The 92,868-nt window shown below is 42.5% G+C and carries 81 protein-coding genes, 2 tRNA genes, 1 rRNA gene and 1 pseudogene (1 of these 85 cut by a window edge); 39 read left to right on the top strand and 46 right to left on the bottom strand.

What is annotated here, in order from left to right; all coding sequences use genetic code 11:
- Nucleotides 1-1,688, top strand: partial view of a VCBS repeat-containing protein gene (locus ACRHOZ_RS05325; protein ID WP_431123135.1) — the 3' portion only. Its footprint begins 1,654 nt before the window's first position; 1,688 of the gene's 3,342 nt are visible here — the last part of the coding sequence; the start codon falls outside the window, past its left edge; the stop codon is at nucleotides 1,686-1,688.
- A gap of 29 nt (nucleotides 1,689-1,717) precedes the next feature.
- Nucleotides 1,718-2,455 (top strand): 23S rRNA (guanosine(2251)-2'-O)-methyltransferase RlmB, encoded by a 738-nt coding sequence (gene rlmB, locus ACRHOZ_RS05330; RefSeq protein ID WP_431123138.1) that lies wholly within the window; start codon nucleotides 1,718-1,720, stop codon nucleotides 2,453-2,455.
- Here the strand turns inward: rlmB and ACRHOZ_RS05335 are convergent.
- Complete coding sequence (locus ACRHOZ_RS05335) at nucleotides 2,452-3,180, bottom strand: rhomboid family intramembrane serine protease (protein WP_431123140.1); 729 nt, start codon at nucleotides 3,178-3,180, stop codon at nucleotides 2,452-2,454. The genes rlmB and ACRHOZ_RS05335 overlap by 4 nt on opposite strands.
- Nucleotides 3,181-3,312: 132 nt before the next feature.
- Here ACRHOZ_RS05335 and ACRHOZ_RS05340 point away from each other — a divergent pair, with 132 nt between their 5' ends.
- On the top strand, nucleotides 3,313-4,590 hold the full coding sequence (locus ACRHOZ_RS05340) for a replication-associated recombination protein A (protein WP_431123142.1): 1,278 nt from the start codon (nucleotides 3,313-3,315) through the stop codon (nucleotides 4,588-4,590).
- On the opposite strand, the gene ACRHOZ_RS05345 is transcribed toward ACRHOZ_RS05340, so the two are convergent.
- Genes ACRHOZ_RS05345 through radC form a run of 6 tightly spaced genes read right to left on the bottom strand, consistent with a single transcriptional unit; the run spans nucleotide 4,587 to nucleotide 10,190 of the window.
- The gene (locus ACRHOZ_RS05345) at nucleotides 4,587-5,435 is read right to left on the bottom strand and encodes a hypothetical protein (RefSeq protein ID WP_431123144.1); all 849 of its coding nucleotides are present in this window, start codon (nucleotides 5,433-5,435) and stop codon (nucleotides 4,587-4,589) included. The genes ACRHOZ_RS05340 and ACRHOZ_RS05345 overlap by 4 nt on opposite strands.
- A gap of 13 nt (nucleotides 5,436-5,448) precedes the next feature.
- Nucleotides 5,449-6,894, bottom strand: a complete 1,446-nt coding sequence (locus ACRHOZ_RS05350) for a DUF5723 family protein (RefSeq protein WP_431123146.1) — start codon at nucleotides 6,892-6,894, stop codon at nucleotides 5,449-5,451.
- Nucleotides 6,891-7,442, bottom strand: coding sequence for a hypothetical protein (locus ACRHOZ_RS05355; RefSeq protein WP_431123149.1), 552 nt, complete (start codon nucleotides 7,440-7,442; stop codon nucleotides 6,891-6,893). The genes ACRHOZ_RS05350 and ACRHOZ_RS05355 overlap by 4 nt, the downstream gene beginning before the upstream one ends.
- 58 nt (nucleotides 7,443-7,500) lie before the next feature.
- On the bottom strand, nucleotides 7,501-8,190 hold the full coding sequence (locus ACRHOZ_RS05360) for a YjjG family noncanonical pyrimidine nucleotidase (protein ID WP_431123151.1): 690 nt from the start codon (nucleotides 8,188-8,190) through the stop codon (nucleotides 7,501-7,503).
- Nucleotides 8,183-9,478, bottom strand: coding sequence for a polysaccharide deacetylase family protein (locus ACRHOZ_RS05365; protein WP_431123153.1), 1,296 nt, complete (start codon nucleotides 9,476-9,478; stop codon nucleotides 8,183-8,185). The genes ACRHOZ_RS05360 and ACRHOZ_RS05365 overlap by 8 nt, the downstream gene beginning before the upstream one ends.
- A 13-nt stretch (nucleotides 9,479-9,491) precedes the next feature.
- A complete protein-coding gene (radC, locus tag ACRHOZ_RS05370) occupies nucleotides 9,492-10,190 on the bottom strand; it encodes a RadC family protein (protein WP_431123155.1) in 699 nt (232 codons plus the stop codon).
- Between the two features lie 48 nt (nucleotides 10,191-10,238).
- On the opposite strand from radC, the gene ACRHOZ_RS05375 reads away from it, so the two are divergent.
- Nucleotides 10,239-10,688, top strand: coding sequence for a DUF1569 domain-containing protein (locus ACRHOZ_RS05375; RefSeq protein ID WP_431123158.1), 450 nt, complete (start codon nucleotides 10,239-10,241; stop codon nucleotides 10,686-10,688).
- Between the two features lie 10 nt (nucleotides 10,689-10,698).
- Here the strand turns inward: ACRHOZ_RS05375 and ACRHOZ_RS05380 are convergent, their stop codons facing one another.
- Together ACRHOZ_RS05380 and ACRHOZ_RS05385 are read right to left on the bottom strand one after the other, a co-directional pair.
- Entirely contained in the window at nucleotides 10,699-10,890 is a 192-nt protein-coding gene (locus ACRHOZ_RS05380; protein WP_431123161.1) for a hypothetical protein, read from the bottom strand.
- Nucleotides 10,891-10,943: 53 nt separating this feature from the next.
- Nucleotides 10,944-12,299, bottom strand: a complete 1,356-nt coding sequence (locus ACRHOZ_RS05385; RefSeq protein ID WP_431123163.1) for a UDP-N-acetylmuramate--L-alanine ligase — start codon at nucleotides 12,297-12,299, stop codon at nucleotides 10,944-10,946.
- 96 nt (nucleotides 12,300-12,395) lie between these two features.
- On the opposite strand from ACRHOZ_RS05385, the gene ACRHOZ_RS05390 reads away from it, so the two are divergent.
- From ACRHOZ_RS05390 to ACRHOZ_RS05400, 3 genes are all read left to right on the top strand, one after another.
- Entirely contained in the window at nucleotides 12,396-12,707 is a 312-nt protein-coding gene (locus tag ACRHOZ_RS05390; protein ID WP_431123165.1) for a cupin domain-containing protein, read from the top strand.
- Nucleotides 12,708-12,709: 2 nt separating this feature from the next.
- Nucleotides 12,710-13,495 carry an SDR family oxidoreductase gene (locus ACRHOZ_RS05395; protein WP_431123168.1) on the top strand — a complete coding sequence of 262 codons (786 nt, stop codon included), beginning with the start codon at nucleotides 12,710-12,712 and terminating at the stop codon, nucleotides 13,493-13,495.
- 85 nt (nucleotides 13,496-13,580) lie between these two features.
- Nucleotides 13,581-13,955, top strand: a complete 375-nt coding sequence (locus tag ACRHOZ_RS05400; RefSeq protein WP_431123170.1) for a DoxX family membrane protein — start codon at nucleotides 13,581-13,583, stop codon at nucleotides 13,953-13,955.
- Between the two features lie 69 nt (nucleotides 13,956-14,024).
- Here the strand turns inward: ACRHOZ_RS05400 and ACRHOZ_RS05405 are convergent, their stop codons facing one another.
- The 7 genes from ACRHOZ_RS05405 to ACRHOZ_RS05435 form a co-directional block, all read right to left on the bottom strand.
- Nucleotides 14,025-14,750: a LytR/AlgR family response regulator transcription factor gene (locus tag ACRHOZ_RS05405; RefSeq protein ID WP_431123172.1), complete on the bottom strand. Its 726-nt coding sequence runs from the start codon at nucleotides 14,748-14,750 to the stop codon at nucleotides 14,025-14,027.
- On the bottom strand, nucleotides 14,747-15,805 hold the full coding sequence (locus ACRHOZ_RS05410) for a sensor histidine kinase (protein ID WP_431123174.1): 1,059 nt from the start codon (nucleotides 15,803-15,805) through the stop codon (nucleotides 14,747-14,749). Before ACRHOZ_RS05410 ends, ACRHOZ_RS05405 begins: the two co-directional genes overlap by 4 nt.
- Nucleotides 15,806-16,308: 503 nt before the next feature.
- A complete protein-coding gene (locus ACRHOZ_RS05415) occupies nucleotides 16,309-18,333 on the bottom strand; it encodes a S9 family peptidase (RefSeq protein WP_431123176.1) in 2,025 nt (674 codons plus the stop codon).
- Between the two features lie 144 nt (nucleotides 18,334-18,477).
- Nucleotides 18,478-18,996, bottom strand: coding sequence for a DUF4136 domain-containing protein (locus ACRHOZ_RS05420; RefSeq protein ID WP_431123179.1), 519 nt, complete (start codon nucleotides 18,994-18,996; stop codon nucleotides 18,478-18,480).
- 61 nt (nucleotides 18,997-19,057) lie between these two features.
- Nucleotides 19,058-20,059, bottom strand: a complete 1,002-nt coding sequence (gene obgE / locus ACRHOZ_RS05425) for a GTPase ObgE (protein WP_431123181.1) — start codon at nucleotides 20,057-20,059, stop codon at nucleotides 19,058-19,060.
- 14 nt (nucleotides 20,060-20,073) lie between these two features.
- A complete protein-coding gene (locus ACRHOZ_RS05430; protein WP_431123183.1) occupies nucleotides 20,074-20,589 on the bottom strand; it encodes a GNAT family N-acetyltransferase in 516 nt (171 codons plus the stop codon).
- Between the two features lie 10 nt (nucleotides 20,590-20,599).
- The gene (locus tag ACRHOZ_RS05435; RefSeq protein WP_431123186.1) at nucleotides 20,600-21,718 is read right to left on the bottom strand and encodes an adenylate kinase; all 1,119 of its coding nucleotides are present in this window, start codon (nucleotides 21,716-21,718) and stop codon (nucleotides 20,600-20,602) included.
- A 118-nt stretch (nucleotides 21,719-21,836) separates the two neighbouring features.
- On the opposite strand from ACRHOZ_RS05435, the gene ACRHOZ_RS05440 reads away from it, so the two are divergent.
- The 10 genes from ACRHOZ_RS05440 (at nucleotide 21,837) to ACRHOZ_RS05485 (ending at nucleotide 29,693) form a co-directional block, all read left to right on the top strand.
- A complete protein-coding gene (locus ACRHOZ_RS05440) occupies nucleotides 21,837-22,991 on the top strand; it encodes a 5-(carboxyamino)imidazole ribonucleotide synthase (RefSeq protein ID WP_431123189.1) in 1,155 nt (384 codons plus the stop codon).
- A gap of 4 nt (nucleotides 22,992-22,995) precedes the next feature.
- Nucleotides 22,996-23,982, top strand: a complete 987-nt coding sequence (gene rhuM, locus ACRHOZ_RS05445) for a RhuM family protein (RefSeq protein ID WP_431123192.1) — start codon at nucleotides 22,996-22,998, stop codon at nucleotides 23,980-23,982.
- Nucleotides 23,979-24,473 carry a 5-(carboxyamino)imidazole ribonucleotide mutase gene (gene purE / locus ACRHOZ_RS05450; protein ID WP_420400722.1) on the top strand — a complete coding sequence of 165 codons (495 nt, stop codon included), beginning with the start codon at nucleotides 23,979-23,981 and terminating at the stop codon, nucleotides 24,471-24,473. The genes rhuM and purE overlap by 4 nt, the downstream gene beginning before the upstream one ends.
- Nucleotides 24,474-24,482: 9 nt before the next feature.
- A complete protein-coding gene (locus ACRHOZ_RS05455; protein WP_431123195.1) occupies nucleotides 24,483-24,893 on the top strand; it encodes a hypothetical protein in 411 nt (136 codons plus the stop codon).
- A complete protein-coding gene (locus ACRHOZ_RS05460; RefSeq protein WP_431123197.1) occupies nucleotides 24,886-26,916 on the top strand; it encodes a M3 family metallopeptidase in 2,031 nt (676 codons plus the stop codon). The genes ACRHOZ_RS05455 and ACRHOZ_RS05460 overlap by 8 nt, the downstream gene beginning before the upstream one ends.
- 57 nt (nucleotides 26,917-26,973) lie before the next feature.
- Nucleotides 26,974-27,477, top strand: a complete 504-nt coding sequence (locus tag ACRHOZ_RS05465) for a GbsR/MarR family transcriptional regulator (protein ID WP_431123200.1) — start codon at nucleotides 26,974-26,976, stop codon at nucleotides 27,475-27,477.
- A gap of 51 nt (nucleotides 27,478-27,528) precedes the next feature.
- Entirely contained in the window at nucleotides 27,529-27,876 is a 348-nt protein-coding gene (locus tag ACRHOZ_RS05470) for a hypothetical protein (RefSeq protein WP_431123203.1), read from the top strand.
- Nucleotides 27,873-28,790, top strand: coding sequence for a TIGR01777 family oxidoreductase (locus tag ACRHOZ_RS05475; RefSeq protein WP_431123205.1), 918 nt, complete (start codon nucleotides 27,873-27,875; stop codon nucleotides 28,788-28,790). Before ACRHOZ_RS05470 ends, ACRHOZ_RS05475 begins: the two co-directional genes overlap by 4 nt.
- Before the next feature lie 115 nt (nucleotides 28,791-28,905).
- Nucleotides 28,906-29,460: a sigma-70 family RNA polymerase sigma factor gene (locus ACRHOZ_RS05480; RefSeq protein WP_431123208.1), complete on the top strand. Its 555-nt coding sequence runs from the start codon at nucleotides 28,906-28,908 to the stop codon at nucleotides 29,458-29,460.
- A 2-nt stretch (nucleotides 29,461-29,462) separates the two neighbouring features.
- On the top strand, nucleotides 29,463-29,693 hold the full coding sequence (locus tag ACRHOZ_RS05485; protein ID WP_431123210.1) for a hypothetical protein: 231 nt from the start codon (nucleotides 29,463-29,465) through the stop codon (nucleotides 29,691-29,693).
- On the opposite strand, the gene ACRHOZ_RS05490 is transcribed toward ACRHOZ_RS05485, so the two are convergent.
- Nucleotides 29,690-30,514, bottom strand: coding sequence for a hypothetical protein (locus ACRHOZ_RS05490; protein WP_431123211.1), 825 nt, complete (start codon nucleotides 30,512-30,514; stop codon nucleotides 29,690-29,692). The two genes, ACRHOZ_RS05485 and ACRHOZ_RS05490, sit on opposite strands and share 4 nt — an antisense overlap.
- 125 nt (nucleotides 30,515-30,639) lie before the next feature.
- On the opposite strand from ACRHOZ_RS05490, the gene gcvP reads away from it, so the two are divergent.
- The 6 genes from gcvP (at nucleotide 30,640) to ACRHOZ_RS05520 (ending at nucleotide 39,132) form a co-directional block, all read left to right on the top strand.
- Nucleotides 30,640-33,546 carry an aminomethyl-transferring glycine dehydrogenase gene (gcvP, locus tag ACRHOZ_RS05495; RefSeq protein ID WP_431123214.1) on the top strand — a complete coding sequence of 969 codons (2,907 nt, stop codon included), beginning with the start codon at nucleotides 30,640-30,642 and terminating at the stop codon, nucleotides 33,544-33,546.
- Nucleotides 33,547-33,708: 162 nt separating this feature from the next.
- Nucleotides 33,709-34,767, top strand: a complete 1,059-nt coding sequence (locus ACRHOZ_RS05500) for a 3-oxoacyl-ACP synthase III family protein (protein WP_431123216.1) — start codon at nucleotides 33,709-33,711, stop codon at nucleotides 34,765-34,767.
- 345 nt (nucleotides 34,768-35,112) lie between these two features.
- Entirely contained in the window at nucleotides 35,113-35,964 is an 852-nt protein-coding gene (locus ACRHOZ_RS05505) for a glycosyltransferase family 2 protein (RefSeq protein WP_431123218.1), read from the top strand.
- 218 nt (nucleotides 35,965-36,182) lie between these two features.
- Nucleotides 36,183-38,078: a hypothetical protein gene (locus ACRHOZ_RS05510; RefSeq protein WP_431123220.1), complete on the top strand. Its 1,896-nt coding sequence runs from the start codon at nucleotides 36,183-36,185 to the stop codon at nucleotides 38,076-38,078.
- Nucleotides 38,066-38,500 (top strand): hypothetical protein, encoded by a 435-nt coding sequence (locus ACRHOZ_RS05515; RefSeq protein ID WP_431123222.1) that lies wholly within the window; start codon nucleotides 38,066-38,068, stop codon nucleotides 38,498-38,500. Before ACRHOZ_RS05510 ends, ACRHOZ_RS05515 begins: the two co-directional genes overlap by 13 nt.
- Before the next feature lie 260 nt (nucleotides 38,501-38,760).
- Nucleotides 38,761-39,132: a hypothetical protein gene (locus ACRHOZ_RS05520; RefSeq protein WP_431123224.1), complete on the top strand. Its 372-nt coding sequence runs from the start codon at nucleotides 38,761-38,763 to the stop codon at nucleotides 39,130-39,132.
- 89 nt (nucleotides 39,133-39,221) lie between these two features.
- Here the strand turns inward: ACRHOZ_RS05520 and pafA are convergent, their stop codons facing one another.
- Complete coding sequence (gene pafA, locus ACRHOZ_RS05525; protein ID WP_431123226.1) at nucleotides 39,222-40,892, bottom strand: alkaline phosphatase PafA; 1,671 nt, start codon at nucleotides 40,890-40,892, stop codon at nucleotides 39,222-39,224.
- Nucleotides 40,893-41,011: 119 nt separating this feature from the next.
- Here pafA and ACRHOZ_RS05530 point away from each other — a divergent pair, with 119 nt between their 5' ends.
- Nucleotides 41,012-41,749, top strand: a complete 738-nt coding sequence (locus ACRHOZ_RS05530; protein ID WP_420400732.1) for an MlaE family ABC transporter permease — start codon at nucleotides 41,012-41,014, stop codon at nucleotides 41,747-41,749.
- The gene (locus tag ACRHOZ_RS05535) at nucleotides 41,749-42,516 is read left to right on the top strand and encodes an ABC transporter ATP-binding protein (RefSeq protein ID WP_431123228.1); all 768 of its coding nucleotides are present in this window, start codon (nucleotides 41,749-41,751) and stop codon (nucleotides 42,514-42,516) included. The genes ACRHOZ_RS05530 and ACRHOZ_RS05535 overlap by 1 nt, the downstream gene beginning before the upstream one ends.
- Nucleotides 42,517-42,606: 90 nt before the next feature.
- On the opposite strand, the gene ACRHOZ_RS05540 is transcribed toward ACRHOZ_RS05535, so the two are convergent.
- The 3 genes from ACRHOZ_RS05540 to ACRHOZ_RS05550 are packed head-to-tail and all read right to left on the bottom strand — an operon-like array spanning nucleotide 42,607 to nucleotide 45,821.
- Entirely contained in the window at nucleotides 42,607-44,064 is a 1,458-nt protein-coding gene (locus ACRHOZ_RS05540) for a DUF389 domain-containing protein (protein ID WP_431123230.1), read from the bottom strand.
- Nucleotides 44,065-44,066: 2 nt separating this feature from the next.
- Nucleotides 44,067-45,146, bottom strand: coding sequence for a mannose-1-phosphate guanylyltransferase (locus ACRHOZ_RS05545; protein WP_431123232.1), 1,080 nt, complete (start codon nucleotides 45,144-45,146; stop codon nucleotides 44,067-44,069).
- Between the two features lie 21 nt (nucleotides 45,147-45,167).
- Nucleotides 45,168-45,821, bottom strand: coding sequence for a SprT-like domain-containing protein (locus ACRHOZ_RS05550; RefSeq protein WP_431123235.1), 654 nt, complete (start codon nucleotides 45,819-45,821; stop codon nucleotides 45,168-45,170).
- A 125-nt stretch (nucleotides 45,822-45,946) separates the two neighbouring features.
- Between ACRHOZ_RS05550 and ACRHOZ_RS05555 the strand changes: the two genes are divergently transcribed.
- The 3 genes from ACRHOZ_RS05555 to ACRHOZ_RS05565 all read left to right on the top strand — a co-directional run bounded on the left by ACRHOZ_RS05555 (nucleotide 45,947) and on the right by ACRHOZ_RS05565 (nucleotide 48,690).
- Nucleotides 45,947-47,503, top strand: coding sequence for a beta-N-acetylhexosaminidase (locus ACRHOZ_RS05555; RefSeq protein WP_431123237.1), 1,557 nt, complete (start codon nucleotides 45,947-45,949; stop codon nucleotides 47,501-47,503).
- 149 nt (nucleotides 47,504-47,652) lie between these two features.
- Nucleotides 47,653-48,261: a JAB domain-containing protein gene (locus tag ACRHOZ_RS05560; protein WP_431123240.1), complete on the top strand. Its 609-nt coding sequence runs from the start codon at nucleotides 47,653-47,655 to the stop codon at nucleotides 48,259-48,261.
- 21 nt (nucleotides 48,262-48,282) lie between these two features.
- The gene (locus ACRHOZ_RS05565; RefSeq protein ID WP_431123242.1) at nucleotides 48,283-48,690 is read left to right on the top strand and encodes a hypothetical protein; all 408 of its coding nucleotides are present in this window, start codon (nucleotides 48,283-48,285) and stop codon (nucleotides 48,688-48,690) included.
- 17 nt (nucleotides 48,691-48,707) lie between these two features.
- Here ACRHOZ_RS05565 and ACRHOZ_RS05570 read toward each other — a convergent pair whose 3' ends face one another.
- From ACRHOZ_RS05570 to porV, 7 genes are all read right to left on the bottom strand, one after another.
- Entirely contained in the window at nucleotides 48,708-51,179 is a 2,472-nt protein-coding gene (locus ACRHOZ_RS05570; RefSeq protein ID WP_431123244.1) for a TonB-dependent receptor plug domain-containing protein, read from the bottom strand.
- Between the two features lie 75 nt (nucleotides 51,180-51,254).
- A complete protein-coding gene (locus tag ACRHOZ_RS05575) occupies nucleotides 51,255-51,932 on the bottom strand; it encodes an SDR family NAD(P)-dependent oxidoreductase (protein ID WP_431123246.1) in 678 nt (225 codons plus the stop codon).
- A gap of 36 nt (nucleotides 51,933-51,968) precedes the next feature.
- Complete coding sequence (locus ACRHOZ_RS05580; RefSeq protein ID WP_431123248.1) at nucleotides 51,969-53,000, bottom strand: M28 family metallopeptidase; 1,032 nt, start codon at nucleotides 52,998-53,000, stop codon at nucleotides 51,969-51,971.
- Between the two features lie 117 nt (nucleotides 53,001-53,117).
- Nucleotides 53,118-54,752, bottom strand: coding sequence for a 2-oxo acid dehydrogenase subunit E2 (locus ACRHOZ_RS05585; protein ID WP_431123251.1), 1,635 nt, complete (start codon nucleotides 54,750-54,752; stop codon nucleotides 53,118-53,120).
- 4 nt (nucleotides 54,753-54,756) lie between these two features.
- A complete protein-coding gene (pdhA, locus tag ACRHOZ_RS05590) occupies nucleotides 54,757-55,755 on the bottom strand; it encodes a pyruvate dehydrogenase (acetyl-transferring) E1 component subunit alpha (protein ID WP_420400742.1) in 999 nt (332 codons plus the stop codon).
- Nucleotides 55,756-55,836: 81 nt separating this feature from the next.
- Nucleotides 55,837-56,328 carry a cytidine deaminase gene (gene cdd / locus ACRHOZ_RS05595; RefSeq protein WP_431123253.1) on the bottom strand — a complete coding sequence of 164 codons (492 nt, stop codon included), beginning with the start codon at nucleotides 56,326-56,328 and terminating at the stop codon, nucleotides 55,837-55,839.
- Nucleotides 56,329-56,404: 76 nt separating this feature from the next.
- Nucleotides 56,405-57,550, bottom strand: a complete 1,146-nt coding sequence (gene porV, locus ACRHOZ_RS05600; RefSeq protein ID WP_420400744.1) for a type IX secretion system outer membrane channel protein PorV — start codon at nucleotides 57,548-57,550, stop codon at nucleotides 56,405-56,407.
- A 393-nt stretch (nucleotides 57,551-57,943) separates the two neighbouring features.
- Here porV and gldJ point away from each other — a divergent pair, with 393 nt between their 5' ends.
- Complete coding sequence (gene gldJ / locus ACRHOZ_RS05605; RefSeq protein ID WP_422348937.1) at nucleotides 57,944-59,605, top strand: gliding motility lipoprotein GldJ; 1,662 nt, start codon at nucleotides 57,944-57,946, stop codon at nucleotides 59,603-59,605.
- 62 nt (nucleotides 59,606-59,667) lie between these two features.
- Nucleotides 59,668-60,942, top strand: a complete 1,275-nt coding sequence (locus tag ACRHOZ_RS05610) for a UDP-N-acetylmuramoyl-tripeptide--D-alanyl-D-alanine ligase (protein WP_431123256.1) — start codon at nucleotides 59,668-59,670, stop codon at nucleotides 60,940-60,942.
- A gap of 104 nt (nucleotides 60,943-61,046) precedes the next feature.
- Here the strand turns inward: ACRHOZ_RS05610 and ACRHOZ_RS05615 are convergent.
- The 7 genes from ACRHOZ_RS05615 to ACRHOZ_RS05645 form a co-directional block, all read right to left on the bottom strand.
- Nucleotides 61,047-61,121: transfer RNA gene (locus ACRHOZ_RS05615), tRNA-Val, on the bottom strand.
- Nucleotides 61,122-61,220: 99 nt separating this feature from the next.
- Nucleotides 61,221-61,631 (bottom strand): 6-carboxytetrahydropterin synthase, encoded by a 411-nt coding sequence (locus ACRHOZ_RS05620; protein ID WP_431123258.1) that lies wholly within the window; start codon nucleotides 61,629-61,631, stop codon nucleotides 61,221-61,223.
- A gap of 96 nt (nucleotides 61,632-61,727) precedes the next feature.
- A complete protein-coding gene (locus tag ACRHOZ_RS05625) occupies nucleotides 61,728-62,588 on the bottom strand; it encodes a hypothetical protein (protein WP_431123260.1) in 861 nt (286 codons plus the stop codon).
- Nucleotides 62,589-62,617: 29 nt separating this feature from the next.
- A complete protein-coding gene (locus ACRHOZ_RS05630; RefSeq protein WP_431123263.1) occupies nucleotides 62,618-64,351 on the bottom strand; it encodes a SusD/RagB family nutrient-binding outer membrane lipoprotein in 1,734 nt (577 codons plus the stop codon).
- A gap of 12 nt (nucleotides 64,352-64,363) precedes the next feature.
- A complete protein-coding gene (locus ACRHOZ_RS05635) occupies nucleotides 64,364-67,621 on the bottom strand; it encodes a SusC/RagA family TonB-linked outer membrane protein (protein ID WP_431123265.1) in 3,258 nt (1,085 codons plus the stop codon).
- 425 nt (nucleotides 67,622-68,046) lie between these two features.
- Nucleotides 68,047-68,499: a helix-turn-helix domain-containing protein gene (locus tag ACRHOZ_RS05640; protein ID WP_431123268.1), complete on the bottom strand. Its 453-nt coding sequence runs from the start codon at nucleotides 68,497-68,499 to the stop codon at nucleotides 68,047-68,049.
- Nucleotides 68,500-68,681: 182 nt separating this feature from the next.
- Nucleotides 68,682-69,707, bottom strand: a complete 1,026-nt coding sequence (locus ACRHOZ_RS05645) for a LacI family DNA-binding transcriptional regulator (protein ID WP_431123270.1) — start codon at nucleotides 69,705-69,707, stop codon at nucleotides 68,682-68,684.
- A 150-nt stretch (nucleotides 69,708-69,857) separates the two neighbouring features.
- Between ACRHOZ_RS05645 and ACRHOZ_RS05650 the strand changes: the two genes are divergently transcribed.
- Together ACRHOZ_RS05650 and ACRHOZ_RS05655 are read left to right on the top strand one after the other, a co-directional pair.
- Nucleotides 69,858-70,898: a PfkB family carbohydrate kinase gene (locus tag ACRHOZ_RS05650; RefSeq protein ID WP_431123272.1), complete on the top strand. Its 1,041-nt coding sequence runs from the start codon at nucleotides 69,858-69,860 to the stop codon at nucleotides 70,896-70,898.
- Nucleotides 70,899-70,910: 12 nt separating this feature from the next.
- Nucleotides 70,911-71,582, top strand: coding sequence for a bifunctional 4-hydroxy-2-oxoglutarate aldolase/2-dehydro-3-deoxy-phosphogluconate aldolase (locus tag ACRHOZ_RS05655; RefSeq protein ID WP_431123274.1), 672 nt, complete (start codon nucleotides 70,911-70,913; stop codon nucleotides 71,580-71,582).
- Nucleotides 71,583-71,869: 287 nt separating this feature from the next.
- Here the strand turns inward: ACRHOZ_RS05655 and ACRHOZ_RS05660 are convergent.
- The 4 genes and pseudogenes from ACRHOZ_RS05660 to ACRHOZ_RS05675 form a co-directional block, all read right to left on the bottom strand.
- Nucleotides 71,870-71,989, bottom strand: a pseudogene (locus tag ACRHOZ_RS05660) (GIY-YIG nuclease family protein); the annotation flags it as partial.
- A 71-nt stretch (nucleotides 71,990-72,060) separates the two neighbouring features.
- Nucleotides 72,061-72,138: transfer RNA gene (locus ACRHOZ_RS05665), tRNA-Val, on the bottom strand.
- A 117-nt stretch (nucleotides 72,139-72,255) separates the two neighbouring features.
- The gene (locus ACRHOZ_RS05670) at nucleotides 72,256-73,509 is read right to left on the bottom strand and encodes an OmpP1/FadL family transporter (protein ID WP_431123276.1); all 1,254 of its coding nucleotides are present in this window, start codon (nucleotides 73,507-73,509) and stop codon (nucleotides 72,256-72,258) included.
- Nucleotides 73,490-74,821 carry a DUF4270 family protein gene (locus ACRHOZ_RS05675; protein WP_431123278.1) on the bottom strand — a complete coding sequence of 444 codons (1,332 nt, stop codon included), beginning with the start codon at nucleotides 74,819-74,821 and terminating at the stop codon, nucleotides 73,490-73,492. Before ACRHOZ_RS05675 ends, ACRHOZ_RS05670 begins: the two co-directional genes overlap by 20 nt.
- Before the next feature lie 225 nt (nucleotides 74,822-75,046).
- Between ACRHOZ_RS05675 and ACRHOZ_RS05680 the strand changes: the two genes are divergently transcribed.
- From ACRHOZ_RS05680 to ACRHOZ_RS05695, 4 genes are all read left to right on the top strand, one after another.
- Nucleotides 75,047-76,042: a Kelch repeat-containing protein gene (locus ACRHOZ_RS05680; RefSeq protein WP_431123281.1), complete on the top strand. Its 996-nt coding sequence runs from the start codon at nucleotides 75,047-75,049 to the stop codon at nucleotides 76,040-76,042.
- Nucleotides 76,043-76,126: 84 nt separating this feature from the next.
- The gene (locus ACRHOZ_RS05685; protein WP_431123283.1) at nucleotides 76,127-76,459 is read left to right on the top strand and encodes a DUF4907 domain-containing protein; all 333 of its coding nucleotides are present in this window, start codon (nucleotides 76,127-76,129) and stop codon (nucleotides 76,457-76,459) included.
- A gap of 10 nt (nucleotides 76,460-76,469) precedes the next feature.
- Entirely contained in the window at nucleotides 76,470-77,549 is a 1,080-nt protein-coding gene (locus ACRHOZ_RS05690; RefSeq protein ID WP_431123334.1) for a sensor histidine kinase, read from the top strand.
- An 11-nt stretch (nucleotides 77,550-77,560) separates the two neighbouring features.
- Complete coding sequence (locus ACRHOZ_RS05695; protein ID WP_420400769.1) at nucleotides 77,561-78,286, top strand: LytR/AlgR family response regulator transcription factor; 726 nt, start codon at nucleotides 77,561-77,563, stop codon at nucleotides 78,284-78,286.
- Between the two features lie 21 nt (nucleotides 78,287-78,307).
- Here the strand turns inward: ACRHOZ_RS05695 and ACRHOZ_RS05700 are convergent, their stop codons facing one another.
- The 5 genes from ACRHOZ_RS05700 to nhaD are packed head-to-tail and all read right to left on the bottom strand — an operon-like array spanning nucleotide 78,308 to nucleotide 82,936.
- Nucleotides 78,308-79,519 (bottom strand): bifunctional folylpolyglutamate synthase/dihydrofolate synthase, encoded by a 1,212-nt coding sequence (locus ACRHOZ_RS05700; RefSeq protein ID WP_431123287.1) that lies wholly within the window; start codon nucleotides 79,517-79,519, stop codon nucleotides 78,308-78,310.
- 4 nt (nucleotides 79,520-79,523) lie between these two features.
- Entirely contained in the window at nucleotides 79,524-80,405 is an 882-nt protein-coding gene (locus ACRHOZ_RS05705) for an energy transducer TonB (protein ID WP_431123289.1), read from the bottom strand.
- Nucleotides 80,405-80,791 (bottom strand): ExbD/TolR family protein, encoded by a 387-nt coding sequence (locus ACRHOZ_RS05710; protein ID WP_420400772.1) that lies wholly within the window; start codon nucleotides 80,789-80,791, stop codon nucleotides 80,405-80,407. The genes ACRHOZ_RS05705 and ACRHOZ_RS05710 overlap by 1 nt, the downstream gene beginning before the upstream one ends.
- A gap of 9 nt (nucleotides 80,792-80,800) precedes the next feature.
- Nucleotides 80,801-81,493 (bottom strand): MotA/TolQ/ExbB proton channel family protein, encoded by a 693-nt coding sequence (locus ACRHOZ_RS05715; RefSeq protein ID WP_420400773.1) that lies wholly within the window; start codon nucleotides 81,491-81,493, stop codon nucleotides 80,801-80,803.
- Nucleotides 81,494-81,550: 57 nt separating this feature from the next.
- Complete coding sequence (gene nhaD, locus ACRHOZ_RS05720; protein WP_431123292.1) at nucleotides 81,551-82,936, bottom strand: sodium:proton antiporter NhaD; 1,386 nt, start codon at nucleotides 82,934-82,936, stop codon at nucleotides 81,551-81,553.
- A 236-nt stretch (nucleotides 82,937-83,172) separates the two neighbouring features.
- Between nhaD and ACRHOZ_RS05725 the strand changes: the two genes are divergently transcribed.
- From ACRHOZ_RS05725 to ACRHOZ_RS05735, 3 genes are all read left to right on the top strand, one after another.
- On the top strand, nucleotides 83,173-84,315 hold the full coding sequence (locus ACRHOZ_RS05725) for an acyl-CoA dehydrogenase (RefSeq protein ID WP_431123295.1): 1,143 nt from the start codon (nucleotides 83,173-83,175) through the stop codon (nucleotides 84,313-84,315).
- 323 nt (nucleotides 84,316-84,638) lie between these two features.
- Nucleotides 84,639-89,147 (top strand): glutamate synthase large subunit, encoded by a 4,509-nt coding sequence (gene gltB, locus ACRHOZ_RS05730; protein WP_431123336.1) that lies wholly within the window; start codon nucleotides 84,639-84,641, stop codon nucleotides 89,145-89,147.
- Nucleotides 89,148-89,155: 8 nt separating this feature from the next.
- Nucleotides 89,156-90,622, top strand: a complete 1,467-nt coding sequence (locus tag ACRHOZ_RS05735) for a glutamate synthase subunit beta (protein WP_431123298.1) — start codon at nucleotides 89,156-89,158, stop codon at nucleotides 90,620-90,622.
- Between the two features lie 58 nt (nucleotides 90,623-90,680).
- Here the strand turns inward: ACRHOZ_RS05735 and ACRHOZ_RS05740 are convergent, their stop codons facing one another.
- Entirely contained in the window at nucleotides 90,681-92,414 is a 1,734-nt protein-coding gene (locus tag ACRHOZ_RS05740) for a T9SS type A sorting domain-containing protein (protein WP_431123300.1), read from the bottom strand.
- 223 nt (nucleotides 92,415-92,637) lie between these two features.
- Nucleotides 92,638-92,749: ribosomal RNA gene (rrf, locus tag ACRHOZ_RS05745) — 5S ribosomal RNA — on the bottom strand.
- Nucleotides 92,750-92,868 lie beyond the last annotated feature (119 nt).

Below are 92,868 nucleotides of genomic sequence, written 5' to 3' on the forward strand. Positions count from 1 at the left end.
TTGAGGTAAAACGGGTGCGGGGCTACAGATCTGCCCAGGAACCCAATGCGCTTTTTGGCATCGGCAGCACAAAAACCATTGATACGGTATCCGTTTATTGGAAATCAGGGAAAATGGAGCAAAAAGTCAAGGTTCCTGCCAACTCCACCCTTGTCTTTAAGGAAGAGGATGCCACTTTACCACATCAAGCCAAACGCAGGAACAGCTTGTTTCAACAGCTTAATGCAAGAAATATAGGCTTGGACTTTACCCATAAGGAAAATCCTTTTGATGATTTTGAAAAAGAGATTCTACTCCCCTATAAGCAATCCAATTTAGGGCCGTTCATTACCAAGGGTGACATTAACAATGACGGGAAGGTAGACCTTCATATTGGTGGTGCTTCTGGCCAAGCTGGGCAACTATTTGTACAAAGTAGTAACGGATTCAAAAAATTACCCAGCCCTGCCCTGGTCAACGATGCTTCTTTTGAGGATATGGAATCGATGTTTTTTGATTTTGATGGAGATCAAGACTTGGATCTCTATGTGGTTAGTGGCGGAAATGAGTTTGCAGAACATTCCTCCTACCATACCGACAGAATCTACATCAACGACGGTAATGGGCAATTTTCCAGACTGGACAGTGATGTTTTGGGCAAATTCCCAAAAAATGGTAAGGCTGTGACCTTTATCGACTTTGACAAGGATGGGGACAATGATATTATAATTGGGAATAGGGTTGTTCCCGGTGCCTATCCCAATCACCAGTCATCTGCACTTTTGGAAAACCAAAATGGGGAACTGGTGGACGCCACAGAAAAAATAGCCCCAGAGCTGCTGGATTTTGGAATCATCAATGATCTTGAAACTACGGACATCAACAATGATGGTTGGGAAGATTTCATTGCCGTTGGGGAATGGACAGGCGTTGGAGTTTTCATGAATCAGCAAGGTGTATTTAAAAACATTTCCAAAGACAACCCTGTTTTGGCAGAACAAGGCTGGTATTTTTCTGTTAATGAGACTGACGTGAACAACGATGGACTAAAGGACTATATTTTAGGGAACGCCGGACTCAATATCAAGTTCAAGGCCTCTGCGGATAAACCCTTCAAGATATTCTCCGCAGATTTTGACGACAATGGAACCAATGATATTGTATTGAGCAAAAAATACAACGGCACCTATGTACCTGTTCGAGGCCGCGAATGTTCTTCGCAACAAATGCCTTTTATCAAAGATAAATTTGAAACCTACAATGAGTTTGCCAATGCCAGCTTGGTAGATATCTATGGTGAGAAATTGAACACTTCCTATGAAAGAAGCGTCACCAACTTTACCTCTGCTGTGTTGATCAACAAGGGAGATGGGAATTTTGAAAAGCAAGAACTTCCCATTGAAAGTCAGATGTTCCCGCTTTTGGATTGTGTTTTTATCGACATTAACCAAGATGGATTTGAAGACGTGGTTACTGCTGGAAATATTTACGAGACCGAGGTGGAAACACCAAGATTGGATGCCATTTCCGGGCATATACTGTTATCCAATGGGAAAGATGGTTACATCAGCTTGCCACAACAGCAATCGGGCTTATTTTTGCAAGGAAATGTCAAGGACATTGAGGTCATAGAGACCGGGAACAATATTAATTACCTGATCAGTACCGTGAACAACGGATCAGTGACGGTACACAAATTCAGCTCGTAAGCAGTCTCGACCTAAATACAACTCAAGGAATGAACAACCAGATTTACGGCATACGCGCCATAATGGAAGCTATTGAGGCCGAACAGCCCATCAACAAGATTTTTCTACAAAAGGGATTGGGCGGTGAACTTTTTAGGGAGTTGGAAACGGTCATTCGGAAAAACGGAATCAGTAGTTCCTATGTTCCTGTCGAAAAACTAAACCGTTTGACCAAGAACAACCACCAGGGCGCGGTGGCACAGATATCCCCTGTGGAGTTTCAGGCGTTTGAATCCTTGGTGGAACAGGTGATGGAAAAGGAACAAGTCCCCTTTTTCCTATTATTGGACCAAATTTCAGATGTCCGAAACTTTGGCGCTATTATAAGAACTGCTGAATGCTGTGGGGTTCATGGTATCATAGTACCCAAGAATGGGGCAGCACCCATTACCGAGGACACGGTCAAAACATCGGCTGGAGCTGTGTTCAATGTTCCCATTGCCAAAGTGGACCATCTAAAAGATGCCATTTACTACCTTCAGGCTTCAGGTATATCTGTAATTGGTGCGACAGAAAAAACCGAAAACCAGATATATTCAGCGGATTTCAAATCTCCCTGTGCCATTATAATGGGCGCTGAGGATAAGGGCATTTCAAACTCTGTAATGAAAGTTCTGGATAGCAAGGTGAAACTACCGCTACTAGGTCAAATTGGTTCTTTAAATGTATCGGTAGCCTGTGGCGTATTCTTATATGAAGTGGTGCGGCAACGTAGTTCCGTAACCTAGTTCTCTTCCCTTTTTTTATAGTGATAGGTCACCTTAACGGCTTCTTCATTCTCCGCTTCGGGTTGGGTCTCAATAAAATTCCCATCCTTATCGAACTGTTTTAGGAAGGGATCGTTTTCCTCGTCGTAATCTTCCCTTTCCCAATCATATTTTTTAGTCGAAGGAACCCGTACCCTGGTGGTCAAGGCCAGAAAAAGGCCTGTGACAAATCCTGAAAGATGTCCCTCCCAAGAAATCCCGTCTTTAACTGGAAAAATATACCAAATCATGCTTCCGTAGATGAACACCACCACCAAAGAAAGGGCAACCAGTCTAAAATGTTTGGCAAAGACTCCTTTAAAAAATATAAAACTGGCCAAAACATAGATGACCCCACTGGCACCAATATGGTAGGAAGGGCGGCCAATCAACCATGTTAAAGCTCCTGAAATCAAAACCCCTAAAAGTAAAGTTTTGAAGGCCGCGTTTCTGTAGAAATAAACCAAAAACGAGGTTAAAACCGCCAGTGGAATGGTATTGTTGTATAAATGTTCCACAGATCCGTGTACAAATGGCCCAAACAAAATACCCCTTAAACCGGATAGTTTTCTGGGATAAATCCCAAATTCGTTGAAATTGAACCCAAACCTCACCTCCATCAAGTAAACTGTCCAAATGGAAAGGATGGCAACCAAAGGTGCCAACAGAACCGCATTGGAAAATTGAAAATGTTTGCTTTCGGACATATGTTAATAACTTCAATTATCCCTCCATAGTGTTGTAAAGGCACAAATTGTCAGGTTTTGCGCTACCCATTCCTTAAAATTAGAAGAAATGCACTTCAATTTCATCCTTTAATTTATCTTATTTTTATCGGTATGAATGAACCGCTTGCAGAGCGCATACGCCCAAAAACCTTAGAAGATTACATAAGCCAAAACCATTTGGTGGGTGTGGAAGGTTCCCTGACCCATCAAATTAAAAACGGTATTATCCCCTCTTTGATTTTTTGGGGGCCTCCAGGAACTGGAAAGACCACACTTGCCCATATTATTGCCAATGAAAGCGAACGCCCTTTTTATACCTTAAGCGCCATAAGCAGCGGAGTTAAGGACGTACGGGAAGTTATTGACAAGGCCAAACAAAGCGGAGGGCTTTTCACAGCCAAAAATCCCATTCTATTTATTGATGAGATTCATAGATTCAGTAAATCCCAACAAGATTCCTTATTGGGGGCTGTGGAAAAAGGTTGGGTAACCTTGATTGGTGCTACCACTGAAAACCCCAGTTTCGAGGTAATTCCCGCCTTATTGTCACGCTGTCAAGTATATGTCCTCAATCCGTTTGATAAAAGCGATTTGGAAGCCCTACTCCATAGGGCGATGGACACCGATACCATCCTAAAATCGAAAAAAATCCATTTAAAGGAAACTGAGGCATTATTGCGATTATCAGGTGGAGACGGGAGAAAGTTGTTGAACATCTTTGAATTGATCGTCAATGCGGAAGGCGGGGATGAAATTACGGTGACCAACGATGCCGTAATGAACAAAGTGCAGAAGAATACGGTGCTTTACGACAAGACGGGAGAACAGCATTATGATATTATTTCGGCATTTATCAAATCCATTCGTGGCAGTGATCCCAATGCAGCCGTATATTGGTTGGCCCGAATGATCGAGGGGGGTGAAGATGTAAAATTCATCGCCCGTAGGTTGGTGATTTTGGCTTCCGAAGATATAGGGAATGCCAATCCAACTGCCCTAGTTCTTGCCAATTCCACATTTCAGGCTGTCAATACCATAGGTTATCCTGAAGCCCGGATAATCCTAAGTCAATGTGCTACCTACTTGGCTAGCTCCCCTAAAAGCAATGCAAGTTATGCAGCCATTAAGCTGGCACAGCAAAAAGTAAGGGAAACGGGAGACCTTTCCGTACCCTTGGCCATAAGAAACGCACCAACCAAGTTAATGAAGGATTTGGGGTATGGTAAAGGGTATGACTATGCCCATGACCATGAAAACAATTTTGTAGACTTTGAATTTCTACCAGAAGAAATAGAAGGAACCACCTTTTACAAACCTGGGGATAATCCCAGGGAAAAAGCCATCAAGGATTTTCTTAAAAAACGCTGGAAGGACAAATACAACTTCTAGAACTTAATATGGAGTTCTTCCTGCTTCTTTCCGCTGCTATCTGAATATTCAAGCAACCACTTGTCCCCTTTTTTGAAAACCATACCACTCCTGGCATCATCATCCACCAAGAAAATATTGTCCACTGAGGTTTTGATCAGTTTAAGCACCACCTTGGGCGTACTATCCACCAATTGATATCCATTTTCCGTGGGTTGGGCGTACAAAAGATTTTTGGCAGGAGCCTCGGCTTTTTCCACCTTCTTCATATTGGAAGCCACAGGTTCCATGCTTTTAAAACTCTGTTCTTCCTGGGTGGCCACCTGCTCCACTACCCTAGGTGTTGGCTGTGCAGGTTTCTCCTCAACCGATTTAATATCGTTTTTAAAACTCACTGTAATGGGAGCTTCTTTTTTCTCTTCTTTCGGTTCTTCCTTTGGAGTATAACTGTATAGCATGGCTTGGATGGGGGCAAAAGCCTCACCCAAGGCTTCCCTATAGGCAGCACGGTACTCTTTTATCTTGCTTCTCCCCTCAATTGTCCTGTATACCTCATCCCCTTGACAATCTTTGAGAACAAGTGTGGTTTTGGTGCTGAACATGTTAGATGAATCATCCAATTCCACAAGGAGTCCCAGACAACGATTATTGGCCAGATCTTCCGGAAGACTGTCATCATATACAGCGGTAAATCCTTTTTGGGTAAATAAATATTTGACCGTAGTACTGGTCTGGTGCCTGTTTTCTTTGTTAAAGGCACTAAATTGCTTGGGTACAATGATATATTTATAGTTGTCCAATTGGGCATTTAACGCACTCCCCGCGCCAACTGCAAATACCAATAAAAGTAATAGTCGAGATTTCATATGGAACAGATAATCAATTATCGTTCCAAGATATAATATTAAATCCGAACTGTAAAGAAGCATAATGGCTATCCGCCACATTTCTATAGGCCAAAAGATTGTCGCCCATAATATAGAAATTTACAGGGCCAGCCTGAAGATTTAGACCCAATCCAATATTGGTCAATGAATATTTGTCCACCGTGTAGGTAGTTTTCAAAGCCAACGTGCGCCCTAGTCTTTTTTGATAAAATCCCGTTAGCGCGGCTTGTATTCCCCGAGGTCTTTTCATCATAAAAAGTTGGCCTCCCACACTGTTCCTATACATATCATTGTTTTTTCCCTCCTCACCGGTTACAGCACAACCACAATCCCTGTTATAAGTAGATTCGGCCTGACCATAATCATAGCGGATTGACCCATATAATTTCACTGGTCTAAAAGAAATATAGCCCGAGTCATTTTCCTCATACGGAATGGCCTCTTCAATCTCATCCACCAAATCTTGCCAAAGATCATTGTCAAGGTCATTGATATCCTCTGGCAAAAACACGGTCAATCCTTCATTGGCTATGCTCCCACTGACTTTATAGTTTAGGATATCTTTGGAATTATAGATAAATCCCATGTCCAATAGACTTCCGGTTATTGTGGTTTGGGGAGTAAGTTTATAGGTGAATCCAGCATCGAATCCCAACCCTAGATTGCCTCCAAATAAAATTCTTCTCCTTAAAAGATTTGTGATTGATGAAGAATCTTCCTCCAAAACATCAGTGATTTCATCCACCCCTGCCGTTTGAAGTTGCATATCCACATCCAAGGAGGTTCTATAAATGTTGTCCTGACCAAGGGTAGTTGTGAAGGTTCCCCTATTCCCTGTAGATTGAAACTGGAAAATACCGGAATAGATTTTGGCCCTTGCCCCGACCGTAAGCGTGTTGTTCAATTTTCTGTTTATCCCAAAATGAAGCACACTCACCATTTCTCCCCTAAGGCTCAAATCGCCAAGGTCAAAACTCCTCCCAATATTGTTTCCACCATTGCCTTCAAAGGCTAGAATGGCCAAATCCCGTGGCCAGTACACAATCATGTCCAATTCTTCATATAATCCAAAGGAATAATAATCGTCTGGCCGATTTGGGTTGCGAAACCCAACATTAAACACTTCTATTTGACTGTTGAAGCTAAAATCATCCCTTTTGCTCATCCCATTAATAACCCGCTCCCGCACCTTGGTGGTAAAATCTACCCCATCATTGGCAAATAGGTCATTGACCGTAACCCCACTGGAACCCGCCTGCAGATAGAAACCTGAAAGGGCTGGAATGCCAGTATGCCATTTTTCCATGGTCTTCACCCCTGGATTGATCATTAACGACTGGGGAATTTCATAGAAATCGTAAAGTATTTGTTTGTTTTGGGCACCCAATACACCTATCCCAAAACACATGGAAAAAAAGAACAATGCCCCAAATCTCATAGCAACTCGAATCTAAATTCGGCAGCAGATCTAAGCACCACCTTGGGTTCCGAGGCTGCTGACGTACTTGAGTTGTCGCCCAAATTTTGTGCAGTCACCCTTAGGCTGGAGGTATTTCTTAAAATGTCCAAGTTCTTTCCTCCAGGGCCATAGGCCACCCTTACCGTCAATAAGGGTGCAGGTTCAGGTTCCACATCAAAAACTTCAACATCCAAGACATTTCCACCCTCATCCAAATATTCTATGGAAAAAGTCAAGGGTTTGCTTGTGGTGTTTTCAATTTCATAAAGAAGGGCACCGTCCAATAAATTATCGGCCACAAATTGTTCATTAAATGGGTCAAAATTGAACGTATGCGAATAGAAAGTGGGATTTACGGTTGCCAAGTTGATAAACTCCTCGGTAGACTCCAGGTAAAATAAACTGGAGGCAACCGTCGGTGTTACGTTAAGATCATCAGCTTGATTGAAATCCTGTTCTTCAGCACAGGAGTAGGTAAACAACACGACCATGGTCGCCATTATGCAGCGAAAAAGCAATCTTTTCATGGGATAAAAAGCAATTTTCTTATAGAACAACGGGGCCATGCTGTACCCTACTATAACTCTATAAAATCCCTTTTATTTCACTCAGATTGTTAATCATTGGGCAAATCTTGTGGTTTGCCTCGTTATGTGCATTAAAATGGAGGGTTTGGAATCCAACCGCAATTGCCCCTTGAATATCAGCTTCCAAACTGTCGCCCACCATCAAGGAATTTTCCGCGGAAACCCTAGCCCGATCCAAGGCCATATGAAATATTTGCGGATGGGGTTTTTTTACACCCGCTTCCTCTGAATTGATGACATGCTCAAAATAGCGGTCAATGTTGGCTCCTTTAAGCTTTTTTTCCTGGATTTCCTGAAAACCATTGGTTATAATGTGCAGATTATATTTTGGGGACAGATATTCCAGAACCTCCACAGTATCTGGGAACAGATGGGTAAAAGTGGACAAATGCAGGATATATTCATGGGCAAGTAAATCGATATGCTCATCGGAAACTTGCGCTCCCAATGCGTCAAATGTCTTTTTCAATCGCTGATACCGTAGCTCGGCTTTGGTAATCCTATCTTCCCTGTACAATTTCCAATAATCCAAATTGATTGGCACATAGATCTTTAAAAAAGAATCCAGGTTCACATCAATGTTATTTTGCCCTAGGATTTTCTCAAAAGTGAGGGCAGAATTCCTTTCAAAATCCCATAGGGTATGATCCAAATCAAAAAAAATGTCTGTTATATGGTTTTTAAACATAGTACCGCCTTAGCAAAGATTGGTAGAGCTCCATCCAGTTTATTTTGTGACTACTTCCAAGTAATTCATTGGAAAAAACCGTTATCAAGCCCCCATTCACCTTACGGACCACGTTGTAGATCCCATCCATTTTTGAAAAGACTTCCTCCTTGTTTTTGTATTGTTGAAGCGCATAGTCATGCACCGCGAAGGGATGTACCTTGAGCGGTTGCCTAACCTCCATATTGATATCATAAAAATAAAAAGGCGTGCATGTTCCTGCCCTAAAGCCGATCTCATGGGTGTATCCCATCGAGAAATCATCTGTAAATTCGGTCTCTATCAAAGTTCTATAGGTCAATGGTACGTTTACCCTATTGTACCTTAAACGGGAATAGTTGATGGGTCTGTTGATAAGGTTGGACAGCTGCTGTTTTTCCTCTTTGAGAACTGCCATGTTGGTTGATGACAAAAAAGAGGTGCTCAGGGAAACAATGCTATAATCTGCTATGGATTTAATCAGATACCGGAACTTGTTGTTGTTCGGGGAAATGTTCTTGTCGTGGGTAGAATATTTGGCAAACTGAAAAAAGAACATGCTTTTTATCGGGAACTTTTTATGAATGTCCACCAATGCATAAAAATTATCAAAGGGGTCTTTCCTAAAGCCTAACAACACCAAAAACCGCTGAAACATTTTGCGAATTCTAAAGGATCCCAAATCCATTAACAAGCCACCCAAACTTCTGGCCAATCCTCTATGGGCATAACTATGGGATGTGGTAACATTAATAATGGGCGTAAATGAATAAGTTTTACCTCCATGGGCCATATCAGGAAAACGTTCCTTAAGCAATTTCAGTAGTTGATGGGCCCACAAGTCCACTACTGGCAATTCCAAAAACTTATGTTGAAAAGCAATGCTTTCCTTGGCCGGAAACCTGCCTACACTGTCCTTAACATGTGGTAAATATTCCTCATATCTGCTCAGCAGGAAAAAGCTGGCCGAAAAAATATCATAGGGAATAGCACTTTTATCATCGGTGGCAAAAAAACAGGGAATTCCATTCCAGTCGTTCACCTTTATATCCAAATCGTTTATTCCTTGTTCAAACAAAAGATCATTGCTTCGGATAAAAAATTCATTTTGTAGCGGTTGCTTGGAATAGGTAAGTTTAGGCCCGGTATGCTTTATGAAGTCCTCTACTTTGGTGGTGAAAATGACCTCAATCCCCAAAATCTTTTCAAATAGCTGCTTTGCGGTATATGTTAGCCGATTGGTTATTTTATGGGTAAATATCAATAGCATTTAAACCGTTCAATTAGAGCATACCTTTATCCGCAAAGCTGAGATATCCGTACTGGGTTAATATTAAATGATCCAAAACTTTGATATCCAAGGCCTCTGATGCCAACTTTAGTTTTTTGGTAATATGTTTGTCTGCTGCGCTTGGCCTTAGGCCACCCGAAGGATGGTTGTGTGCCAAAATGATGGCCACAGCACCTAGTTCCAGAGCTTGCTTCAGCACTAATCTTACATCCACTAGGGTTCCAGTGATTCCTCCTTTGCTCAGTAAAGCTTTATGAATCACTTTGTTGGAATTGTTCAGGTAGAGTATCCAAAATTCTTCATGCTCCAGTTCTCCCATAACGGGATGCAAAATTTCAAAAGCGTCCTGACTATTTTCAATTTTGGTGGTACTACATCTTTCTTCACCTCGCCTTCTCCTTCCCACTTCCAAGGCTGCGGCAATGGTCACGGCCTTTGCATCCCCAATACCCTCAAACTGCTTCAACTGGTTGACAGAAAGTTTCCCCAATTCATTTAAATTATGGTTCACGGTTGCCAATATTCGTTGGGATAGTCCCACTGCGCTTTCCTTTCTACTTCCAGAGCCAATTAAAATGGCAATGAGTTCTGCATCTGATAGCACCGTACGCCCTTTGTTCACCAATTTTTCCCTGGGTTTGTCATCTTCTGCCCACTGTTTTATGGAAAAAGAAGCTGTTTTTTCATGCATAGCCTAAAGGTAGGGTAATAGTTTGTAAATTTATTTAAAGCTTAAGTAATGAAATCACTATTTGATTCCGGTACTCTAGACGAGGTTATAGACAGGATAGGACTACTTAACGAGTCTTCCAAAGGTCTATGGGGTAAGATGGAAGTTGGGCAGATGTTATATCATTGCCAATTTCCTTTGCGTTTGGCGCTAGGTAAATATAGGATGAAAAAGCCGAATTTCTTAATGAAATTTCTATTTAGAAGTTTTAAAAAAGGCATGTACGATGATAAGTTATGGAAACCCAATCTTCCCACTGCAAAGGGTTTCAAAGTTTTGGAGAACAAGGAATTTGGAACTGAAAAAAACGCCTTAATAGGGTTTGTTAAGGAGTTTCACGAAGAAAAAGATAAAAAGCAATGGGATCCACATCCTGCTTTTGGGCATTTTACGCCTGAACAATGGGGGCAAATGCAGTACAAACATTTAGACCACCATCTGAGGCAATTTGGCGTCTAGACAGGATTATTTATAGGTTATCGTCGTTGTCTTGGATTTCTTGCTGCTCAACCTTTGCCCGTGTATCGTTGATCAACCGGTCTTCTTCCAAAACCACATTGGACACTCCAAGCATATAGGCAGAAAGAAATATGTAGGCTACACGCCGAATCCGTTTCAGTATTCTTTTGGACAGCTTTGGTTTGGACAATTCCATGCCCATGGAAGACAACAACTATTCCATTACCGCCAAAACTGACAAAATTACCCTATATACTAACTGAAAAGCTCCTTGACTGCTTCAAAATTTAGCCCACCATAGTTCCCAGAACTCATGAGCAGCAAAGCGGAATTATCAAAATCTGTAGCAAAAAGTTGGTCTTGAAACGATATTGGATCCGTAAAAACCAGAACATCGTCCCGTTGAAAAGCATTGGCTATTTGTTGAGAAGTCACCTCATCCAATTGTTTGATCTGTACCGCCTTTGGTGAATAAAAAACCATGGCCACATCTGCAGCATCCAGAGCTCCTTTGTATTCTTGAAGAAACTCTGCGTTCAGGCTACTATAGGTATGGAGTTCCAAGCAGGCAATCAATTTGCGGTTTGGGTATTGCTCCTTTACCGCACTTGTGGTCGCCTTTACTTTACTGGGAGAGTGGGCAAAATCCTTGTAGGCTATTTTATTTTTCCCTTCCGCAATTTTCTCCATGCGTTTGGAAGCTCCATTAAACGTAGCTATAGCTTCATAAAAGTCAGCCTCATCCACCCCCATTTGTTGGCAAATCCATTTGGCTCCGGCCAAATTATTCAAGTTGTGCTTCCCAAAAATCTCAACGGGCATATCACCTTCTGGGGTTTCCAAAAACGTAACTCCATCAACTACTTTGTGGTCAGGAGTGCTGTAAGGAAACTTCCTAATGGCATTCTCGGACGATTCCACCACTTTCGCAACCTCTTTATCCTCTGTATTGAAGGTAATGCTACCACCACGCACAATGCCATCAACAAAAATCTGAAACTGCTCCACATAGTTGGCATAGGTTGGAAAAACATTGATGTGATCCCAAGCAATACCACTCAAGAGGGCTATGTTGGGTTGATATAGATGAAATTTAGGTCGTCTATCAATTGGGGAGGAAAGGTATTCGTCACCCTCCAAAACAATAAAATCATTGTCCTCGGTCAAGTGCACCATTCTTTCAAAGCCCTCCAGTTGGGCACCCACCATATAATCCACATCAATGTCGTTGTAATTGAGTACATGAAGGATCATGGAGGTAATAGTGGTCTTTCCGTGACTACCCCCAATGACCACCCTGGTTTTATGCTTTGATTGTTCGTATAAAAACTCGGGGTAAGAATATATTTTCAGCCCTAATTCCTGTGCCTTGAGCAGCTCAGGGTTATCAGCTTTGGCATGCATTCCTAAAACCACAGCATCCAACTCATTATTCAATTTTTCTGGAAACCACCCAAATGCTGCAGGCAATAATCCCTGAGCCTCCAATCTGCCCTTGGAAGGTTCAAAGATTATATCATCACTACCCGTAATACTATAGCCTTTGTGGGCCAAAGCCAAAGCCAGGTTGTGCATGGCGCTACCGCCAATAGCTATAAAATGAATTTTCATTGCTGTGTTTTATCCACCAAAAATAGACATTGACCCTACCAATGCAAACAAACATTTCATCTTATTAATTTCTATCTTGTTGGAAAATTGACCACAATGAACCTAGCTGATATTAACACAAAGGAAATTATGCCCGGCTATCATGGAAAAATGGTACATGGCGAGAGCTTGACCTGGGCCTTTTGGGAGGTGGAAAAAGGTGCTGTTGTCCCAGAACACCATCATGTTCACGAACAAATCATGCATGTGTTGGAAGGCGAATTTGAATTCACCTTGGATGGTAAGACCCAAACCTATTTACCTGGTGATGTTGTTGTTATACCTTCCAATACTCCTCATGGCGGCAAAGCCCTTACCCCTTGCAAATTAATGGACGTTTTTAGCCCCGTTCGGGAAGAATATAGATAACTATGAAGATTTCTTTAGAAGGAAAATCAGCCTTGGTGGGTGGTAGCAGTAAAGGAATTGGTGAAGCCATTGCCCGGCAATTGGCCGATAGTGGGGCCAGCGTTACCCTTATGGCTAGAAACAAGTCCAAAATGAAGGCCATTATTCAAGAATTGGATACCTCCCAAGGACAAAAACACAAATATCTTGTGGTTGATTTCTCCCATTTTGAATCGTTCAAGGAAACCATTTCTTCCTTTCTTAAAGCAAACTCCGTAGATATTCTGGTCAACAATACACAAGGCCCTGAGGCTGGAGGCGCATTGGAAAAAAATGTGGAAGACTACCAACAGGCCTTTGACCTCTTGTTTAAATCAGTGGTTTATACCACCACTCTCGCTTTTGAACATATGCAAAAGCGACAATGGGGCAGAATCATTAATGTAGCTTCCATTTCGGTAAAGGAACCCTTGAATTATTTGGCCTTATCCAACTCCATTAGAGCTGCAGTGGTTACCTGGGCAAAAAGTCTTGCCTTTGATGTTGCCAAAGATGGGATTACCGTCAACAACGTGCTTACCGGTTATTTTGATACGGACAGAATAGCTCAACTCAATGCCAAAAAAGCGGAAAAACTTGGGGTAATGCCTTCTGAGGTGCGATTTAGAATGGAAGAGCAGGTACCTGCAAAACGAATTGGCAGTCCGCAAGAGTTTGGCTTTTTAGCCACTTTTTTGGCTTCAGAGAAAGCGGCGTACATCAATGGCACCAACATTCCCATTGATGGTGGGTTATTAAAGTCGCTCTAATCATATTTTAATTTTAATCCCTTCAATTTTAACATATTCGCAATTTTTAGCTATTTTTATTGCTTAACCAATAAAATTTAACTAAATGAACGCAAAAGTTTTTCTGGTCGTACGAATCTTGCTTGGACTCTTTGTCCTGACCTTTGGCTTGAATAAGTTTCTACACTTTATCCCAATGGGAGAAATGCCAGAAGCCGTTATGGGATACTTTGGTGCCCTATCTTCTACACAAACCTTGAATTTGGTGGCTGTGGTTGAAATTTTGGCGGGCCTAGCCCTTATTTTAAACAAGTATGGTGCATTGATGTCCGTTATTTTGATGAGCGTATCTGTCAATGCCGTATTGTTCCACGCCACTTTGGCGCCGGATGGAATTGGCCCAGCTGTTGGACTTTTGATCTTGAATATAGCCGCTCTCGTTGGCTACAAAGACCGATATAAGGATATATTAAGGGCTTGACAAACCCTAACAAGTATAAAAAAGGGCCTTCATTTAGAAGGCCCTTTTTTTCATGAGGTCGTTTTTTGATTATAAGCTCATTCTATCCTTGAAAATGTAGGATTGTCTTCTTGACACCTCAATTTCTGCGCCGCCCTTCATCTGAAGTTTAAGCTTCCCATTAAACCAGGGCACAACATTATCGATAAAGTTGGTGTTCACAATTTGTTGCCTGTTGGCTCGGAAAAAATCCTGTTCGGGGAGTTTCTCCTCAACTTGATTTAGGGATTTGTATAGCATAGGACTTTTATCCTCGAAGAAAACCCGTGTATAGTTCCCAACGATTTCAAAATGGGAGATATCCCCAATTTTTACCAACCAGCAAGCTTCCCCATCCTTTATGAATATCTGACTGTTTACAGATAACCTTTTATCGGTGACTTGCTCATCCGAAGCTGCCGTAAGTTTCTTTTTAACCTTGTCCAAAGCCATGGAAAAGCGTTTTTCGCTCACGGGCTTCAGCAAATAATCCAGGGCATTGTATTCAAAGGATTTTATAGCATATTCGTCAAAGGCAGTGGTAAAGACCGTAATGGGTACTTCATCCAACATCTCCAATAATGCAAACCCATCTTTCTCTGGCATATTAATGTCCAAAAACAAGAGTTTAGGGCTTTTTTCCTGTATCAATTCAAATCCCTTGTCCACATTTTCGGCTTCACCTACCAAATCAATTTCCGGGTACTTTTTGATCAGCTCCTTCAACTCGTTGCGGGCCAATCTTGAATCTTCCACTATGACCGCCTCTATTTTCATGCCAGTGGGATTTTTATATGGGCAACTACCTCTCCGGTAATCTCACTCAAATTAAATGATGCTTTATCCGCATACAATAACTTTAATCGTTGGCGGATATTCTTTAGCCCCAATTGGGTGGTATCTTTTCCAATCTGAAGCCTTCCGGTGTTTTTCACCTCAATAATTAATAGGCCATCCTCCTGCTTTAGGTTCAACACAATACGACCTCCCTGCTTTAAGTTGGAAATACCATGCTTTACCGCATTTTCAATGAGCAGTTGAATGATCATGGGCGGAATTTGAAGCTTTAAAGTTTCCTCATCTACTTCCTTCACAAACTCCAAGCGATCTTCCAATTGGATTTTTGACAGATCTATGTAATTATCCACCACCTCCAATTCCTCTTCAACCGCAATGGCGTCAATATTATTTTTGGTCAGGGAGTACCGCAAAATTTCTGAAAGTTTGGTCAGCATCTCCCTCGACTTTTCCACATCCTCCAACATCAATCCCCTAATGTTGTTAAGGCTGTTGAACATAAAATGCGGGTTGATTTGCCCCTTCAAGGTATTCAGTTGTGCCTGTTTCAGGTGGGTGTTCAACTCCAAACGCTCAATTCGATTCTTATTCAGTTTAAGAAGCAACTTGATGGCCAAATAGGTTACCGTCCATGCGCCAATTATGAATAGTGAGTTTACGACTTGAATCCAAACGTTATCGTAGGTATTGAATAAATTAATCTCGGCTTCTGTGAGCTGCGGCCCATTTTTAACATATAAATAGCCAAATCCATAGTTCATGACACCAAAAAGTCCTGCTCCGCTTACATATCCCCCTAGAATTTTCAGTAAATCCTTACGGCTGAAGTTTTCAAAATCAACCTTTCGTTTTAGATACCAACGCAGTAGGGAGGTAGTTAAAACACCGATGAACATTCCAGTGATGATGGAATAAACAACAAGTGCCACACTTACCTTTTTAAGCGCAAAGAGGGATAACATGTTAATGAATCCCCAGCCCAAAAACTGTAGGATCCAAAAGACGAGGTTTCTTTTTCTTTCTGTCAATTGCATATCGCTTGGCTCAACTTAGGTCAAATATAACCTATTGAAAACTCACTATGCTTCCACACTTTTCGTACGCTTTTTAAACCAATTGCAACAAGTTTTCCCTGAAGGAAGAAACGCGATCCACATAAACGACATTCCACTGTAGAAAATCGGGAAATAGTCATTGTGCTCCCAACCATTGAATTTGCCAAATAACCCGACCAGGGTACCTATGATGCCCAGTATAAATATAAGCCGTTGCGCTTTGTTTAATTTTTTCATTCCAGATGACTTTTGATGTTATACATTTTTTTAGACGAGAATATCCAGTAGAAGGGATATTAACAATTTTGCTAAAGTGACCATTTCGTTGTTTTTGTATTGATAAACCAAATGTAAAGCCACACACCCCTTGCACAAAGGGTTTTATGGGCAGTGGTAAATTTGGGCATCCGAACGGTAACTTCAATTTATTGCATAAAAAAAGGGAGCCTTTTAGGCTCCCTCATACTTTTCATATCTCTTTATTAATCCCTAAGAGGTGCAGCAATTTCCTGTTCCCCCAAATGTTTGGCATAGAAGCCCATCATGGCCTTGTACAGCTCCAAACGGTTTTCTTCCTTGCCAAACCCGTGTCCTTCATCATATTTAACCATATAGGGCACATCATAGCCTTTTTCCCTGAGACCACTGACAATTTGGTCAGACTCGTCAATATTTACCCTGGGATCATTGGCCCCTTGCACCACAAAGAGCGGTTTATTGATCTTATCCATTTGATAAACGGGTGAAACTTCTTCCATAATGGCTTTTTCCTCAGGGTTGTCCTCATCATACCAAATTTCCTTAATGATTTTGAGGTAAGGTTTCCAATAGGGTGGTATGGTCTTCATAAAGGTGAACAAGTTGGACACTCCAACATAATCCACTCCGCAGGCATACAAATCCGGGGTCTTGGTCAAACCACGCAATACGGCATAGCCCCCGTGGCTTCCACCATAAATGGCAGCCTTGTCACCATCTACCCATCCCTGGTCCACTACGTACTGAAGTCCATCTTCCACATCGTCCATGGCCTTTCTGCCAATTTGTTTAAAACCATACTCCAAAAACTCTCGGCCATAGCCACCAGAAATCCTAAAGTTCACCTGTAAGGTGGCATACCCCCTACTTGCAAAAAGTTGCGCCTCAGGATTGAATCCCCAGGAATCCCTAATGCCTTGTGGGCCTCCATGCGGGTTTACGATCACTGGAACCTTTTCACCGGCCAAGGCGGCTTTAGGCAATGTAATATATCCATGAAGCGTGATTCCATCCCTGCTGGTAAAGGTTATCGGTCTCATTTCGGACATATCTTCCTCTTTCAGTTGAGGCATGGTATTGTACAGTTCTTTTAGCTCATTTTTAGCTACGTCATAGGCATAATATACGCCGTACAATCGGTCACTGTCCACATAGACCATATAGAGATTCTCATCTTCCGTTTCATCCAAAACGCGGAACTGCTTACCAGGAAGTTCCGACTTCATTTTTGCCGCCAGTTTTTTATACGGTTCGCTGATGGGGACAACAATGCTCTTTTCCCCTTCGTAAGAGAAATATTCTATTTCATAATTTCTGGTTCTGGAAAGACCCATGGACTGTACGTCGTACATGTCGTTCACAAAAACCGTCTCCAAACTCTTGTCTTCTTTCAGATCGTACAGTACAATTTCTGCCTTGTCACTTTCAAGATTGGACAATACGTAGGCATCATTCGGGTTGGGTGTGGCATAATTGAAATCCAAGATGACGAAGTTATCCTTCCAATTAAGTTGCTTTAGAATTTTGTACCCACCATTGCCATCTTCATAATAGAGATCTTGCTCTACCCCATCTCTAATTCTAGTAAATCCTTTTAAGTTCCCATCCTTGTCAAAGCTGTAGCCAAATATGGGATTTTGGGGGTCGTCGTTGGTGTATAGTTGGTTACTCTCACCTGTATTCAGGTTGACCAAATACGGTTCAAAGACCTGAGGATTGTTCTTGTTCATGGAAACAATAATGTGTTCCTTGTCTTCCCGTAACAATTCGGTGAACTGAGCCCTAACTCCATCAAAAGGGGTTAGGTCTTTCAAGTTGCTTCCGTCCAAGTCCACGGCATAGATATGGTAATTTTCATCCCCCCCTTTATCCATGGAATAATACAATCTGCTATTGTTGAGCCAACCATAGCCTCGTACCAACTCTTCCTTTTCCTCTATGGCCATTTGGGTTTCTCCCGTAGCAATATTTTTGACAAAAATGTGCTGTTTCCCATTTTCATCGCTCTCCCTATACGAAAGATATTTTCCATCTGGAGAAAATCTGAAGGTAAAGGCTTTGGGATTGGCAAAGTAATCTTCAACCGTATACCTATAATCCCCTTGATCCAACGCTGCCAAGGAAAGAAGCTCAGCATCAGATGTGGCCAGTTCAGGGTTTCCCGGTTTCTCTTGGGCTAAGCTTGTAAATCCCAAAAGCAGAGACAGGCCCGCAAGCTGCAAGGCCTTAAAATTGAGTCTAGTTTTCATACGTTTTTTGATTTAGAGTGTTCTTCAAAAATTAGTAATACTATCCTAATTAGACTGTGCTAGAAAACATTTGTTACATCCAGAAGAAAAAAATTGGAAAAGATTTAAATTCTTAAATCCTTGATTTTCAAATTAGAGCGACTGTTATTGTGGGGGAAACTTGGAAAAAACCTTTTTGACCAAAGCTCTTAAAACATCCTCGCGGACACTGGGGGATGCATTTTCACGATACCCACTTTCGCTGGTGGCCTGCCAGAACAGTGCATCTTTTTGGGCATCTACAAAATCAAATTGGATTCGCCGTTGTATGCCCGAATTCCCCAATGGAAGTCCTACTGAAACCCCACCACCAACATTTCGGCCTGTACCTCCAATACCCACGCCAACGGCATTGTTGGAAACATTGCGGAATTCACTGCTTAAAATATTGATGTAAAAATCAGGCTCTTCGGTTAGTAGAAACCCCTTTGCCTGTAGGGTGGAGTCCAAAGCGCGAAGTAACCTTTTCTCATCCAATTGGCTAAGACCAGAGTCCATATCCGAAAAATAATTGTAACTGGTGTAGTTGGAAAAGTCGGTTGCCTTATCGTAATCATAATTGACTCGAGTTCCCGCACAGGAAGCCAACAAACTCAGTACAACAATGGAAAAAAGGTATTTCATAGCGTCCGGGAATACCTTTAAAATTAATCAATATTTGATTTGGGAATCGAAAAAAGCCAGATTATTCGTTCAACAGCTCCCACAGCTTATCCTTAAGCTCCTGGATGCCTTGCTGGGCCACCGATGAGATGAAAAGATAAGACACCCCTTTTAGGTCTTTATCCAGTTCGACGCTCATTTCTGCCATTAACTCCTCGTCCAGCATATCACTCTTGGAAATAGCCACCAAACGCTCCTTGTCCAATAGTTCCGGATTGTATCGGCGCAACTCATCCAGAAGAATTTCATATTCCTTGGATATATCCTTACTGTCAGCAGGAATTAAAAACAGGAGGGTGGCATTTCGTTCAATATGTCTTAGAAAGTAATGCCCCAGACCCTTTCCTTCTGCCGCACCCTCAATAATTCCAGGAATATCTGCCATTACAAAGCTCCGGAAATCGCGATATTGGACAATGCCCAAATTGGGTTTTAAGGTGGTAAACTCGTAGTCGGCTATCTTGGGTTTTGCCGAAGTCATAACGGACAGCAGCGTGGATTTCCCAGCATTAGGGAATCCCACCAAACCCACATCGGCCAACACCTTTAACTCTAGCGTAATCTGTGTTTCTTGTCCAGGGATTCCAGGTTGCGCGTATCGGGGTGTCTGATTGGTAGCACTTTTAAAGTGCCAGTTGCCACGACCTCCTTTCCCGCCTTCCATGACAATGCGCTCTTCTTGATCTTCTGTAATCTCAAAGAGAATGTTGTTGGTAGCCGTATCCCGAACCACGGTACCTAAGGGGACATCCATATACACGTCGGCACCATCAGCGCCCGTACTCCTATTTTTGCTGCCATGTTCGCCATGACCGGCCTTAAAATGCTTTTTAAACTTAAAATTGATAAGTGTCCAAAGGTTTTTGTCCCCTCTTATAATGACATGCCCTCCACGACCGCCATCACCCCCATCAGGGCCACCTTTGGTAATGTACTTTTCCCGATGCAAATGCACAGACCCCTTCCCTCCGTTTCCGGAAGCCACATGAACCTTTACGTAATCGACAAAATTTCCCTCGGTCATCTTTCCTAACTGATTTAACAGATACCCTGCACCCTATAAATTACATCATTTGGCCTTAGGTCATGGTTTTGGTCAATAACTAATTTGTCTGGTGGAATAAAATTCAATTTTTCCACCGCCTTCTGTGACCTTATATTTTCCCTATCAACAAAAAGCAGTACCTCTTCCATATTTTGAAGGGCATGCTTTATCATCAGCTCCTTAACCACGCCATTGAACTTTCCTCCCCAATACGACCTGGATAGAAATGTCCATCCAATCTCCACGGCTTTCCCAAAGGTAGGTCGCAATACAAATCTGGAACTACCAATAACTTTTTGGGTAGAAACATCAGAAATCAGCAAGGCTCCTTTGGATTTTAGGGACTCGGCAAAAAATGGAGTAAAACCATAGAGTTCAGCCCTTTCCTTTATGGGATGCTGTTCCCAAATCCTTGGGTCGGATGCAACACGATAAAGGTTTATAAAATCTTTGGAAATCAACGGTCTCAAATGAACCTGGCCATTCGAAAGCGTGGGTTGCAAATCCAAAACCAAGCTATTACTGAATCACCACAAACTGGTCAATCACGTCACTCAACCGCTCAGTGATTTCCGCAATCTCCCCAATTCCGTTTACGGAATGAAACTTTCCTTGCTTATCGTAGTATGCCTTTAAAGGTGCGGTCTTTTGATTGTATTCGTCAAAACGATTTCTGATTTTATTTTCGTCTTGATCATCGCTACGTCCACTCTCCTTACCGCGTTCCAACAAACGGGAAACCAAGACATCATCGTCTGCCTCCAAAGCAATGGTGGCATCAACCTGCATGTTTTTGGATTCCAAGAAATTATCCAATGCTTCAGCCTGAGCCTCGGTTCGTGGGAATCCATCGAAAATAAATCCGGCCGCATCAGGGTTCTTTTCAACCTCATCCTTCAGCATCTCAATGGTTACCTCATCCGGCACCAAATCCCCTCTATCAATGTAGGATTTGGCCAGTTTTCCGAGCTCTGTATCATTTTTCATGTTGAACCTAAAGACATCTCCAGTGGAAATGTGCTTCAGATTGTACTTTTCCTTTAACACTCCTGCTTGGGTTCCCTTTCCTGCTCCGGGTTTTCCAAAAAGCACTAGGTTAATCATATTTCCTTGGTTTAGTTGATATACTTCTCTTAAATTTCTACCCAACTCCTTGTAATCCAGTCCATATCCCACAATAAAGTTGTTTGGAATTTCCAACCCCACATAGTCAATCGCATATTCGCCGTTGTAGATTTCCGATTTGTAGAAAAGCGAAGCAATCTTGAACTGTTTAACATTGGTTCCTGAAAACAGATGTACCAACTGTTTGAGGGTCCTTCCCGTATCGATCACATCTTCCAATATGATCACATCCCTACCCTCAATATTATCTGGGACATCCAGCAAGGTCTCCACAATACCGGTAGAGGTAAGTCCGTGGTACGAGCTCAATCGAACAAAGGATACCTCACAGGGGTAAGGATAGGCTTTTAAAAAATCGGATACAAACATAAAAGCCCCATTGAGCACCCCCACAAAGATGGGTGTTTTGCCCTTATAGTCCGAGGCTATTTCTGCTGCCATTTTATCAATGGCGGCCAAAATTTGTCCTTCGGACAAAAAGGGTTTAAAAACCTTGTCGTGAAGCTTAATCAATTGGTCATCAATTTTGTCAGGTTGGCAAAGATAACATTTTTAAGCCCTCTTCAACGGCTGTATCTTTATTGCTTAAAGGAATTCCCTTATTTTTGCTGTCATTCCAATTATTCAATTGATGAATTTCTTCTCTTCCGACTTTAAATTGGGCATTTTAGGTGGCGGACAACTGGGCAAAATGCTACTTTACGAGACCCGAAAATGGGATATCCAAACCAAGGTAATGGACCCTTCCCCAGAGGCACCATGCAAAATTGCCTGCAACGAGTTTGTTCTGGGTGATCTTTTGGATTTTGACAAGGTCTATAATTTCGGAAAGGATGTTGACCTGCTTACCATAGAGATTGAAAACGTAAATGTGGAAGCCTTGGAAAAACTGGAAGAGGAAGGCGTAAAAGTCTACCCGCAGACCAAGGCACTCCGAATCATTCAAAACAAGGCCACCCAAAAACTCTTTTATACCGATCACGGAATCCCTACCGCACCTTTTGTGCGGTTTGCGTATACCTCGGAGATCAAAGACAGCATTACCAATGGGGGTCTTGCACTACCCTTTGTATGGAAAAGCGCCCAGTTTGGATATGATGGACAAGGAGTGAAGGTAGTGAGGGCTATTGAAGACCTTGAAAGCCTCCCCAATGTGGAGTGTATTGCGGAAGAGATGGTGGCGTTCAAGAATGAACTTGCGGTGATAGTGGCCAGAAGCTCATCTGGAGAGTTGGTAAACTATCCTGTGGTGGAAATGGAGTTTCACCCAGAAGCCAATCAGGTAGAATATGTGATTTGCCCAGCCCGAATCGATGCAAATGTTGCGCAAAAAGCAATGGATGTTGCTCTGAAAGTTTCAGAAAACATTGGTCATGTGGGACTTTTGGCCGTGGAACTGTTCCAAACACAAGATGACGAAATTTTGGTCAATGAGGTGGCCCCCAGGCCCCATAACAGCGGACATTATAGCATAGAAGCAAGCTACACCAATCAGTTTGAACAACATATCAGGGCTATTTTAGGTCTTCCGCTAGGTAAAACGGACAGTAAGGTGGCAGGAATCATGGTAAATCTGGTGGGAGCCGAAGGCCATACCGGGAATGTAAGGTATGAAAACATGGAGTCCATTTTGGACATGCAAGGTGTCACCCCCCATATTTATGGTAAAAAACAAACACGACCATTTCGAAAAATGGGACATGTGACCATTGTGGATGAAGATATGGCCCGCGCTAGAGAGGTGGCGCAACAGGTGAAAGAGATGATCAAAGTGGTTTCACTATAATATTATGTCTCACAAAATTGAGATTTATAAAACCGAGGATGGTAAATCGGAGATTCAAGTAAACCTTGAAAAAGATACGGTTTGGCTCTCATTGAATCAGCTTGCGATTCTGTTCGATCGCGATAAGTCTGTAATTTCAAGGCACATTAAGAACATTTTTTCAGAGAAAGAGCTTGTCGGGAACTCAACTGTTGCAAAAAATGCAATAGTTCCACAAAATGAAGGAGGTAGAATTGTAGAGCGAAAAATTGATCTGTACAATCTTGATGTAATCATTTCCGTAGGTTATCGTGTTAAATCTATCCGAGGGGTACAATTCAGGCAGTGGGCAACTCAGAAACTAAGAGAGTATTTGGTGAAAGGCTACGTCGTTAACCAAAAAAGGCTAGCGGAAAAAGAAGAAGAGATTCAAATTTTAAAGTCAGGCATTCAAATTGTTACCAGAGCCATTGAAGAAAAAGCCCATGAAGATGGATTTGGATATCTCAAAACGTTTTCAGAAGGTTTGACGCTTTTGGATGATTATGATCATCAAAGTCTTGATCGGTCTGGTTTAACACTTGAAAAAGCTATTTACCCCGAGGAATCGCAGTATCAATCTCTCATCGAAATGATGAAAGCAGATTTCAATTCCGATATTTTCGGTTTCGAGAAAGACAATAGTTTCAAAAGTGCAATTGCCCAAATTTCAAAAGGTTTTGGCGATTCTGATTTTTATCCCAGTCTTGAAGAAAAAGCTGCAACGTTACTCTATCTGATTGTTAAAAATCACGCTTTCACCGATGGAAATAAAAGAATTGCAGCTGCCTGCTTTTTGATGTTCCTGGAATACAATAACTTGCTGACCAGCAAAGATGGAAAAAGCATTATTAGCAATGAGGCATTGGCTAGTTTGACCTTGTTCATTGCTTCCAGCAAACCTAAGGAAATGGAAATGGTTAAAAGGCTAGTGGTAAGCATTTTAAATAGAAATAAAACCGATGTTACATGAAAAAAGTAGCTGTAATCATGGGAAGCACCAGCGATCTTCCCGTTATGCAAGATGCCGTTGAAATTTTAAAGGGATTTGATATCGAAGTGGACGTGGATATTGTCTCTGCCCACAGAACCCCCGAGAAACTCTTTGAGTTTGGTAAAAATGCCCACAAAAATGGCTATGGGGTAATAATCGCCGGTGCCGGCGGTGCTGCGCATTTACCTGGAATGGTGGCTTCGTTGTCCCCATTACCCGTTATTGGAGTTCCTGTAAAAAGCAGTAATTCCATAGATGGCTGGGACTCGGTACTATCCATTCTTCAAATGCCAGGAGGTGTACCCGTTGCCACCGTGGCCCTTAACGGGGCAAAAAATGCAGGTATCTTGGCCGCCCAAATCTTGGGAAGCTCCGACCAATGTATCCTCGACAAGATTGAGGTTTACAAGCAAGGACTGAAAGAAAAGGTTATCAAGGGAGCCGAAGAAGTACGCAAAAACAAAGGATAGAAGGAACAAATGCCAAGTTACAATGAATTGGGTATTTTGTTTGGACTGGCAAGCACGGCAGTGGTGTTATCCGTGCGAAAAAAAATAAAACAACCACATCACAAAAGCTTGTGGAAAAGTGCCCTACTCCTATTCTCCCTTTACACTTTGATGCTTTTTATTACAGAAGTCAGATGGTATTTTATCAAAGAACAGCTACAAAGTTTCGATTTGAACCAAAATGGTTTCATTGATTTAGAGGAATATACAGAAGAAGCCATTGAAGCATTAAACAAAAGAACCAAGGACACGGCAAGAAACTACGCTTTTTTTATAGCAGCCGTTATCTCCGCGGTGGTCTCATTGACTTTTTATACCACGGATGTGCTAAGAGCCCATCGAAAAATCAAAAAATCCAAGAATTCAAAAATCCATGAATAATCCCCTTTTAGATTCGTTTGACCAAGCTCCTTTTGAGCATATTGAAAATGAACATTTTAAACCTGCTTTTTTGCAGGCCATTGAACAGGCCCGAAAAGAAATTGACCAAATTGTAGATAATCCCGAACCCCCAACGTTCAAGAACACCTTGGAAGCTTTGGATTTTTCTGGTAAACAGTTGGATCGTGTTTCCAGTGTATTTTTCAACCTAAATTCTGCCGAAACCAACGCGGAAATCCAGAAAATTGCCCAGGAAATTTCACCCTTGTTATCCGAGTTCAACAACGACATTACCCTAAACGAGAAATTGTTCCAAAAGGTTAAATCGGTATACGAGCAAATGGACAAGCTCGACTTGACACCCGAACAGCAAACCTTGTTGGACAAACGTTATAAAGGTTTTAGTAGAAACGGGGCCAACCTGGATGAAACTGGAAAAAAAAGATTACGGGAAATTGATGCCGAGCTGTCCAAACTCAAATTGAAGTTCGGTGAAAATGTATTGGCGGAAACCAACAAGTTTGAAATGCACCTCACCGAAGAGGCAGATTTGGCAGGTTTACCTGAGGGGGCTAAAGAAGCAGCTGCCCAATTGGCTAAATCCAAGGATAAGGAAGGCTGGCTGATCACTTTGGACTATCCGAGTTACATCCCATTCATGAAATATGCGGATAATAGGGAATTGCGTAAAGAGCTATCGCTGGCCTTTGGGAGCAAGGGGTTTCATGGGGATGACTTGGACAATCAGGAAAATGTACTGCAAATTGTGTCCCTCCGTCATAAACGGGCCAATCTTTTGGGTTATCCCACCCATGCCGATTTTGTTCTTGAAGAACGCATGGCAGAAACCCCAAAGAAGGTCTTGGATTTTTTAAATGAACTGCTGGACAAAGCCAAACCGGCGGCCATCCGTGAATTCAATCAATTGGTATCCTTCGCCAAGGACACCGATGGTATTGAACAAATGGAAAAATGGGACAGTGCTTATTATTCTGAAAAACTGAAACAACAGTTGTTCAATTTGGATGATGAAAAACTCAAACCCTATTTTAAATTGGAAAATGTCATTAATGGGGTATTCAAAGTGGCTGAAAAATTGTTTGGGTTAACTTTTAAGGAGGTTTTTGATGTTGAAAAATACCATGAAGAGGTCAAAACCTATGAAGTCTATGATAGAGAGGACCAATTCATTGCCCTTTTTTATGCCGATTTTCATCCGAGACCAGGAAAACGAGGGGGCGCCTGGATGACGTCGTACAAATCGCAGTACACCATTAATGGAGATAATAGCAGACCGCATATATCCAATGTATGCAATTTTACCAAACCCACAGAGACCAAACCCTCACTCTTGACCTTTAATGAAGTAACCACCTTGTTCCACGAGTTTGGGCATGGTCTGCACGGCATGTTGGCCAATACTACTTATCCAAGTCTGTCCGGGACATCCGTTTATTGGGATTTTGTGGAATTGCCCAGCCAGATTATGGAGAACTGGTGTTACGAAAAGGAAGCTCTGGAACTCTTTGCCTTCCATTATGAAACAGGTGAACTGATTCCTATGGAATTGGTTGCAAAAATCAAGGAATCTTCCACTTTTCAAGAGGGGATGGCCACGTTACGCCAACTGAGCTTTGGATTTTTGGATATGGCATGGCACGCAGCTGACCCATCTGCAATCGAAAATGTAAAAGCTTTTGAAACCAAGGCTTTTGAAGGCACCAATCTATTTCCCGACACTCCGGAAACCTGTATGAGTACGGCCTTTGGCCATATTTTCCAAGGCGGGTATTCCTCAGGATACTACAGTTACAAATGGGCCGAAGTGCTGGACGCGGATGCTTTCGCCTACTTTAAGGAAAAGGGCATTTTTAACACAGAAGTTGCCGACAAGTTCAAGGAACATGTGCTGTCTAAGGGAGGTACAGAAAATCCGATGAAACTTTATAAACGGTTTAGGGGCGCCGAACCCCAAATTGAACCGCTATTGGAGCGGGCAGGATTGATTAAGAAGATAGCATAATATTTCTTAGTTTTCAAAAATTATTGAAAGTTAAGAAAATAATTGTATCTTTATCCCATGGAATACCAGGAAGCAAAACAAAAATTCATAAGTACATGGGGAAGTCTGGGCACTTTATGGGGTATCAATAAGGCCATGGCGCAGATTCAAGCTTTGCTTTTTATTTCCACAGAACCCTTGAGTACGGAGCAAATCATGGAGGAACTTCAAATCTCCAGAGGAAACACCAGTATGAATGTTAGACAGCTTATTGACTGGGGCATTGTAAGCAAGGAATTAATAGCTGGTGAACGCAGGGAGTTTTATACTACGGAAAAGGATGTACAAGAGTTGGCCCGGATTATCGCCAAAGAACGCAGTAGAAGGGAGATTCAACCCGTAATTAAAACCTTGGCTGAACTAAGTTCTATAAAAGATGACGGGACACCTGCAACCAAAGAATTGATTAAACAAACTAAATCCTTACATGATTTGGCTCAAACTGCCGACTCTATTTTGGATAAAACCTTGAATCACAAACAGAATTGGTTGAGTAAATCGCTGTTCAAACTGATAAAATAATTTTTTTGATTTTTTGTTTCAATATTTTCTGAAATTATTAAAATATAAATTATGAAGTTATTATATAGATTCAATCTTGTTGTTTACATCACAACTCTTTTGCTACACCTTACCATTTTCTATGGATTGTTGGCCCAAATACTATTGGGAGTGCTGCAGGTCGCCAGCAGTTTTGCTTTGCTTTTTGCCTACCCCAGATTCAAACCTCAAGGTATAAATCACCTGACCAATTATTACATAGTGGTCGTTTTATATGGACTGGCCGCAATAGCACCTCCCCTTTTTAATGAGAACTTGGATGATTACTTGGCCATCGTCATGTACATGGTACTACCAATGGCCATTGCTTCATATTTTATTTGGATTACCTATCGATATTATCAAAACTCATATTCATGAAAAAAATAATCCTAGCTGGTGGATCTGGTTTTCTCGGATCCATCCTTCAAGAGTATTTTAAAGACAAGTGCCAACAAATCATTGTGCTGAGCAGAAAAAGCTATGTTGAAAAGGATAATATCAGGTTCATGGAATGGGATGGCATCTCATTAGGCACTTGGGCTGTTGAACTTGAGAACGCCGATGCTGTCATCAATTTGAGTGGCAGATCCGTTGATTGTCGATACACCCAAAAAAACAGGGAGGCCATTTTCAGTTCACGACTACTTTCCACAAAGGCTATTGGAACCGCTATCCATCAGTGTGTATCACCTCCAAAAGTTTGGTTGAATTCCTCTACAGCAACTATATACCGACATTCTTTGGATAAACAAATGGATGAATTTGAAGGTGAAATAGGCTCTGGTTTCTCAGTAAACGTAGCACAAGCTTGGGAACGATCTTTGTTCTCCTTCCGGACTCCAAACACCAGAAAAGTTGCCATGAGAACTTCCATTGTTTTTGGAAAAAGGGGTGGGGCTTTTATTCCAATTTTAAATCTTGCCAAAGTGGGATTTGGAGGAAAACAAGGCATTGGGAATCAGTTTGTCAGCTGGATTCACGAAACGGATTTTGCCCGGAGTGTCCAATATCTATTGAACAATCCTGAATTATCCAATAGCGTTAATCTAGTGTCCCCTATTCCCGTAACCAATAAACTACTCATGCAGACCATTCGGCAGAAGCTGGGCATTCCCTTAGGCGTACCTCTGGGAAAGTTACCGCTGGAGATAGGTGCGAGAATCATCAAAACCGAAACTGAATTAATCTTGAAAAGCAGAAATGTCATCCCAAAAAAGCTGCAAATAGCTGGTTTTGAATTTCAGTATCCAAATATTGAATCCTGTTTAACTGATCTATTATCCAAATCTTAAAGAATAGCTAAACTTTATGATCATGAACATTTTGTGATAGTTTTTAGGGTGGTTTGTAATGGACAAAACATGGATTCATTAACTAAAACCATTACATTTGGTACTTCTTAAAACTATGGTAGCGTACGAACTTCATCCGGAAACCTGGGTAGACCAATATGCCGATTATTTGTTCAATTATGCGGTAGCCCGTGTAAGCGATGCGGAAATCGCCAAGGATTTGGTACAGGAAACCTTTTTTGCGGGACTTAATTCCGCTAAAAATTATAAAGGTGATGCCGCCGAAAGAACATGGCTGATAGCTATTCTGAAGCGAAAGGTTATTGATCATTATCGGAAAATTAATTCCAAAAAAGGTAAGGCTGAAGTGCGTGTCAACTACAACGCTAGTTCAGATTCCGAAGGCGATTGGTTGGAAGAACAGGTAGCGGACCCATTCAGCAAGGATGGACAAGGCACCATTGAAAATGAGGAATTGGGAATGGCCATTCAAGAATGCATTTCCAAACTTCCCAAGAAACAATCCTTGGTTTTCAACATGAAGACCATTCAAGGAATGAGTACTGAAGATATTTGTAATGAACTCGGAATAAATCCGTCCAACCTGTGGGTGATGATCCATAGGGCAAGAACTGCCCTTATGGGTTGTTTAAATGAAAATTGGTTTTAGTTATGAAGATTTCGTGTGAGGAAGCTGCCACAATATGCAATAAATCACAATACAAGGAAGCAGGATTCTGGCAAATTATGAAGCTTCGCTTTCATATTTTTACCTGCAAGACCTGCGCAAAATTTACCAAGCAAAACCAAATGCTTACCACACTTTGCGACAAGGCCAATCTTAACTCACTTTCCGAAGGTGAAAAGGAAGCCATGAAAAAAGATTTGGAGAAACACCTCTAGATTAACTTGCCCAAAACCCAAATTATTCCAAGCCAAAACAGCGGAATTCCTTCAATCCAAAAAGAGGCTAAATATCTTTTTCCAAAATCCAATTTGGAACGAAACAATCCTAATAAGACCAGTCCCACGATTATCCTACTTACAACTTCCGCTGTATCAATATCGTCCCTTAAAAATGTGAGCAGTAGGAAGATGATGATGAGTCCAACACCTAGCTTTCTCGTTTTTTGAACACCCAAAATTTGAGGCAACGTCCTTAAATCCTTTGAGTCCCATTTCAAATCCCTGATTTCAAAGGGCAGAATCAAAATTAAGACCAACAAAAATCGCTGCACAAACTGTACACCTATATCCCAAGAATAAGGAAACTGGGCATCCAAAACCGGTAGAATTATGGTAAACCCAGCCCATACTAGGGCCACCACAAAAATTTTCATTCCCCCCAAGCTCCTTAAATTACCCGATTTGGGCAACAGTGGAACGGCATAAAGTGCGGATACCAATCCCAAAACGCCAGTGGCCAACCAGATTCGTTGATCCAATTGTGCCAAAAAGTAGAGTGCCACACCAAAGCATAGGAAACTAAAAATTTGGATGTATCTATGATATCTATTGGAAACAATAAGGTACTTCTCTGCCTCCACCCCATACTTTATAAAATTGTAGCACACAACCGTGCTACATCCAGTAAAACCCAACAGCAAATAATTCAACGGAATGTCTAACAGGAATAGGGTAACACTGGTCAAGGCCATCACCGCCAAAGCCACATGAACACTGGCATTCAGGTAAAAATTAAAAATGCTTGTTATCAAACGCATTAAACAAAAAGTGCATTTTTGGCCAAAGGGTTAATTTGTGGTTAACAACTTTGATTTGACCTCTTACAAAATTCCTTATTTTGAATGAATTTATAACTAATTTTGTGCACTTTATAAAACTGGATATGAATACAGAAGTGTTTGCCTCAAGGCACATTGGAATCACTGAAAAAGATCTTCAGCCCATGTTTGAAACTGTAGGTGTGGATAGCATGGAACAATTGATTTATGAAACCATTCCGGACGACATCAGGTTGAAGGAACCCCTAAATCTCCCCAAAGGTGTCAGTGAACATGAATTTTTGGCCCATATCCAGGAAATGGCGGACCAGAACAAAGTTTTCAAAAGTTATATCGGCTTGGGATATCATGAAAGTTTGACCCCTTCAGTAATCAAGAGGAATATTCTGGAAAATCCGGGTTGGTATACGGCCTATACGCCTTATCAGGCCGAGATTGCCCAAGGTAGACTGGAAGCTCTTCTCAACTTCCAGACCATGGTAAGCGATCTTACTGGGATGGAACTGGCCAACGCCTCTTTATTGGATGAAAGTACGGCAGCAGCAGAGGCCATGACCATGCTGTTGGACGTAAGGTCCCGTCAACAGAAAAAAGAGGAGGCACTTAAGTTCTTTGTCTCCGAGGAAGTTCTTCCCCAAACCTTGAGCCTGCTTCAAACACGATCCAAACCACTGGGTATTAAATTGGTCATTGGAAATCATGAGGAATTCGACTTTTCAAATGAATTCTATGGTGCTTTGCTGCAATATCCAGGGAAACATGGGCAAGTTCATGACTATGCCAGTTTTGTTGAAAAAGCCAAGGAAAATGAGATCAAAGTGGCTGTTGCCGCGGACATTTTAAGTCTGGTATTGCTAACGCCTCCCGGTGAATGGGGGGTAGATGTGGTTGTGGGCACCACCCAGCGTTTCGGTATTCCTTTGGGATACGGAGGTCCCCATGCTGCCTTTTTTGCCACAAAAGAAGCATACAAGCGTAGTATTCCGGGCAGGATCATTGGTATTACCAAGGACACGGATGGAAATCCAGCCTTGAGAATGGCCCTTCAGACCCGCGAACAGCATATAAAAAGAGATAAGGCCACCTCCAACATTTGTACCGCCCAGGTGCTATTGGCCGTTATGGCAGGTATGTATGCCGTGTATCATGGCCCAAAGGGATTAAAATACATCGCGGAAAAGGTGCATAACAATACCCAACTGGTTGCCAAAATGGCTGTACATTTTGGGTTTGAACAATTAAATTCGGTTTTCTTTGATACCGTAAAGGTTGAAGTGCCAGATGTGGAACTTTTAAAGCAGATTACGGAATATGCCAAGATCAATTTCAACTATATTGACGAAAAGACAATTTCAATATCATTAAACGAAGCTACAGGCCAAGAAGACATACTACAGCTTTTCAGGTGTTTTGAAGCCCTAACCCATGGAAATAAGACTAAGTCTGCGGAAGTGGATAAAAATACCATGGAAGGCTTTACACAGGTGCTTTCTGAGGTCGTTATAAGACCAGACAACAATTTTATACCTGAAACCCTGCAACGCAAATCCCCGTTTTTGGAGCACGAAGTATTCAATTCGTATCACTCGGAAACAGAATTGATGCGCTACATCAAGAAATTGGAGCGAAAGGACTTGGCCTTGAACCACTCCATGATATCCTTGGGGAGCTGTACCATGAAATTGAATGCGGCAAGCGAAATGTTGCCTTTGAGCTGGGCCAATTGGGGGAATATTCACCCCTTTGTGCCGCTTGAACAAGCCCAGGGCTATCAAAAGGTGCTTAAAGAGTTGGAATCCCAATTGAATGTGATTACCGGTTTTGCAGCCACCTCCCTTCAACCCAATTCGGGAGCACAGGGAGAGTATGCCGGACTTATGACCATCAAAGCCTACCATGAATCCTGTGGGGAGGGACACAGAAATATCTGTATTATTCCCGCTTCCGCCCATGGAACCAATCCAGCGTCAGCGGTTATGGCTGGAATGAAAGTGGTCGTAACCAAAACCGATGAACATGGAAACATAGATGTTTCGGATTTGGAGGAAAAAGCCCAGCAGCATTCAGAAAATCTTGCAGCCCTAATGGTCACTTATCCTTCAACGCATGGTGTATTTGAGTCTTCCATTAAACACATTACCCAAGTAATTCATGATCACGGTGGGCAAGTATACATGGACGGAGCCAACATGAACGCACAGGTGGGATTGACGAATCCAGCTACCATTGGAGCTGATGTTTGCCACCTGAATCTACACAAGACATTTGCTATCCCGCACGGCGGTGGTGGCCCTGGAGTAGGCCCAATTTGTGTAGCGGAACAATTAAAACCGTTTCTTCCCTCCAATCCTGTTGTGGAAACAGGAGGCGAACAAGCAATCACTGCCATTTCAGCGGCGCCATGGGGCAGTGCACTCGCTTGTCTAATTTCTTATGGATACATCAAGATGTTGGGTGCTGAAGGGCTTACCGAGGCCACCAAAATGGCCATTCTAAATGCCAATTACATCAAGGATCGACTCAAAGGAAAATTTGATGTGCTCTACACGGGTGAAAGAGGTCGCGCTGCACACGAAATGATTATCGACTGCAGGCCTTTCAAAGCCCACGGAATTGAAGTAACGGATATAGCCAAGCGCTTAATGGATTATGGATTTCATGCTCCGACGGTATCCTTCCCAGTTGCTGGAACCATCATGGTAGAACCTACAGAAAGCGAAAGTCTGGCTGAATTGGATCGATTCTGTGAAGCCATGCTGGGTATTAGGGAAGAAATTGATGAAGCGCATGCGGACGACCCCAACAATGTGCTCAAAAATGCACCCCATACCTTAGGAATGGTTACTAGTGATTCTTGGGAGTATCCTTATAGCAGACAAAAGGCCGCATTTCCGTTGCCCTATGTTTCGGATAACAAATTTTGGCCAAGCATCCGCAGAACGGATGAAGCCTTTGGAGATCGTAATTTGATCTGTACCTGCGCACCTATTGAGGCTTACGCTGAAGTCTAGCGTAACACCTATATTCAGGAATAAAACGCCTTGGTTTCCTACGTAAATTAAGGCGTTTTCTTAATTATTTTCCGTTCAAATCCATTTTGGGCATCGTATCAAATTCTCTTGGACAGTCAAAAAATTACAGTTGAAAATTATCTTCAATAGCAAAACCTCGATATGAATATTGGCATCACTGGAACAGGGAGCTACATCCCACCCGTTATCACAAAAAATGAAGACTTTCTTGAACATCACTTTTTGGATACCAATGGCACTCATTTTGAGCACGACAATCAGGTAATCATTGAGAAATTCCAAGCGATTACGGGTATTGCGGAACGCCGATATGCCCCATCAGAATTGAAAACCTCCGATATAGGGTATTTGGCCTCCGAAAAAGCCATTGAAGATGCTGGAATTGACCGAGAGGAAATCGACTATATTATTTTTGCGCACAACTTTGGAGACCTAACCCCTGGCAAAATACAAGGAGATACCCTTCCCAGCCTTGCAACAAGGGTAAAGCACCTTTTGCAAATCAAAAACCCGAAATGTGTGGCCTACGACATGATTTTTGGCTGCCCCGGCTGGATTGAAGGGGTAATCCAAGCTTCTGCATTTATCAAAAGTGGTCTGGCCAAAAAGTGTTTGGTCATTGGTGGCGAAACCCTTTCAAGGGTTATAGATGAGCACGATCGCGATAGTATGATTTATTCCGATGGCGCCGGTGCGGTAATCTTGGAAGCCAATGCAGCCTCAGGGGAAATCCTTGCCAATGCCTCGGAAACCCATGCGAACAAGGAAGCGTATTATTTGTTCTTTGATAAGACTTATAAAAATGAGGGCTGCCCCGAAACCCGATATATTAAAATGCATGGTCGGAAAATCTACGAATTTGCGTGTACCCATGTGCCCAGGGCCATGAAAGAATGTTTGGACTCCAGTGGAACCCATATTGATGAGGTAAGGAAAATTTTTATTCATCAGGCCAACGAAAAAATGGATGAGGCCATTATCAAGCGGTTCTACAGACTTTATGGCAAACAGGTTCCAGAAGATATTATGCCCATGAGCATTCATAAATTGGGCAACAGTTCAGTGGCCACGGTACCCACACTCTATGATTTGGTAAAAAATGGCCAACTGGACAAGCATGAGGTCAACCCAGGAGATGTAGTCATTTTTGCTAGCGTAGGTGCCGGCATGAACATCAATGCCGTTGTGTATAAGATATAAGAACGAACACCAGACATCCGCATCAGCACAAAATAATCCAAGCACCAAGCACCAAGCACCAAGCACCAAGTACCAAGCACCAAGCACCAAGCACCAAGCTTAAAATAAACAAATCCCAAACCCCATTATCCAATCACAGTTCACTGATTACTGATTACCGATTATTGGTTACTGATTATTGATTATTGATTTTAATAAAATAATCCCCCACCATCTCGCATCCATCAGCCAGCACCCAGCACCCAGCACCCAGCATCCAGCACTCCGCAACCGACATCCAGCGCCCAGCAAAAAAGTACAGATTCACTTTTGGACTTGTAAGTTTGAGAATTGGTATTTTGCGGAATGAAATTGAGTGTGATCATTCCTGCCCACAATGAGGCAGAACACCTAACAGCCTGTCTGGATTCATTCGTGGCCCAATCCACACTACCGGATGAGTTGATTGTTGTTGATGACAATTCTACGGACAACACTTTTAAAATTGCCTCCGAGTTTGCCCAAAAAAACACTTGGATTCAGGTACTGCAACGTAAATCCTCTGAAGAGCATATCCCTGGAAAAAAGGTGGTAGATACTTTCAATTTTGGATTAAAACATGCTTCGGAATATGACCTCATAGGAAAGTTTGATGCGGATATCATCCTTCCTCCCAATTACTTCGAGCTTATGCTGAATCATTTCCAAAACAACGGAAAACTTGGGATGTGTTCTGGACTATTGTATGTTGAAAAAAACGGAGCATGGGTATACGAAAACATTTCCAACAAGGACCATATCCGCGGCCCCATCAAACTTTATCACAAAGCTTGTTTTACCAAAATGGAAGGTTTAAGACCAGGGGTTGGCTGGGACACGGTCGATGAACTTTTGGCACAATATAATGGTTTTGAAATCCATACGGATTCCAGTTTGCAAGTGAAACACCTTCGGCCTACTGGTCATGGATATACCATCAAAAAAAGGCAAAGTAAGGGCGAAGCCCTTTACAAGATGAGATATGGCATTGTCCTCGCCAAACTGACTGCTCTTAAGATGGCATGGCAGGCCAAAAATCCCTTCTTATACGGCCAAGTAATCATGGGCTATTTAAGGGCTTTCTTTCAACAATCAGAAAGGTATGTTTCCAAAGAAGAAGGGGTATTTATCCGAAAATACAGATGGAGGGGAATCTTAAAAAAAATGTCCCGAGGATAACCGTTTCCAGAAATAATCAAATTCTAAGTCTTTTCCTGTTGTCCAGCTGGGATAAAAACTTCCTGCCAATCTATTCAGATATCCCATCCATCAATTGAAAAAGGGTATCCGTCAGATCTCCTACTCATTTTACTGGTTCACTCTCTACATTGAAAGAAAAAACTTCAGATTCAAAAAGTTTTTAAATACAAAAATGAATCAACCCAAATCTATGCCCAATGAAGAACTTGAACTATTACCGCCTATCCATTTTTGTTTTGAGTATGCTAATGACCTATTCTTGTCAAAAAGAGGCACACCTTGAAACAGACCAGAACGAAGAGCCAACAGAGGGACCGGACAGTAAGCCCATTGTGCTGGGCAAAGCATTGAACATGCCCTATACCGCCAAAAACATGCAGACCGCACTTGACAATTTATTGACGAGTTTAAAGGGACGATCCAAAAACAGCAAATTGGCCAAAACCTTTAAAGATGGAGAGGGTATAGAAGTACTGCCCTCTCATTATTACTACCGATTTTTGCCCAAGGACAGCCTAGAACACGAACTCATCACCAATGACACCATTCTCCAAGTATCCAATATTCCGCTACATTACGAGGTAGAAGAGCAGGGCGATTTTTACGATGACCCAGAATTGGAAGGGGACGAAAATCCAGGCTCGTTTTCCTACCTCTATGCGGTTGTCCCCTACGATTACCCTATCCCTGAAAATGTGTATGGTGAACGCTTGGACAACTTTTATTTTGCCCCTGAAATGGACGATAAGGAAGCCTTGAAAGAAGGTGAAGTACTTGTAAAACAACCTAGAAACAGCACTACAAAGGAAATTCTGTCCGTTGATGAAAACGGCGAAGTTTTTGAATACTTGGAACTGGAAGCTCTAAAACTTACCAATAATTTGGACAAGGACGAGCTATCCGCTTTACAATTTTACCTGCCCGAGGACACCTCTGGAAAACTTTATAGCTATGAGGAAGCCGTTCAACTGGGTTATGAACAAAAGCAGCTGATCATGGACCTAGCCTCAGTAGAAACCATGCTTGCCGCCGAAGCAGGGGAGCAGGCCCGAAGGCGCAGATGGAGCCCCAGTGGGCGCATCACCGTACAGGAAGATGCCATTGGGCGTACAGTGGGCGTTGTGGGCGCAGAGGTAAAAGTACGTAAATGGGGTTATTTGGTCATACGCAGGGCACGTACCAACAGTACCGGTAATTTTAGGACGAGCAGTACCCGTACCAAACGGGTAAAATATGCGGTACATTTTAATAGTGGTGGAAGATTTAGAGTAATGGCAGGCTCTATATTTATTAGTGCCAAGCACAGGGGAACCAGAACCTATAAAAGAAAGCCTTGGAACCAACATTTTTCTTGGGGTAGGAGCCAGTTTTATGCCTTGGTGCATAACGCTGCGCATGATTATTACACAAGGGCAGTTCCAAGTTATGGTCTTCACAGCCCAAATTACAATCTTAGAATTAAGGCCGAATACTCCAGAGATGAAAGTTCAGAACATAGAGCGGCAATTTCGCGCCTAATGCCGATTTCAGATATTAAAGTTACCAGAATACGAAAAGGAAGATATCGGGGCAGTGATGGAATCTATGCCACTACGGTGCACGAACTTACGCATCGAGGGCATAGAAATATGGATCCGGGCATGTTTTCCGTTGTGGCCAATAGTTGCAGAAGGGACATGATGACAGAAAGTTGGGCAGAAGGTGTGGAAACCATTTTGACCAATGACAGGTATGGTCGTCTAAGCCCTACATATTTCAACAGCAATAATGACAATATTGGATGGAATTATCAAAGACAATTGGATAGAATTTTTGAAATGACTGAATATACCCCAATTGTAGCCGATTTGATTGATAATTACAACCAATCAACCGAGTATGACAACCTAAATCCAAGTCCTCCAGTTGATATAGTTAGTGGTTATAGTTTACAACAAATCCAGAGAGCTTTAGATAATTGCAGAACCATTGATTGTTGGCAAAACAATCTTAAAAATTATTATCATAACCATAGTGAAGGTAATTTAGATGAGCTTTTCAATTATCCAAAGGCAGTACTTAACAATAATAATCCTGATAGATGCGACGACTAGATTTGTTTAAAACAGTTATGATTACCGCATTCATTTTAGCTTGTACAGATGAACCTAATCAGACAAACTTTATGGTAAGTGTAAAAAACATCTCCAGCAGTACCATGAGAATTGAAGCTTTCGAGAAAAAAAATATAGTCTTCCAAGAGGATTTGAGTACAGGAGAAAATAGCCCATCTTGCAATTATACAGATGAAAACTTCAGAGGAATATTTCAAAATTATTGCGGCATAGACTCAATGGTGGTTAAATTTAACAACCAGCAAGGTTATATATCAATCAATAACAACTTGGGAGATTTTAATTTTTCCAACAAGCGAAATCCTCTATTGCCAAATGGAGGGTTTGAAATAAAAGGAAATATCTACGAATTTCTGGTAACAGAGGAAGATTTTAAAAATGCATTTGAATTACCAGAATAACCTATAAACACCGGCAAGCTCAATTAGTCTTTATTGTGATGCAACCAAAGAACATAATATTATATTTAACAATCCTACTTACTTCGTGCGCCAGCTTTTGTTATGGCCAAAATATTGAATTCAAGAGAAATTCCTTAAAAACAGGTATCGCCTTAGGGTTTAATGAAGGAGAGACCGAAACAGGTCTAGGAATCATCTACTCTATTGGGCTACAAAAAAGCTTTGGAAAAAAACAAAAACTCAGATTAAACCCGAATCTGATGATAGGCGGATTCGTTCCTTTTGGAATTACGGACACTCGAAATCAATTTTATCGTATTACTACTTTGGGATATAACCTACACTATGACGTTGTGAAATACAAAGCAGTATCCATTGTAACTTCAATTGGACCATTTGCAAGTTACTCAAGAGGCCTTTTGGGAACAGGAGGAGATGGCGATGTTAGATATAGCCATTCCACTTTTTTCAATTCATTCTATTTTGGTGGGAATGTATCAATTGGGCTTCGAATAGATTTCCCTAAAAGGAAAATAGCTTATGAAATAAGGCCTATAAACGGAATGGTTGGAAACAATTATTTCACTTTAGGCTATTTTCTGTTCGGTATGGACTTTAAGTTTAAAAATTAACGGTTCGCCAACAACATATAATCTAGAAATAAAGACACGCTACTTTAACCATTATAGCTTTAACAATTTTGAACAACAAATAAAGTCAACTATTCCAAAACCTCCCCAATAGGCTTACCAGTAGTTCCATTAGGAAACGCTACCCCCAATAAAGCTGCTATCGTTGGCGCAATATCCGGAATTTCCGTTCGGCTTACCGTGCTCCCTTTCTTGATGCCTTTTCCAAAAAGTAACAAAGGCACGTGGGTGTCATAGATCATGGGAGATCCATGGGTGGAGCCCGTTTCCCGATACGAAGCATGTCCTGGCCTAGGAACCATAAGCACATCCCCAGAGCGTTTTTGGTTATAGCCATTTTGAAGGATATATGGGATTCCTCGGGTATATTCGTTCTGCCACATTTGCGAAGCGGTATACACTTGGTTCACTTGCCCGTAACCCAGAAGCTCCATAGCAATTTCCTCTTGGGCATCGTCCAAATCAATATCCAAATTATGGATGACCTTATGATCCAAGAACACCTGATAATTGGAAATGTTTTTAACTACATCTGTGGTACCGTATTTGTATTTTAGAAATTCAGTGAATCTGGATTTGAGGGCATCCATATCCAAATAATTGGCAGGTACCTGTTCATCACGCAAATACGCAGGCACATTGATTGCCCCATGGTCCGCGGTTAAGAACACGGTATATTGTCCAGCACCCACCTTGGCATCCAAAGTATTGAACAACCGGGCCAACTCTTGATCCAATCTCAAATAGGTATCCTGAATCTCTTTGGAATTCACCCCAAACTTGTGCCCTACATAATCCGTGCTGGAGAAACTTATCGCTAGAAAATCCGTAATGGCATCCACACCAAGGGATTCATGTTCCAAGGCTTCCAGAGCAAAATCCATGGTAAGGCTATTGCCATAAGGAGTGTACTTGATGATTTCAAAATCCTTTGTTTTGCTTAAAAGATTGGGCGTGCTATGCGGAAAAGTCGGGGTGGTCTCCTCCTCAAACAATCCTTCATAGGCATTGTTATCAGTTCCACTCTCCACATAAACAGCTATGTCTTTCAAGGTGGTCCAAGCCTTTTTATATTCCTGCACCTTGCCCGAGGAATTAAAATCTTTAACCCACTGGGGCAAGTCGCTCATATAATAAGAGCTGCTGATCCATTTACCTGTATCCCCGCCTTCAAACCAATAAGCCGCATTGGCCATATGTCCACCAGGTAAAACTGCACCTCTGTCCTTCAAAGCCACAGCAATCACCTTTCCTCGCTTTTGGGTGTGTAAACGTAGCTGATCAGTAATTGTGGTTGTCAACAATCGGTGGGGAGACATTTTTCCTGCATCGGAAGGGGTGCCCACAGTGGAACTGTTCTCGTCCGAAGCACAATACACCTCCTTATCCTGATACTTGTCGTACCAATTGTTGCCTATAATACCATGGGTTGCAGGTGTAGTTCCTGTATAAACCGAAGCATGCCCTGGCCCTGTGCTGGTGGGTGCATAATTGAAATGATGGTTTTTGCAATTGAACCCATCCCGAACCATTCGTTTAAAACCTCCTTCGCCATAGTGGTTCCAAAAACGTGTGAGGTAGTCATATCGCATTTGATCCACCACGATTCCCACTACCAATTTTGGATTTTGGGCAATCTCCATCGGTGGAATCACAGCTGCGTTTCTATTTTTTCTTTGAGCAAGCATTGAGGAGGTTGTCAATAGAGACAATCCAAGGAACAAAAGCGTAAAATTTCTCATGAATTCAATTTGGTTCAACGGGGACAAAACTATCCATTAATTCCCTGTTTAAAATTTAAATCGAGGTTAAATACACGGCAATATTCTTATTTTTATGCCTGCAAGTCAACTTTTGGTACATGAAATACCTTGAAGCGATCGGAAAGTACTTCATCATGATATATGAAGTATTTAAAAAACCAACCAAGTGGCCGATCATGAGATCCCTAATTTTGAAGGAAATCGATGAGCTGATTTTTGGGTCGTTGGGTATTATCATATTTATCTCCTTTTTTATAGGGGGTGTTGTCACCATCCAAACTGCATTGAACCTCAACAGTCCATTAATCCCAAAAAGCTTGATTGGGTTTGCTACGCGACAGTCTGTAATCTTGGAATTTGCTCCAACCTTCACATCCATTATTATGGCAGGAAAGGTAGGTTCCTATATCACCTCCAGTATCGGTACCATGAAGGTCACGGAACAAATTGATGCCCTGGAAGTCATGGGAATTAATTCTGTCAACTACCTGGTGTTCCCAAAGATCATTGCCATGTTGGCCTATCCCTTTGCAGTTGCCATTGCCATGTATGTGGGTATTTTGGGCGGCTGGATTGCCGGTGCTTTTGGGGGATATGCGCCTAGTGGAGAATTTGTAAAAGGATTACAATTGGATTTTGATTCATTCCATGTAACCTATTCCTTTATCAAAACCATTGTGTTCGCTTTTATTATTGCCACAATTCCCTCGTTTCATGGCCTATATATGAAAGGTGGGGCCTTGGAGGTAGGAAAGGCAAGTACCACCTCCTTTGTTTGGACCAGTGTGGTGATCATTATCTTGAATTACATCCTAACCCAATTGTTGCTCGGCTGATGATAGAAGTGGAAAACATACACAAATCGTTTGGAGACACCCATGTTCTTAAGGGCATAAGTACCGTTTTTGAACAGGGAAAGACCAATTTGGTCATTGGGCAAAGTGGCTCGGGAAAAACAGTGTTTCTAAAGTGCCTTCTGGGTCTTTTTGAACCTGAACAAGGACAGATCTGTTACAACGGAAGCTATTATTCCGAGCTTTCCATGGATCAAAGACGGGATTTGCGACAAGAAATGGGCATGGTATTCCAAGGAAGCGCTCTTTTTGATTCCATGACTGTGGAAGGCAATGTGATGTTCCCTCTGGATATGTTTACCAAGCAGTCCAAAGCAGAAATGCAAGACCGAGTGGATTTTGTGCTCGAGCGCGTTAACCTAATAGATGCCCATAAAAAGTATCCTTCGGAAATCTCGGGTGGAATGCAGAAAAGGGTAGCCATTGCGCGTGCCATTGTGATGAATCCAAAATATTTATTTTGCGACGAGCCAAATTCTGGACTAGATCCAAAAACCGCCATTCTTATAGACAATCTTATTCAGGAGATTACGCGTGAATACCAAATTACAACGGTGATCAACACCCATGATATGAACTCCGTAATGGAAATTGGGGAAAAAATCATCTTTCTAAAAAATGGCTATAAGGAATGGGAAGGTACCAACAAGGAAATCTTTAAAACAGATAATGAGGCCGTAACAAACTTTGTGTACTCTTCCGAATTATTCAAAAAAGTGCGGCAGATGTATATTGAGGAGCGGAATTAAGCTGGACTGATAGATTGCTGGATTGTTGGAACTGATTTCTGAAATCTGATGTCTCAAATCTAAATTCTATAGTCTGATGTCTTAAAATAACTAATCCACCTCCTTCACCACCAAGGTAGAATCCTGAATGCGAAGTTTTAGCCAGTCCGCCAATTTTTTGGAATCCCCTTCTTTTTGATTGATTCGGGTTCCTTCTTTCCATTTCACTTCAAAAACAGGAACGGTATCCAACTTTTTAAAGTCCGTTTGCAGTTGGTACGAAAATCCAAGTCCTTCAATGTTCGCATAGTTGGCCTTGGCCTCAGCGCTAATTCCTTCAAAAGGAATCTGTTTACCAGCGTTCTTGGTAAGCGTGGCCACCTCTTCTTCCAACAATCGAATCTGTTCGTCTTTGTTTAAGAGTTCAGCCTTATTCTTTTCGTAGAGTTCACTTACGTAGTTGAATTTTTCCTCAGAATCATCCTTCCCTCCTTGCAAAATCCGAAATTCGGCATCTTTCAATCTGGAATATTCATTCTTTTGGACTCGCCAAGTGTTGATCACATTTTCAGGGATCAGCTCATCTCCCATACAGACCAGTTCAATTAAAGATGGATTCTCTCCTTCCTTATATTCCAATTTGGTCAGATTGTCTACATATCTACCGGCAGAATTAAACTGATATACCTCTATGGTCTCCTTCAAAAATTCTTGCGCCTGTTTTTTGAATAATGACGCCTGAAACACCTGATAAAATGTAAATCCGGCAGGAATCATTACCGCAATCCCAGTCAACGAAGCTGCTCTAGCAATTAACCTTCTTCGTTGCGAATTGGCATACCGCACCATAGGAAAGCGTAAAAACTTGATGACCAAAAAAGTGGCCAAACCAATAAAAATGGTATTGATGATGAACAAGTACATGGCTCCAGCCGCATACCATGGTTTACCAATGGCCAAACCAAAACCTACCGTACAGAGCGGTGGCATCAGGGCCGTGGCAATGGCAACACCAAAAATAACACTGGCAATGGTGCCTTTTTTTGCTCTAGCAATGACCAAGGCCAAACCTCCAAAAAAGGCAATCAGCACATCCCGAATATCCGGTTTGGTTCGTGCTAAAAGTTCAGAAGATTCATCGCGAAGCGGGAACAAATAGAAGAACAAAAAAGCAGTGACCACACTCAACACTACCATTACGGTAAAGTTCTTAAGTGATCTTCGCAAGGTATCAATATCATTGATGGCCAGCGAAAGCCCCATCCCTAAAATAGGGCCCATTAGCGGCGATATTAACATCGCCCCAATTACAACTGCGGTAGAGTTGGCGTTAAGACCCACCGAGGCAATAAAAATGGAACAAATCAGAATCCAGGAGGTATGACCCTTAAAGGGAATATCCGCAATAATGGACTCTTTGGTAGCAACGGCATCCGTATTGGTTCGTATTTCCAAAAGTTCCGAGAGGAACTTGCCAATACTTCCCAACAAGCCTTTAAAATCCCTCTTGACGTTGTCCCCACTATCTGGGTTTGGGGAATCACCGTTTGCAAATAAATGTTCACTCATTCTTACGCGTACTCGTCTCCGAATTTATCTTTAACCTTGTTCAAGACCAACTTAATGTCTTGCTGCTTGGATTTGGGAAAAATCAGTAAAACCTTTTCCTTGTCCACAATAATATAGTCTTCCAATCCGTCTACAACAACAATTTTGCCTTTTGGGGATCGAATCATATTGCCTTTGGCATCTTGCAAAAGCGTTTTACTGTTGACCACGGCATTTTTGGCTTCGTCCTTGTCCAACTTATCATATAGAGCGCCCCAGGTTCCTAGGTCGTTCCAATCAAAGGTAGCAGGTAGGGTAAAAATAGCTTGGGAATTCTCCAAGATAGCATAATCTATGGATATGTCTTTGGCCTTCGGGTAGTTTTCCGCAATAAAGGCTGTCTCTTCTGAAGTGTTATAGCAAGAAATCCCGGTTTGGAAAAGATCATACTGCTCGGGCTGATATGCCTTAAACGCGTTGACAATTGTCTTTACACTCCACATAAAAATACCTGCGTTCCACAGGAAGTTGCCTTGGGCCAAAAATTCCTTGGCCGTTTCATAATCCGGCTTCTCCCTAAATTGGGACACTTTTTTAAGGTTAGCGTCACTTCCTTTTTCAAATTCGATGTAACCAAACCCGGTGTTGGGAAAACTTGGTTGAATACCCAAAGTGCAAAGCACCTCCTCCTTTTCGCATTTATCAAAGCAGGCCTTTACATTATCCTCAAAAGCCTGTTCATCCTCAATCCAGTGGTCACTGGGAGCCACGATCATCACCGCATTGGGGTTCATTTTTTGAATTTTAAGGGATGCATACAAAATACAGGGTGCCGTATTTCGCATGGCGGGTTCCAAGACCACCTGCTCTTGGGTTACCTGAGGTAATTGCTCCAAAACCAAATCGTTATAGCGCTCATTAGTCAAAATGAGGATGTTCTCTGTTGGAATGAATCGATTGAGTCGGTCAAAAGTTTTTTGAATAAGGGTTTTCCCCGCCCCTAGCATATCATGGAATTGTTTGGGGTTTTCCAATGTACTCACTGGCCAAAAGCGGGAACCTACTCCCCCAGCCATTAAAACCGCGTAATAGTTGTTGTTCATTCTAGGTTGAAATTTGTCGTTTTAAAACGGTGGCTCCACATCCGATGTTATATGCACCGGTTCTACCTCCGCATTTGGTTGGAACAAATATAACCTTCCTGTAGCCAATTCCGTACACTCATACCGCTTTACCCTTTTGTTGCCTTTTTTATAGACTCTGCCATTGTGCAGTCTAAAAGTGCTCCCTTTGGGAAGTTCGAACACATAACTTTGTTTCCTTTCTTCGGGATCAAAGGCCTTCAACGCAATGGACAAACGTGTATCTGAACTACTACTGGCCTTAGGGTTTTTAAAGTGGTTGGCTATTACGGGCAGCAATTGAGATGGAAATATCTCCGGTCGTATAAACGGAATCATTAAATGCTGAAAGGTGCGTTTCCACTCCTGTCCATGTGGTTTTATTCGTCGTCCAAATTTTTCAATGGCCACCAAATGGGCAATCTCATGAATCAATGTGATCAAAAAGCGGTATTTGTTCAAAGAGGCATTGACCGTGATTTTGTGGGTACCATCAGGCATTCTCCTATAATCCCCATGTCGGGTATTTCTGTGTCCCACAATCTTTAAATGCACCTCATGCTGACGAATCAAATCTAGACAAGAATCTACGGCCCTTTCTGGAAGGTATTTTTGCAAAGTGGTATCCACGGAGACAAAATTAGAGGTTTTATCCATTGAAACAGGGTGTTGGTCAATTTTGGTTCAAAAAGTGAGTCCTAAATAAGTATCTTGTTCCTATAAACCATTTCCCGTTTTGGGATGCAACCTTTGGACCGCCAACAAATCAAACCCAACCAAGCATGAAACAAATTCTCCCAATTCTACTGTTAATCGTCTTTTGCAATTGTCAACCTGAAGAAACCCAAATCTGGGTCGTCACACCTTATCCCAATACCGTTGCTGCTGAACCTGGTGGTTTCGATTTTAAACAAGGAATCAATTTTGAAACATCTGAGCCAACCCTGGAAGGAGTTGTTTCTTTTTTTCAGAAAAAAATGGTAGAAGTTGGGGCAAGCATAGATGCTGAATCTGGAAAAAAAATACATCTGGAGTTGGCTAAGGGAGGTGAAAAAAGCCCCGAGGCATATAAGTTGCATATCAACAAAAGTGACATCAAACTCACCGCTTCGCATCCCAAAGGTATTTTTTACGGGATGATGACGCTTTGGCAACAATTGAAACTCTCTGGCAATAAGTCTGTACCCTGCGGGGTAGTGGAGGATGCGCCCAGATATGCCCACCGAGGGTTTATGTTGGACGAATCCAGACATTTCTTTGGCAAGAAAAAGGTAAAACAGCTTATAGACCTCATGGCCGCGCTTAAATTGAACACTTTTCACTGGCACCTTACCGATTCCCCAGGATGGCGGGTGGAAATCAAGGCGTACCCCAAACTCACCACCATAGGAGGAATTGGCAACCACACCAATCCTGAGGCTCCAGCCCGTTTTTATACCCAAGAAGATATTAAGGAAATTGTTGCCTTTGCTGCCGAAAGACAGGTGGAGATTATCCCAGAAATTGATATGCCAGGACATGCCACAGCTGCCAACAGGGCATATCCAGAATTTTCGGGAGGAGGTAACGAAAAACATCCCGAGTTCACCTTTGATCCCGGAAAGGATGCTACCTACCAGTATTTGACCACCATTCTTGAAGAAGTAGTTGGCCTGTTCCCATCCCAATACATTCATTTGGGAGGGGATGAAGTGCATTTTGGAAATGAGAAATGGAAAAGCAATGATTCCATTCAAGCACTGATGAACCGAGAAAACTTATCCAGCTTGGTGGATGTGGAACATTATTTTATCCGAAGAATGGCGAACGAACTGACCCAAATGGATAAAAAATTGGCAGGATGGGATGAAATTGTCGAATCCGACGTCTCCAACCAAAGTTCCGTGGTGTATTGGTGGCGGCATGATAAGGAGGATCAATTGCAAAAATCCTTGGACAAGGGTTACCCAACAGTGCTCTGTCCCAGAATTCCGCTCTATTTTGATTTTGTACAGCACGATTCCCATGAAAATGGCAGACGTTGGGATGGGTTTGGTACGTTGGAAGATGTTTATGCGTATCCAGAAAGCACCCATGATTTTTCGGATAAGGAGACTAAACTCATCAAAGGAATCCAGGGAAATCTCTGGACTGAAAAGTTTGATTCAGATATTTGGGTGGACTTTATGACTTTCCCTAGAATGGTGGCCTTGGCGGAATCGGCTTGGACTACAAAAAACAACAAAAATCTTGAACGGTTCAGGACTAATCTATTGCCATTCTATGAGTTTTTGGACTCTCAGGATGTTGGGTATTTTAATAGTTTACAGCCAGAGCTTACGCCAGAACCGAAACCCTAAATTATGTCATTATTGCCCACTGAACGTCAGGTCGAGCGCAGTCGAGACCTAGTTTAGGAGAAGGTTTCAATTGACCTCTCGACTGCGCTCGAGGTGACAACTTTGCCAAAATTATGTGATTTATAACCAACTCATCTTATCTTTAATCTATGGACATTAAACTTACCGATGCCGAACGGATCAAAATCCTAAATTCCGATGACCTCTACGGAATTATGCAACGGATTTTGCTGCGCGAAGACAAAATAGACCAAAACCGAGAACATTTTTGGGTGATCGGTCTGGAGAACAACTGCCGAATCCTGTTTATTGAACTCATCTGCTTGGGCTCGGTCAACCGATCCATTGCCGACCCCATGGAGGTCTTTAGCCTTGCCCTGCAAAAAAGGGCTGTGCAGATCATCCTCTGCCACAATCACCCTTCGGGTGAGTTAAGGGCATCCGCGGCGGACAAGGACAGCACCGACCGCCTGATCCAAGTAGGCAAGATCGTGAGCACCCCCGTGCTGGATCATCTGATCATTTCGGATAAAAGCTTTATCAGTTTTATGGATACCGGCCTTATGGACGAACTGGAACAAAGCATTAAATATGTACCACCGTATAAACTGAAAGAACGTTACGAGAAAGAGGCCGATGAGATTGCCAAACACAAACTAACAGTTGAAATAGCAAGGCAATTAAAATCAAATGGTGTTGACCTTCAGACTATTTCAGATTCCACTGGGTTATCAATTGATGAATTGGAGGAGTTATAGTAAAAAACTTTAATCCAACTCATGCAACAAACCATTACCAAAAACCCCGAAAACCTAGAAATTCTTTATAAACTTGTCGCTAACGGCTTTTATCAGGGATCTGTGGAATCCATAAAATTTGAGTTGGAGGGGAAACACACTACAAACTACCGAATTGTAGGCAGGTTGAATAAAGAGGATAAGTTTGTGGTAAAGGCCGAACCCAAATTCTCCCATAATATTTCGCAAAAAATAATGTTAGCTCTTGGGATTTCCGCTTGTATCATTTTGTTGGTCAAACGCAACTGGATCATTCCGTTATTGATAGCTATTATGGGCCTGGCTTCCTTGGCCACTACCCGTGGCAAAAAGAAACGGGAATTGGACAGGTTTATGAGCAGATTCTTGGATTTTGTAAAACAGGAAGAAACCAAAAACTCCTTGAATTAAATCAATAGAACTGAAAATCACTCACTTTCAAATATCACTTTGGAATGAATTGGTGTTCCTTCATCAGTAACTCCTTGTAAGGTGGCTTGATAGGTAGCGGGAAGGTCTGAGGTGTAAAACGATACCTTAACTTTTCCGTCCGGAGACAGTTCAACATTCGGTTCCCAATGCAGGGTTCTTCTAAAATCTGCCTTCCCTCGTTTTAAACCTATTTTATTAAAGACTGGTTGGTAAAATTTCTTGGATTTTACAAAACCGGGATGTACATAAGAAAGTGTTCCCACCCCATTTTCTGTTGGGGTTTGCTTTTTATAAAAGCGCTCCCTGCCATCCAAAGTATACACTGCTATAATCCCGTTTCCGCCATTCATACCATACATTGCGGTAGCTCCTGGCCTGATGTAATCCACAAAATCTATATCGGTAACGGGAATGTCAAAAATGGTCTGTTCTGCAACGGGAAAGCCATCCAGCAAGAAAAAAGGCGGAATGTCATATCGATTTCTAATGGACACTTGCTCCCCAATAACAGTTACTCCAGGAATTCTGCCTTGCAATGCAGTAAGTGCATTTCCAATGGGGTTATTTCTAAACTGTTCATAATCCAGCGAGTATGACGGCCTGATATATAGTGCAGATTTCCGTTTCCGCTTCATGTTGGCCTCCTTGTCCAATTTATTCTCAGTCACAATGGCCTCTTTAAGTCGTATCAAATCTGCCCCATCCACTTTAAAAGGTTTGTTTTCAGGTAACACCACGGGATAAGCACTAACATAGTCAACTTCATTGGACTTTAGAGGCAGAGACTCCATTATCTTGGCTTCCGGTGTGCTAAACGAATCCAGTTCTATAAAGAAACTGGGGTCTGAACCTCTATTCCTTTTACTTTTTTTGTTTTTATTGGACAGGGCGTTTGCATATACAAAAATGGATGTACTATCCTTAAAATGTAAGTCTGAAAACTCGAATTCCCCATTTTCATTTGTTTCAACAACATCGTAACCCGCTTCCGTTCGGTTTTTGTAAGCCAATGAAACCAGTGCGGGAACAGCATTATCACGTGAATTGGACTGAACTACCCTGCCTTTCAAGGTAATCCCAGTTTCACGGGGAAAACGCAATTCTTCCGTCTCATGATCAATAAAACTTCGCCAACCCTGGGTCATCATCAAAAAATCCAAGTTTTTCCTTCGGGCAGGATCGCCGGAATTAAAATAATAGCTTGGATTTTCGATTTCCCCCTTAAGTTCTGAAGTCAAAAGGAGGTATGTTTTTATATCGATATCGCCCATTTTGGGCGCTGATAAAGCAGCCTCTGAAACAGAAAGGGACATATTCGCCGCAAAATCCGCAGCATCCTCATCCAACTTTATTTCCAAATCCACAAGTTCCCTTTTTCCGTATTGTTTTTTGGAGCTTTCCATTACGACCTGCTCTCCATCTGAATGGTGAAAAAACAGACGTTCACATATGGGCTGCCCCGCGCTATCATAAAGGGTAAACTGGACAATCCCATCCTTAATCAATACTTTAGGCAGAGCCACCGCCGCATATTGATCTCTTCCTTCTATTTTGGATTTGGAAATTACTTCCCCTCCTTGAAAAGCCGTTAATTGAAGTCCATCAACTCCATTGACCCTGGAAGATTTGATTTCTACTTGGTAATGCTCCCCGCGATCAAAAACATGCATCATGGTTCCTGATACCAGGCCATTGGGCAATGGATAAATGAATGTGTTGCCATTGTATTGGATCTCTGCCAGGTACTTTTCGTCATTCTGGGGTATAAAGGAAAGCATTCCCATACCCAAATGGGAACCGGCAAACTCGGTAATCAATTTACCCAAACCATCCACAACCCTTCCATTGATATTGGCACCCAATCCATCCGGGGCAACCAATTTGAATCCCATGCGATTAATAAAGCCATTGACCAGGTTCCCTCCTTCAGGAAAAAATTGAAGATCCGGTTTCTCCAAGTGCAAAACAGCATCCTTTAGGTCTGTTATGGGTTTCTCCCCTGTAAATACTTTTTCGGCTGCTAGTTTTGCCCCTCCTCCTATTCGTATGTTTTTTCTAAAAAATGTGGCGTTCCCAAGGTTACGCATGAAATTGGTATAGGCCCTAACGGTATACATTCCATTTGTTGTTTCCAAGGGAATCAGGATATCCCCAGACGCACTTCCTTGCTCGGTTTGGAGCATTTTGGTGATCAAGACCTCATTTTTGGTGTTGATAAGGTCAACGTAGACAATTTCATTGGTCGCGACAGGTTTGTTGGTACCTGCCTGTACAACGTAAGCTTTAAACCACATACGTTCCCCAGCATAGAAATCCGATCTGTCCATGTGGAGATAAACCTTTTCTCGGTCAATATTTTGAGTCCAGGCATCTGGATTGTGGACATTGCTAATGAAAGAACCGTAACTTATATGGGAAAAACAGACCATTCCCAATGCAAGAAGGAGAAATCGAATTGGCGTTACCATATTTTTGCGTTTTTAGATGTTAGTGGGAACCTTTAAAAATGCCACAATTTTCGTACCAAATCCTTTAGGGTTGTACTATGGAGTACTGTTGCTCACCTGTAACAATTTTCCATTGTATAATTGATGTCCCTTTAGGGCAAAATCCTTGATATATTCGGCCATTTCCAAGGCTGTTACCGGAGCCTCATAACCTGGAAAAGCTTCGGCCAACATTTCGGTTTGAACAGCGCCCAAGGCCAAAACATTAAAACTGGGGCCTGTTTCCTTAAATTCTTCGGCCCAAAGCTCTGTCAAGGTAATTACCGCACCTTTACTTGAGCTATAGGCGGACAAGCCCGGAAACTTCATACTCCCTTGCACCCCGCCCATGGAACTAATGGTGACCACGTGTCCATTTTTTCCCATTTTTGGCACCACCAAGCGGGTCATTTCGGCCACGCCAAACACATTTACTTTGTAAACCGCTTCGAATTCTTCGGACGTAATTTCCAAAAAGGGTTTGTTCAATAAGCTTCCCGCATTATTGATCAGGACATCCACTGTCTCCCATTTTTCAATATGTTGAGCTACTTTTTTATAATCCTCAGCTTGGGAAAGGTCACAGGACAAACTATGTACATTAGGCAAATTTAAATCGGAACACGGCCCAGCATTGCGAGACAATGCCAGCACTTGATGTCCTTCCTCCCCTAAAAGCCTTACCAGTTCGTAGCCTATACCACGGCTGGTTCCTGTGATTATAATGTTTGCCATATTTGACCTCTTGAGCGCTCTCGAGGATGTGTTTAATTAGTTTATCTTGATTTCTTGGGTAGGTGCATTTGCAATACCTTCAACAACTGGCAGCATTTGGTTTACCAGGCTCGCCATATGTCCAAAATCCATCAATTCCACTTCATCCCCTACTTTGTGGTAGTGGTTGAAGTTTGTAAAATCGAAGGTGCAAAAAGTATGGGAAGGGACTCCAAACTCCTTGTGGAAAGGGTAATTGTCCGAACGTTGGAATAGACCATATTTTTTGGCCGTAGGAAGATAACCTACCAACTTTTTCTTAGCATATGCATTGCACACCTCAGCTAGGTTAGACATTTCGTAACCCGTAATGTATACATCATAACTGGTACCATTCAAGGGAACCCCGGTCATTTCGAAATTGAGCATGGCATATAGATTCAAGTCCTGTGCTTTCATTTTTTTGGCCAAATGTTCAGAGCCCAACAGCCCTTTTTCCTCCGCGCTGAAGAGCGCAAATATCAAGCTTCTTTTGTTTGTTTTATTACTTCCAAAATACCTGGCCAATTCCATTACAGTGGATGTTCCAGAAGCATTGTCATTGGCTCCGTTGGCAATGTAATCTCCATTTTCAGGGGCAATGGTTCCTATGTGATCGTAGTGGGCCCCAACCAAGATATACTCTTTCTTTAGCTCAGGATCGTTTCCTTCCACTACACCCACCACATTATAAGATGTCTTTTTAAAATTGGTCAGGGTATCCCTGTAGGATTCGAAATAAGGCTTGACCTGATACGATTTAAAGTAGTTTTCAATATAGGTGGCGGCCATTGCAATCCCCTCACTTCCGGAATCACGGCCCTTCAAATCATCCGAAGCCAAATAGTTCATGAGATCTCCAATGCGTTCCGAACTGGAGAATTCGGCAGCTGAATTAGTTTTGACTTCTGTTTCTTTAACAACAGTTCCCTTAAGCGCTTCTGGCCCATCGGGTTTCCCTGAATCTGCAGATGAATAGGTCGGGATTTTTTTGGTGGAACTACAACCCATGACCAGGGCCATGAGCAAATAAACAAGTGCGTTTTTCATTTTGATGAATTTGTTTAAAGATAAAAAAAGCATCCTAAAAGGATGCTCTTATATATGTTTGTGAAAAACAGTTCTCGACTGCCTGCCTGTCGGCAGACATGGCGCTCGAACCGACAACTATGCCAACATAGTCACTGGATTTTCCAGATACGCCCTTAGTGTCTGTAAAAATTGTGCACCTACAGCGCCATCAACAGTTCTATGATCGCAAGCCAAGGTAACTTTCATTGTGCTTCCCACAACAATCTCACCATTCTTTACCACGGGTTTTTCAACAATAGCCCCAACGGATAAAATAGCGGAGTTAGGTTTATTGATAATGGAAGTGAACTCTAAAATTCCAAACATGCCCAGGTTGGACACCGTAAAGGTACTTCCTTCCATTTCGTCCGGCTTGATCTTTTTTGATCGTGCCCTTCCAGCCAAATCCTTGACAGATGCACCCAATTGGGTCAAGCTAAGTTGATCTGCAAATTTGATAACAGGTACAACCAATCCCTCATCCACAGCTACCGCTACTCCCATATGAATATGGTGTTTGTAGATCGTGGCTTCATCCGTCCAAGTGGTATTCACCTGTGGGTGCTTTTTAAGTGCCATTGCACAAGCTTTTAGCACCATATCATTGAATGAAACTTTGGTATCTGGCAAATTGTTGATTTGGGCCCTTGAGGCTTTTGCATTGTCCATATCCACCTCTATGGTCAAGTAGAAATGTGGTGCAGAAAACTTGGATGCGCCCAAATGCTTGGTAATCGCTTTTCGCATGGAAGAGTTTTTCACTTCTTCCTGACTTTCTTCGCCTACTACCACCGGGATGGGTACAATAGGAGCAGTAGCCACAGGTGCTTCCACTTTTTCCGCAGCTGGAGCAGGTTTTGCGGAAGGTTGATAATTCTCTACATCTCTTTTAACGATTCTTCCATGATCACCGGAACCAGCCACATCAGCCAAATTGATTCCTTTGTCACTAGCTATTTTCTTAGCCAGCGGAGAAGCCAAAATACGTCCGTTTTGTGAAGGTGCAGCTTGTATGGTTGCTTCTTGGGTCGCTGGAGTAGCAGCAGGAGCTTTTTCAACCACGGGAGCACTTTCGGCAGCGGGAGCACCAGCAGGGGCACTCAGAACGGCGTTTACATCAGTACCTTCAGGACCAATTACCGCCAACACCTCATCTACAGGCGCAGACTCACCTTCTTGGATTCCAATATGCAATAAGGTTCCTGAATAAAAGGATTCGAATTCCATGGTGGCCTTATCCGTCTCAATCTCGGCTAAAATATCGCCTTCTTCTACGGTATCCCCCACCTTTTTTAACCAAGATGCCACGGTTCCTTCTTCCATGGTATCACTCAAGCGGGGCATTTTTACAATTTCCACTCCTTCAGGGATTGCCGCAGGTGCAGCAGCTGGAGTGGCTGCAGGAGCACTTTCAGCAACGGCCTCGACGGCAGAAGCTTCCTCGGTGGCGGCAGGAGCAGTTCCACCGGCCAACAATGAGGATATATCCTCTCCATCTTCACCAATGATGGCAAGAAGCGAATCCACAGGAGCACCGTCTCCTTCAGCAATACCGATATGTAGTAGCGTTCCTTCATGAAAGGATTCAAACTCCATAGTGGCCTTGTCCGTTTCGATCTCGGCCAAAATATCTCCTTCCTCTATCTTGTCCCCTACTTTTTTGAGCCATTTTGCCACGGTACCTTCCTCCATGGTATCGCTCAAACGGGGCATGTTGATCACTTCTGCCATTTACCTAAAGTTTATGTTGTAAAAATGGATAATCTTCTTGTTCGTATACGGTATCGTAAAGTTGTTGGATTGGAGGAAAATCAGATTCCTCAGCAAACTTCTCACATTCAGATACCAAATCCTTCACCCTTTTGTCCATCTCCTTGATTTCATCCTCTGAGGCATAACCTTTTTCCAAGATGATATCCTTTACTTGGGTAATAGGATCAATTTTTTTGTATTCCTCTACTTCTTCCTTGGTTCTGTAGTGTTGTGCATCAGACATGGAATGACCTCGATAACGGTAGGTCTTCATCTCCAAGAAAGTTGGTCCTCCACCCGTTCTTGCACGTTCAATGGCCTTATCCACTTCTTTTGCAACAATCGCTGGATCCATTCCATCCACAGGACCACAAGGCATCTCATAACCAAGACCCAATTTCCAAATATCAGTAGTATGGGCCGTACGAGCTACAGAAGTTCCCATGGCATACCCATTGTTTTCGCAAATGAACACTACAGGAAGTTGCCACAACATGGCCAAATTGAACGCTTCGTGCAAGGAACCTTGTCTAACAGCTCCATCACCCATATAACAAAGCGTAACGGAATCCCTTTTGAAATACTTGTCCGCAAAGGCCAGTCCAGCTCCTAATGGAATTTGCCCACCAACAATACCATGACCGCCATAAAAACGATGCTCTTTGGAAAAGATGTGCATGGATCCCCCCATACCTTTGGAAGTACCTGTTACCTTTCCATAGAGTTCGGCCATTACCTTTCTTGGATCAACGCCCATTCCTATAGGTTGCACGTGATTACGGTAGGCTGTTATCATGCGGTCTTTGGTTAGGTCCATTGCATGCAGTGATCCCGCTAAAACGGCTTCTTGACCATTATATAAGTGTAGAAAACCTCTAACTTTTTGTTGAATATATACAGCGGCGAGTTTGTCCTCAAACTTTCTCCAGAACAACATGTCCTCGTACCACTTTAAATAAACTTCTTTGGTAATTTTTTTCATCAACGGTTGTATTAAACGAAATTCCCCTTTTTGGGAGAACAGCAAAAATACATATATATCTGTTTTGTAAAAAGAATTGGATTAAGAATCACTCAAAAATGAACTGCTGAAAGCCAGGGGTAAAATATCGGCCATGGAAGCACATTTATAAATGGGTCCTTTTTCTCCGCGAAGCATAATGGAGATTGGTGTTTTTTGTCGCTGCTCATATTCAATAATGGACTGTCTGCAATTACCACATGGAGCGGCTGGTGAATCCACCACATAGTCTTTGGAAGTTGCGGTTATTGCAATAGCTTTTATGGCTATCCCTGGATATTTGGCCCCAGCTTGAAAGACGGCCACGCGTTCCGCGCAAAGCCCAGATGGGTAAGAGGCATTTTCTTGGTTGTTGCCTATGACTATTTCACCATTTTCCAATAACACGGCCGCACCCACCTTAAAATTGGAATAGGGGGCATATGCATTTTCCCGAGCTTTCTCTGCAGCGCTTAACAAATTTTGCTCGATTTGTGACAGTTCCTCTGGCTTTTCAAAGACGGAAAGTTCGAAACTTATTTGTTGCTTCTTCATAAGCTGATGTGGGTATATCCCAAAAATAAGAAAACCTGTCCAAGGACAGGCTTTCCCAATTTTTTCATGAGCAATTTTAATCGTTTAAGAACTCTTCGCCAAAATTAAAGGTAAGCGAGAAGCGCAACGTATTTTCCAAGGGATTCCTCACTTGAGCAGTGGAGAAGAGATACGAAAGGTCTATTTGTGCGGATTTGAATTTGAATCCAGCTCCCAGGGTAAAGAACTGTCTAGCTCCCTTGACCTCACTTTCGTTAAAATATCCTGCACGAAGCATAAAGGCTTCCATATATTTATACTCGGCCCCTAAAGCCCAAGTAACTTCTTTAAGTTCCTCACTGAACCCATCAGGTGCATCGCCCAGGGATTCAAAAACTCCACTGAAGAAACCAATTTGTTGATACTCATCGTTATCCTCAGCTGTGATCAGTCCATCTCCCGTGAAATCACGAGGGGTGGGAACCAACAGTTTATTGAATTCGGTATGAAGTCCCAAGACATTGTCCTGATCAAAAATGAAATCAAATCCGGCACCAAACTTCAAATTGGTAGGCAAGAAATTCTCTTGCCCTCCTTCATCGTATTGGATTTTACCACCTAAGTTGGAAATGTTGAAACCAGCTCTCCAACGGCCATCAAAATTTTCATAGGCAATTTCACGGGAACGGAAAAAACCGGCAATATCCACGGCAAAGGAATTGGCTGCCTGGGAATCCTGCGCTCCATCCTGAAACCTGAGGTTGGAACTGATAAACCGTCCAGCCACAGCCATGGAAAAAGTCTGGCTTAACTTTAAGGAATAAGAACCATCTACTGCAAATTCGTTGGGTTTAACCAAGGTGGGATCCTCATCTATGGTCTGTCTCAATTCAATTTCTCCCAAACCAAAATACCGTATGCTGAAAGCAAAGGCACTCCGATCATTGACTTTGTTATAAACACTTGCATTTAATAGGGAAACATCGTTGACAATGCTTTCCAAGTAAGGGGTATAACTTAGCCCCACTCCTGTTTTTTGGGTAGCGAAAGCAAATTTTGCGGGGTTCCATTGTTGGGAGAATGCATCAAAAGATGTTGCCACCCCCATATCCCCCATACCGGAAGACCGGGCATCCGAGGCTATGGTCAAGAATGGAACTGCGGTTGTAATTACTCTTTCTTGCTGCGCGTTCATCCTAGGGGCAAGGGTAAGAAGCACCACCAATATTAGTAACTTTTTCATTTTTTGTTTTTAGCGTTTAGTTAACTATGAGGTCCGTGATATGCCATACTATATCATTGGACGTATTACATGTAAACGGGCATTTCCTGAAATTCTTATGCGAACGCCCCGTTTTTTTAACGATTTTTTGGCCTTCATACAAGGAGGGTAAGCTACGCTTGACATTTTAAATGGACAAAACCGTTAAAACCAAAAGAATCCATACTAATTTTGGACCTTTGGCGTTTAATCAATAGTGAATGCCCGCAGGATGGTTGCAACAATTATTTTGCGAGCACAAAATATTATGGTGAAAACATCGTTTTAAAGCCATTGAAAGGATTTAAAATCAAAATCAAATTAAAGTAGCTAGGGGATAAAAGCCCTTATTTTTAAAGTACTCAAGCCCAAATTATGAAAAAACATCTTATCAAAGTTGTACTTTCTAGCGCTGTCATAGTAGGAAGTTTTACCAGTTGTAAAAATTCCTCATCCTCTTCTTCTTCCAAAAACATCTCAAGAGCCACGGGATGGAAGATCAATGCCAAAGAGGGTGGGTTTCAATACAAAACGGACTTCAAGGAACAAGAAACTCCTCCGGGAACTGTATTTATTGAAGGTGGAACATTTACCAAGGGTAAGGTTCAGGATGATATTATGCACGACTGGAACAATACCCCTACCCAACAGCACGTACAGTCCTTTTATATGGACGAAACGGAAGTTACCAATGTAATGTACCTTGAATATTTGGACTATTTGAAGGCAGTATATCCTCCTGACAATCCTAACTACAGGAACATTTACAATGGTGCTTTGCCAGATACTTTGGTTTGGAGAAACCGATTGGGCTTCAATGAGACCATGACAAATAACTACCTAAGACACCCTGCCTATGCGGAATATCCCGTGGTTGGTGTTAATTGGGTACAGGCGTCACAGTATGCAGAATGGAGAACTGATAGGGTTAATGAGCATATGCTGGAGCGGGAAGGCTACTTGGCCCAGGATGCCAAATACCAGGTTTTGAGTGGTGATATAGGTGGTACATTCAGTACAGAAGCCTATTTGAACAATCCAGAATCCGTATACGGAGGACAGATTGATTCCCTTCAAGGAAAGCAAAAGCGAGATTCCATCAGTGTATTTGCCAAAAGAAGCAGTGGTGTTATTATGCCAGAATACCGTCTTCCTACCGAAACAGAGTGGGAATACGCCGCACAGGCACTTATTGGTTCAAGGGAATACAACAACTATAGAGGTAGAAAAAAATATCCATGGGAAGGTGATTACACCAGAAATGGACAACGTGTGGGCCGAGGAGATCAATTGGCCAACTTTAAACAAGCCAAAGGTGATTACGGTGGTATTGCCGGATGGTCCGATGATGGTGCTGATATTACAGCCGAGGTGAAGTCATACAAACCCAACGATTTTGGTCTGTATGATATGGCGGGTAACGTATCCGAATGGGTTGCCGATGTATACCGTCCTATTGTAGATGATGAAATAAGTGACTTCAACTATTACCGGGGAAATATTTTCCTTAAAAAAGCCATTGGCGATGATGGGAAGGTTAAGGTCCTAAGGGATGAAATCAAATATGATACCCTGCCCAATGGTAAAATCGTAGCCATCAATTTACCTGGTGAGATTGAAATGGTTCCCGTGACCGAAGAAGAAACTTATTTGAGAACCAATTTTGATTCCAGTGATAACAGAGGTTACCGCGATGGTGATCCAGGTTCTTCCAGATTCTTCCAAAGGTTTAGTGATGAATCTGACAATAGAAAGATGTACGATTCTCCCAAGCACAAAGTAGAGCGTGATTCCACTGGTAAGTTGATTCGCCAGTATGACACCTCCAACTACAGAACTTCCTTGATCAATGATGAAGTAAGGGTGTACAAGGGTGGATCTTGGAGAGACCGCGCATTCTGGTTAGATCCCGCACAACGTAGATATATGCCACAATATATGGCAACAGATGATATCGGATTCCGATGTGCAATGTCCAGAGTAGGATCCAAATCCAAGTCAAAAAACAAAACTGTAAGACATAAGAAAGCTAAGTAACAGCTAAGCATAATATTAAAGAAGCCTCGATGAAAATCGGGGCTTTTTTTTATCTTCGATTTATGACTTTGGAACAACTTCATCTCCTTTTTTTGGAGCACCCCGTTATCTGTACAGATACAAGAAAAATCACGGAAAATTGCCTGTTCTTCGCCTTAAAGGGGCCCAATTTCAACGGAAACGCCTTTGCCAGTGAAGCCTTGGACAAAGGGGCCTCCTATGCTATTATTGATGAAGCGGAGCACAACACCTCAGATAAAAGTATTCTGGTAGATGACGTACTGACCACCTTGCAAAATTTGGCTACGCTCCACCGCCAGTCCTGTCAGGCCAAGGTAATCGCACTAACAGGAAGTAATGGAAAAACCACTACCAAAGAGCTTATTAACGAAGTACTTTCCAAAAAATACAAAACCATTGCAACCAAGGGCAACCTAAACAATCATATTGGAGTTCCCTTGACTTTGCTATCCATTGAAGAGGATACCGAAATAGCGGTTGTGGAAATGGGAGCCAATCATAAAAAGGAAATAGCCCAACTCTGCGAGATAGCCCAACCTGACTTTGGATACATTACCAACTTTGGGAAGGCACATTTAGAAGGGTTTGGGGGTGTAGAAGGAGTCATTCAGGGAAAAAGTGAACTCTACAATCACTTAACAGCTCACAACAAGTACATTTTTTTGAATGCGGATGATCCCATCCAATTGGAGAAATTGGGCAACTACATCAAAAAGTTTGGTTTTAGCGGGGATAATCCCCAATATTTCAACATCCAATTCAAAAGTGCAGACCCATTTGTGGCATTGGAGTTTGAAGATGTTCGGGTAGACACCCAATTGGTGGGAAAATACAATTTCCCAAATGCCTGTGCCGCCATAACCATGGGAAAATACTTTAACGTTCCCTCCACAGACATCAAGGAGGCATTGGAGGTATATCAACCAAAGAACAACCGATCCCAGGTGCTTGAACAGAACGGATACCAAATTATCCTGGATGCGTATAACGCCAATCCCACAAGTATGAAGGCTGCTCTCGAAAATTTCAGGAATATGGCTGCAGAGACCAAAACCTTGGTGCTTGGAGACATGTTTGAGTTGGGCCGGGATGCCGAAAAGGAACACCAGGCAATAGCTGATTTAGCCAAGGAGATGGAATTTGAAAATGTTTTTCTGGTTGGAGAAAATTTTTGGAAAGTGCAGTCCTCTTTTCAGATATTCAAGAGTTTTGATGACCTTAAAAATTTTGTTGGAAACAATCCGCCAAAAAAAGGAAGTATCCTCATCAAAGGATCAAGGGGAATGGCTTTGGAAAGGGTGTTGGACTACTTATAACCCAATGTTTTGCAATCAACATTTCCAAATCTAGTGTGGGATATACTGGATTCGAACCTGCCTGACGGCAGGCAGGCCAGTGACCTCTGCCCTGTTCGTCTTAGTGGAGTGTATTGGATTCGAACCAACGACCCCCGCCCTGTCAAGGCGGTGCTCTAAACCAACTGAGCTAACACTCCGTTTATTTTTGATAGGGATAACCAAATCCACCTTATTTCATACAATCAAGCAGACCCAATGTTCCTTTTCTTTAAAAGCGCTGCAATATCGGAAAATTGTTACCAATCTCCATATTCTGCAGAATTCTTTTGTGTTTCGTGCAAGGTTATGTGCAACAATTGATCTTTTTCCAGCTTGGGTTTTAGGATATCGTAGATTACTTTGACAAAATATTCCGTTGTTGGAAGCCCATGGCTAAACTCAGGGCAATCCTCGTTTAAATTCTTATGATCAAAACGTTCTTCTATTTCATCCCGAATCAAAGTGCCGAGCACGGCCAAATCCATTACAAAACCCGTATCTGGATCCACTTCTCCCCTGACACGCACCTCTAAATCAAAATTATGCCCGTGATAGGTTGGACTGTTACACTTTCCGAAAACGGTAACATTCTTCTCATCACTCCAGTTGGGATTATGCAACCTATGGGCCGCATTAAAATGAGCTTTTCTACAAATTGTGGCAATCATAGTGCAAAGCAACTAAAAAGATAGGATAAGACCCAGTTTTAAGCACAAAAAAAAAGAGCTGCAAAAAGCAGCTCCTTTTCATTGTTAACTTAATTGTTATGAACAAATATTCAAAACTATCTCCCCTGGTGTTGGGCCAGGTCCGCCAGTCGCAGCGGTTTCCCCTGATGGGGCTAAAAGTTCAAAGACATGCTCTTCTTCAAAAGCTCCCGGTGTATAAGTAAATACCAGCTCGGTAGTCCCATCCGGAACTGAAATGGTAAAAGAGGCAGCGCTACCCCCAGCAATGGTATACTGAGTATCCGTGCCATCAATAGTCACAGTAATAAAAGCGCCATCCCATCCATCACCATACAAATCCGTAAGGTTTAACTCGTAATCTCCAATAACCGGAGTTACGGGGATACAATTAATCCCGGCGGAATAAGCAAATGGAGAGGAGAAAAATGACCCGTTGGCCACTGTTCCCGCAGCTCTATTGGTAAAAACCCTTCCATCCGTGAGTTGTGCCTCCAATCTAAAACTAATGGCATCACCTCCATCCACAATCCCAGAATCCGTTCCGGTTCCTGTCAATGCTTCATTCAGGGTCACTATTAAATCTGCCCTTGGGAATCCGAAAGGCCCTTCGGCAAAGGCTGATGCGGGAATGGTTGCCACCTGGGCTTCACTGGACGAAAGGTCATTGTCATCCACCACGGTATTATCCACAAATTGGGCAAACACCCTTACTTCGGACAAAAGTTGACCTCCTTCCGAATCTTGAGCCTCCAGGGTCACGCCAAATGTGGATTGCGGATCCAACAGATTATAGGTAGTACTCAAGTTGGCAACTGTTCTGAGAACAAGGCCACGCTCTACAGTTTGTAACACTTCATCCACTATTTTTTCCTCGGAACAGGACATTACGGTGACCAATCCCATAGCGAGCAATATATATATTTTTAGTTTTCTCATGATTCTTGTTTTATAAGACATTGCTGTTATTAATTTGATCTTGGGAATGCTGGTCCCGCTGGATTATTATCCCAAAATACCTGAACCGAAAGGTTGGTTTTCTGGGTAATATTGGAGTTCGATGTCACCGCCTGATTAGGATAGAACATAGATCTGGGGAAACTTCCCGGATCAGGTTCCCTATTGGGTTGCAGTGTGCTTGGAAAACCGGTTCTTCTATAAAAATTATAGGTCTCTATCCCATTTCCGTAATGAGCCACAAAGTGGTTTTCCGCCAGAATGTCCCATTGATCATCTCCAGAAGCTGCACCAAAATTAGTTACAACGGTGTTGATAAAGTCAGTCACATCTGTTGCAGAAGGTTCAAAAGAGAGATCGGCATTGGGATCTACAGAAACTGCAGCCCTTACCTTGGCAATCTGCTTGGTCATTCCTGCTTCCAAGAAAGTTTGGGCGGTAGCCGCATCTCCTTGGGCCAAGGCTACCTCAGCTCGCCAGAAATCAACCATAAAAGCATTCAATATGAGCGTTGCACCCAGACCATTACCTCCATTGGACAAAGGGTCTGTAGGTTGAGCCACTGGACTAAAACTGTCATCATCAAACCGTCCCCCGGCCGGGTAAACACCCCATGTAGTACGTACCGGTCCATCTGGAGGTGTACCTTCATCATCCCCATGGTCTCTTCCCCAATACCCATTGGGTAGGTTACAGAACGTAAATCCGCCAGTGGAATAATGCAAAGGTGGGGTCTGCAAGGAACATCTTAAGGTTTGCTCATCCGGATCGGCCTCTTGCCCAGGTACCTCATTGGTTTGCCTGTAGAAATAATACCGCATTCTTGGGTCATTGTTCACCATCATCTGATTCATCAACCAGTTACCCTGATAGTCTCCGGGCCCATTGGACACGTAGTTCAACCCATATCTCGGGTGTCTGTTATCCGGATTTGAAGCGCTTGTTCCAGCCCAAGCAAATTCCAAGTCGTCCGCAGTATCTGTAATATAATCTCCAGAGGCCACAATGGCATTAAAGGCCGCAATGGCACCTGGATCTACCAAACGGGTCTGAAGATATAACTTCATCTTCAAGGTATTGGCTGCTTTTACCCACTTTGTATAGTCGTTATTGTAAAACAACTCTACAGCTGGGTTGGCCGATGCCGTGTTGGTAAAATTGACAATGGCCTGATCCAACAATGCCTGTGCTGCTTCATAAACCGATTGGCCACTATCCAATTTGGCATTTACAATGGCCGGCGCCTGAACAGCTTCAGTATACGGAATATCTCCGAAGAAATCCACTAAGGAAGAGATAATGTAAGCTTCAATAAATTGGGCAATTCCCAGGTGACGTGTCTGTCCGGCCTCCACTGCCAATGGGGTCATCAACCGAATATCGAAAAGAATTCCACGATAGGCATTGTCCCATTCATCATCCACATCACTATCTTGATAGGTACTTTCATAGTCCCTACTTTGCATGGCCACTAAACGGGTAAGTTCCATTCCAAGCGGTGACAATCCATCACCAAATTGGAAACCACCTGTTACCCAATTATCGTTGGGGTCACCGGCAACATCACCATCCAAATGTCTTGCAAAATCCTCTTGAATGGATGTTATGAAGAAATCAGGGGACGCCTCACTTGGTGTTAAAAAGTTAGGGTCATTGGTGCCTTCCAACTCAGTGACCTCACAGGAAGTCAAAGCCAGAACTCCAACAAAGAGACCCAATATGCTATGTTTACTTCTTATTTTCATCTTTAATTTTTTTTAGAAAGTTGCTTTTACACTGAATCCGTATCTTCTGGAACTTGGTCCGTTCAGGAATTCGAAACCAAATCCATTACCTACACCTGTACCGGATGTATTGGGGTCAAAATTGGCCCCGTCCGGAGTATTGATTGCATCGTACCAAAGATTGAATCCAGATACCGTAAAGGACAATGATCCAAAAGGAGTGTCTTCCAGGAATTTTTTTGGAAGGGCATAACCCAATGTAACTTCTTGCAAACGTAGTACCGTGGCATCAAACACCTGCAGTTCTGAAATATTCCCTAGAATATTGTTGAAATAATAATCGGAGTTGTTGATCTGTACATCATTTACCCTACCATCGCTCTGCTGAACACCAGGAAGTACAAAGGTGTTTTCACGATCTAAGGTTTCTACAATAAGCCCTCTTCCCAACAGGGTTGAAATAGTACTGGACCAGATGTCACCTCCTTGTGTCCAATTGAACTGGAACCCAAGGCTGAAGTTTTTATAGGAGAAGGTATTATTGATGTTGGCCACAAAATCCGGGTTGGGATCTCCAATGACTCCATCCTGCGAATCCTGTACATAATCCCCAATGGCGTTCACCACGTAGTTTCCGGCATCGTCCCTTAGAATACGGGTACCATAGATAACTCCCAAGGGTTGGCCTTCGATGGCCGCATTTCCAAGGTTTCCAAATCCAGAGTATACGATCAAGTCTGTTTCTTGACCCAAATCCGTCACCTCAGACTCATTGGCCGTAAAGTTGATATTGGTATTCCAATTGAATCCACCTTCTTCCTGACTTCTGAAGAAATTAAGGCCTAAATCCACTTCAACTCCTTGTCCTTTTATTTCACCCACGTTGGTATTGGTCCTAAAATAACCCGATGAAGGATCAAGAGGTTGCTGTACGATCAAATCTGTTGTGGTACGTTCATAGATTGAGGCATCCAATGTAATTCTGCCATCCCACCATCTCGATTCGATACCTAATTCAATTTCATCCACACGCTCTGGTTTCAAATCCGGATTACCCAAGGTAAGTGGACTTGTATTGGACACAATGGTATTACCTTGTGGATCCAGATGATCTTGGGTATCCAAAATCAACCTGTTGGCCACTGGGAAATTGTCCGAGTTCGCATCAGGGAATCCTGCCGAGGTTCCGTATCCGGCCCTAATCTTCAAATAGTTCAGTACATTCTCACTCTTAAGCCCGTCTATGGCCGTGGTAGGTACAAACGAAAGACTCGCACTTGGATAGAACAAGGCCCTATTGTCTGTAGAAAGGTTGGAAACCCAGTCATTTCTACCAGCAACCGTTAAGTATAAGAAACTATCGTAATCAAGCTCAACCTGTCCATAAAAACCAACCAAGTTTCTATCAGAGGTTTGCTGAATCTCATTTTGGTTCAGGAAGTTGAAATGCCTTAGCACCCCAAAAACCTGTTGTGCGTCACTGGCAATACCATTTTGATTAAACAATTCCCTTCTTCCGTTGACACCAATATTAAAGGTGGTGCCTATCTTATCTGTGATATCATAATCCCCGTTCAATGCCAGGTTATGATCCCAAATGGTGTTGGTGTTGTTCCAGGTTTCATAGATACCGCTAGCTAACCTGGGCTGGGGAACGTTACCGTTGATACCTCCCTTATTTTGATAATTGAGGTTGTTCTCACTATAAACATCCAAACCAACCCTGTAGATAAGGTTTAGATTATCATTGAACTGGAATTGGGCCGCCATATTACCAAAAACCCTATTGGTCTCCTGTTCGGTACCTGCATTGTTTACGGTCCATAGTGGATGCTGAATGTCATTTCCGTTCCTATAGTAAATACTTCTACCGTCTATGGGACTCTGGAAAGGCAGTCCCACCACATCTATACTTCGTGGAGTAAAGAACAAATCCCCAAAGACCGAAGATCCAGAACCTGTAGCTCCGTTACCTTGACTTAGTGCAATGGGTGGGGAAATAAATTTGGTTCGGGAGTAATTCATAGTTCCCGAAATAGTGAACTTGTTGCTCAAAATAGCTCGTCCCCCAACACCGAAGTTGTTTCTGTTAAGACTATTTCCAGGAGTGAAGCCAATATCTTTTAGATGCCCATAGTTTGCATTATAGGATACCTTTCCATCATCGGACGCGCCTCTGGCATTGACGGACAAGTTGGTTACCGTTCCTGTTTTAAAAAATGCCCCAAAACTATCATAGGGTCTCCAATCATATCTGGCGTTGGCAAATTCCGGAAAGGCCTGTTGTCCTGCGGCCGATATGGAATAAGGGTGTGGCAAGGTTCCTTCAGAATCAAAGGCAGAACTATTGCCCCAGCCCGAGATACCTTCTCGGTCAAAACTTGGCCCCCAGTTACTAAAGAACCATCCAAAGGATTGGTCAAAACCGTTTCCATACTGGTTCTGGTATTCCGGGGTAGAAGCAATTTCATTAAAGAATATGGAGGAATTCACCGTGATTTCGGTTTTCTTGGCTCCTCCTTGCCCAGCTGAACCGGCCTTGGTAGTAATCAAGATTACCCCATTCCTACCCAAAGAACCGTATAGCGTAGAGGCTGCAAGTCCTTTAAGTACGTTTACACTTTCTATACTGTTGGGATCCAAGTCCAAAAACCTACTGGATCCGTTGTTACCATTAATAAAATCCTGTCGGTCTCCCTGTCTTCCTGATGAATTGGTATCCCCATTAAAGGGAACCCCATCCACAATAAACAAGGGCTGGTTGCTCTGGCTAAAAGAGTTATAACCACGGATAATGATATTGGTACCGGAACCTGAGAGTCCACTTTGCTGGGTAATGTTTACCCCGGAAGCTTTCCCGATAAGTACCCTTCCCAAATCACCTTCGGCTTTTTCCTCAAGCTGTTCAGAGCTTACCTCCGCTACGGCGTATCCCAAGGCTTGTTTCTCCCTTTTGATACCCAAAGCCGTGACAACGACTTCTTCAAGTGCCTGGGCATCTTCCTCCATTTGAAGGTTGATTACATCCTGGGCACCCACGGTACGTCTTGCTGTTCTTTGTCCCAAATAGGTGTAGACCAAGACTTGGCCCACGCTGGCCTCAATGGAGTAGTTACCATCAAAATCTGATTGGGTTCCCGTTGTGGTACCTTCAACAACAATGTTGACACCGGGCAGCGGAATTCCGGTCTGATCAATGATCGTACCTGTAATTGTCTTTTCTTGGGACTGGACCGAGGTAATGCACAAAAGCACGAACACAAGTGTCCCAAATAGCTGTTTTACTTTCATAGAGTTAGCAGTTTTGTTAGAAAATAATGAGTCAGTGCAACTGAGAAAGGCAGGCGGGAGTAGGTGGTATTGATAGCTAATTCAAATAATACTCCCTAACACGAAAACAAAACTTAATGGAAAGTTTTTATTAGAAGGTAGTAAGGCCTCTCACCGCCTTACCTTTACAATTGCAATGACAAAACAATTGTATGGAGGATTATTAGGAGTACTTCTAAAACGGGACGTACAACAAAACCAGCCCAGCCCAACCAGACGAACCCTTTTTAACAAACTCTTGTGAAGAAGGAAGTCTTTAAAAGGTTTCTTAAAATTTAACATCTACCCGAAACCTTCGGAAGTTGAATCATACCAATGCCCATAACACTGGTGTTATATCTCAAAGGAAGATTGTCGAAAAAAACTTGCTACGGTAAAGGAGATAATCAGGATGCAAAACTGCCGGTCAAAGACCTAAAATCATTAGGGCTTACTCCTGTTTCCTTTTTAAAGGCGGAGTAAAAACTGGTTTTGCTGTTAAAGCCAACCTCATACATCACTGCCTTTACGCTAAGAAAAGGATGGTTGAGCAAAAGGTCTTTGGCTTCCGCAATTCGATATTGATTGATCAAGGAATAAAAATTCTTGGATAAATACTCATTTAACACTTGGGATACCTTGTATCTATCCTTATTTATATAGGTCGAAAGGTCATTAAGGCAAAGTGTATTGCTTTTGTAAATCTTGTCATACTCAAACGCATCCCTTATCTTTTCCCTAATGTCTATGGCTTCTTGCAAGGTCAATCCAGATTTCACATACTTGGACGCCATTGCGGTTCCAATATGCTTGGATGGTGCACGTCTCAGTGAAAATATGTCCAAAATTGACCTTCTCATTTAGACTGGATTGAGGTTAATCTTCATATCAAGTTCCCTCAAAATCATCTTTTGGAAGTTTTTTCCGATAAGGTTTTACGTAAATTCTCTTCGGGAAGATTTACCGTTTTTCGTAAAATGCCTATAATCCCTATAGGTAAATGGAATTCTTGTTCGGATAAAAAATTCCAAAGGTTCCTTCATCAGTTGCCCTGAAGGTTCTCTTTTGTGAATATTTCCAAGGCCATCAATTGATTGGTTCTGACCTCGGTATTTGCAATCAACTTATCATAAAAAGCTTGAAGTGCAAGTTCTCCTTGTTTACTAGGGTTTTGGTCAATTATAAAGTCGATGGTGTTGCGGGCAAGACAGGCTTTATTTTCGTTGATCAAATCAAAGCCTACTGTTCTTCGATGGCCTTCAATCCCATTTAGTTCCTTGACCAACTGATGGGCACGGGAGTTGGGTATGAAGATATGGACAGGATCTGAATTCCCAGCTTCATGAATCAGATTCAAAAAATTCTGGGTTCCACGGGATAAGTCAACATCCAATATGTGTTGGGTATCATAACCGTGGGTCTTATAGTAATCCCGAAATCCTTTAATCCGTTCCTCTATAGTTTTATTGAGGCTATCAAAATCAAAAAATCGGGCAATATACGCTTTGTGCCCTTTCGGAAATCCCAAATTGAGCAATTTGGCCGCCAAATACCCTGCTCGGAAGGAATCTTGGCCTATAAAGGCCAACGGATGGGACACTTCAAGATTGGAGTCCACATAAACATAGGGAATATCGCGCTCATCCAAGGCGCAAGTTAAACGACGAATCTCGTCCTCGACCAAGGGCGCCAAAATAACACCATCAGGTTCCGAATCCAACATTTGTTGCGCTTGTTGCAACAAGGAGGTTTCGCTATGTCGGTCAAAGGTGAAAAATTCGGGATGGATTCCCAAGGACGCATAGCGTTCGGCCGTTTTGCTTATGGCCTTGTTAAGGGTACTCCAATACTCATTGTCCTTGGGGAGAAGTACAGCTATGCGATATATCTTGTTAAGCTTGAGACTTCTTGCATAAACGTTGGTAGTGTAATTGCCTTCATTGGCAATTTTTAGCACAAGCTCCTTGGTTTTGGCTGCTACTTCACCCCGATTGTGCAGCACTCTATCCACCGTTCCTATGGAAACACCTGCTCTTTTCGCTATTTCCTTGATTGTAATCCGCTTCATTCCCCAAAAAAAGAAAAAAATCCTTTTAAAATTGATTGCAATATACTACTTTTGAATTTCTCCGTGTAGGTACACGGAATAATTATTAAAGGCTCAGCCTTGTTTTTTTAAATCGTTTCCGTGTACGTTAACGAAACAACTAATATCAATATGAAAAAAGTAGTGACATTTGGGGAAATCATGCTCAGATTGGCCCCTCCAGGATTTTTAAGGTTTTCACAAGCCAATTCCTTTGATGTAATTTATGGTGGTGGAGAGTCCAACGTTGCAGTCTCCCTGGCCAATTATGGGATTCCAGTGGATTTTGTAACCCGTCTACCTAAGAATGACATTGGGGATTGCGCTTTAATGGAAATGCGAAAAAGAGGGGTTAATACCCAAAACATCATTTTTGGTGGTGATCGCTTAGGTATTTACTTTCTGGAAACCGGCGCGGTTAGCCGAGGCAGTAAAGTTGTTTATGACAGAGCACACTCCGCCATGTCTGAAATTAAACCGGGAATGGTGGATTGGAAAGCCGTCTTTAAAGATGCCCAATGGTTCCACTGGACTGGGATTACGCCTGCTATTTCCCAAGGTGCTGCAGATGCTTGCTTGGAAGCTGTAAAGATTGCCAGCGAAATGGGGGTTACCATATCCACAGACTTAAATTATAGAGCCAAACTTTGGAAGTACGGGGGTGATCGTGAAACCATCATGACCGAACTTACTTCCTATTGCGATATTATTTTAGGCAATGAAGAAGATGCAGAAATGCATTTTGGAATCAAACCTGAGGGGATAAGTGTGCAGACAGAAGGACATCATGTTAAAGCCGAGGCCTTCTTATCCGTTTGCCAACAAATGATGGCCAAATTCCCAAAGGCACAAAAAGTTATAACCACTTTAAGGGGATCTATTTCTGCCTCCCACAATACATGGGCTGGGGTGCTCTATGACGGTAAAAAAATGTACGAAACCACCCAATACCAAATTACCGATATTGTAGATCGTGTTGGTGGTGGCGATTCCTTTATGGGCGGATTGATCTATGGATTGCTTACCTATCCGAAGGATGACCAAAATGCCCTTGATTTTGCAGTAGCAGCATCCTGCTTAAAGCACACCATTAAGGGGGATGCCAATTTGGTTTCCGTTGCTGAAGTGGAAAAACTAATGGGCGGCGATGCCTCTGGAAGAGTAGCCCGATAAAAACAAAATCAAATGGCTAGATTTACTAGAATAGACGTAGCAATTCAGATGAAGGAAACCGGGATGGTTCCGGTTTTTTATCATAGTGACATAGAGATTTGTAAGAAAGTGCTAAAAGCCTGTTACCAAGGTGGTGCTAGGGTTTTTGAATTTACCAATCGTGGGGACTTTGCCCATGAAGTATTCACGGCCCTGGCCAAATTTGCGGCCAAGGAAACTCCCGAAATGATTCTGGGAATCGGTTCAGTGGTTGATGCCGGTACGACCTCCCTGTATATTCAATCCGGGGCAAATTTTGTGGTTTCGCCCATCTTGAACCCAGATATGGCCAAAGTCTGCAATAGGCGTAAAATTGCTTGGTCGCCCGGTTGTGGTTCCCTAAGTGAAATCTCTGCTGCCGAGGAATTGGGTGCCGAGGTAGTCAAAATTTTTCCCGGCTCCCAGGTAGGAGGACCTGCTTTTGTAAAAGCCGTGAAAGGCCCTTCCCCATGGTCCAGCATTATGCCCACCGGAGGGGTAGCACCAACACATGAAAACCTTAAGGCTTGGTTTGATGCTGGGGTGCACTGCGTTGGTATGGGCTCAAAACTGTTTGCGAAAAATGATGCAGGAGAATTTGATTATGACGGATTGACCCAAAAAGTTGCCGAAACCCTCGCTATTATCCAGAAATTGAAACCTTAGAGGTGATTTAAACCCAATACTTCATATGTCGATAACGACCAACAAAAAAACCTCAACATAAATGTTGAGGTTTTTTCTATTGTGGTGGGCGCGAAGGGATTCGGTTTATCCCGAACCAGCTTCGGGAAACCCTCTGACCCTCCCGATGTAAAATCGGGATGCTCTGAACAACCTTAACCCTGGCTGATCAACCTTTCAATCATTATCCTGCTTTTCCATTTTTTTATTTGGAACTCTCGCTTTACGGCTTCTGACTTTGTTCCAAATGATTCCTGATATTTCAATACCTAGTCCTTGGCATGCGAAGTAAAACCTTTGTGGGTTGCCAAATGCCTTTGTAATCGACCTTCAATATCCTGGGTCGAACCTACATAATATTTATCCAAATATCTGGAATACAAGATGTAAACACAATATTTCGTATGTCAATAACGGCAACAAAAAAACCTCAACACAAATGTTGAGGTTTTTTCTATTGTGGTGGGCGCGAAGGGATTCGAACCCCTGACCCCCTGGGTGTAAACCAGGTGCTCTGAACCAACTGAGCTACGCGCCCATTCCATTTTCCAAATGGGAGTGCAAATATAGAATAGTTTTCTGTTCTCCCAAAAGAAATAAAACAAAAAAGATACGCTTTGAAGCAACGGTCACTTAATTTCTTTTCGTCTTGGTCTTAGTTGATCTTTCGTTTTTTGAACCAAAGGTCTTCCAAACTAAAGTTAAGCGTCAACACATGGTAGTTTTCTTGCACCAATACATTCTCAATTTGCCCTTTGGAACCATAGCTATAGGACAGATTTAAGAGGGAATTGGCAAACCTGCCCGTTGGCAGCCCCACACCCAAGGTGAAGTTGTACCCCTCAATCTTTCGGTCGTTGATTGCCAAATATCCATTGTCATAATTTATCCCGGTTCGTAACCTGATTCGTTCGCTGTATTTTCGCCCCATGGGGTTCTTTACATACTCCAATCCCAGGGCATAAATATCCTGATCTTGGTAGGCGCCTATGTTTTCGGTCTGATCGGTATCATTCCAAAAATTCCTTTTATAATCCGCACTCATAGTAATATAATCTGTTAGTTGAACGCCAAGCCCCACTCCAAATTCCAACGGGAGTTTAAAGCTATCTACACTGCCTCCATCATCTTCCGCTACAACTACTTCAGAATCCAAGATTGTTTTATTGGCAGATCGCACAAGATTTCCGGATAGGGAAACAGGCAGTTGTATTGTACTTCCAAGTGTAATTTTATCAGTTAGATCAAATTGGGCGCCAAAACCAAATCGAAAACCACTGTAATTGGTTGTTTCTGTGATTTCCAAACTGCCACTGCCCACTTGGAGAAATTCGTTTTCCTCTATGTTTCCGAACAGGAGGGATGCACTGAAGCCCAATCTGATTTTTTCCGCTGGGCCATACCCTATATTCACCCGAAGGTCGTTTAAGCCTCCCAAACCCGTAACATTGCTTTCAAAAACTTCGCTGGAACCTTCAATATTGGTTTGGATTCCAAGCAGCGAATAACCCACATCGCTATAGGGAATCAGGGCAATACCTGCACCCAAACGCTCCTCGATTCTGAAAGCAAAGGCCAGATTGGAAAAATTAAGGGTAGTTTTGGATTCAGTATCGGACTGATTTTCGAAGGAATTGAACTCTCCCACCACGCCAACATCATAAAAAAACGAGTTTTGGGGGATCAAGGCATAGGTTGCCGGGTTTAGGTTATTGATCCCCGAATCCGTCCGAAGCCCAATCCCAGAATAACCCATACTGTTAGCTGCACCTACACTCGTCTGGTTTATCGCCCCTAATCCATAGAGTGAATAGGGACTACTTGTCAATCCTTCGGATTGTGCATTCATCTGACCTAAGGAAATCAGAAAAGCCACAGTAATTGGAATCTTAGTTGTTATCTTCATCATATATGGCATAGGTAAGTTCCAGTTGCGCGTTATGGTCTGCAGATCCAGCTCCGTTCAGTACAAACCGATCCACGGTGGAACCAAAATCTTCCGGAAGTAAGATCAGTGCCTCACCAGTTTCATATTCTGCCTGTAATAGCTCATCCAAGTAATTGACCAGGGATATCTCATAATAGATGTCATTAAACTCCTCATTATTCCGATTGAGAACTCCCGTAACCGGGAAAACCTCATCAATGGCCAATTGTGCAATCACATCATTATTGCGATCTACAATAAAAACCGAAAACCCGTCCCTGAGTATAAGCTCATCGTTATAAGACCCAGCTACCGGTTTGATCTTTAAGATGGCATCCATGATAGTTCCCTGACCGTTTATTTCATAGATGCTTTTTAGGGATGGAAATTCAACTCTAGTGGTAATTCCCAACCCCGATTGGATAAAACTTTGCCCAGCAGCGTCATGACTGCTTAGATTAATTTCTTGATCTATAAGCGTCTGCAGTGGATCAATAGGCGCTTCAGCACTAATTTGATTAAAAAATGGAACTGGGATCTCATTTAGGTTGAGTTGAAGATCAATATGGTCCAAAGTCCTTTCATCTTCCTCGGCAATCCCAAAATGGATACGTATAAAACTCGCCCCAATTTCTTTGGAAAACCCGATGACGGAACCATCGTCCTCCATGCCTGGTATCAAGGCAATTCCCTTGAAATAGTCAACAAATTCATCGGCATTGGTAATCAGATTGTCCTGCAACTTTCCAAAAAGGTCTTGCCCAAGCGCATCGTTCAGTTTAACTTCCAGGGTATCCGCCTCAATCGGTCTGGGATCATAGGTAAATACACCCAAATCTCCATCAAAGTATTCAACTGTGCTTGTGTTGTAAAAATTGTCCCCTTCAGCAGGGCGCAAAGTTTTAAGCAGTCGTTTAACATGAATCGTGTTGGTGAGGGTGGTATCATTGTAGTAATAGCCGTCAAAATTTAAATGGAGGGTTATACTATCGTATTCAGCTTCCACATCAATGCCGTATTCGGAGGGAATCAATCCCATATGGCTTGCCGCCCTAACAGTTCCAAAAACAGGATCACTGTACTGGCCAACCAACATCCGTGTTGCCTGGCCGGTCACAATACTATCCATTTTCATAGTCGACATATCAATGGTAAGGGTATCTATCAGCACCACCCTAACATTACTATCCGTAAATGCTTCCCCAGCCAAAAAATCGGACTCGTTTAGATTCTCATCATTACAGGAAAGGAGTCCCGCGAGAAACGGGAACAATAACCACAATGCGCTTTTCATAATTTTTTGTTTGCGGTAAAAGTAGCCGCCTCCATTCGGCCCTAAAATGCCGATAGACCAACACTTCTTCTTTTAAGACAAATGCCTTGTATTTCCCTATGAAGCCATTTTCCCTGTTCGTAGATGGAATTTCCCTTTTCATATGTTAAAAAGCCAGCTTTATATATTCCCTGACTGGACAGATGGGCGGAAAATTACCTTTGGTTAAAAATTAAAATGTTTGTCATGAGAAAAGCAATACAATACTCTAAACTTGCATCCTTGCTAGCTATTTCCACTGCCCTTTTTGTGAGCTGTTCCACGGACGAAGAAGACGAAGATTTGGGCAATTGGATAAATCGGTCTGTTTTTGACGGGAGTCCAAGAAGTGGAATTTCTGGATTTACCATAGACAATATGGGCTATATGGGAGTAGGTTACGATGGAGATGATTACTTAAACTCCTTTTGGGCCTACGACTTGGACGGGGATTATTGGTCACAAAAGGCAGATTTCCCGGGAGCGGCCAGGAATGCGGCTGTGGGTTTCCAAATCAACGGTACAGGCTATATTGGGTCTGGTTATGATGGAGTGGACGAACTGAACGATTTTTATGCATATGACCCCAACAGCAACTCTTGGTCCCCCATTGCCTCCATTTCAGAAACAAAAAGAAGAAGTGCTGTAGCCTTTTCCGCCAATGGCTATGGTTACTTTGGAACAGGTTATGATGGGGAGAACGATAAAAAGGATTTCTGGAAATATGACCCTTCCTCGGATACCTGGTCTGAATTGGTAGGTTTTGGAGGAAACAAAAGAAGGTCGGCGACAACCTTTACCATTAATGACCTGGTTTATCTCGGAACCGGGGTATCCAATGGTATTTATCTGGAGGATTTTTGGGTTTTTGACCCTTCCGATGAGAGCTGGACAAAAAAAACAGACCTGGACGAAGAGGATGACTATAGCATTGAACGCGGTAATGCGGTTGGTTTTTCCATTAACGGATATGGTTATGTGGCCTGTGGTGAAATCAATGGCCCCACCACCTCGGTTTGGGAGTACCACCCTACTTCGGATACCTGGGAGGCCAAAACCAATTTTGAAGGCTCCACACGCCAAGATGCCATAGCATTTACCAACGGTTCAAGGGCATTCGTTGGGTTAGGTAGAACGGGAAGCCTCTACTTGGATGATTTGGACGAGTTTTTCCCTTTTGATGAATACGACGAGGAAGATTAAATTTTCATAATGAGTGGTTTTTAGGTTATGAATGATCAGGGCCAGGTGCGATGACCTGGCCCTTTTACAGCAATTTTAACAGTTATGGGCAAGTTTTTGAGAATTCCACTACTTTCGATAATCGCTTTTTGTGCATACCATGCTTTTTTCAACGGAGACAAGCCTGAAGACAATGCCTATTTGCGGCCCGAAGTTGTTAAGATTGAAGAAGGTTATGGGTATCTTATCTGGGTTGGGGAAAAGTTGTTGGTCAAACAGGAGTCCATTCCTGCGATCAATGGAGAGATTCCATTTCAATCCTACGGAGACGCAAGAAAGGTATCAGTTTTGGTAGCATCCAAGCTTAAAAACCGAATAAACCCGGAAGTGAGCGTTGAAGAGCTCAGAAAACTAAACGTAGTTACACTAAAACGGTAGTGTTTTGTTGGTGTACATTCAAAGGAAACATATCAACCAATTCCTAATCCATTTTTTCTTATGGGCTTCCATTGCCGTGCTTTTTCTGTTCCCATATATTTTCGAGTACCGAAGGGTTCCGCGGGGCATGCCTGTTCGTCTAATAGCGATTATCGTACTGTTTTATTTCAACTATTTTTTTCTGGTTCCCCGAGTCCTGCTCAAACGAACAACGCTTACCTATGTCCTTATTTGTTTTTTACTGATTACCGCGGTTAGTCTTGTCCTAAATCTTTGCTATCCGCCAAGAGCTCCAAAGTTTATAAGTAGCCCTGCCAGTATTCCGGAAATTACCGCAGCTCCTCCAAAGTTGTCTGACTTTCCCCCTGGCAGGTTTTATAGATATAGGGACAATCCCTTTTTCAATCAAATATTCACCATGCTTGTTTTGAGCACCCCTTTTTTTGTAAGTGCCTTGTTGCGGGTGTATATAGAATGGGGCAAGAATGAAGAGTTAAGGAAGAAAGTGGAAAGCGAAAAAACAAGCTCCGAGCTCCAGTTTTTGAAAACACAGCTGAATCCCCATTTTCTGTTCAACTCTTTAAATGCTATTTACTCCTTGTCGGCCAAAAGTTCCAAAGACACCTCTGAGGCTATAATCAATCTCTCGGAATTAATGCGGTACATGTTGTATGAAGCGGACAAGGACCTTGTCCCGTTGCGAAAGGAGCTGGAATACATTAAAAACTATGTCCAACTTCAAAGGTTGCGGTTATCGGACAGCGTCAATGTTAAATTGAAAATCTCCGGTGAAGACAGAAACAAGGTAATTCCACCCTTGCTTTTTATCTCTTTCATAGAAAATGCATTCAAATACGGAACCGATTATGAAGGAAAAACCTATGTGGAAATAAACCTTTTGATAGAAAATGGGTCTATATACTTTAAGGTAGAAAATAGGATAGGTACTTTCCGAAAACAAAAGAAAAGTTCTGGAGTGGGGTTGCAGAATATAAAGAATCGATTGAACCTTTTATATCCAGAATCCCATGAACTGGAAGTAAAAAATGATGGTGAAACCTATTGCGTAACCCTAAACCTTTATCTGTAAATATGAAGCGTATGACTTGTATCATTATTGATGATGAACCGTTGGCAATAGATGTTTTGGCCGATTATTGCCAAAAAGTGGATTTTATTGAACTAAAAAGTTCCTTCACCAATCCTTTAGAGGCCATTTCAACCATTCAGGAAGAAAAAATAGACCTCATATTCTGCGATATCGATATGCCCCAAATCAGTGGAATTGATTTTATTAAATCGTTGGATAACAAGCCCATGTTCATTTTTACCACGGCGTACTCGCAATACGCGGTTGAAGGATTCAATTTAAATGCGGTGGACTATTTGGTGAAGCCCATTCCCTACAATCGATTTATAAAAGCGGTTTCAAGAGCCAAGGAAATTTTGACCTACAAGAAAAAACCGGTTAGCAGCAATGTGTTTCCATCATACGGAGACACCAACGAAGCACAGAAATACATTTTTGTGAAAGCGGAATATGAAAGCATCAAAATTGACCTCAACGAGATTGAGTATATCCAAGGTCTAAAGGACTACCTGAAAGTCCATATTGCTGGCTCCAATAAAGCCATACTTACACTCATGAGTTTCAAGGAAATGTTGGACAAATTACCTTCCAACCAGTTCCTGAGGGTTCATAAGTCCTTTGTGGTCAATGTAACGTGTATAAAAACCGTGCAACGGAACAGAATCGTGATCAACGATATACGGATTCCTATAGGAGAAAGCTACAAGGCCAGCTTTTTTGCCATGCTGGGACTGTGACAATCGACAACAAACCTTGGATTAAACAACTTCGGCAACAACAAAAGTACTCCCTCCCACGTAGATAAAATCTTTCTTTCCTGCATGTTCCAAGGCTTGGTCAAGCCCTTTCTTAACAGAATCAAAAGCTTCTCCTTCCAATCCAAACCCTTTGGCAGTATCTCTTAAATTGTTGGCAGCAAGTCCTCTGGGAATGTTAGGAGTTACGAAGTAATAAGTCGCCTTCTTGGGAAAAAGACCAAGTATATTTTCTAAATTTTTGTCGTTTACAAAACCAAGTACCATATGCAGTTTTTCAAATTTGTGCAATGTAATTTGGTTCAATACCAATTGCAGGCCTTCCTTGTTATGGGCAGCATCGCATACCAGATAGGGATGTTCGCCCAACACCTGCCATCTTCCCAACAAACCCGTATTATCAGTCACTTTTTTCAATCCTTCCCTGATATGGCGTTTTCTAATCTTAAATCCCTTGAGCACTTTTAAGGCACTCACCACGCCTTTGATATTTTTAATCTGGTAGTCTCCTAATAGGTCCGTTTTATAATTTTCGATGGTGGTGTCCTCTGCAAAACTTATGCTCGAATCTTTCTTGGCTGCAATTATGTTGAATATCCCTTCGGTTTCCGGTTGCCGTTCACTAATGACCACAGGAATTTCCTTCTTGATTATCCCCGCCTTTTCCAAGGCAATTTTCTCCAGCGTATCCCCCAAAATATGGGTGTGATCCAAACCAATGTTGGTAATCAGGGAAACTTCAGGCACAATAATGTTTGTAGAATCCCATTGCCCCCCAAGACCAACCTCAATAACTGCAATGTCCACCTGCTTTTTGGCAAAATAATGAAAGGCCATCCCAACGGTCATCTCAAAAAAAGAGAGCTCGTGGTGTTCAAAAAATGACTTGTGCTTTTTGATGAATTTTTTTACGGATTTCTTCCCGATTTTTTTCCCATTGATTCGGATACGCTCCCGAAAGTCCTTTAAATGGGGAGAAGTATATAATCCCACCTTATAGCCCGCTTCCTGCAAAACAGAAGCCAACATATGGCTGCTGGATCCCTTGCCATTAGTTCCGGCTACATGGATACTCTTAAATTTCTGATGGGGATTTCCCAAGACCTCCGAAAAAGCCAGAATATTATCCAACTTGTTCTTAAGCGCCACTTGCCCCTTTTGTTGGTACATGGGAAGCTGTTGGAACATCCAGTCCAGGGTTTCCTCGTAAGTCATGGTGTTATTGCCCCAGCTTAAAGTTGACCACAACAAAGCCTATTTGTTGCGATGGTGCATTGGAATCCAGGTTCCATTTGTGCAAGAGAGCGGTTTTTCGTGCGGGATCCAACAAACAAGGTGCGTTATTGGTAGTTCCCTTAACTCCAGGAGTTGCTTTTACGACCCTTCCATTTCTATCCACAACAATTCGAACCACTACACGGCCTTCTTCATTGCATTCTTGCTGCACTTTACCCTTGCTTACCAAAGAACGTCCATTGAGTCCATAACCGCCTGTTCCACTTCCACTACCTGGCGCTCCATAATAACTTGTGGCGTAGGGATCTCCATCTGGCTGGCCTTTGTCGCCCTGCCTATTGTCGTCGCCCTCACTTCCAGTGGTTTTACCATCAGACTTGCCAATTCCACCGATTAGGGCATCCAAACTTTTCTTTTTAGCCTCCTGTTCCTTTCTCTTGCGTTCTTCGGCCTGCTGCTTTTCACGAGCGATCCGCTCTGCTTCGGCCTTTGCTTTTCTTTCAGCTTCTTCGGCCTTTCTTTTGGCTTCTTTTTGCTGATTTATTCGGATGGTTTCCTCGTTGTCTTGGGTCACTACCTTTTCCACAGGCTCAGGGGGTGCAACAGGCTCAGGTTCCGCTTGCTCTGGAACGGGTTCGGGAATTTGTTCGGTTTTCACCTGTTTAGGCTCCGACCGTACTTTCTCCTTGGGCTGAATAGGCCCGCTACCAAAATCTGTAGTGCCGAAATTTACTGCAATCCCATTTTCAATGGGTGGATCCAAATAGGTGAGCCCAATATAAAAAAGCAATAGAAGTAAAGCACTTAACAATAAAGTGGTAAGTGTGAAGGATTTTTTCTTGTGTCTCGTATCTAAAAATGACATTATTTTGGCCGCACCGCCAAGATAACCTTGTAACTGTTTCTGTTGGCTATATCCATCACGTTTACTGCCTCTTTAATGGCTACGCTCTGTTCTGCCCTTAGAATGATTGTAGGCTTCTCCTGCCCTTTTAGTGCCTTTTTTAATTCAATTTCAATGTATTCTGAGCTAATTTGCTCATTGTTCACAAAATATTCCAGATTCTTGTTGATGGTCACTGAAACGTTTTGGGTGTTCGTCGATTTCCCTTTGGCCTTTGGTAACAGTAAATCCAGTGCATTGGGAGCATTTGAGGTCAACATAAAAAACACCAACAACAAGAATACAATATCTGTCATTGACGACATGCTAAACTCTGGACTTACCTTATTTCTTCCCTTTAATTTCATGTCTGAACGCTAGATGGGTTCATTCAATAAATCCAAAAACTCAACGGCATTGGCTTCCATTTTATGAACCACTTTATCTGTTCTGTTCACCAAGTGGTTATATCCAATATAGGCAATGATACCAACCACCAAACCGGCAACAGTTGTGGTCATAGCTGTATAAATTCCAGATGCCAAAGATCCCATTTCTGCTTGTCCGCCACTACTTGCCATTTCATGGAATGCCAAAATCATACCAATCACAGTCCCCAAGAAACCTATCATGGGTGCCGCTCCTGCTACTGTGGCCAAGACACTTACATTCTTTTCCAGTTTGTAAACCTCCAAGGTACCCGCATTTTCAATAGCCGTATTAATATCATCCAAAGGCTTTCCAATTCGCGAAACACCTTTCTCAGTTAATCTGGCCACCGGTGAATCGGTCTGGGCACACAAAATTTTGGCAGCGTCCAACTTTCCATTCATGACGTGGTCACGAATTTGGTTCATAAAGTTTTTGTCAATCTTTGATGCTGCTTTAATTGCAAAAATGCGCTCAAAGTAAATGTAGAGTGCTACAAAAAGAAGTACAAAAAGTACCATTATGATAACAACACTTCCTGTTCCCCCATTAACGATAAGGTCAATAACAGAAAGGGTTTTTTCCTCCGAAATAGCTGCCGCAATCTCGGATCCCTCTTCCAAATCTTGAAAAATAATCATATAAAATCCCCAATTTTAGTTGCAATAATAACGGAGATTTTTGAGCTAAAGTATTTTTTAGAAAAAATATCGCATTCCAATGAAGCAAATGGCGCCCGCAATAAATCCTATGAAGGCCAACCATGCTATTTTTCTGAGATACCAAAAGAAGTCGATTTTTTCCATTCCCATGGCCACCACACCAGCAGCAGAACCAATGATCAACATACTACCTCCAGTACCAGCTGAATAGGCAATAAAGTGCCACAATGGATTATCTATAGGCTCAGAGAACATTCCCAAACTGGCTGCCACCAAGGGAACATTGTCAATAATTGCAGAACCGATTCCCAAAATAATCACTACCAAATCGGATACCTGGGTTCCTTCAAGTTCGGTGCCTAGTAAGCCAACACTTTGTTTTAGGTTTTCTGCAAAGTTGAACAACAATCCAAGAGATTCCAGGGCCGCAACCGCCATCAAAATTCCAAGGAAGAATAGGATACTTGGCAATTCTATCTTGGTCAAGGCGCTGTGCACCGGACTGTGGTGTGCCCCAGCATCACTTTCAGGATCCACAGAAGAGATCGTGATTTTGGAGCTACTGTAGATTTCAGCAAAAGTGGCCACAACGGCAAGTGACAACATCATTCCCACATAGGGTGGTAAATGCGTCACCGTTTTGAAAATTGGCACAAAAACAATCGCACCCAGACCAAGGTACAACATAGTGGCCCCAAATTTGGATTTGGCCGGAGTTGCTTCTTCCAAATCTATTTCACCTTTAAAGGCGGACATAAAGGAGGCGATAAAGGTAGGTACCAACATACAAATCAAGGAAGGCACCAATAAGTAACCGATCAACTTAGCCGTGGTAACCTTGTTTCCAATCCAAAGCATGGTAGTGGTAACATCACCGATGGGAGACCATGCCCCTCCAGCATTCGCCGCGATTATGATCAAACCGGCATACCAAATTCTAACATTTCTGTCCCTAATAACCTTTTGAAGTATGGAGACCAAAACGATAGTGGCGGTAAGGTTGTCTATGATCGCGGAAAGAATGAAGGCCAAAAAGGCAAATATCCATAGGATTTTACGCTTGCTCCTTGTTTTTACATAAGATTTAATGGTAGCGAAACCATCAAAATAATCAATGATCTCCACAATGGTCATGGCGCCTAATAGAAACACCAAAATCTCCGAGGTTTTACCCAAGTGGTGCAACAGGGTCTCCTCCAGCATGTGCATTTTATCCTCATGCCCCAAGTCTCCAAAACCATCCATTAGGGCATGCTTCCCGGAATCAAACCATGTTGTAAACCCATCAATTCCAAATGCCATCATGGCCCAAAGAATGGCCATCATGGCCAAAGCTGGAATCAGCTTGTCTATTTTAAGGTTGTGTTCCAGGGTAATAGCTAAATAGCCTAAGACAAATATGGCAATGAGGATGGTTTCCATAGTTAGTTGGTTTAATGAAGTTGAAACTGGCCCTGCTTTTCAGCCGAGCTTGTTGCTAAAGATATTCAAAATGGATTTTCCCACATAATCTTCGTTCCAGAAAATTAAATCTGCCTTTATTAGATTAAAAATTCCATTCATTGAATTAGGTTATTCTCATTTTAATGGGTTTTTTGCTGAAAAATAACCACCTAAAAGCTATATTTGTATCCCTTTTTTAACTATTTCTCAATTTTATGGAATTTTCACTTTCGGAAGAACAACTGATGATACAGCAAGCGGCCAAGGATTTTGCCCAAAATGAGCTATTGCCCGGAATCATTGAACGGGATGATGCGCAAAAATTCCCATGGGAGCTGGTTGAAAAAATGGCTGGCCTGGGATTTATGGGAATGATGGTGGCTGAAAAATATGGAGGCAGCGGTCTTGACACCCTATCCTATGTTTTGGCCATGGAAGAATTGTCCAAAGTTGATGCTTCAGCTTCCGTCATGGTTTCGGTAAACAATTCATTGGTTTGCTGGGGGCTTGAAACTTTTGGCAGCGAAACCCAAAAAGAAAAATACCTTACCCGCTTGGCTTCTGGAGAGGTCATTGGCGCATTTTGTCTTTCGGAACCAGAAGCAGGTTCAGATGCAACCTCACAAAAAACAACCGCAATAGATAAAGGAGACCATTACATATTAAACGGTACCAAAAATTGGATTACCAATGGAAGTTCGGCCGAATTCTATCTGGTAATCGCCCAAACAGATGCCGATAAGGGTCACCGTGGCATCAATGCCTTAATTGTGGAAAAGGGAATGGACGGTTTTGAAATTGGTCCAAAAGAAAACAAACTGGGTATTCGAGGAAGTGACACCCATTCTTTGATCTTCAACGATGTGAAAGTTCCAAAAGAGAATCGAATCGGTGAGGATGGCTTTGGGTTCAAATTCGCCATGAAGACCCTTTCAGGTGGTCGGATTGGGATAGCGGCACAAGCCTTGGGTATAGCAGCTGGAGCCTATGAGCTTTCCAAAAAATACGCCAAAGAACGAAAAGCCTTTGGCACTGAGATTGCCAATCACCAAGCCATAGCCTTTAAACTTGCAGATATGCACACCAAAATACAGGCAGCCCGTTATTTGGTATACCAAGCTGCATGCGATAAAGATTTGGGGAAAGACTACTCCTTATCCGGTGCAATGGCCAAGTTATATGCCTCTGAGATTGCCATGGAAACTGCAGTAGAGGCTGTTCAAATACACGGCGGAAATGGATTTGTAAAGGAATACCACGTAGAGCGACTTATGCGCGATGCCAAAATCACCCAAATCTATGAAGGTACTTCCGAGATTCAGAAAATGGTAATCTCCCGAAGTATCCTAAAAGATTAAATTTTCAATTCTTCCGTTTAAGTCACCCCTTGGTTTTTAGGGGGTCACATATCAAAACCTGACAATTGTCATGTTTCACCCCTTATCATTCATATCTCGTAGTTGATAAAATTGAGACTTTATGCCTAACACCCCCTTGATTTCAGAGAAATTGTGCTTAACCCTTCTTTAAAATTGAGATTATCATAATTATCGATTCCCCAAATTTTTAATTTGCATAATTTTTAAAGCATTTACACAAACGTTGATGAATTAGTTGCATTTGCTTGAAAACCATGCCTTTTCTTTATCAAAAATGATATTTTTGAACAAATACCATAATGATGAGGAAGTTGGAAAAACAAGGGTTATACCTGCCGGAATTTGAGCATGACAATTGTGGCGCAGGTTTTATTTGTAGTCTAAAAGGAAAGAAATCAAACGACATAATTCACAAGGCACTCGAGATTCTGGATAAATTGGAACACAGAGGTGCTGTAAGTGCGGATGGAAAAACTGGGGATGGTGCAGGTATCCTTATTGATATCCCCCACGACTTTTTTACCGAGGTATGCCCCTTTGAGTTGCCCAAAGCAGGAGCGTATGCCGTGAGCAATGTCTTTCTACCGCAAAAGGAAAATCAGCGTGATTTTTGCATAGCGACGTTAGAGGAAAACATCAAAAAACAGGGATTGCAACTGTTGGGATGGAGGGATGTTCCTGTGAACCGATCCGTGCCCGGAAGAATTGCAGCGGAGACTGAACCTTTCGTAAAACAGGTGTTTATAGGTAAAGTTGATGATTTGGATGATTTCCAGTTCAATTTGAAACTTTTTATAGCACGCAAGGTAACTGAGCATACCATAATCAAAAGCAAATTATCCCAAAGTCAGTTCTTCTATCTGCCAAGCCTTTCCACAAAAATTATCATTTTCAAGGGATTGTTGGTTCCGCAGGATATCAGTAGATACTATCAGGATTTGTTGGATTCTAGGGTTGTTACCCGATTGGCTCTGGTACACCAAAGGTTTTCCACCAATACGTTTCCAACTTGGGATTTGGCCCAGCCTTTCCGATACATGTGCCACAATGGGGAAATCAATACGCTTAGAGGTAATGTTTCTAGAATGCGATCACGTCAAGAGTTATTGGAAAGTGATTGGTTTGGGGAAGACATTAAAAAGATTCTTCCAGTCGTACTTCCGGGAAAATCGGATTCCGCAAGTATGGACATGGTTGTTGAACTACTATTGATGACAGGTCGCTCTTTGCCCGAAGTTATGATGATGTTGGTACCCGAAGCTTGGGAGAAGAATACCGAAATGTCCGAGTCCAAAAGAGCCTTCTACGAATACAACTCTTGTTTGATGGAACCTTGGGACGGACCTGCTTCCATTCCCTTCACTGATGGAAATTATATTGGGGCGGTTTTAGACCGAAATGGACTGCGCCCATCAAGATATTCGGTGACCAAAAAAGGATATGTAATCATGTCCTCTGAGACCGGGGTGGTGGATTTACAGCCTGAGGATATTGAATTCCATGGAAGGCTGGAACCTGGTAAAATGTTCTTGGTGAACATGGAGGAAGGACGTATCGTTAATGATGAAGAAATAAAAGAAGCCATTGCCAAGCGACACCCGTATAAAAAATGGCTTAAAAATAACCTGGTTCACCTAAAGGATATTCCATATAATGACTGTCCTGTTTTTTACGGTGAGTTTCCATTGGAAACCCGCAGGGCAGCTTTTGGCTATACCTTGGAGGACATCAACACCATTATTCTTCCCATGGCCAAAAATGGGAAGGAACCGATTGGCTCCATGGGCTCCGACACCCCTATCGCGGTATTATCCGAACGCCCACAGTTGATTTACAATTACTTCAAGCAGTTATTTGCGCAGGTGACCAATCCACCTTTGGATGGTATTCGGGAAGAATTGATTACCGATATCAGTCTTACCCTAGGTAGTGATCAAAATCTATTTGAGATCAATGAGCTGCACTGCCGTAAACTCAAAATCCAAAATCCCGTAATCTCTAAAGAGGATTTGGATAAAATAAAAAATTATGACGCCAGTCCAGATTATAAGGTAGTTTCCATTTCCATCCTATATGAAATTGCCAAGGGACACAATGGAATTGAAGAGGCTTTGGATTCTGTTCTGCAGCAAGCCTCAGATGCCATAGATGAAGGAGCCAACATCATTATTTTATCAGACAGGATGGTTAGCTCGGAAATGGCGGCCATTCCAGCACTTCTAGCCTGTTCTTATGTAAACAGCGGTTTAAGCCGAATGGGCAAGCGTTCTAAACTGAGCATCATAGTGGAATCTGCTGAACCCAGGGAGGTTCATCATTTTGCCCTGCTTTTCGGTTTTGGTGCAAGTGCCATCAACCCCTATTTGGTTAATGAGATCATAGGGGAGCAAATTGAAGAAAACGACATTACGGAATACACCTTTGAGGAAGCCATCCATAACTATAACAAAGCCATTGGAAAAGGCATCCTAAAAGTGATGAACAAAATTGGAATCTCCACATTGAATTCCTATCGCGGCTCGCAGTTGTTCGAGTGCATTGGAATCAATACCAAAGTGGTAGGTAAATATTTTCCAAATACCCCCACAAGAATCCAGGGGATAGGATTATATGAGATTGAAAAGGAGATTGCCAAACGCCATAAAAAGGCATTCAAAAATCAGGAATTAGCGGCCAATCTGGACATTGAGATTGGTGGAGAGTACCGTTGGAGACGGGATGGTGAAAAGCACATGTTCAATCCATTGACCATCGCCAAACTTCAAAAATCGGTACGCAATAACGAGCCGGAGACTTATAAAGAGTATTCCGAGTTGGTGAATGAGCAGTCCAAAAACTTAATGACCATCCGGGGATTGTTCGAGTTTTCGAACTACGACCCCATTCCAATTGAGGAGGTGGAACCTTGGACTGAAATCGTAAAACGTTTCAAAACAGGGGCCATGTCTTATGGAAGTATTAGCAAGGAAGCCCATGAAAATCTAGCGATTGCCATGAACCGTATCGGAGGAAAAAGCAATTCGGGAGAAGGCGGTGAGGATTCGGCTCGTTTCTATAAAAATCAAACAGGGGATTGGAAGAACAGTGCCATCAAACAGGTGGCCTCAGGCAGATTTGGAGTCACCTCCAACTACTTGACCAACGCACAGGAAATTCAAATTAAAATGGCACAGGGGGCCAAGCCAGGTGAAGGTGGGCAATTGCCAGGACCAAAGGTGAATCCCGCTATCGCCAAAACCAGGAATTCTACGCCTTATGTAGGACTTATTTCTCCTCCTCCCCATCATGATATTTATTCCATTGAAGATCTATCCCAATTAATTTATGACCTTAAATCTGCCAATAAAGATGCCCGAATCAACGTGAAATTGGTTTCCGAAGTTGGGGTTGGAACCGTTGCAGCCGGGGTTTCCAAAGCGAAAGCGGATGTGATTCTTATCTCAGGTTTTGATGGCGGAACAGGTGCTTCACCCTTGACTTCCCTAAAACATGCCGGACTTCCTTGGGAGTTGGGTATTGCGGAAGCGCAGCAAACCTTGGTATTGAACGACCTTCGAAATCGGATTGTATTGGAATGCGATGGCCAATTAAAAACAGGAAGGGACGTTGCAGTAGCTTGTCTTTTGGGAGCTGAAGAATTTGGTTTCGCCACTGCTCCGTTGGTAGCCTCAGGATGTATTATGATGCGCGTATGCCACCTGAATACATGTCCAGTGGGAATTGCCACGCAAAACCCGGAGTTACGTAAAAAATTCAAAGGGAAACCTGAGCACGTAGTTAACTATATGTATTTCGTAGCCCAGGAACTGCGCGAAATTATGGCCAAGCTAGGGTTTAGGACCGTGAATGAAATGGTAGGTCAGGTTCAAAAACTGGATAGAAAGAAGGCCATTGAGCACTACAAGGCTGCGGGGATAGACCTTACGCCGATTCTTTATCAGGTTGATGTACCGAAAGGAACAAAATTCTACAACACCCAAAAACAAGTGCATGGTATTGAAGATTCCATTGAATTTGACATCATTGCCCAAGCGCATCCTGCTTTGTTCAGAAAGGAGAAAACCGTTTTGGATTTCCCAATTTATAACACCAACAGGGCGGTTGGAGCCATTATCAGCAACGAGATTTCCAAAATTTATGGAGCTGAGGGACTTCCGGAGAATACGCTCAAAATCAACTTTACCGGCTCTGCGGGACAAAGTTTTGGAGCTTTTGCCACTAAAGGGCTCACCATGGTGGTCAATGGCAACACCAATGACTATCTAGGAAAGGGACTATCCGGCGCTAAATTGATCATTAAAGTACCGGACAAGTCAACCTTAAAGCCTCAGGAAAATATCATAACCGGAAATGTAACCTTATACGGAGCCACCTCAGGAGAAGCCTATATTAATGGAAAGGCCGGGGAGCGTTTCTGTGTTCGAAATTCGGGAGCAAAAGCGGTTGTGGAAGGCATTGGGGATCATGGATGTGAATATATGACCGGTGGAGTTGCCGTTATTTTAGGATCTGTTGGAAGAAACTTTGGTGCGGGAATGAGTGGAGGAATCGCCTATGTACTGGACACGGATGGTATGTTCGAAAAGAGATGCAACGGGGAGACTCTCAACCTGTTGGCTGTCGAGGAAGACAATGACATCAAACAATTGAGAGGACTCATTGAAAATCATTACAATGCCACCTTAAGCCCATTGGCGCAAGAAATCTTGGAGGGTTGGGAAAAGTATCTCCCAAAATTCATCAAAGTTTTCCCTGAAGAATATCGACAAGCATTGATCAGATTGGAAAAAGAAAAATTACAAACCTTATAATTTGAGCCATGGGAAAGACGACTGGATTTATGGAATTTGATAGGAAAGATGAAGGCTATGCCCCTGTCAAAGAGCGAATCAAAAACTATAAGGAATTTACCATTCCGTTAAAGGAAAAGGAACTTAAAGACCAAGGCGCGCGTTGTATGGACTGCGGTATCCCATTTTGCCACAGCGGATGTCCACTTGGAAATCTTATTCCCGATTTTAACGATGCCGTTTACCAAGGAAAATGGGAAAAGGCCACAAAGATTCTTCATTCAACGAACAATTTTCCGGAATTCACGGGTAGGTTATGCCCTGCCCCCTGTGAGGAAGCCTGTGTTTTGGGCATCAACGAAGACCCTGTTTCTATCGAAAATATTGAAAAGAATATTGTGGAGACGGCCTTTAAAAATGGTTGGATCATCCCAGAGCCGCCCACAACCAGAACAGATAAAAAAGTTGCGGTTGTAGGATCGGGACCTGCTGGTTTGGCCGCCGCCCAACAACTAAATAGAGCTGGGCATACCGTTACGGTATTTGAAAGGGATGAAAAAGTGGGTGGATTGCTTCGTTATGGAATTCCTGATTTCAAGATGGAGAAACATATTATTGACCGAAGATTGGAAGTGATGGAAGCGGAAGGAATCGTATTCAAAACCGGAATCCATGTCGGTGTAGATGTCTCGGCTTCACAACTTCGCAAAGATTACGATGCCATTGTACTCTGCGGAGGAGCAACCGTAAGAAGAAGGCTTCCTATACCAGGAGCAGATTTGAAAGGTGTTGTCCAGGCTATGGATTTTCTTCCACAAAACAACAGAAAAGTGGATGGCATTCCATATAAAGGAGAGGAATTGACGGCTAAAGGGAAAAAGGTCATCGTCATTGGAGGGGGAGATACCGGTTCTGACTGTATCGGAACTTCCATAAGACATGGGGCCGTTTCCGTAACCAATTTTGAGATTATGCCCAAATCAACCCCAGAACGTCCCGAGGGTCAACCTTGGCCGTTTTGGCCCATGCGGCTTCGTACCAGTACTTCCCACAAAGAGGGGGCGGATCGTGTTTTCAGTATTTCAACCAAGAAATTTGTTGGAGATAAAAATGGCAACCTTAAGGGTTTGGTCACAGCTGAAGTGGTTTGGGAAAAAGTACCCGGACAACGACCCGTTTTAAAGGAAGTTGAGGGTACAGAAAAGGAGTGGGAATGCGATTTGGCCTTACTAGCCCTAGGATTCACCGGTTCTGAGACCACCATAGCCGATGAGCTAGGACTGGAACTTGACCCAAGGACCAACATCAATGCTTCGGCCAAAGATTATAAAACCAATGTACTAGGTGTATTTGTTGCAGGGGACCAAAGAAGAGGACAATCCCTTATTGTTTGGGCCATTTCTGAAGGCAGACAGGCAGCACATCACGTGGACAGCTTTCTAATGGGAGACTCCAATCTCCCACTAAAGGGAGATGGAGATCTACCAAGGGTCTAAATTTAACAATAACCAACCAGACCCTATAGCTCTCTGTTCTTTGAACAGGGGGCTTTTTTTATCGAATCACCAAACGGTGCGTCTCTGTTTTGTCGGGAGCTATCACTTTCAAAAAGTAGAGCCCCGATTTGTATTTTTCCACACTAAATGGAGTTCCAATTTTATAGGTACCCGTATGCAGTATCCTACCATCCAAATGAATCAATTGCAAGACAACTTTTTCGTAATCTGTGTTTTGCAATCGAAATGAGGTTTTAGAAGGGTTTGGATAAAATACGGTCTGAATCTGCACTTCATTGCTTACATCATACAGCTCAGGATCCATGGGTATGCTAGCTCTCAAGCTGGTACTTGTTGATTGGTATTCGTAGGCGCCAACATCAAAATTGCTTCCAATGGGCCTGCTTGCGTTGTCCATATCGAAAGTGATTCCCCAATTACTTAGATTAGATCCAGAATCCACTACATCAGAACTGGAAGATGCTGGACTAAAATCGTTGGCTGATGCATCTGTCAACCCTAGGGTATCTATCTGCCGGGTCATGATGTTGGAATAGATATTGGTGAGGAGACTATCCCTAGTATCCCGCTCATTAAAGTCAAAATAGCTTTCTTGGTTCTGCTTCCAGGTATTGCCTCCCTCAAAATCATAACCAGGATCCACCACAAGATTGTTCACAAAATAAGAGGGTACTTCGCTCTGATTACGGTGCAAATCTGCGGGATCTGCGGGATGCAACACTGTGGTATTGTAATGCACTCCAGCTCGTTCTGGCTCCACAATGGTATTATTTGCTACATAATAACCCACGGTAACATTGTCAAATTCATGTCGGTTGTGTAGAAAAACGCCATGCATTTTAGGCTTAACAAATACGTTGTTGTATACTTTGGTTCCACTTTCCCCATTGATGATTTGCATCCCCCAGCCCTTTTCCAAGGGGCCGTTTTCCACGAAGTTGTTGTACACCTCATAAGTGCCTCCACCCAGACTTATTGCAAAAGCTTGTCCCCAATTCCCTCGATTTCCATAATCGTAAATGGTATTGTCTCTAACCTTTCCATTGATATGGGCCAGATTCAATTGAATGGCATCCCATCCCGTATCTTCAACCACATTATGATGGATATCCACATTTTCCAGCCAATGACCATAGACATCGGTACCATTGCAATTTCTACCAGAGTCCAGTTTATAGCCCAGCGTAAAACCAATATAGATGCCCTCGCCATGTGTATTGTGAATATAATTGTGGTGAATGTTCAGGTTTTTCATTACAAAACCATTAACCCGCCAGGTATCTGAGTTGTTGCAATCAGGGTCGGTTTTGGCCATGAAGCCTGCAAACCCAGCTGTAGCCACCTCAATATGGTCAACTTCAACATCCGTTGTAAATGCACTGAGCACTACTCCCATTGCCCATGATCCAGTCCCAGTAATTTTGATGCCATAGTTATAACTAGCATCTCCCGAACCTGTAAGATGAATGTATTTACTGTTTTTAAATTCCAAAGCTGAATACGCAGTTTCATTTAGAACCACTTGCCCACCGCAATTCTTGAAGACCACTGGGTTGGTCGAAGTACCTTCAAAATCATAAAATCGGATACCTGCATAGTTCCCGGATGGAATGCATATGGTATCCCCAGGAGCATAATTAACGTTGGAAGCCCATACAAGGTTTAGTGTGGTTGAAGACAGACCTGTAAGAGTTACATCGCAATTACAGGACTGTGAGCGGGCCACAAAACCGCAAATCAACAAAGTGGCAAAAAGTAATTTTTTTTTCATGGTATCTAGGTTTTACATTCTAAAGCTAAATACCATAGCAGTGCTTCATACAATGTCCAATCTCATTATAGGCTGGGAAAATAAATTCAGATTTGAGATAAACCAAATATATATTAACTGTAGTCTTTTTCCTACTTTATTGATTTATTTTTTAGTTGCAACCTGGAATTTGAGTGGAAAGCATAAAAAAACCCTCCGAAGTCGAATGACTAAGGAGGGTCAAGGAAGGCGGCGACCTACTCTCCCACCTGGTGTGGCAGTACCATCGGCGCAAACGGGCTTAACTTCCCTGTTCGGAATGGAAAGGGGTGGGCCCCGTCGCCATGGCCACCTAGATTTTAAATATTTTATTGTCGGTTGCTGAGCGCAGCCGAAGCATGACATATGTTGGGACGGTGCACTGCACCGGTCAAATAAGAAGCAAGAAGTATGTTTTTTATATAAGAACCGCCGA

It is taken from the genome of Flagellimonas flava, assembly GCF_050617915.1.
In the GTDB taxonomy this organism is placed as follows: Bacteria; Bacteroidota; Bacteroidia; order Flavobacteriales; family Flavobacteriaceae; genus Flagellimonas; species Flagellimonas flava_A.

Excerpts from the sequence above, each read along its gene's own strand:
- ACRHOZ_RS05710 (WP_420400772.1), bottom strand. The coding sequence starts at position 80,791 with ATGAAATTAAAGGGAAGAAATAAGGTAAGTCCAGAGTTTAGCATGTCG.
- ACRHOZ_RS05705 (WP_431123289.1), bottom strand. The coding sequence starts at position 80,405 with ATGTCATTTTTAGATACGAGACACAAGAAAAAATCCTTCACACTTACC.
- gcvP (WP_431123214.1), top strand. The coding sequence starts at position 30,640 with ATGAATACAGAAGTGTTTGCCTCAAGGCACATTGGAATCACTGAAAAA.
- ACRHOZ_RS05550 (WP_431123235.1), bottom strand. The coding sequence starts at position 45,821 with ATGGATAAAACCTCTAATTTTGTCTCCGTGGATACCACTTTGCAAAAA.
- radC (WP_431123155.1), bottom strand. The coding sequence starts at position 10,190 with ATGCATGAAAAAACAGCTTCTTTTTCCATAAAACAGTGGGCAGAAGAT.
- ACRHOZ_RS05440 (WP_431123189.1), top strand. The coding sequence starts at position 21,837 with ATGAATTTCTTCTCTTCCGACTTTAAATTGGGCATTTTAGGTGGCGGA.
- ACRHOZ_RS05350 (WP_431123146.1), bottom strand. The coding sequence starts at position 6,894 with ATGAGATTTGGGGCATTGTTCTTTTTTTCCATGTGTTTTGGGATAGGT.
- ACRHOZ_RS05725 (WP_431123295.1), top strand. The coding sequence starts at position 83,173 with ATGGAATTTTCACTTTCGGAAGAACAACTGATGATACAGCAAGCGGCC.
- ACRHOZ_RS05650 (WP_431123272.1), top strand. The coding sequence starts at position 69,858 with ATGAAAAAAGTAGTGACATTTGGGGAAATCATGCTCAGATTGGCCCCT.
- rlmB (WP_431123138.1), top strand. The coding sequence starts at position 1,718 with ATGAACAACCAGATTTACGGCATACGCGCCATAATGGAAGCTATTGAG.
- ACRHOZ_RS05405 (WP_431123172.1), bottom strand. The coding sequence starts at position 14,750 with ATGAAAATAGAGGCGGTCATAGTGGAAGATTCAAGATTGGCCCGCAAC.
- ACRHOZ_RS05585 (WP_431123251.1), bottom strand. The coding sequence starts at position 54,752 with ATGGCAGAAGTGATCAACATGCCCCGTTTGAGCGATACCATGGAGGAA.
- ACRHOZ_RS05670 (WP_431123276.1), bottom strand. The coding sequence starts at position 73,509 with ATGATGAAGATAACAACTAAGATTCCAATTACTGTGGCTTTTCTGATT.
- ACRHOZ_RS05470 (WP_431123203.1), top strand. The coding sequence starts at position 27,529 with ATGAAGTTATTATATAGATTCAATCTTGTTGTTTACATCACAACTCTT.
- pdhA (WP_420400742.1), bottom strand. The coding sequence starts at position 55,755 with ATGAAAAAAATTACCAAAGAAGTTTATTTAAAGTGGTACGAGGACATG.
- ACRHOZ_RS05490 (WP_431123211.1), bottom strand. The coding sequence starts at position 30,514 with ATGCGTTTGATAACAAGCATTTTTAATTTTTACCTGAATGCCAGTGTT.
- ACRHOZ_RS05390 (WP_431123165.1), top strand. The coding sequence starts at position 12,396 with ATGAACCTAGCTGATATTAACACAAAGGAAATTATGCCCGGCTATCAT.
- ACRHOZ_RS05635 (WP_431123265.1), bottom strand. The coding sequence starts at position 67,621 with ATGAAAGTAAAACAGCTATTTGGGACACTTGTGTTCGTGCTTTTGTGC.
- ACRHOZ_RS05455 (WP_431123195.1), top strand. The coding sequence starts at position 24,483 with ATGCCAAGTTACAATGAATTGGGTATTTTGTTTGGACTGGCAAGCACG.
- ACRHOZ_RS05460 (WP_431123197.1), top strand. The coding sequence starts at position 24,886 with ATGAATAATCCCCTTTTAGATTCGTTTGACCAAGCTCCTTTTGAGCAT.
- ACRHOZ_RS05400 (WP_431123170.1), top strand. The coding sequence starts at position 13,581 with ATGAACGCAAAAGTTTTTCTGGTCGTACGAATCTTGCTTGGACTCTTT.
- ACRHOZ_RS05510 (WP_431123220.1), top strand. The coding sequence starts at position 36,183 with ATGAAGAACTTGAACTATTACCGCCTATCCATTTTTGTTTTGAGTATG.
- ACRHOZ_RS05555 (WP_431123237.1), top strand. The coding sequence starts at position 45,947 with ATGAAACAAATTCTCCCAATTCTACTGTTAATCGTCTTTTGCAATTGT.
- ACRHOZ_RS05735 (WP_431123298.1), top strand. The coding sequence starts at position 89,156 with ATGGGAAAGACGACTGGATTTATGGAATTTGATAGGAAAGATGAAGGC.
- ACRHOZ_RS05545 (WP_431123232.1), bottom strand. The coding sequence starts at position 45,146 with ATGAACAACAACTATTACGCGGTTTTAATGGCTGGGGGAGTAGGTTCC.
- ACRHOZ_RS05345 (WP_431123144.1), bottom strand. The coding sequence starts at position 5,435 with ATGAAATCTCGACTATTACTTTTATTGGTATTTGCAGTTGGCGCGGGG.
- ACRHOZ_RS05515 (WP_431123222.1), top strand. The coding sequence starts at position 38,066 with ATGCGACGACTAGATTTGTTTAAAACAGTTATGATTACCGCATTCATT.
- ACRHOZ_RS05360 (WP_431123151.1), bottom strand. The coding sequence starts at position 8,190 with ATGTTTAAAAACCATATAACAGACATTTTTTTTGATTTGGATCATACC.
- ACRHOZ_RS05655 (WP_431123274.1), top strand. The coding sequence starts at position 70,911 with ATGGCTAGATTTACTAGAATAGACGTAGCAATTCAGATGAAGGAAACC.
- ACRHOZ_RS05395 (WP_431123168.1), top strand. The coding sequence starts at position 12,710 with ATGAAGATTTCTTTAGAAGGAAAATCAGCCTTGGTGGGTGGTAGCAGT.
- rhuM (WP_431123192.1), top strand. The coding sequence starts at position 22,996 with ATGTCTCACAAAATTGAGATTTATAAAACCGAGGATGGTAAATCGGAG.
- ACRHOZ_RS05565 (WP_431123242.1), top strand. The coding sequence starts at position 48,283 with ATGCAACAAACCATTACCAAAAACCCCGAAAACCTAGAAATTCTTTAT.
- ACRHOZ_RS05645 (WP_431123270.1), bottom strand. The coding sequence starts at position 69,707 with ATGAAGCGGATTACAATCAAGGAAATAGCGAAAAGAGCAGGTGTTTCC.
- ACRHOZ_RS05620 (WP_431123258.1), bottom strand. The coding sequence starts at position 61,631 with ATGATTGCCACAATTTGTAGAAAAGCTCATTTTAATGCGGCCCATAGG.
- ACRHOZ_RS05475 (WP_431123205.1), top strand. The coding sequence starts at position 27,873 with ATGAAAAAAATAATCCTAGCTGGTGGATCTGGTTTTCTCGGATCCATC.
- ACRHOZ_RS05685 (WP_431123283.1), top strand. The coding sequence starts at position 76,127 with ATGGGCAAGTTTTTGAGAATTCCACTACTTTCGATAATCGCTTTTTGT.
- ACRHOZ_RS05365 (WP_431123153.1), bottom strand. The coding sequence starts at position 9,478 with ATGCTATTGATATTTACCCATAAAATAACCAATCGGCTAACATATACC.
- ACRHOZ_RS05625 (WP_431123260.1), bottom strand. The coding sequence starts at position 62,588 with ATGAGAAAACTAAAAATATATATATTGCTCGCTATGGGATTGGTCACC.
- ACRHOZ_RS05715 (WP_420400773.1), bottom strand. The coding sequence starts at position 81,493 with ATGATTATTTTTCAAGATTTGGAAGAGGGATCCGAGATTGCGGCAGCT.
- ACRHOZ_RS05700 (WP_431123287.1), bottom strand. The coding sequence starts at position 79,519 with ATGACTTACGAGGAAACCCTGGACTGGATGTTCCAACAGCTTCCCATG.
- ACRHOZ_RS05640 (WP_431123268.1), bottom strand. The coding sequence starts at position 68,499 with ATGAGAAGGTCAATTTTGGACATATTTTCACTGAGACGTGCACCATCC.
- ACRHOZ_RS05385 (WP_431123163.1), bottom strand. The coding sequence starts at position 12,299 with ATGAAAATTCATTTTATAGCTATTGGCGGTAGCGCCATGCACAACCTG.
- ACRHOZ_RS05465 (WP_431123200.1), top strand. The coding sequence starts at position 26,974 with ATGGAATACCAGGAAGCAAAACAAAAATTCATAAGTACATGGGGAAGT.
- ACRHOZ_RS05485 (WP_431123210.1), top strand. The coding sequence starts at position 29,463 with ATGAAGATTTCGTGTGAGGAAGCTGCCACAATATGCAATAAATCACAA.
- ACRHOZ_RS05480 (WP_431123208.1), top strand. The coding sequence starts at position 28,906 with ATGGTAGCGTACGAACTTCATCCGGAAACCTGGGTAGACCAATATGCC.
- ACRHOZ_RS05505 (WP_431123218.1), top strand. The coding sequence starts at position 35,113 with ATGAAATTGAGTGTGATCATTCCTGCCCACAATGAGGCAGAACACCTA.
- porV (WP_420400744.1), bottom strand. The coding sequence starts at position 57,550 with ATGAAAAAGTTACTAATATTGGTGGTGCTTCTTACCCTTGCCCCTAGG.
- ACRHOZ_RS05500 (WP_431123216.1), top strand. The coding sequence starts at position 33,709 with ATGAATATTGGCATCACTGGAACAGGGAGCTACATCCCACCCGTTATC.
- ACRHOZ_RS05570 (WP_431123244.1), bottom strand. The coding sequence starts at position 51,179 with ATGGTAACGCCAATTCGATTTCTCCTTCTTGCATTGGGAATGGTCTGT.
- gldJ (WP_422348937.1), top strand. The coding sequence starts at position 57,944 with ATGAAAAAACATCTTATCAAAGTTGTACTTTCTAGCGCTGTCATAGTA.
- ACRHOZ_RS05560 (WP_431123240.1), top strand. The coding sequence starts at position 47,653 with ATGGACATTAAACTTACCGATGCCGAACGGATCAAAATCCTAAATTCC.
- ACRHOZ_RS05740 (WP_431123300.1), bottom strand. The coding sequence starts at position 92,414 with ATGAAAAAAAAATTACTTTTTGCCACTTTGTTGATTTGCGGTTTTGTG.
- pafA (WP_431123226.1), bottom strand. The coding sequence starts at position 40,892 with ATGAGAAATTTTACGCTTTTGTTCCTTGGATTGTCTCTATTGACAACC.
- ACRHOZ_RS05680 (WP_431123281.1), top strand. The coding sequence starts at position 75,047 with ATGAGAAAAGCAATACAATACTCTAAACTTGCATCCTTGCTAGCTATT.
- gltB (WP_431123336.1), top strand. The coding sequence starts at position 84,639 with ATGAGGAAGTTGGAAAAACAAGGGTTATACCTGCCGGAATTTGAGCAT.
- ACRHOZ_RS05695 (WP_420400769.1), top strand. The coding sequence starts at position 77,561 with ATGACTTGTATCATTATTGATGATGAACCGTTGGCAATAGATGTTTTG.
- ACRHOZ_RS05335 (WP_431123140.1), bottom strand. The coding sequence starts at position 3,180 with ATGTCCGAAAGCAAACATTTTCAATTTTCCAATGCGGTTCTGTTGGCA.
- ACRHOZ_RS05630 (WP_431123263.1), bottom strand. The coding sequence starts at position 64,351 with ATGAAAATAAGAAGTAAACATAGCATATTGGGTCTCTTTGTTGGAGTT.
- ACRHOZ_RS05410 (WP_431123174.1), bottom strand. The coding sequence starts at position 15,805 with ATGCAATTGACAGAAAGAAAAAGAAACCTCGTCTTTTGGATCCTACAG.
- ACRHOZ_RS05580 (WP_431123248.1), bottom strand. The coding sequence starts at position 53,000 with ATGAAAAACGCACTTGTTTATTTGCTCATGGCCCTGGTCATGGGTTGT.
- nhaD (WP_431123292.1), bottom strand. The coding sequence starts at position 82,936 with ATGGAAACCATCCTCATTGCCATATTTGTCTTAGGCTATTTAGCTATT.
- ACRHOZ_RS05675 (WP_431123278.1), bottom strand. The coding sequence starts at position 74,821 with ATGAAAAGCGCATTGTGGTTATTGTTCCCGTTTCTCGCGGGACTCCTT.
- ACRHOZ_RS05575 (WP_431123246.1), bottom strand. The coding sequence starts at position 51,932 with ATGGCAAACATTATAATCACAGGAACCAGCCGTGGTATAGGCTACGAA.
- ACRHOZ_RS05380 (WP_431123161.1), bottom strand. The coding sequence starts at position 10,890 with ATGGGCATGGAATTGTCCAAACCAAAGCTGTCCAAAAGAATACTGAAA.
- ACRHOZ_RS05415 (WP_431123176.1), bottom strand. The coding sequence starts at position 18,333 with ATGAAAACTAGACTCAATTTTAAGGCCTTGCAGCTTGCGGGCCTGTCT.
- ACRHOZ_RS05375 (WP_431123158.1), top strand. The coding sequence starts at position 10,239 with ATGAAATCACTATTTGATTCCGGTACTCTAGACGAGGTTATAGACAGG.
- ACRHOZ_RS05340 (WP_431123142.1), top strand. The coding sequence starts at position 3,313 with ATGAATGAACCGCTTGCAGAGCGCATACGCCCAAAAACCTTAGAAGAT.
- ACRHOZ_RS05355 (WP_431123149.1), bottom strand. The coding sequence starts at position 7,442 with ATGAAAAGATTGCTTTTTCGCTGCATAATGGCGACCATGGTCGTGTTG.
- ACRHOZ_RS05530 (WP_420400732.1), top strand. The coding sequence starts at position 41,012 with ATGAAATACCTTGAAGCGATCGGAAAGTACTTCATCATGATATATGAA.
- ACRHOZ_RS05420 (WP_431123179.1), bottom strand. The coding sequence starts at position 18,996 with ATGAAATACCTTTTTTCCATTGTTGTACTGAGTTTGTTGGCTTCCTGT.
- obgE (WP_431123181.1), bottom strand. The coding sequence starts at position 20,059 with ATGACCGAGGGAAATTTTGTCGATTACGTAAAGGTTCATGTGGCTTCC.
- ACRHOZ_RS05610 (WP_431123256.1), top strand. The coding sequence starts at position 59,668 with ATGACTTTGGAACAACTTCATCTCCTTTTTTTGGAGCACCCCGTTATC.
- ACRHOZ_RS05520 (WP_431123224.1), top strand. The coding sequence starts at position 38,761 with ATGATAGGCGGATTCGTTCCTTTTGGAATTACGGACACTCGAAATCAA.
- cdd (WP_431123253.1), bottom strand. The coding sequence starts at position 56,328 with ATGAAGAAGCAACAAATAAGTTTCGAACTTTCCGTCTTTGAAAAGCCA.
- ACRHOZ_RS05540 (WP_431123230.1), bottom strand. The coding sequence starts at position 44,064 with ATGAGTGAACATTTATTTGCAAACGGTGATTCCCCAAACCCAGATAGT.
- ACRHOZ_RS05535 (WP_431123228.1), top strand. The coding sequence starts at position 41,749 with ATGATAGAAGTGGAAAACATACACAAATCGTTTGGAGACACCCATGTT.
- purE (WP_420400722.1), top strand. The coding sequence starts at position 23,979 with ATGAAAAAAGTAGCTGTAATCATGGGAAGCACCAGCGATCTTCCCGTT.